The organism is Undibacterium sp. KW1 (assembly GCF_009937955.1).
Classification (GTDB): domain Bacteria; phylum Pseudomonadota; class Gammaproteobacteria; order Burkholderiales; family Burkholderiaceae_D; genus Undibacterium.
Window position 1 is genome coordinate 5879745 of sequence record NZ_AP018439.1, and the last position, 115343, is coordinate 5995087.

118 protein-coding genes, 1 pseudogene and 1 riboswitch (1 of these 120 only partly in view) are annotated in these 115343 nt (G+C 52.2%); of the genes and pseudogenes, 38 read left to right on the forward strand and 81 right to left on the reverse strand.

The features are described 5' to 3' along the window. Positions 1-6 precede the first annotated feature (6 nt). Positions 7-561, forward strand: coding sequence for a glycine zipper 2TM domain-containing protein (locus UNDKW_RS26520; RefSeq protein WP_232063130.1), 555 nt, complete (start codon positions 7-9; stop codon positions 559-561). A gap of 272 nt (positions 562-833) precedes the next feature. Next, the gene (locus tag UNDKW_RS26525; protein WP_232063131.1) at positions 834-2294 is read left to right on the forward strand and encodes a sensor domain-containing diguanylate cyclase; all 1461 of its coding nucleotides are present in this window, start codon (positions 834-836) and stop codon (positions 2292-2294) included. On the opposite strand, the gene UNDKW_RS26530 is transcribed toward UNDKW_RS26525, so the two are convergent. Continuing rightward, on the reverse strand, positions 2279-3115 hold the full coding sequence (locus UNDKW_RS26530) for a Rossmann-like and DUF2520 domain-containing protein (protein ID WP_162061209.1): 837 nt from the start codon (positions 3113-3115) through the stop codon (positions 2279-2281). The genes UNDKW_RS26525 and UNDKW_RS26530 overlap by 16 nt on opposite strands. A gap of 3 nt (positions 3116-3118) precedes the next feature. Continuing rightward, complete coding sequence (locus UNDKW_RS26535) at positions 3119-3808, reverse strand: Crp/Fnr family transcriptional regulator (RefSeq protein WP_232063132.1); 690 nt, start codon at positions 3806-3808, stop codon at positions 3119-3121. Between the two features lie 291 nt (positions 3809-4099). On the opposite strand from UNDKW_RS26535, the gene UNDKW_RS26540 reads away from it, so the two are divergent. From UNDKW_RS26540 to UNDKW_RS26590, 11 genes and pseudogenes are all read left to right on the forward strand, one after another. Beyond that, on the forward strand, positions 4100-6052 hold the full coding sequence (locus UNDKW_RS26540; protein WP_162061211.1) for a long-chain fatty acid--CoA ligase: 1953 nt from the start codon (positions 4100-4102) through the stop codon (positions 6050-6052). Between the two features lie 11 nt (positions 6053-6063). Next, positions 6064-6852: an ABC transporter ATP-binding protein gene (locus UNDKW_RS26545; protein ID WP_162043826.1), complete on the forward strand. Its 789-nt coding sequence runs from the start codon at positions 6064-6066 to the stop codon at positions 6850-6852. 231 nt (positions 6853-7083) lie between these two features. After that, positions 7084-7980 carry a branched-chain amino acid ABC transporter permease gene (locus UNDKW_RS26550; RefSeq protein WP_174247650.1) on the forward strand — a complete coding sequence of 299 codons (897 nt, stop codon included), beginning with the start codon at positions 7084-7086 and terminating at the stop codon, positions 7978-7980. 51 nt (positions 7981-8031) lie between these two features. Then, positions 8032-9090, forward strand: a complete 1059-nt coding sequence (locus UNDKW_RS26555) for a branched-chain amino acid ABC transporter permease (protein ID WP_162061213.1) — start codon at positions 8032-8034, stop codon at positions 9088-9090. Between the two features lie 120 nt (positions 9091-9210). Continuing rightward, positions 9211-10512 carry an ABC transporter substrate-binding protein gene (locus UNDKW_RS26560; protein WP_162043829.1) on the forward strand — a complete coding sequence of 434 codons (1302 nt, stop codon included), beginning with the start codon at positions 9211-9213 and terminating at the stop codon, positions 10510-10512. Between the two features lie 72 nt (positions 10513-10584). Then, entirely contained in the window at positions 10585-11448 is an 864-nt protein-coding gene (locus tag UNDKW_RS26565) for an ABC transporter ATP-binding protein (RefSeq protein WP_162061214.1), read from the forward strand. Positions 11449-11513: 65 nt separating this feature from the next. Continuing rightward, positions 11514-12761 (forward strand): phenylacetate--CoA ligase family protein, encoded by a 1248-nt coding sequence (locus UNDKW_RS26570; protein WP_162061215.1) that lies wholly within the window; start codon positions 11514-11516, stop codon positions 12759-12761. Positions 12762-12975: 214 nt separating this feature from the next. Further along, positions 12976-13434, forward strand: a complete 459-nt coding sequence (locus UNDKW_RS26575; RefSeq protein ID WP_162061216.1) for a (2Fe-2S)-binding protein — start codon at positions 12976-12978, stop codon at positions 13432-13434. A gap of 11 nt (positions 13435-13445) precedes the next feature. Beyond that, positions 13446-15689, forward strand: coding sequence for a xanthine dehydrogenase family protein molybdopterin-binding subunit (locus UNDKW_RS26580; protein WP_162061217.1), 2244 nt, complete (start codon positions 13446-13448; stop codon positions 15687-15689). 232 nt (positions 15690-15921) lie between these two features. Further along, positions 15922-16287, forward strand: a pseudogene (locus UNDKW_RS26585) (cache domain-containing protein); the annotation flags it as partial. A 72-nt stretch (positions 16288-16359) separates the two neighbouring features. Continuing rightward, complete coding sequence (locus tag UNDKW_RS26590; protein ID WP_162061218.1) at positions 16360-16794, forward strand: DUF3052 family protein; 435 nt, start codon at positions 16360-16362, stop codon at positions 16792-16794. A 25-nt stretch (positions 16795-16819) separates the two neighbouring features. On the opposite strand, the gene UNDKW_RS26595 is transcribed toward UNDKW_RS26590, so the two are convergent. The 3 genes from UNDKW_RS26595 to UNDKW_RS26605 form a co-directional block, all read right to left on the reverse strand. Beyond that, positions 16820-17920 carry a carbonic anhydrase gene (locus UNDKW_RS26595; RefSeq protein ID WP_162061219.1) on the reverse strand — a complete coding sequence of 367 codons (1101 nt, stop codon included), beginning with the start codon at positions 17918-17920 and terminating at the stop codon, positions 16820-16822. A gap of 121 nt (positions 17921-18041) precedes the next feature. Continuing rightward, complete coding sequence (locus UNDKW_RS26600; protein ID WP_162061220.1) at positions 18042-18344, reverse strand: DUF1330 domain-containing protein; 303 nt, start codon at positions 18342-18344, stop codon at positions 18042-18044. Between the two features lie 22 nt (positions 18345-18366). After that, positions 18367-19365 (reverse strand): nitronate monooxygenase family protein, encoded by a 999-nt coding sequence (locus tag UNDKW_RS26605; RefSeq protein ID WP_162061221.1) that lies wholly within the window; start codon positions 19363-19365, stop codon positions 18367-18369. 94 nt (positions 19366-19459) lie between these two features. Here UNDKW_RS26605 and UNDKW_RS26610 point away from each other — a divergent pair, with 94 nt between their 5' ends. Next, the gene (locus UNDKW_RS26610) at positions 19460-20314 is read left to right on the forward strand and encodes an enoyl-CoA hydratase-related protein (protein ID WP_162061222.1); all 855 of its coding nucleotides are present in this window, start codon (positions 19460-19462) and stop codon (positions 20312-20314) included. A 133-nt stretch (positions 20315-20447) separates the two neighbouring features. On the opposite strand, the gene UNDKW_RS26615 is transcribed toward UNDKW_RS26610, so the two are convergent. Then, positions 20448-20819, reverse strand: a complete 372-nt coding sequence (locus UNDKW_RS26615; protein WP_162061223.1) for a hypothetical protein — start codon at positions 20817-20819, stop codon at positions 20448-20450. Positions 20820-20909: 90 nt separating this feature from the next. Beyond that, entirely contained in the window at positions 20910-21869 is a 960-nt protein-coding gene (locus UNDKW_RS26620) for a GlxA family transcriptional regulator (protein WP_162061224.1), read from the reverse strand. A 142-nt stretch (positions 21870-22011) separates the two neighbouring features. Between UNDKW_RS26620 and UNDKW_RS26625 the strand changes: the two genes are divergently transcribed. Beyond that, complete coding sequence (locus UNDKW_RS26625; protein WP_162061225.1) at positions 22012-22317, forward strand: putative quinol monooxygenase; 306 nt, start codon at positions 22012-22014, stop codon at positions 22315-22317. 43 nt (positions 22318-22360) lie between these two features. On the opposite strand, the gene UNDKW_RS26630 is transcribed toward UNDKW_RS26625, so the two are convergent. The 8 genes from UNDKW_RS26630 to UNDKW_RS26665 form a co-directional block, all read right to left on the reverse strand. Beyond that, the gene (locus tag UNDKW_RS26630; protein ID WP_162061226.1) at positions 22361-22702 is read right to left on the reverse strand and encodes a hypothetical protein; all 342 of its coding nucleotides are present in this window, start codon (positions 22700-22702) and stop codon (positions 22361-22363) included. 3 nt (positions 22703-22705) lie between these two features. Beyond that, the gene (locus tag UNDKW_RS26635; RefSeq protein WP_162061227.1) at positions 22706-23083 is read right to left on the reverse strand and encodes a VOC family protein; all 378 of its coding nucleotides are present in this window, start codon (positions 23081-23083) and stop codon (positions 22706-22708) included. Positions 23084-23114: 31 nt separating this feature from the next. Further along, positions 23115-24023 carry an MBL fold metallo-hydrolase gene (locus tag UNDKW_RS26640; protein ID WP_162061228.1) on the reverse strand — a complete coding sequence of 303 codons (909 nt, stop codon included), beginning with the start codon at positions 24021-24023 and terminating at the stop codon, positions 23115-23117. After that, positions 24020-24658: a 2-hydroxychromene-2-carboxylate isomerase gene (locus tag UNDKW_RS26645; protein WP_162061229.1), complete on the reverse strand. Its 639-nt coding sequence runs from the start codon at positions 24656-24658 to the stop codon at positions 24020-24022. Before UNDKW_RS26645 ends, UNDKW_RS26640 begins: the two co-directional genes overlap by 4 nt. A 43-nt stretch (positions 24659-24701) precedes the next feature. Continuing rightward, positions 24702-24917 (reverse strand): DUF1289 domain-containing protein, encoded by a 216-nt coding sequence (locus UNDKW_RS26650; protein ID WP_232063134.1) that lies wholly within the window; start codon positions 24915-24917, stop codon positions 24702-24704. Further along, positions 24914-25405, reverse strand: coding sequence for a YbaK/EbsC family protein (locus UNDKW_RS26655; protein ID WP_162061230.1), 492 nt, complete (start codon positions 25403-25405; stop codon positions 24914-24916). Before UNDKW_RS26655 ends, UNDKW_RS26650 begins: the two co-directional genes overlap by 4 nt. 187 nt (positions 25406-25592) lie before the next feature. Then, positions 25593-25898, reverse strand: coding sequence for a hypothetical protein (locus tag UNDKW_RS26660; RefSeq protein WP_162061231.1), 306 nt, complete (start codon positions 25896-25898; stop codon positions 25593-25595). A gap of 122 nt (positions 25899-26020) precedes the next feature. Next, positions 26021-27280: a TIGR03862 family flavoprotein gene (locus UNDKW_RS26665; RefSeq protein WP_162061232.1), complete on the reverse strand. Its 1260-nt coding sequence runs from the start codon at positions 27278-27280 to the stop codon at positions 26021-26023. A gap of 112 nt (positions 27281-27392) precedes the next feature. On the opposite strand from UNDKW_RS26665, the gene UNDKW_RS26670 reads away from it, so the two are divergent. Next, complete coding sequence (locus UNDKW_RS26670) at positions 27393-28559, forward strand: diguanylate cyclase (protein ID WP_162061233.1); 1167 nt, start codon at positions 27393-27395, stop codon at positions 28557-28559. A gap of 172 nt (positions 28560-28731) precedes the next feature. Here UNDKW_RS26670 and UNDKW_RS26675 read toward each other — a convergent pair whose 3' ends face one another. The 6 genes from UNDKW_RS26675 to UNDKW_RS26700 form a co-directional block, all read right to left on the reverse strand. Then, complete coding sequence (locus UNDKW_RS26675) at positions 28732-29838, reverse strand: substrate-binding domain-containing protein (protein ID WP_162061234.1); 1107 nt, start codon at positions 29836-29838, stop codon at positions 28732-28734. A gap of 354 nt (positions 29839-30192) precedes the next feature. Continuing rightward, complete coding sequence (locus UNDKW_RS26680; protein WP_162061235.1) at positions 30193-30996, reverse strand: head GIN domain-containing protein; 804 nt, start codon at positions 30994-30996, stop codon at positions 30193-30195. Between the two features lie 68 nt (positions 30997-31064). Beyond that, a complete protein-coding gene (locus UNDKW_RS26685; RefSeq protein ID WP_162061236.1) occupies positions 31065-31928 on the reverse strand; it encodes a DUF1700 domain-containing protein in 864 nt (287 codons plus the stop codon). A gap of 204 nt (positions 31929-32132) precedes the next feature. Further along, positions 32133-33695, reverse strand: a complete 1563-nt coding sequence (gene glpD / locus UNDKW_RS26690) for a glycerol-3-phosphate dehydrogenase (RefSeq protein WP_162061237.1) — start codon at positions 33693-33695, stop codon at positions 32133-32135. Next, the gene (locus UNDKW_RS26695; protein WP_162061238.1) at positions 33692-34825 is read right to left on the reverse strand and encodes an SMP-30/gluconolactonase/LRE family protein; all 1134 of its coding nucleotides are present in this window, start codon (positions 34823-34825) and stop codon (positions 33692-33694) included. The genes glpD and UNDKW_RS26695 overlap by 4 nt, the downstream gene beginning before the upstream one ends. Before the next feature lie 144 nt (positions 34826-34969). Further along, the gene (locus tag UNDKW_RS26700; protein ID WP_232063135.1) at positions 34970-35473 is read right to left on the reverse strand and encodes a hypothetical protein; all 504 of its coding nucleotides are present in this window, start codon (positions 35471-35473) and stop codon (positions 34970-34972) included. Between the two features lie 122 nt (positions 35474-35595). Between UNDKW_RS26700 and UNDKW_RS26705 the strand changes: the two genes are divergently transcribed. Then, on the forward strand, positions 35596-35829 hold the full coding sequence (locus UNDKW_RS26705; protein ID WP_162061239.1) for a hypothetical protein: 234 nt from the start codon (positions 35596-35598) through the stop codon (positions 35827-35829). 12 nt (positions 35830-35841) lie between these two features. Next, the gene (locus UNDKW_RS26710) at positions 35842-36498 is read left to right on the forward strand and encodes a thiol:disulfide interchange protein DsbA/DsbL (RefSeq protein ID WP_162061240.1); all 657 of its coding nucleotides are present in this window, start codon (positions 35842-35844) and stop codon (positions 36496-36498) included. A gap of 68 nt (positions 36499-36566) precedes the next feature. Here the strand turns inward: UNDKW_RS26710 and UNDKW_RS26715 are convergent, their stop codons facing one another. The 7 genes from UNDKW_RS26715 to UNDKW_RS26745 all read right to left on the reverse strand — a co-directional run bounded on the left by UNDKW_RS26715 (position 36567) and on the right by UNDKW_RS26745 (position 43277). Continuing rightward, on the reverse strand, positions 36567-36962 hold the full coding sequence (locus UNDKW_RS26715; RefSeq protein WP_162061241.1) for a YccF domain-containing protein: 396 nt from the start codon (positions 36960-36962) through the stop codon (positions 36567-36569). A gap of 47 nt (positions 36963-37009) precedes the next feature. Next, on the reverse strand, positions 37010-38233 hold the full coding sequence (locus tag UNDKW_RS26720; protein ID WP_232063136.1) for an ABC transporter permease: 1224 nt from the start codon (positions 38231-38233) through the stop codon (positions 37010-37012). Continuing rightward, on the reverse strand, positions 38230-38985 hold the full coding sequence (locus tag UNDKW_RS26725) for an ABC transporter ATP-binding protein (protein WP_162061242.1): 756 nt from the start codon (positions 38983-38985) through the stop codon (positions 38230-38232). Before UNDKW_RS26725 ends, UNDKW_RS26720 begins: the two co-directional genes overlap by 4 nt. Continuing rightward, positions 38985-40226, reverse strand: a complete 1242-nt coding sequence (locus UNDKW_RS26730; RefSeq protein ID WP_162061243.1) for an efflux RND transporter periplasmic adaptor subunit — start codon at positions 40224-40226, stop codon at positions 38985-38987. The genes UNDKW_RS26725 and UNDKW_RS26730 overlap by 1 nt, the downstream gene beginning before the upstream one ends. Positions 40227-40331: 105 nt before the next feature. Continuing rightward, positions 40332-41885: a hypothetical protein gene (locus tag UNDKW_RS26735; protein ID WP_162061244.1), complete on the reverse strand. Its 1554-nt coding sequence runs from the start codon at positions 41883-41885 to the stop codon at positions 40332-40334. After that, positions 41885-42619 carry an ABC transporter ATP-binding protein gene (locus tag UNDKW_RS26740; RefSeq protein ID WP_162043857.1) on the reverse strand — a complete coding sequence of 245 codons (735 nt, stop codon included), beginning with the start codon at positions 42617-42619 and terminating at the stop codon, positions 41885-41887. The genes UNDKW_RS26735 and UNDKW_RS26740 overlap by 1 nt, the downstream gene beginning before the upstream one ends. 145 nt (positions 42620-42764) lie before the next feature. Then, positions 42765-43277, reverse strand: a complete 513-nt coding sequence (locus UNDKW_RS26745) for a DUF1269 domain-containing protein (RefSeq protein WP_162061245.1) — start codon at positions 43275-43277, stop codon at positions 42765-42767. Between the two features lie 51 nt (positions 43278-43328). On the opposite strand from UNDKW_RS26745, the gene UNDKW_RS26750 reads away from it, so the two are divergent. After that, positions 43329-43607, forward strand: a complete 279-nt coding sequence (locus UNDKW_RS26750; protein WP_162061246.1) for a hypothetical protein — start codon at positions 43329-43331, stop codon at positions 43605-43607. Between the two features lie 113 nt (positions 43608-43720). Next, positions 43721-44464, forward strand: coding sequence for an ABC transporter substrate-binding protein (locus tag UNDKW_RS26755; protein ID WP_162061247.1), 744 nt, complete (start codon positions 43721-43723; stop codon positions 44462-44464). Positions 44465-44519: 55 nt separating this feature from the next. Here the strand turns inward: UNDKW_RS26755 and UNDKW_RS26760 are convergent, their stop codons facing one another. Together UNDKW_RS26760 and UNDKW_RS26765 are read right to left on the reverse strand one after the other, a co-directional pair. After that, the gene (locus UNDKW_RS26760; protein ID WP_162061248.1) at positions 44520-44912 is read right to left on the reverse strand and encodes a VOC family protein; all 393 of its coding nucleotides are present in this window, start codon (positions 44910-44912) and stop codon (positions 44520-44522) included. Positions 44913-44988: 76 nt separating this feature from the next. Further along, positions 44989-47136 (reverse strand): S9 family peptidase, encoded by a 2148-nt coding sequence (locus UNDKW_RS26765; protein ID WP_232063137.1) that lies wholly within the window; start codon positions 47134-47136, stop codon positions 44989-44991. Positions 47137-47400: 264 nt separating this feature from the next. Between UNDKW_RS26765 and gshA the strand changes: the two genes are divergently transcribed. Next, the gene (gene gshA, locus UNDKW_RS26770) at positions 47401-49047 is read left to right on the forward strand and encodes a glutamate--cysteine ligase (protein WP_162061249.1); all 1647 of its coding nucleotides are present in this window, start codon (positions 47401-47403) and stop codon (positions 49045-49047) included. A gap of 76 nt (positions 49048-49123) precedes the next feature. Here the strand turns inward: gshA and UNDKW_RS26775 are convergent, their stop codons facing one another. From UNDKW_RS26775 to UNDKW_RS26810, 8 genes are all read right to left on the reverse strand, one after another. Next, a complete protein-coding gene (locus tag UNDKW_RS26775; protein ID WP_162061250.1) occupies positions 49124-49348 on the reverse strand; it encodes a hypothetical protein in 225 nt (74 codons plus the stop codon). Positions 49349-49512: 164 nt separating this feature from the next. Then, positions 49513-50304: a TIGR00266 family protein gene (locus tag UNDKW_RS26780; protein WP_162061251.1), complete on the reverse strand. Its 792-nt coding sequence runs from the start codon at positions 50302-50304 to the stop codon at positions 49513-49515. A gap of 138 nt (positions 50305-50442) precedes the next feature. Next, positions 50443-50991: a cysteine hydrolase family protein gene (locus tag UNDKW_RS26785; protein ID WP_162061252.1), complete on the reverse strand. Its 549-nt coding sequence runs from the start codon at positions 50989-50991 to the stop codon at positions 50443-50445. A 2-nt stretch (positions 50992-50993) separates the two neighbouring features. Further along, entirely contained in the window at positions 50994-51722 is a 729-nt protein-coding gene (locus tag UNDKW_RS26790; protein ID WP_162061253.1) for a metallophosphoesterase, read from the reverse strand. A gap of 19 nt (positions 51723-51741) precedes the next feature. Then, complete coding sequence (locus tag UNDKW_RS26795; protein WP_162061254.1) at positions 51742-52272, reverse strand: N-acetyltransferase; 531 nt, start codon at positions 52270-52272, stop codon at positions 51742-51744. 35 nt (positions 52273-52307) lie between these two features. Continuing rightward, positions 52308-52865 (reverse strand): helix-turn-helix domain-containing protein, encoded by a 558-nt coding sequence (locus tag UNDKW_RS26800; protein WP_162061255.1) that lies wholly within the window; start codon positions 52863-52865, stop codon positions 52308-52310. Positions 52866-52945: 80 nt separating this feature from the next. After that, positions 52946-54121, reverse strand: coding sequence for an aminotransferase class V-fold PLP-dependent enzyme (locus tag UNDKW_RS26805; RefSeq protein ID WP_162061256.1), 1176 nt, complete (start codon positions 54119-54121; stop codon positions 52946-52948). A 188-nt stretch (positions 54122-54309) separates the two neighbouring features. Continuing rightward, entirely contained in the window at positions 54310-55263 is a 954-nt protein-coding gene (locus tag UNDKW_RS26810; RefSeq protein WP_162058632.1) for an IS30 family transposase, read from the reverse strand. Positions 55264-55352: 89 nt separating this feature from the next. Here UNDKW_RS26810 and UNDKW_RS26815 point away from each other — a divergent pair, with 89 nt between their 5' ends. From UNDKW_RS26815 to UNDKW_RS26825, 3 genes are all read left to right on the forward strand, one after another. Beyond that, complete coding sequence (locus UNDKW_RS26815) at positions 55353-56729, forward strand: ankyrin repeat domain-containing protein (protein ID WP_162061257.1); 1377 nt, start codon at positions 55353-55355, stop codon at positions 56727-56729. 122 nt (positions 56730-56851) lie between these two features. After that, on the forward strand, positions 56852-57862 hold the full coding sequence (locus UNDKW_RS26820; RefSeq protein ID WP_162061258.1) for a M14 family zinc carboxypeptidase: 1011 nt from the start codon (positions 56852-56854) through the stop codon (positions 57860-57862). Continuing rightward, entirely contained in the window at positions 57859-58647 is a 789-nt protein-coding gene (locus tag UNDKW_RS26825; RefSeq protein WP_162061259.1) for an alpha/beta fold hydrolase, read from the forward strand. The genes UNDKW_RS26820 and UNDKW_RS26825 overlap by 4 nt, the downstream gene beginning before the upstream one ends. On the opposite strand, the gene UNDKW_RS26830 is transcribed toward UNDKW_RS26825, so the two are convergent. Then, the gene (locus UNDKW_RS26830; RefSeq protein WP_162061260.1) at positions 58610-59524 is read right to left on the reverse strand and encodes a LysR family transcriptional regulator; all 915 of its coding nucleotides are present in this window, start codon (positions 59522-59524) and stop codon (positions 58610-58612) included. The genes UNDKW_RS26825 and UNDKW_RS26830 overlap by 38 nt on opposite strands. Before the next feature lie 128 nt (positions 59525-59652). Here UNDKW_RS26830 and gstA point away from each other — a divergent pair, with 128 nt between their 5' ends. The 6 genes from gstA (at position 59653) to UNDKW_RS26860 (ending at position 64160) form a co-directional block, all read left to right on the forward strand. Then, on the forward strand, positions 59653-60258 hold the full coding sequence (gstA, locus tag UNDKW_RS26835) for a glutathione transferase GstA (RefSeq protein WP_162061261.1): 606 nt from the start codon (positions 59653-59655) through the stop codon (positions 60256-60258). Positions 60259-60285: 27 nt separating this feature from the next. Next, the gene (locus UNDKW_RS26840; RefSeq protein ID WP_162043873.1) at positions 60286-60489 is read left to right on the forward strand and encodes a 4-oxalocrotonate tautomerase family protein; all 204 of its coding nucleotides are present in this window, start codon (positions 60286-60288) and stop codon (positions 60487-60489) included. Positions 60490-60545: 56 nt separating this feature from the next. Beyond that, positions 60546-60923, forward strand: a complete 378-nt coding sequence (locus tag UNDKW_RS26845; RefSeq protein WP_162061262.1) for a nuclear transport factor 2 family protein — start codon at positions 60546-60548, stop codon at positions 60921-60923. A 733-nt stretch (positions 60924-61656) separates the two neighbouring features. Next, entirely contained in the window at positions 61657-62634 is a 978-nt protein-coding gene (gene egtD / locus UNDKW_RS26850) for an L-histidine N(alpha)-methyltransferase (RefSeq protein WP_162061263.1), read from the forward strand. Beyond that, positions 62618-63865: an ergothioneine biosynthesis protein EgtB gene (gene egtB / locus UNDKW_RS26855; protein WP_162061264.1), complete on the forward strand. Its 1248-nt coding sequence runs from the start codon at positions 62618-62620 to the stop codon at positions 63863-63865. The genes egtD and egtB overlap by 17 nt, the downstream gene beginning before the upstream one ends. A gap of 4 nt (positions 63866-63869) precedes the next feature. Further along, positions 63870-64160 carry a DUF427 domain-containing protein gene (locus tag UNDKW_RS26860; protein ID WP_162061265.1) on the forward strand — a complete coding sequence of 97 codons (291 nt, stop codon included), beginning with the start codon at positions 63870-63872 and terminating at the stop codon, positions 64158-64160. Positions 64161-64211: 51 nt separating this feature from the next. Here the strand turns inward: UNDKW_RS26860 and UNDKW_RS26865 are convergent, their stop codons facing one another. The 3 genes from UNDKW_RS26865 to UNDKW_RS26875 all read right to left on the reverse strand — a co-directional run bounded on the left by UNDKW_RS26865 (position 64212) and on the right by UNDKW_RS26875 (position 66666). Continuing rightward, positions 64212-65126 (reverse strand): hydroxymethylglutaryl-CoA lyase, encoded by a 915-nt coding sequence (locus UNDKW_RS26865; RefSeq protein WP_162061266.1) that lies wholly within the window; start codon positions 65124-65126, stop codon positions 64212-64214. Between the two features lie 95 nt (positions 65127-65221). Then, on the reverse strand, positions 65222-66121 hold the full coding sequence (locus UNDKW_RS26870) for a fatty acid desaturase (protein ID WP_162061267.1): 900 nt from the start codon (positions 66119-66121) through the stop codon (positions 65222-65224). 14 nt (positions 66122-66135) lie between these two features. Next, positions 66136-66666 carry a hypothetical protein gene (locus UNDKW_RS26875; RefSeq protein ID WP_162061268.1) on the reverse strand — a complete coding sequence of 177 codons (531 nt, stop codon included), beginning with the start codon at positions 66664-66666 and terminating at the stop codon, positions 66136-66138. A 205-nt stretch (positions 66667-66871) separates the two neighbouring features. Between UNDKW_RS26875 and UNDKW_RS26880 the strand changes: the two genes are divergently transcribed. After that, complete coding sequence (locus tag UNDKW_RS26880) at positions 66872-68752, forward strand: sensor histidine kinase (RefSeq protein ID WP_162061269.1); 1881 nt, start codon at positions 66872-66874, stop codon at positions 68750-68752. Positions 68753-68756: 4 nt separating this feature from the next. Then, complete coding sequence (locus UNDKW_RS26885; protein WP_162061270.1) at positions 68757-70103, forward strand: sigma-54 dependent transcriptional regulator; 1347 nt, start codon at positions 68757-68759, stop codon at positions 70101-70103. Between the two features lie 21 nt (positions 70104-70124). On the opposite strand, the gene UNDKW_RS26890 is transcribed toward UNDKW_RS26885, so the two are convergent. From UNDKW_RS26890 to UNDKW_RS27025, 28 genes are all read right to left on the reverse strand, one after another. Continuing rightward, a complete protein-coding gene (locus tag UNDKW_RS26890; protein ID WP_162061271.1) occupies positions 70125-70556 on the reverse strand; it encodes a chemotaxis protein CheW in 432 nt (143 codons plus the stop codon). Between the two features lie 12 nt (positions 70557-70568). Then, entirely contained in the window at positions 70569-71039 is a 471-nt protein-coding gene (locus UNDKW_RS26895; RefSeq protein ID WP_162061272.1) for a hypothetical protein, read from the reverse strand. A 73-nt stretch (positions 71040-71112) separates the two neighbouring features. After that, positions 71113-75009, reverse strand: coding sequence for a response regulator (locus UNDKW_RS26900; RefSeq protein WP_162061273.1), 3897 nt, complete (start codon positions 75007-75009; stop codon positions 71113-71115). A 70-nt stretch (positions 75010-75079) separates the two neighbouring features. Then, complete coding sequence (locus tag UNDKW_RS26905; RefSeq protein WP_162061274.1) at positions 75080-76885, reverse strand: methyl-accepting chemotaxis protein; 1806 nt, start codon at positions 76883-76885, stop codon at positions 75080-75082. A 75-nt stretch (positions 76886-76960) separates the two neighbouring features. Next, the gene (locus tag UNDKW_RS26910) at positions 76961-77512 is read right to left on the reverse strand and encodes a chemotaxis protein CheW (protein WP_162061275.1); all 552 of its coding nucleotides are present in this window, start codon (positions 77510-77512) and stop codon (positions 76961-76963) included. Positions 77513-77554: 42 nt separating this feature from the next. Beyond that, a complete protein-coding gene (locus tag UNDKW_RS26915) occupies positions 77555-77920 on the reverse strand; it encodes a PleD family two-component system response regulator (protein WP_162043891.1) in 366 nt (121 codons plus the stop codon). 75 nt (positions 77921-77995) lie between these two features. Then, positions 77996-78394 carry a PleD family two-component system response regulator gene (locus UNDKW_RS26920; RefSeq protein ID WP_162061276.1) on the reverse strand — a complete coding sequence of 133 codons (399 nt, stop codon included), beginning with the start codon at positions 78392-78394 and terminating at the stop codon, positions 77996-77998. 2 nt (positions 78395-78396) lie between these two features. Continuing rightward, the gene (locus UNDKW_RS26925; protein WP_162061277.1) at positions 78397-78903 is read right to left on the reverse strand and encodes a hypothetical protein; all 507 of its coding nucleotides are present in this window, start codon (positions 78901-78903) and stop codon (positions 78397-78399) included. A gap of 38 nt (positions 78904-78941) precedes the next feature. Then, positions 78942-79026, reverse strand: a riboswitch (cyclic di-GMP riboswitch). Between the two features lie 164 nt (positions 79027-79190). After that, positions 79191-79919, reverse strand: coding sequence for a pyridoxine 5'-phosphate synthase (locus UNDKW_RS26930; RefSeq protein ID WP_162043893.1), 729 nt, complete (start codon positions 79917-79919; stop codon positions 79191-79193). A gap of 434 nt (positions 79920-80353) precedes the next feature. Then, positions 80354-82354 (reverse strand): acetyl/propionyl/methylcrotonyl-CoA carboxylase subunit alpha, encoded by a 2001-nt coding sequence (locus UNDKW_RS26935; protein WP_162061278.1) that lies wholly within the window; start codon positions 82352-82354, stop codon positions 80354-80356. A gap of 135 nt (positions 82355-82489) precedes the next feature. Beyond that, positions 82490-83518: a biotin synthase BioB gene (bioB, locus tag UNDKW_RS26940; protein WP_370529059.1), complete on the reverse strand. Its 1029-nt coding sequence runs from the start codon at positions 83516-83518 to the stop codon at positions 82490-82492. 12 nt (positions 83519-83530) lie between these two features. Continuing rightward, positions 83531-84226, reverse strand: coding sequence for a dethiobiotin synthase (gene bioD / locus UNDKW_RS26945; protein ID WP_162061279.1), 696 nt, complete (start codon positions 84224-84226; stop codon positions 83531-83533). Further along, positions 84226-85491: an 8-amino-7-oxononanoate synthase gene (gene bioF, locus UNDKW_RS26950; protein ID WP_162061280.1), complete on the reverse strand. Its 1266-nt coding sequence runs from the start codon at positions 85489-85491 to the stop codon at positions 84226-84228. The genes bioD and bioF overlap by 1 nt, the downstream gene beginning before the upstream one ends. Next, positions 85488-86825 (reverse strand): adenosylmethionine--8-amino-7-oxononanoate transaminase, encoded by a 1338-nt coding sequence (gene bioA, locus UNDKW_RS26955; RefSeq protein ID WP_162061281.1) that lies wholly within the window; start codon positions 86823-86825, stop codon positions 85488-85490. The genes bioF and bioA overlap by 4 nt, the downstream gene beginning before the upstream one ends. A 43-nt stretch (positions 86826-86868) precedes the next feature. Further along, positions 86869-87405: a DUF1569 domain-containing protein gene (locus UNDKW_RS26960; RefSeq protein WP_162061282.1), complete on the reverse strand. Its 537-nt coding sequence runs from the start codon at positions 87403-87405 to the stop codon at positions 86869-86871. 61 nt (positions 87406-87466) lie between these two features. Beyond that, positions 87467-88246, reverse strand: coding sequence for an enoyl-CoA hydratase/isomerase family protein (locus UNDKW_RS26965; RefSeq protein ID WP_162061283.1), 780 nt, complete (start codon positions 88244-88246; stop codon positions 87467-87469). A 44-nt stretch (positions 88247-88290) separates the two neighbouring features. Next, on the reverse strand, positions 88291-88761 hold the full coding sequence (locus tag UNDKW_RS26970) for a hypothetical protein (RefSeq protein WP_162061284.1): 471 nt from the start codon (positions 88759-88761) through the stop codon (positions 88291-88293). A gap of 15 nt (positions 88762-88776) precedes the next feature. Next, on the reverse strand, positions 88777-90399 hold the full coding sequence (locus UNDKW_RS26975; RefSeq protein ID WP_162061285.1) for a carboxyl transferase domain-containing protein: 1623 nt from the start codon (positions 90397-90399) through the stop codon (positions 88777-88779). 8 nt (positions 90400-90407) lie between these two features. Beyond that, entirely contained in the window at positions 90408-90791 is a 384-nt protein-coding gene (locus UNDKW_RS26980; protein WP_162061286.1) for a YchJ family protein, read from the reverse strand. Positions 90792-90793: 2 nt separating this feature from the next. After that, a complete protein-coding gene (locus UNDKW_RS26985; RefSeq protein WP_162061287.1) occupies positions 90794-91189 on the reverse strand; it encodes a rhodanese-like domain-containing protein in 396 nt (131 codons plus the stop codon). An 82-nt stretch (positions 91190-91271) separates the two neighbouring features. Beyond that, positions 91272-92405 (reverse strand): acyl-CoA dehydrogenase family protein, encoded by a 1134-nt coding sequence (locus UNDKW_RS26990; protein WP_110257515.1) that lies wholly within the window; start codon positions 92403-92405, stop codon positions 91272-91274. A 44-nt stretch (positions 92406-92449) separates the two neighbouring features. Then, positions 92450-93118 (reverse strand): SDR family oxidoreductase, encoded by a 669-nt coding sequence (locus UNDKW_RS26995; protein ID WP_162061288.1) that lies wholly within the window; start codon positions 93116-93118, stop codon positions 92450-92452. Between the two features lie 228 nt (positions 93119-93346). Continuing rightward, positions 93347-94528 (reverse strand): acetyl-CoA C-acetyltransferase, encoded by a 1182-nt coding sequence (locus UNDKW_RS27000; RefSeq protein WP_162061289.1) that lies wholly within the window; start codon positions 94526-94528, stop codon positions 93347-93349. A 75-nt stretch (positions 94529-94603) separates the two neighbouring features. Continuing rightward, entirely contained in the window at positions 94604-96385 is a 1782-nt protein-coding gene (gene aceK, locus UNDKW_RS27005) for a bifunctional isocitrate dehydrogenase kinase/phosphatase (RefSeq protein ID WP_162061290.1), read from the reverse strand. 9 nt (positions 96386-96394) lie between these two features. Next, positions 96395-97336 carry a pyridoxal-phosphate dependent enzyme gene (locus tag UNDKW_RS27010; RefSeq protein WP_162061291.1) on the reverse strand — a complete coding sequence of 314 codons (942 nt, stop codon included), beginning with the start codon at positions 97334-97336 and terminating at the stop codon, positions 96395-96397. 32 nt (positions 97337-97368) lie between these two features. Further along, on the reverse strand, positions 97369-98553 hold the full coding sequence (locus UNDKW_RS27015) for an isovaleryl-CoA dehydrogenase (RefSeq protein ID WP_110257510.1): 1185 nt from the start codon (positions 98551-98553) through the stop codon (positions 97369-97371). A gap of 85 nt (positions 98554-98638) precedes the next feature. Next, entirely contained in the window at positions 98639-99109 is a 471-nt protein-coding gene (locus tag UNDKW_RS27020; RefSeq protein ID WP_162061292.1) for a PaaI family thioesterase, read from the reverse strand. Between the two features lie 182 nt (positions 99110-99291). Continuing rightward, positions 99292-99687, reverse strand: a complete 396-nt coding sequence (locus tag UNDKW_RS27025; protein ID WP_162043912.1) for a MerR family DNA-binding transcriptional regulator — start codon at positions 99685-99687, stop codon at positions 99292-99294. A gap of 168 nt (positions 99688-99855) precedes the next feature. On the opposite strand from UNDKW_RS27025, the gene UNDKW_RS27030 reads away from it, so the two are divergent. Continuing rightward, entirely contained in the window at positions 99856-100929 is a 1074-nt protein-coding gene (locus UNDKW_RS27030; RefSeq protein ID WP_162061293.1) for an MBL fold metallo-hydrolase, read from the forward strand. 67 nt (positions 100930-100996) lie between these two features. Here the strand turns inward: UNDKW_RS27030 and UNDKW_RS27035 are convergent, their stop codons facing one another. The 9 genes from UNDKW_RS27035 to UNDKW_RS27075 all read right to left on the reverse strand — a co-directional run bounded on the left by UNDKW_RS27035 (position 100997) and on the right by UNDKW_RS27075 (position 106748). Continuing rightward, a complete protein-coding gene (locus tag UNDKW_RS27035; RefSeq protein WP_162061294.1) occupies positions 100997-101470 on the reverse strand; it encodes a nuclear transport factor 2 family protein in 474 nt (157 codons plus the stop codon). A gap of 12 nt (positions 101471-101482) precedes the next feature. After that, positions 101483-101827 carry a GFA family protein gene (locus UNDKW_RS27040; protein WP_162061295.1) on the reverse strand — a complete coding sequence of 115 codons (345 nt, stop codon included), beginning with the start codon at positions 101825-101827 and terminating at the stop codon, positions 101483-101485. Between the two features lie 52 nt (positions 101828-101879). Further along, complete coding sequence (locus tag UNDKW_RS27045; protein ID WP_162061296.1) at positions 101880-102311, reverse strand: VOC family protein; 432 nt, start codon at positions 102309-102311, stop codon at positions 101880-101882. A 110-nt stretch (positions 102312-102421) separates the two neighbouring features. After that, positions 102422-102931 carry a hypothetical protein gene (locus UNDKW_RS27050; protein ID WP_162061297.1) on the reverse strand — a complete coding sequence of 170 codons (510 nt, stop codon included), beginning with the start codon at positions 102929-102931 and terminating at the stop codon, positions 102422-102424. Positions 102932-102939: 8 nt separating this feature from the next. Continuing rightward, entirely contained in the window at positions 102940-103755 is an 816-nt protein-coding gene (locus tag UNDKW_RS27055) for a glutaminyl-peptide cyclotransferase (RefSeq protein ID WP_162061298.1), read from the reverse strand. A gap of 172 nt (positions 103756-103927) precedes the next feature. After that, a complete protein-coding gene (locus UNDKW_RS27060) occupies positions 103928-104746 on the reverse strand; it encodes an anti-sigma factor (protein WP_162061299.1) in 819 nt (272 codons plus the stop codon). Between the two features lie 13 nt (positions 104747-104759). Beyond that, positions 104760-105275: a sigma-70 family RNA polymerase sigma factor gene (locus tag UNDKW_RS27065; protein ID WP_162061300.1), complete on the reverse strand. Its 516-nt coding sequence runs from the start codon at positions 105273-105275 to the stop codon at positions 104760-104762. Positions 105276-105318: 43 nt separating this feature from the next. Then, positions 105319-105693, reverse strand: coding sequence for a hypothetical protein (locus UNDKW_RS27070; protein WP_162061301.1), 375 nt, complete (start codon positions 105691-105693; stop codon positions 105319-105321). Between the two features lie 215 nt (positions 105694-105908). Further along, positions 105909-106748 carry a hypothetical protein gene (locus UNDKW_RS27075; protein WP_162061302.1) on the reverse strand — a complete coding sequence of 280 codons (840 nt, stop codon included), beginning with the start codon at positions 106746-106748 and terminating at the stop codon, positions 105909-105911. Positions 106749-107056: 308 nt separating this feature from the next. On the opposite strand from UNDKW_RS27075, the gene UNDKW_RS27080 reads away from it, so the two are divergent. The 5 genes from UNDKW_RS27080 (at position 107057) to UNDKW_RS27100 (ending at position 112191) form a co-directional block, all read left to right on the forward strand. Next, entirely contained in the window at positions 107057-108913 is a 1857-nt protein-coding gene (locus UNDKW_RS27080) for a glycoside hydrolase family 13 protein (RefSeq protein ID WP_162061303.1), read from the forward strand. A 207-nt stretch (positions 108914-109120) separates the two neighbouring features. After that, the gene (locus tag UNDKW_RS27085) at positions 109121-110263 is read left to right on the forward strand and encodes an aspartate-semialdehyde dehydrogenase (RefSeq protein ID WP_232063138.1); all 1143 of its coding nucleotides are present in this window, start codon (positions 109121-109123) and stop codon (positions 110261-110263) included. A gap of 57 nt (positions 110264-110320) precedes the next feature. Further along, positions 110321-111214: a DMT family transporter gene (locus UNDKW_RS27090; RefSeq protein ID WP_232063139.1), complete on the forward strand. Its 894-nt coding sequence runs from the start codon at positions 110321-110323 to the stop codon at positions 111212-111214. A 143-nt stretch (positions 111215-111357) separates the two neighbouring features. Further along, positions 111358-111579, forward strand: a complete 222-nt coding sequence (locus UNDKW_RS27095) for a hypothetical protein (RefSeq protein WP_162061304.1) — start codon at positions 111358-111360, stop codon at positions 111577-111579. Positions 111580-111600: 21 nt separating this feature from the next. Further along, on the forward strand, positions 111601-112191 hold the full coding sequence (locus tag UNDKW_RS27100; protein WP_162061305.1) for a hypothetical protein: 591 nt from the start codon (positions 111601-111603) through the stop codon (positions 112189-112191). Positions 112192-112433: 242 nt separating this feature from the next. Here UNDKW_RS27100 and UNDKW_RS27105 read toward each other — a convergent pair whose 3' ends face one another. Both UNDKW_RS27105 and UNDKW_RS27110 read right to left on the reverse strand, forming a co-directional pair. Then, positions 112434-114836, reverse strand: a complete 2403-nt coding sequence (locus UNDKW_RS27105; RefSeq protein WP_162061306.1) for a TonB-dependent siderophore receptor — start codon at positions 114834-114836, stop codon at positions 112434-112436. Between the two features lie 164 nt (positions 114837-115000). Next, a protein-coding gene (locus UNDKW_RS27110; RefSeq protein WP_370529060.1) for a helical backbone metal receptor crosses the window boundary here: on the reverse strand, positions 115001-115343 show its end. 464 nt of this gene lie beyond the right edge of the window; the window shows 343 of its 807 coding nt (coding positions 465-807); the start codon falls outside the window, past its right edge; it ends in the stop codon at positions 115001-115003.

Below are 115343 nucleotides of genomic sequence, written 5' to 3' on the forward strand. Positions count from 1 at the left end.
AAAAAAATGACATTCACAAAATTCTCCATGGCTGCATCCGTACTGGCATTTTCTGCCAGCGCTCTGGTTCCTGCTGCACAGGCTGCCGACTTTGATGATTATGCCCGCGTCGTTAGCGTCACTCCACAAGTGGAGCAAGTCAATGTGCCGCGTCAGGAATGCCGTACCGAGTATGAAACCAGCCAGCGCAACTATCCTCGTCAGCAACAGGCCGAGCGCAGCAATGGCGGCGCCATCATAGGCGGCCTGGCCGGTGGTTTGCTGGGTAGCCAGGTTGGCGGCGGCAATGGCCGTATTGCTGCGGCTGCCGTCGGTGCCGTAACTGGTGCCATTGTTGGTGATCGAGTTGAAAATAATGGCAACAATGGCAACAATTACAATAACCAGCCTGTTTATGAAAGCCGCCCTGTACGCCAGTGCCGCAATATTGATAGTTGGGAAACCCGTACCAATGGCTATGCCGTGACCTATGAGTACCATAACCGTACTTATACTTCTGTAATGCCTTATGACCCGGGTTCACGCCTGCGTATCCATGTGTCTTTGACGCCACGTCCTTGATCCTGCTTAACAGCCCTTAGCATCACCAATGCCGCCGATAGCGGCATTTTTTATTTTCCCCCTCAAAAAAGCCTGCATTTCTCTCAAAATCCTCCCGCTCTCCTTCCACTCTGTCTAAACCCGGCTCACATATCAGCCTTTTGCGTCCTGACGTGGCCTAAACCCGCTCAAGACTGTGAATTGCTGCCAAATTGGGCGGAATTTGCATAGGTTTATAGTATTATCTTGCGGCAAACCTCACGCTCATGCTCCGTCTATCATTCATGCAAAAAATGTTAAAAAAATACGGTCTGCTGGTCTGGCTGTCCCTGATCCTGATTGCAGGTTTTGTTTCCACGACCGTGGCATCTTTTGTTGTTTCCCGCGATGCCATACAACAAGGCATCTCCGAGCAAACCCTGCCCATCACTGGTGACAATGTTTATTCTGAAATCCAGAAAGATATCTTGCGCCCTGTTTTTGTCTCTTCGCAAATGGCGCATGACACTTTCTTGCGGGACTGGATCATCAATGGTGAAGAAGACAAGGACCTGATCGTCAAATACCTGAAAGAAATCAAGCAAAAGAACCATGCGATTTCCAGCTTCCTGGTATCAGACCAGAGCCACAATTACTATCATGCCGACGGTGTACTGAAGACCATCAGCGATACCGAGCCACGTGACCAATGGTTTTTTCGCGTCCGAGGCCTGAAAAGCGATTATGAAACCAATGTCGACGCCGACATGGCCAATCGCGACACCATGACCATTTTCATCAATTACCGCATCCTCGATTATTCTGGCAAATTCATCGGTGCCACCGGTATAGGCATGACACTGGACACCATGAAAACCCTGATAGACAGCTATCAGACACGTTTCCGCAGGAATATTTTCTTTGTCGATCAGAAAGGCAATATCGCCCTGGCTGGCAATAATATGAAAAAGGTGCGCAACAACCTCAGCAATATGCCCGGCCTGGGCAGTTTGGCACCGCAAATCCTGGCGAATCGCAAGAGTGAATCCCAGCACCTTGAATACAAGAACGAGAATGAAACCATACTCGTCAACGCACGCTTCATCCCTGAGCTGGGCTGGCATTTGCTGGTAGAACAGGAAATGGGTGCAGAAATCAAACCCCTACAAAATGTATTCCTGATCAACATCGCCATCAGCGCTGGCATCACCCTGGTGATATTGGTGATCTTGCTGCTGACAGTCAGGCGTTATCAAAAGCGTCTGGAAAAATCTGCATCGACCGACACCCTGACCAATTTGCTGAACCGCCAGGCCTTTGACTTTGTTTTCCAGCAAGCCCTGCTTGATAGCGAACGCTCGCGCCAGCCCATGTGTGTGGTTTTGCTGGATATTGATTTCTTCAAAAAAGTGAATGACAAGCAGGGCCATCTGGTAGGTGACCATGTGCTCAAGGAAATCGCGCTGATCTCCAAGCGCTCGCTACGCGAAAGCGACATCATCTGTCGTTGGGGCGGTGAAGAATTTTTGATCTTGCTGAAAAACTGCACGCTGGAAAAAGCCACTTCAATCGCCGAGAACCTGCGCAATACCATTGCCAATAATGATTTCTCGCGCACCACGGACCTGACACGCACCCGTTTGTCGATTACCGTCAGCATGGGCGTTGCCGAATGCAAGGACAAGGAAAGTGAAACCAGCGTATTTGAAAGGGCAGACCTGGCGCTGTACCAGGCCAAGGAAAATGGCCGTAACAGCGTTTATTTTTCTGAGTGAGGATTGCGTGCAGCCGCCAAATCCATGGTCGGCTGCGTGAATGCCTGATACAAATCCCCAGCTTGCTGATCCCAATCGCTGAGCCTGCTTTGCTGTAGGGCGACAGTCTGCATATCACCCCGCGCAATAGGGCCAGTCAGTGCAGCCCTGGTGCCCATGGCGAAGACATTTTCCAGTGTCTGCCTTGCCAGCGGTGCCGCCATCTTTTGCGCGATATCTGCCGGTATGCCTGCGGCCTGATACGTGCGCAAGGCGACTTCCATCAGGGTCACCAGATAGTTGCTGGCAAATACAGAACCGGCGTGATACAGCAATTTATTGTCGGCCTTGATGATGACAGTCTCTGCACCTATGGCTTGCAAGGCAGGCGCCAATACAGCCAGCGCAGCCTCATCACCTTCCAGACTACATATCGTGCCGGCAAATTGTTCAGCCAGCAGATCGACATTGGCAAAACTGCGCACAGGATGCACACTGGCAACAGCCACACCTGCCTGTTGTGCCAACTGCAACTCTGTCGATGCCTTGGCACCACTGCAATGGAAAATAACATTACCTGCCTTCAACAAACCGGCAGACACCAGTTGCTGGCAGACACTGGCAATCTGGTCATCACTGACACTTAACATGATGACATCGGCTGGCTGCAATTGCGAGATACTATCGACAGCCTGCCCTGCGCCCAGCCAGGCCACAGCATCGCTGGCACTTCCCAGGCTGCGGTTCAAGACTTGTTGTATGGCAAACGCCTGCTGGCGCTGGAAATTTTTGGCCAGTACCTTGCCGACCTTACCGGCACCAATGATATTCAGGGTCTTCATACTTCACTCTTCAGGGAAGCGGCGCAAACCATCCAGATCAAGGATGGTGATGCCGCCATAGTCCACGCTCAGCAAGTTTTTCTTTTCCAGCAATTGCAAAGCCTGGTTGGCACGCTGGCGCGATACGCTGGAGATGTAACCTATTTCTTCCTGCGATATCTGGATTTGCATGCTGCTACCAGGATTCAGATAGGGGTTGAACATGGCTGCCAGACAACGGGCGACACGGGTGTCGGGGTCCAGCATGCGATCATACTCAACCAGGGATATGAACAAGCCCAGTCGCTCGTTCAACTGATGCAAGAGAAAGCGGTTAAACGGGATACTGTTATCCAGCAAGTAGGTGAAGGTAGCACGTGGCATATAGGCGACACGGGTATCCCGCAGGGCCACCACATCATAACGGCGCGGCTCAGTCTTCAGCAGCGAGCCTTCACCAAACCAGCCGCCCGCCAGCATACAACTGAAGGTCACCGTCTTGCCATCGGGCGAGATACTGCTCATCTTCAGGAAGCCTTCAATAACGCCCATCCAGTGTTCCACTGGATCGCCTTTGCGGCATACGTAACCGCCTGCGGGAATGAAACGCTCGACGACTTCTTCTTCCAGCTTTTGCATGTGCTCAGGTGCGAGCATGCTGGCCCACATGGATTTGGCAAATCGCTCTTTTGGGTCGCTGATTTTCTTTGTCATATTTGTGCAACGCACCACAGATAATTGCTTCATTTTTTCAGATTGTCAGTCGAATGACAACCACTGGCCCCTGAAGGGTCTACTATCGCTTCAACAAAAAGAATTACGGAGACATTGTAAGCGAGTTGCCGATTGCAGCGAAGACTGCAGGCACTCAAAGGCGACTCATTTCAGCATGCCACTACAATACCTACCGTAAAAGTCCCACTGCCTGGATATCGTAAGCAAGCAGTAAGGACGCATCAAGACACTCACATGAAGTAAGCCCTAAAACAATAGGCTGGTGGAGACATGAATCAAAAAGAAGCAGCAAATTCGACTTTTCCCAGGTTGTTATTGCAGCACGGAAAAACACGGCCGCAACATCCGGCCTTCCGTGAAAAAGACCTGGGTATCTGGCAAACCTGGAACTGGCAACAGGTCAATGCCGAAGTGCGTGCCCTCGCCTGCGGCCTGGCAGCACAAGGTTTCAAACGCGGCATGAACCTCGCCATCATCGGCGACAATCGCCCCCGCCTGTACTGGGCCATGGCTGCGGCGCAATGCCTGGGTGGCATACCCGTGCCCCTGTATCAGGATGCCCCGGCAGCCGACATGGCCTATGTGCTGGAAAATGCCGAAATTGTCTTTGCCGTCGTCGAAGATCAGGAACAGGTTGATAAGCTGCTGGAGATCAAACAGCAGTATGCAGGCATACAACACATTGCCTTTGATGATGACCGCGGCATGCGTCATTATCACCAGCCTGAACTGACATCCTATGCTGCCTTGCAGGAACTGGGACGTGCTTACGATATCACCCATCCTGACTTTTTCATGAAGGAAGTGGAAATGGGTCAGCCTGATGATACAGCTGTCATGCTGTATACCTCGGGCACGACAGGTAAGCCCAAGGGTGTCTGTCAGTCACACCGTTCTTTCATGACTGCGGCAATGGGAGGCATGAAATTTGACGAACTCACAGCAGACGAAGATATCCTGTCCTACCTGCCTATGGCCTGGGTAGGTGATCATCTGTTTTCTTTCGCCCAGGCCATGGCCGCTGGCTTTACCGTGAACTGCCCTGAATCCAGCGAAACTGTCCTGACGGATTTGCGTGAAGTCGGCCCCACTTATTATTTCGCCCCGCCACGCGTGTTTGAAAACATGCTGACCACGGTCATGATACGCATGGAAGATGCAGGTACAATCAAGCGCAAGCTGTTTGCCCATTTCATGGACCTGGCACGCCGTGTCGGTTCTGACATACTCGATGGCAAAGCCGTCAGTGGCATGGACCGCCTGCAATATGCACTCGGCAATCTGCTCATTTATGGTCCGCTGAAAAACGTGCTCGGTCTGTCACGCGTGCGCGTGGCCTATACCGCCGGTGCCGCTATTGGCCCTGACCTGTTCCGTTTTTATCGTTCTATCGGTGTCAATCTCAAGCAGTTATATGGCTCCACTGAAACCTGCGCCTATGTCTGCCTGCAACCTGACGGCAAGATCAAGTTCGACAGCGTGGGTGCAGCAGCACCTGGTGTCGAGGTCAAACTCGCAGCAAACGGTGAAGTGCTGGTCAGGTCAGATGCAATGCTGACGGGCTACTACAAGCGCCCCGATGCCACGGCAGAAGTCATGGATGAGCAAGGTTATTTCCACACCGGTGATGCCGGTATCTTTGACCAGGATGGACATCTGAAAATCATCGACCGTGCAGCCGATGTGGGCAAGATGAACCAGGGTGACATCTTTGCGCCCAACTACATAGAAAACAAACTCAAGTTCTTCCCCTTCATCAAGGAAGCCGTGGCCTTTGGTCATGAGCGTGACATGGTCTGTGCCTTTATCAATATTGACATGGAAGCCGTCGGTAACTGGTCAGAAAGACGCGGCATTGCCTATTCAGGTTATACCGATCTGGCGGCCAAGGCCGAGACATATCAACTGATCTTGTCTTGCGTAGAAAAAGTGAATGCTGATCTCGCCAGCGAAGACTTGATGGCGGGCACACAGATACATCGCTTCCTGGTGCTGCACAAGGAACTCGACCCCGACGACGATGAACTGACACGCACCCGCAAAGTCAGGCGCAAATTCATTGCCGAAAAATATGCCGTGCTGATAGAAGCACTGTATTCAGGCAAGCGTTCACAATTCATAGAAACCCTGGTCAAGTTCGAGGATGGCCGCCAGGGCAAGGTCAGTGCCGATTTGCATATCAGCGATGTCAAAACATTTTCTGCCCAAAAGCTGGCTGCATAAGGAATATATAAATGGCAGACAACAGAAAAATCGGTGAAGTCATCCTGGACTTGCAAGGCATATCCCTGGCCTTTGGCGGCGTCAAGGCTTTGACGAATATTTCCTTCAACGTCAGGGAACATGAAATACGCGCCATCATAGGCCCGAATGGCGCAGGCAAAAGCTCCATGCTGAATGTCATCAATGGTGTATACCGTCCGCAGCAAGGTGACATCACCTACCGCGGCCAGCACCGCAAGGACATGAATACGTATTCTGCGGCAAAGAGCGGCATCGCCAGGACTTTCCAGAACATCGCCCTGTTCAAGGGTATGAGCGTGCTCGACAACATCATGACGGGCCGCAACCTGAAAATGAAAAGCAATTTCCTCATGCAGGCCTTGTACTGGGGGCCTGCCCAAAAAGAAGAAATCGCTCACCGCGAAAAGGTAGAAGAAATTATCGACTTCCTGGAAATCCAGCACATACGCAAGATACCGGTAGGCCGTCTTTCCTACGGCTTGCAAAAACGCGTGGAACTGGGTCGTGCGCTGGCAGCCGAGCCTGAGATTTTATTGCTCGATGAACCCATGGCGGGCATGAATGTGGAAGAGAAACAGGACATGAGCCGCTTCATCCTCGATGTCAATGACCAGCTCGGCACCACCATCGTTTTGATTGAACATGATATGGGTGTGGTGATGGATATCTCGGACCGCGTGGTAGTGCTCGACTACGGTAAGAAAATCGGTGATGGCACGCCTGCTGAGGTACTGGCGAATCAGGAAGTAATTAACGCTTATCTGGGAGTTGCACATTAAAGATGCAAAACCTTAAAACCACTAACCACAGAGACACGGAAGAAGGAAAGACTTCTTGCAAGAAGTCTTCGTTTCGCAGGCGAGTGACATGCCACTCGAATTCCCTGCTACACCACAGAGGAAAAATAGGCTTCCTCTTGCTGTTCTCTGTGTCTCGGTGTCTCTGTGTTGAGAGGTCTTTTTGTTCAACATTCATGTTTGCTTAATGTAAGCCGAAAGCTAGAAATGAATATCAGTTTTTTCTTTGAAGTGTTTATCGGTGGCTTGTTGTCCGGTGTCATGTATGCGCTGGTGGCGCTGGGTTTTGTGTTGATTTACAAAGCCTCAGGCGTCTTCAATTTCGCGCAGGGGGCGATGGTGTTTTTTGCCGCCCTGACCTGCGTAGGCCTGACCGAGAAATTTGAAATGTCATTATGGCTGGCGATACCGCTGACCATGCTGGTGATGGTGGCACTGGGTCTGGCTATCGAACGGGTAGTGTTGCGCCCGCTGGTCAACCAGCCTGAGATTACCTTGTTCATGGCCACCATAGGTCTGACCTTTTTCATCGAAGGTCTGGCGCAGTTGTTGTGGGGTTCCCAACCGCACAAACTGACATTGCCTATCGACGATGTACCCATAGAATATTTCATCGAGAAGTTCAATATCCTGGTATCCCAATTCGATGTCATCGCTGCCTTGATCTGTGCTCTGCTGGTAACTGGTCTGGCCCTGCTGTTTTCAAAAACCAAGATAGGCCGCGCCTTGCGAGCGGTGGCAGATGATCACCAGGCAGCGTTGGCAGTTGGTATTCCACTGCAGCAGATCTGGGGCATAGTCTGGGCAGTTGCCGGTTTCGTCGCCCTGGTTGCAGGCTTGTTGTGGGGTGCACGTAATGGTGTGCAGTTTGCATTGACCTTTGTCGCCTTGAAAGCCTTGCCGGTATTGATTTTGGGTGGCTTTACTTCTGTCCCCGGCGCGATTGTTGGCGGCCTGATTATCGGTGCATCTGAAAAACTCGCAGAAGTATATATAGGCCCATTGGTGGGTGGTGGCATAGAGGGCTGGTTCCCGTATGTGCTGGCATTGTTGTTCCTGCTGGTCAGGCCCGAAGGTTTGTTTGGTGAAAAAATCATACGCAGGATTTAATGTCTTGCAGTTCAACATAATCAAGCATCATTAGCAGCGTAGAGGAACAACATGTTCTACCGTGAAGCAGGTCAGTTTAAAACAAGCTATCAGGCAGATAACCAGATATTCCCGATACGGCAAGACCGTATCGGTATTGCCATCGTCCTTATCGCGGCATTTGTTGCCGTACCCGGGCTGGCAACCGATTATGCATTTTCAGCGATCTTCATCCCCTTCCTGATATTTTCACTGGCAGCACTGGGCTTGAATATCCTGACTGGTTATGCAGGTCAATTGTCGCTGGGTTCGGCAGCCTTCATGGCGGTGGGTGCGTTTGCCTCTTATAACTTTGTCTTGCGCATACCCGGCATCCCGGTCTTGCTGGCTTTTGTGCTAGGTGGTTTGTCGGCAGCCATGGTGGGGATTGCCTTTGGTTTGCCGTCGCTGCGTATACGCGGTTTTTATCTGGCAGCAGCAACGCTGGCAACGCAATTCTTTGTGGTCTGGTGCCTGACCAAGATACAGTGGTTCACCAACTACAGTTCTTCTGGCGTCATCACGGCACAGGAAATGGTAATACTCGGTATAGCCATCAATACACCGGTTAAAAAATATTTGCTGACGCTGACCGTTGTCTGTGTCATGGCCATGCTGGCCAAGAATATGGTGAGATCGAACGTGGGTCGCTCGTGGATGGCGGTGCGTGACATGGACGTGGCGGCAGAAGTCATAGGCTTTCGCCTCATGCGCACCAAGTTGCTGGCCTTTGCAGTATCCTCGTTTTACTGTGGCATTGCCGGTGCTCTGTATGCCTATGCTTATCTCGGTACGGTAGAGCCCGAAGCCTATAACCTGGACCTGTCTTTCCGCATCCTGTTCATGATCATCATAGGCGGTGTTGGTTCCATACTCGGTTCTTTCCTGGGTTCGGCTTTTATCATCCTGCTGCCCATCGTGCTGAACTTGATTGCGCATAGTCTGTCTTTGCCGACCAATGTGGCATCGAACCTGGAACTGATGGTATTTGGCGCACTGATTATTTTCTTCCTGATTGTAGAGCCACATGGCCTGGCGAGGTTGTGGCAAATCACCAAAGAAAAATTGCGACTCTGGCCTTTCCCACATTGAGTGGCAGTAACAAGATTAGTACCAATAGTAAAAGAGGGTCCATAATAAAGATGCTTCGCCTTTGCAATAAGAGGTAGAAAAGCATCAGGCAATATCCATCCAAAACCATAAGGAGACAATATGAAACTGCTTAAATCCCTGCTGATGGCCTCGGCAATCCTGGGTGCTGTCAATGCGGCCCAGGCGAATGATCAATTCATTCCCATCCTGTCATATCGCGTAGGCCCGTATGCGGCTGGCGGCTCAGGCTTTTACGGCGGTGCCATCGATTATTTCAATCTGGTCAATGCCAAGGGCGGCTTGAATGGCGTCAAGATTTCCTGGGAAGAATGCGAGACTGAATACAATGCCTCGCGCGGTGTTGAATGTTATGAACGCCTGAAAAAAACCCAGGGCGGTGCCTCACTGGTAGAACCACTTTCTACCGGTATTGCCTACGGTATTCTTGACCGCGTTGCTGAAGATAAAATCCCTTTGACGACACTGGGTTATGGCCGTTCTGATGCTGCCAATGGCAAGGTCTTCCCTTATGTATTCCCGCTCATCACCAGTTACTGGAACCAGGCTGCGGCGATGACCAAATACCTGGGCGATAAATCTGGTGGTATGGACAAACTCAAGGGCAAGAAAATCGTCCATCTCTACCATGATTCTGCCTTTGGTAAAGAGCCTATCCCGGTACTGGATGCACAGGCCAAGCAATATGGTTTCGAGCTTATCAAGATCCCGGTTGCCCATCCCGGCAATGAACAACAATCGCAATGGCTGCAAATCCGCCAGGCCAATCCTGATTATGTAATCCTGTGGGGCTGGGGCGTCATGAACGCAGTGGCGATCAAGACCGCACAACGCAATGGCTATTCTCGCGAAAAAATGCTGGGCGTCTGGTGGGCAGGTTCAGAAGAAGATGCGATTCCCGCTGGTGATGCAGCAAAAGGCTATACCGCGATGACTTTCAATACACCGGGCAATTACCCTGTGCTCGATGAAATCCGCAGCAAGGTGTATGCGGCTGGCAAAGGTAATCTCGGTGACAAGACCCGTGTCGGCTCTGTATATCACATGCGTGGTGTAACAGCCGCAATTCTGTGGACAGAAGCCATCCTGAAAGCGCAGGAAAAATTTGGCAAGGGCAAGCTCATGACATCCGAGCAAATCCGCTGGGGTTTTGAAAACCTGAATGTCGATGAAGCACGTCAAAAAGCTTTGGGTGCAATGGGCATGTTCCCGCCTGTGAAAACTTCTTGCGAAGATCATGAAGGTTCCGGCGCTGTCAAAGTACAGCAATGGACAGGTGATAAATGGAAAGCCATTACACCTAACTGGGTCACTGGTGACAAGGCTTTGACACGCGCCATGCTGGAAGAGTCTTCCAACAAATATGCGGCTGAGAAGAAAATCACGCCTGCCTGTTTGAAGTAGGCGTTAAGCAGTAAAAGCGGAGGCCAGACTGTGCCTCCGCCCCCTTTGTACAAATCATTGCAGATCAAGATCATGAGCGTTCATAGCATCACGGCAGAAGCGGCAACGGCAGCAAATACAGCTGCAACTACCGACATCGCCTATCTCAGTGTCAACAATATCGAAGTCATCTACGATCATGTGATCCTGGTGTTGAAAGGTATTTCCCTGCAAGTGCCACAAGGGAAAATTGTCGCCTTGCTGGGTGCCAATGGCGCAGGTAAATCAACCACGCTGAAGGCGATATCTACACTGCTACGTAACGAGCGCGGCGATATCACCAAAGGCGATATTACTTTCCGTGGCCAGCGCGTCGATCACCTGACACCAAATGAACTGGTCAAGCGTGGCCTGTCACAAGTCATGGAAGGTCGCCATTGCTTTGGGCATTTGACGGTGGAAGAAAACCTGCTTACCGGTGCCTACACACGCAGCCTGTCGCGCAGCGAACTCAAGGCCGAACTGGAAAAGGTATACCACTACTTTCCACGCCTGCGTGAACGCCGTAATTCGCAGGCTGGTTATACCTCGGGTGGTGAGCAACAGATGTGCGCGATAGGCCGTGCCCTGATGGCCAAACCATCGATGATCTTGCTTGATGAACCATCGATGGGTATAGCACCACAACTGGTGGAAGAGATTTTTGAAATCGTGAAAAGCCTCAATGTGCAAGAAAAAGTCTCTTTCCTGCTGGCCGAACAAAACACCAATGTCGCCCTGCGTTATGCCGACTTTGGCTACATCCTGGAAAACGGCAGGGTGGTCATGGAAGGTGAAGCCAAAGACCTCAGCAGCAATGAAGACGTCAAGGAATTTTATCTTGGTGTCTCAGGTGCTGGCCGCAAGAGTTTTAAGGATATGAAGTTTTATAGAAGGCGCAAACGCTGGCTGGCTTGAACCATCACTCATCGCTATCCATCATTTTGAGATGCACACAAATCAACCCACTATAGAGCATGCTCATGAGTGACTATCTGGACGCCCTGGAAACCCGCAATCCACAAAGCCGCGAACAAGCGCTGATGAACAAGCTGCCGCAATTGATTGCCCACGCCCAAACTGCAGAAGGCTGGGGCAGGATATTGCAGGGCGTGGATGCGCATGACATCAAGAGCCGCAGCGCGCTGGCGCAATTGCCGGTGACACGCAAATCCGATCTCAAGGATTTGCAAAAAGCCTTGCCGCCATTTGGTGGCTTGAATACCACGCCGGCGCGGCAGATGGGGCATATCTTCATGTCACCCGGCCCTATCTTTGATCCTGAAGGCCGCGGACAAGACTGGTGGCGCTTTGCCCGCCCCATGCATGCCATAGGTTTGCGGGCAGGTCATCTCTTGCAAAACTGTTTCTCCTATCATTTCACGCCTGCCGCCTTCATGGTCGAGAGTGCCGCCGCCCGTATAGGTTGCGCCGTCATCCCGGCTGGCATAGGGCAGACAGAAATGCAAGTACAGGCCATGGCAGAACTGCGGCCTGACGCCTATATAGGCACGCCAAGTTTCCTGAAAATCATCCTGGAAAAAGCCCTGGACATGGGTGCTGACATTTCCAGCGTACAGCGCGCCATTGTCGGTGCAGAAGCCTTGCCACCTTCGCTGCGCAAATGGTTGCAGGAACATGGTGTGGCCCAGGTATTGCAAATCTATGCCTCTGCCGACATAGGCAATATTGCCTATGAAAGCGTGACCGATGGCCAGGTCAATCCTGGCATGATACTGGATGAAGACCTGATACTCGAAATCGTCCGTCCCGGCACAGGCGACCTGGTGGCTGAGGGTGAAGTCGGCGAAGTGCTCATCACTTCATTCAACCCTGATTACCCGCTGATACGTTTTGGTACTGGCGATATGTCGGCGATCTTGCCGGGCATCTCGCCCTGTGGCCGTACGAATCAGCGCATCAAGGGCTGGATGGGGCGAGCGGATCAGACGACCAAGGTCAAGGGCATGTTTGTTCACCCTTCGCAAGTTGCAGAAGTGGTCAAGCGCCATCCTGAAATCAGCAAGGCCAGGCTGGTCGTCACCGGTGAAATGGCGAATGATGTCATGAGCCTGCATTGTGAAACTGCTGCGGGCAATCCTACCTTGCAGGCCGCCATTGTCGACAGTTTACGCGATGTCACCAAATTGCGCGGTGATGTGCAGTTTGTTGCGCCCGGCAGCCTGGCCAATGATGGCAAGGTAATAGACGACGCCCGCAAATACGAATAAAGCCAGGCACCTCTGACGCAGGAGCAACAAAAACCACGGAAAAGACAGCTTTTCCTTGGTTTTTTCGTCTCTCACACCCAAACGCTAAAAATATTCTATAGTAGTTAAGTAAACCAAATATGGATGGGTCTGCTTGCCAGACTTGCCCGCTCTGTTTTCCCCGTTTTTCCCTGTTCCGCCCCTGCAACCACCTCACCGGATGGAGAACTATTCCATGACTGCACTGAATATCAATAGCAAAGAACACCAGGTAGATGCCGATCCTTCCACGCCAGTGCTATGGGCCTTGCGTGATTCCCTGGGCCTGACTGGCACCAAGTTTGGCTGCGGGGCAGCATTATGTGGTGCCTGCACCGTGCACCTGAATGGCCAGGCGATACGCTCTTGCATCACACCCATCTCTTCGGTCGCTGGCCAAAAAATCACTACTATCGAAGCCATGAGCCAGGATAAGGTCGGCAAAGCTGTGCAAGCGGCCTGGATCAAGCATGACGTTGCCCAATGTGGTTACTGTCAAAGCGGCCAGATCATGAGTGCCACGGCATTGTTAAAAACCAACAAGAAGCCCAGCGATGCCGATATCGACGGTGCCATGGCAGGCAATATCTGTCGATGTGGAACTTATGTACGCATCCGCGCTGCCATCCATGATGCTGCATCCACTCTGGCCTGAGGAGAATAACCATGCATTTTGAAGCTCGCCTCGATGAGATGCCACGCCATTTGCAAGCCCTTTTGCAATCCACCACACCAGAGACAACACCAGTAGGTCTGAGCCGTCGCAGCTTCCTCAAGATGGCAACTGCCAGCGGTTTTGCGCTGGGTTGCTACCCCATGCTGGCAACAGCGCAGGATACTGCTAAAACACCCGCAGGCCTGAAGCCCACTGAACAACCAGGCGCATTCGTACAGATCGCCAAGGATGGCACAGTCACTGTCACCTTCAATCGCCTGGAATTTGGCCAGGGCGTACAAACCAGTCTGCCGCTGATACTGGCAGAAGAACTGGATGCCGACTGGTCAAAGGTTAAAAGCGCAAATGGCAATAACCACCCTGCCTATGTTGACCCGGCATTTGGCATGCATTTGACGGGTGGCTCGAACTCCATCGCCCATTCCTATACACAATACCGCGAACTCGGTGCCCGCACCCGCGCCATGCTGGCACAGGCAGCGGCCAACCAATGGCAAGTTGATCCTGCCAGCCTGCGTACCGAAAATGGCAATGTCATTGGCCCCGGTGGCAAGAAGCTGGGCTATGGCGAGCTGGCAGACGCTGCGATGAAATTGCCAGTACCAGAAAAAGTCACACTGAAAGACCCGAAAAACTTCCGCCTCATAGGCAAACCCACCGGCCGTCTCGATGCCAAAGCAAAATCTACAGGCACCCAGGATTTTGGTATTGATACCCACTTGCCCGGGATGCTGACGGCGGTAGTCGCACGGCCACCGGTATTCGGTGCCAAGGTCAAGACTATTGATGACACGGCGGCCAAGGCCATCAAGGGCGTCAAGGCAGTGCTGCGCGTGCCTACCGACCGTGGTGGTGAAGGCGTGGCGATTATCGCGACCGGTTACTGGCCAGCCAAACAGGCCCGCGACGTACTGAAGCTGGAATGGGATACTGACGGTGTTGAAAAAGTCGATTCCACCAAAATGCTGGCGACCTATAAGGAAATGGCCAAAAAGCCAGGTGCCCTGAAGTTCAATGATGATGTATCCAAGATAGCGGCAGCACCGCATAAGCTGAATGCCGAATTCGTCTTCCCCTACCTTGCGCATACACCTATGGAACCGCTGAACTGCACGGTCGCCATCAAAGGCGACAAGGCAGAATTGTGGATGGGTACGCAAATGCCAGGCCTCGATGGTTTTGCAGCCGCCAAGACCCTGGGCCTGAAGCCGGAAAATATCGCAGTGCATACCCAGTATGCAGGCGGTGGCTTTGGCCGCAGGGCAATTGCCACCAGTGATTACGTGGTGGAAGCCTGCAATGTCGCCAAGGCAGCGCAAACAGCGGGGCTGGATGCACCGGTACGCATCTTGTGGAGCCGCGAAGACGATGTCAAGGGTGGTTATTACCGCCCCATGCATTTGCACAAGGCAGAGATAGGTTTTGATGCTCAGGGCAATATCCTTGGCTGGGATCATGTCATTGTCGGCCAGTCCATCGTCGGTGGCACGCCGTTTGAATCCATGATGGTCAAGGATGGCGTCGATATCACCGCAGTCGAAGGCATGAAAGAGCCGTATGAAATGCTTATGCGCCTGTCTGTCCATCACCCCAAGATCAATGTCCCGGTCTTGTGGTGGCGCAGCGTAGGTTCTACCCATACTGCCTTTGTCATGGAAACCCTGCTCGATGAAATTGCCCAGACTACCAAGCAAGATCCGGTGGCTTACCGCCTGAAACTCATGGGTGACAAACATCCACGACATAAAGCAGCACTACAACTGGCGGTAGAAAAATCTGGCTATGGTAAAAAGAAATTGCCAGCTGGCCGTGCCTATGGTGTGGCTGTGCATGAGTCATTCTCGTCTGTCGTTGCTTATGTGGTTGAAGCATCCATGAAAAATGGCCAGCCCAAGTTGCACAAGGTCACTGCCGGTGTGCACTGCAATCTTGCTGTCAATCCAAAAAGTGTAGAAGCTCAGGTACAGGGTGCGGCACTGATGGGCTTGTCGATGTGCCTGCCAGGTGCGGCGATCACGCTCAAGGATGGTGTGGTTGAGCAAAGCAATTTCAGTGATTTTGTGGTGCCACGCATTACCGATATGCCACAGCTTGCCGTGCACATCGTCCCCAGTGCAGATGCACCTACCGGCATGGGTGAACCTGGCTTGCCCGCACTGGCACCCGCTTTTGCGAATGCCATTGCCAGGGTCAGTGGCAAGCGCTGGCGTGAGCTGCCTTACAAACCTGCATAAGCAAAGCTAACTTTTGTTACTTGCCTGAAAGTGAGCCAGTTTTTAGGTGCGGATAACTGTATTTTGATGGATATCAATTTCCAATATCTATTTCTACAAAGTGCTGGAATTTGATACCCAACATCAAAGGAGACCTATCTTGCAAAAAATTTTAAAATTCTTGACACTGGGCTTATTCAGCCTGCTTGTAAGTCAAAGTATATTTGCTGCGTAACACGGTACAGCACAAGAAGCTGAGACCATGGTTAAAAAGGCGATTGCTTATATCAAAAGCAAAGGTCCAGATGCTGCTTATGCAGAATTTAATAACACCAAAGGCAGCTTCACTGATCGCGATCTGTATATATTTGTTATTGACATCAATGGCAAGGATCTGGCGCACGGTGCCAATCCCAAACTGATAGGGAAAGATTTTCGCACTCTACGAGACGTTGACAATAAGGCCTTCATCGACGACATCTTGAGTGTTGCAAAAAGCAAGGGAAAAGGCTGGGTAGATTACAAATGGCCGAACCCCAGCACCAAGGAAATCGAAATGAAATCGACCTATTTTGAAAAAGCTGGCGATGTCGTTGTTGCATGTGGTATCTACAAATAAACAATGGTATCCGGTTAACTTGTCATGTAAGCAGTGTCCGCGTATCAGATACTGCTTTTTTAATTTTTTGTGATGAATTCCACTTCCCCTGGCTATTCCGGTACACCACTGGCAAAGAAACTGGGCATACAGCCTGACAGCCATGTTTGCGTCAGACATGCGCCTGATAATTATTTGGAGTTGCTGACTGATTTGCCTAATGGCGTGGTCTTTGACAAAAAACCTGCGTCAGCGACAGATATCGTCCATCTGTTCACTGACAAGAAAACTGTACTCGTCAGGGAATTGCTGAGCTATAAAAGCAGCTTGAGAAGTGATGCTGCAATCTGGGTATCCTGGCCCAAGAAAGCATCGAAAGTACCTACCGATATCACGGAAGACACGATAAGGGAAGTGGCACTACCTATGGGCTATGTCGATATCAAAGTCTGTGCTGTCAGCGACATCTGGTCAGGTTTGAAGCTGGTGGTGCGCAAAGAATTGAGGCCGGACTGGCCGGCCTCATAGAAACACCGCAGGCAATGCTTGTTGCTTAATTCGATTCCTTGATCAAACGACCAGAGTTCTTTTGTATGGGCCGTGCATTCATGGGGTACAGGCGACTGAATATGATCAACTGGTCAGGTGAAATTTCTACCGGCTCTTTCATGACCAACCACAGTACACCCTCGCTGCAGGGTGGTGTCGTCAGCGAGCCCATATAGGTATAGTAGTCACGCTTGACGGGCAGGATGTCGTTCATGTCCATGGTCGTCAACGCCTGCACGGGATCATTTTTTTCCAGCGGCAGGTTATTCCATACCTGCTGCACCAGGCTATGTGATTTGCCCCGCTCTATCAGCACGGCGACCACGGCCAGTTTGCCATCAGTATCCTTGTGCACCAGATGCGCAACCATTTCAAAACTCTTGCCATTGACGCGCTCTTCAGACGGTTTATGGAAATGGAATTGCACCAGCTCATAATTATGGCCCAGCACATTGATATAGTTACCTGCACCTATATTAACCTGTATGGTGTGGCCGTTATCAATCACGGAAAAACGGCTGGGCTTGTAGTCAAAGGCAATCGGGTCCAAATCCACCTTGATACCATCGCGGATATCGATGGGCGATTGTCTTTCGCCTATGTCGCATTTGGCATTGGCAGCATTGAGCTTGCCCCAGTTTAAGGGGCCGCCTTCGCCCTTATAACTCCAGTGTATATCGGCATGGCTGGCCGCCAGCGCTCCTGCTGCCGCAGCGTTATTGGTACCATGATCTGTTTTTGCCCTGGCGCTCTCCGGCCTGCGCACGGGTGGCGCGTAGGCTGGCCTTACGATCGGCCTTGGCTGGCTGCGAGCGGCGGCTTCATCCTTGTCCTTGCGAATAACACTCAGGCGTTCTGCTATGCGTGCCGCCAGTTCATCAGCAGCCAGGGCTTCCTTGGCGCGGGCGGCAGCCTCCTTCGCGGATTCCTTACTTTCCTTGGAAGAAGATTTGCGCTCTTCCTTTGCTGAGGCTGAGGCAGATGCCGAACTGGATGCTTCTTCTTTTGCCGATGCCGGCTTGATGGGTTTGGATGGCGGCGGGTCGTTCGCCTGGGCAGACAAGGCCAACAACATGGGGAATAGCAAGGCGAGAGAGCGGCGCATAATGGATAGCATTCAGGATTCGGTTTGCACAGAGATACCCTAGTTACGGCAAGTCTCTTTGCAAACTTGAATCCTGTGGGCAATTTGTGGTTTTTTTGCCCCAAGCCGCTGTCAATTGAGTTCAGACGCCTTCAACGATGAACAGACGACCTATGGAATTGGCATGGCGGATTTCCATGGCTTTCGCATATTCAACCGAGTCATACCAGAGCTGCGCCTGTTGCAAACTGGGAAATTCAACCAGCACCGAGCGCCAGCCTTCATTATGGGCATCGTCCCTGCCTTCTTTTTGCACCCGCGTACCACCGCGCACCAGGAATTGCCCGCCATACTGGGCTACGCTGGCAGTTGCCAGTGGCCGGTATTCGGCATAAGCATCGGCATTGGTGACCTGGATTTCTGCAACGACATAAGCTTTACTCATGATATTCCTGATAATTAATTGATCATAAAGATAATACGCGCGCTTTCGCCGCCGCATATTCCGATTTCAAACGCGCCACCACTTCTGCCACGGTCAGCACTTCATCCATCAAACCCACACCCTGACCAGCACCCCAGATGTCACGCCAGGCCTTGGCCTTGCTGCCGCCACCAGAACCAAAGTTCATCTGGCTCTTGTCGGCCACTGGCAGATTGTCCGGGTCCAAGCCGGCAGCGACGATGGATTTCTTGAGGTAATTGCCATGCACGCCAGTGAACAGATTGGTATAGACGATATCCGCCGCCGCCGAATCGAGAATGGCCTGGCGATAAGCTTCATCGACGTTCGATTCAACAGTAGCCAGCCAGCGCGAGCCTATATAGGCAAAGTCAGCCCCCATGGCCTGTGCCGCGAGTACGGCATCACCCGTTGCGATAGAGCCGGACAAGGCAATTGGGCCGTCAAAGAAACGCCTTACTTCGCCGACCAGAGCAAACGGCGACAGGCCACCAGCATGACCACCCGCACCGGCTGCCACCAGGATCAAACCATCAACCCCGGCTTCCAGCGCTTTTTGCGCATGGCGTATCGAAATCACATCATGCATGACGATGCCGCCATAGCTGTGGATCGCATCCAGCATTTCTGGCGGGGGTGCACGCAGGGACGAAATGATGATGGGTATCTGATGCTTGACGCAGACTTCAACATCATGCGCCAGCCTGTCATTTGACTGATGGACGATCTGGTTCACCGCGATCGGGCCTATCAATGCATCTAGATGGGCTTCCTGGTGTGCTGCCAGCTCGGCCTGCAATTCTGTCAGCCAGACATCCAGCAACTCTGCTGGCCTGGCATTCAGGGCCGGGAAAGACCCGACGATGCCCGCCTTGCATTGCGCCGCCACCAGTTTGGGGCCACTGGCAATGAACAGGGGGGAGCCTATGACGGGCAGGCTAAGATGTTGCAAAGCGGATGGCAGGCGTGAAACTGAACTTGATGCGGGTGAATCGAGAGCCATAGTCGGTATCCTCTAACGGTGAGCATAGAATGCTTGATGGACGTATATATCCAGTATGATTTTACCGTGCAATTAAAAATCCTGTGGAGACACCATGACATATCAATGCTTTGACTTCAGTATCAGCAATAAAATCGCCCACCTGCGCCTGAACCGCCCGGCTACGCTGAACACCATGCAACCGGTATTTTTTCGCGAGCTGACAGAGATTTTGCAAAACCTGCAAAATCAGGCAAATGCCCGCGTGCTCATCATCTCTTCTACTGGCAAACACTTTACCGCTGGCATGGCACTCGATGTCTTCGCAGGCGGCGGCATCACACTTGATGATGCCAACGCCGTTGGCCGCGCCAATATCGCCCTGGCGCTGAAAGACATGCATCATGCCTTCAACCTCATCGAATCCCTGCGCATGCCTGTCATCACAGCCATCCACGGTGGCTGCATAGGCGGCGGCGTCGATATGATCTGCGCCAGCGACATACGCCTGGCCAGCAGTGATGCTTTTTTCTGCATACAGGAAATCAACATAGGCATGACCGCTGACCTGGGTACTTTACAACGCCTGCCCAAGCTCATCCCCGAAGGCATAGTCCACGAAATGGCCTACACCGGCCGCCGCCTGCCCGCACAACGCGCGCTGGCAGTTGGCCTGCTCAATGAGGTATTCGACACTCAGGAAGCCATGCTGGCAGATGCCCTGCAAATGGCCACAGAAATCGCCGAAAAACCCCCGGTCGCGATCTGGGGCAGCAAACAAGCCATCCACTACGCCCGCGACCACAGCACCCACGACGCCCTGCAACAAATGGGCTGGTTGCAATCAGGTATCTGGCAAAGCAGTAATTTGATGGAGGCTTTCATGGCGAAGCAGCAAGGCAGGCCTACGGAGTATGCGGATCTGGCGCCGGTTAGTTCGTTTTCTGAGGCAGCTTATCATTTGAAGTGAGGGGGTAGTTTCATCAGAATTGACTCGTAAGCACGAAGTAAAGATATCCCAAAATGTTAGTATAAATTTTGCTCAATATTTACGTTGTTTTTAGGCACAGTGTTGGGCTGATGAAGCGTAGCCCAACCTACGATTAAATGCCGTGCAGGGTTGCTTTTGACGTTGGGGTTGCTTTTGACTTTTGCAGTTCCCATGTGTAGCCGCCATTTGTGCGGTACAGAAAATGGATTAAGAAGGACCGCTGTTTGAGCCGCAGGCGAGTTTCGGGCCTTCCCATTTTTTGTATTGCACAAATGGGAACCCCTTTAGGGGCGGCTACGCCTGGGTCGCCTTTCTTTGAATTCTTTCTTTGGCGACGCAAAGAAAGAATTTCGGCTGCCGGGCCGAAACCCGGCTTGTGTCCACGAAGGGCAATTGTTTTATTCAAAGTACGACATAAAAAAGCGATATGGTATGCCAAGAACGCCACTGGAGCGCCAGCCCGGTGGATTCCAGCTAAAGGCATGCTGGAATGACGTAGCGAGGATTGTCCGTAAATCAAAGTGCCGTTGGCTCGGGCGCATATCGTCGAGGCGATGAGCGAGCAGCAAACCCCTCACCCTACCCTGATCTCCCGTATCCCCTTCCCCAACCTCCGCCTCAACAAAGTCCGCAAAGTCACCCCATCCGCATACCCCACCAGCCCCGCAATCTGCTCCACGCTATGATTGGATGTCTTCAACAAATGCACCGCTTTTTCTATGCGCAAATCCTGCACGTAGGACACAGGCGTCTTGCCCAATACTTCATGAATACGCCGCGCCAGTGTACGCTTGCTGGTCGCCAGTGCAGCGGCTGCCTCATCCAGGTTAAAGCCCTGGTCAAGATGACCGCGCGCCCAGCGGTCGAAGCGTTCCACCATGGGATCAGCATGGGCCAGATGGTCAGAAATGATGTAGGCCGTTTGTGAAGGGCGGCTATCGACGACCAGATAACTGGCGACCAAATTTGCCAGTTCAGGATTGCTCTGGCGTATCAGCCACAGCATCATGTCCATATGGCTGAAGGCTGCACCTGCAGTCAGGAACTGGCCAGACTGGACTATCATGTGACTGGTGTCCAGGCGCACGCCTGGATAACGCTGGCGGAACAAGGGATTGAGCCACCAGGTAGTCGTCGCGTCCTGCTCGTCAAGCACACCACTTTCTGCCAACACAAAGGTGCCTATGCAGGCCGCAGCGATACGCACGCCATCATCTGCCCAGTCGCGCAGGGCCACACTCGCGTCTTTCACATCAGGGCGTGCCAGCGCCTGCATCAGGGTATCCGGCATTTTGTAACCCAGCGCAGGGACGATGACCAGATCTGGTGCAGGCACTTCATCTGCCCGCGCTACCGTCGCACTCATACCTTGTGCAGTTTGCACACGCCGCCGCGTGCCGACCAAAGATACTTTAAAGGGTGGCGCCGGGTTGGCCTGCAAAGACGATAATTCATTCGCCGTCGTCAGTGCATCAAGGACGATGGACAGGCCGGTATCGAAAACGCCATCAAGGGCGAGGATGCTGATGTTCATCGTAATGTCAAATGAGGTTGTGGCAGGATTCATACCAAAGATGTCAATCGCGCCAGTATCGATGAAGTGCGTTGATCTGTAAAGTCTCTCTTCATCGCAATCCTGCGATGCAAATATGGATACAAGCACAAGGAGAAAAATCATGATCAAGCACGCCCTGTTCGCCCGCTTTGAAGCCAAACCCGGCAAAGCTGCCGATGTCGCCGCCTTTCTGGAAATGGGTCTGGCCCTGGCCAATCAGGAAAGCACGACCCCCATCTGGTTTGCCCTGCAATTGTCTGACAATGTTTTCGGTGTCTTTGATGCGTTTGAGACGGAAGCTGGTCGCCAGGCACATCTGCAAGGGCCGATTGCACAAGCCTTGATGGCAAAGGCTGAAGAATTATTTACCAGCCCGCCCAGTATAGAAAAAATCGAAGTATTGGGATTGAAAAATCAGGCACTATAATCAATCAGCACCAGGTATGGCCAGGCAGGCCGCAGGTTTATTTTTATTCTTTGCTACCCTGTCCGGCTCCAGATGAGGAGAGAGAAATGAGCATACGCATAGTCCAGTTGGGAACTGCACGCGCTGCCAGTGAGGGCCTGCGCCCTACAGTGATCTGGGAAAATCCCAGTAGATGCCCACCACGTTCGGCGACATGAAAGAAAGTGCCAGGCAAGTCCAGCAGGCTGGCGATGGCAGCTATCGAGAATGATTGCAGCACCTCTCTTGCTATTGCTGGCCGTATGCCGGTAGTCGCATAGGTATCAAGAAAAACCTGGGTTGCCAGCACGGATAGACAAAGCGCATCATCTTGTGTGGCAGGCCGTATGTATACCGTAGGCGTCATGCTTTATTCTGTGACCTTGGTCACTGCCTCTATGTGATGACCATCCGGGTCAATCAAAAACGCAGCATAGTAATACTCGCCATAATCAGGGCGCAAACCCGGTGCGCCATTATCATTACCAGCGATGGCCAGTGCCGCCGCATGGAAAAGATCAACTGCCTTGCGCGTGCTGGCAGTAAACGCCAGGTGAAAACCCGGGCCCGGCGGGCTCGCGTCTGGCCTCAATTTAAGGCACAGGATATCTTCATCATCGTACAGGCCATAGCCTATTGCAGTGTCGTCTTCAAACACGCGGCGGTAACCGAGGGCAGCAAGGGCGGCATCGTAAAATGCGCCAGCCAACGCAAGATCGCGGACACCCAGAGAGATGTGATGCAGCATGGTATTTCCAGTGTCGATTTAATTGAGTGGACTATCGTGCGCTGATCAGCATATCGCCTTCCAGCCTTGCAGCACCTGCCCTGACCAGTTCATCAGCCATTTGCGGTATCAGCGCATGCGGCTCTATACCCAGCAGGCTGGCAGAAGAAGTGATGGTACGTGTGCCGCCGAGTTGTGTGATGGCGGTAGCGAGACTCATTTGCTGTGACTCCAGCAAGATAAAAGCCAGCATGACCTTGACTGCATTGCGGGCGTTGCGGCGCGGGTCGGTACGCAAATAGTCGAGCCGTGATTCTGCCCTTTGCAAGGCTGCCGTCACATCGTCAAAAGCCCGGCCATGGCCGGGGATGACGATGCGTGGATTGAGTTCACGTATGACTTGCAATATCGCCGCCTGTTCGGCAAAACCGGATTCACCTTCAAGCTCAGGGAAGATCACGCCAAAGCCGTTTTCCCACAGGGCGTCGGCAGAAATCAGTATGCCTTCCTGTGCGCAGTACAGGATCATGGAATGCGGATCATGTCCAGGCGCAGCCATGACCTGCCAGCCCATGCCGCCTAGTTGCAATTCATCGCCATGCTGTATTGCTGCATCAAAACTGAAGCGCTCGCAGCGCTGGCCCGTCGCAACATAAGTCAGTGCCGCTTCATCCCAGGCAGCCACTGCAGGCGTATCAGCAACCGGAATCAGGGTGCGGCAGCCGTAGTGACGTTGCAGGCGGGCATTGCCACCGCAGTGGTCGGAATGCAGATGGGTATTGACCAGCAAATCGAGCTTACGGCCATTCAGGGCATGTTGTATCAGCGCCATGGTCTGTGCAGCATGGCTGAAGTAGCCACTATCAACCAGAGCGGTCTGCTGCTCATCAATGAACAGGATATTATTCGAAGACAACCAGCCCCGTTCAAATACTTGCATGCAGTCAGGCAGTCGCATCATGTTTTACCTGCTATCTTGCGCTGCTGGCCATAAGGCATGCTTTGCGCGGCTGCCAGTTCTGCCGATGCGAAGAAGGCATCGCCTTGCAGATAAGCCTGCAACATGTCTGTACTATCGAGCCCCCAGAAACAGCGGCCATCAACGACGGCGGTCGGTACGCCAAATACGCGGGTAGCGATGGCCAGTTCACCATTGCGTTTTAATGCCTCCTTGACGGCAGTATCATCGAGCATGGCTGGCGTCACTTGCAATTCATCCAGCAGGGCTTGCCAGTGTTCTGGCTGCGCCGGTATATGACCATCGCGCCAGACAAAGCGAAATAGCCGGTGTACCACGGCTTGCGTACTGCCCAGAGCCAGGCACAGACGTAACAAAGGCAGGGGATTAAAGGGATGCTCAGGCAGCATGCGCAAAGGGATACCATGCTTGTGTGCCAGCCAGGTACAGTGCTCAAAGGTCCACTGGCGTTTGGGTGCGATTTCTGCCGGGCCCTTGTTATCCCAGTGATTGAGCAGACCAGCAAATAAAACCGGGCGGTAATTGATCTGCGACACGCCTTGCAATTGATGCAGCATTTCACTCTGCAAATAAGCGAAAGGAGAAATAAAATCGAAATACCAGTCCAGTTGTTTCACTCATTATCCTTTCGTGAGGGCATGTGCGCGCCTTAAGCACTACTCAAGGCAGCATTCTTTGCTGCACCAGATCCCAGATTTCCAGCTTCTTGTGATTGTCTGCCTTGCTCCAGCAAATGATTTCATCGATGTTGCGATAGCAGCCTGTGCACAAGCCTGTCTTCTCATCCATGCGGCAGATATTCACGCAGGGTGAAGGCACGGTCGCACCAGGCTTCATGACAAACTGGGCCGGGTCAAATTCATACAGGATATTCATGCGCGCAAAGCCACATCAGCGACAGGTGCACCTGTCATGTTTTTCAATTGCTCAGGCGTCAGTCTGAAGACTGCATGTGGATGACCGGCAGCCGCCCACACATGCGGGTATTGCAGCAAGTCTTCATCGATGAGCATGACGGTTTTTTCTACGTGGCCGATAGGGCAGACGCCGCCTATGGCATAACCGATTTTTTCCTTGACGAAGCGTGCATCAGCCTTGCCCAGCGGGCCAACGATGGCCGCAACCTTGTGTTCATCGACGCGGTTGATGCCGCTGGCAACGACCATGACGGCAACGTCATCGGCCAGACGGCGGAAGACGATGGATTTGGCGATTTCGGCAACCTGACAACCCAGGCCTGCTGCGGCCTCGGCAGAAGTCTTGCCGGTTTCCGGCAACATGACCACAGTCTGGTCATGCCCGAGGCTGTGCAGTAATTGGGCAACGCGCTGGGCGGTTTCGGGCAATACAGAGTTTGGTGACATGGCAAACAAAAATTTGTGACAAAAACTGTTTATATCACAAGCAATCAATGCATGCTCGAAGAGGCACTTAGTCGATGTTTCAAAACTAAAAAACCAGGCGCCGCTAACGAAGATACTACGTTTGGAGCGGCAAAATTGAGAGATAACATGAGGGACACTTGCAACCGAGTATCAATGCACTAAGGCACTAGCCGTGCCATGCTGCCAACAATTCCCTGTGTTGTTCATGCACTTCAAAATATTTCATGCCAGCGCGATATTCGTTCCCACTAAGTATGGAGTAAATACAAGTTGCCTTGCAAACGACCTGTGTACGACGTGACGCATCGCCAGGGCTCGGTACCTCCATCATCATCTGGTAAGTTGTCTTTTCTTTGAGAGCGACACTGCATTGTAGTTGAATGCCAGTTCCAGAAAAGTTGATGATCTTGGCAGGAACAATTTTGCCAGGCATTACCTGAATTGCTCCGCGCCAGGTAACGTTGGTGCGCACTGATGCTCGGGACTCACTCATACTGAAAAATACATGTAGAACTAACTTAAAATAGAGGAAATAATGCGATACGGAAACTGTATTGTACAGTCTTCTCCCTTTATGAGCAGAACCAAGATGCCTTAATTAACATTGTTTGCAAGCCAGTCAATCACTCCGCATGCTGCAACTCTTGCAGTTGCAAAGCAGGCGGTCAGCAAGTAACCACCAGTGGGCGCTTCCCAGTCCAGCATTTCACCAGCAAAAAACAGGCCGGGATACTGTCGCGCCATGAGATTTTCATCGAGGGCTTCAAAGCGCAGGCCACCGGCGCTGCTGATCGCTTCATCGATGGGGCGGGTAGCCTTGAGCACAACTGGCAAGGCCTTGATGGCCTGTGCCAATAACTGTGGCTGGCTGAACTCTGTTTTATCCAGGCATTCATGCAGCAAGGACATTTTTAATGCATCAAGACCCAGACGGCTTTTCAAATGACTGGAAAGCGAACGTGAACCGCGCGGATGCTCAAGCTCTGTCAGCACTTTTTCCAGCGGCGTGTCTGGCAATAAATCCAGCTCCAGCACTGCCTTGCTCTGGCTATGCAATTGCTGACGCAGCGCAGCAGAGAGCGCATAAATCAGGCTGCCTTCTACGCCTGTAGAGGTGATGACAAACTGCCCCTTGCGCATGGGCTGAGTACTGTGTTTTACCCTGGCTGCCACTGTAAGCAAAGGCTGCCCGGCGAACTTGTCCTTGAAAAATGTGCTCCAGTCCAGATCAAAGCCACAGTTGGCGGGCTGCAAATCTGCGACATCCATACCACGCTGCCTGAGCAGGCTTACCCAGGCACCGTCCGATCCCAGCCTGGCCCAGCTGCCACCACCAAGTGCAAATACCTGTGCCCTGGCAGGCAGGCAGGTTTCCCCATCCGGAGTGGCAAAGCGTAACTGGCCTTGCTCATCCCAGCCCAGCCAGCGATGCCGCATGTGAAAGCGGACACCTTGCTGGCGTAGCCGGTGCAGCCAGGCACGCAACAGGGGGGCGGCCTTCATATCAACCGGGAACACCCGGCCAGAACTGCCTACATAGGTTTCAATTCCCAGGTCCTTGACCCAGGCACGCAAGGCTGTTGCATCAAACTGACTGATCATGGGGGTAAGCTGGGTTTCACGCTCGGCATACCGTGTCATGAAAGAGACAGAATTTTCAGAATGTGTGAGGTTCATGCCCCCTTTGCCTGCCATTAAAAACTTGCGTCCTGCCGAAGGCATGGCATCATAGACATCGACAGCGATGCCCCGCAGGGCCAGGGTTTCGGCAGCCATCAGGCCTGCTGGCCCGGCACCGATAACGGCAACGCTGCTGGCTTGTGGAGGATGATAATTACTCGCTTTTGTTTGCATAAGTTTGCGTCATAATATGGTTTTGCAGGTACTGCTTCCCGGCACCAGTCCCTGCAAGCAAAGCTGATGTGTATCTGCCTGAATTCACCAGAAGTTACAACCAGGTACCCCTATGGTCAATCTGGATCGTGCTACGCTAGATTTAGTGGTTGCTTGTATCAGCGTGATTTCCATGCTGGTCATGCTGGCGGTTTGGCATATCAACCGCGACATACCCGGCACCGGTGTCTGGGCGGCAGCGGCATCGATGGTCGCACCGGCTTTTTTACTGATACGCCTGATCCCCATCATCGACATCCCCATGTCTTTGATCGTTGCTTTCAATAATTCCCTGACCCTGACCACCACCTTGCTGATGCTGGAAGGCACCCTGCGTTTTCGCGGCTATCCATCCCAGGTACGCTGGCGCTGGGGCCTGGTACTGATCCCGGCGTTCATCCTGCTGGCTTTCCTCAACCGGGACGATATGATACGCCGTTATCTGTTCCATGACGTTATTGCTGCCAGTCTGATGCTGGGTACGGCTTTTATCCTGATCTGGAAAACCCGTGACCTCGACTTGCTGGCTGCCTGCATAGGTGCAATTTCCCTGAGCATCATGGCGATAGGTTTTATCATGCGCTGGCATCTGGCTTTCATTTCCAACAACAATGCTGAACTGGCCAAACATCCCTTATTGAATTTTATTTATCTTATCGTGGTGCTGTGCCTGCTGGGCTGGACTTATGGCGTCAGCGTCTGCTGCAACCTGCGGGCCCAGAAAAGCATACTGGAAATGGCCAGGGAAGATGTACTCACCGGTTTGCCTAACCGCCGTCATGTCGATGAAATGCTGGACAAGGCGATTGCCCAGAGCGGGCGCAACCAGCAAGGCTTTGGCTTTATCCTGATAGACCTGAACCATTTCAAGTCGGTCAATGACCGCTTTGGCCATCAGGCCGGTGACCTGCTGCTCAAGGAAGTGGCCAAACGCCTCAAAAGCTTTTGCCGCCACGCCGATTTTGTCGGCCGCATAGGCGGCGATGAATTCGTCGCCCTGACCTTTGGTGTCAACCAGGAATCCCAACTGGACAGCACCCTGCTGCGCCTGAAAAAAATACTCGAAGGTCCCTGCACCATACAGGGAAACACCATAGAGATCGAAGCCGCCCTCGGCAGCGCCCTGTTCCCCACCGACGGCCGCAGCGCCGACAAACTCATGCAAACCGCCGACCAACGCATGTACATCGACAAATCAGTCCCAGAGAACATCCTGGCAGCAGTAACCCAAAGAGCATAGAAAAAACAAAAGCCGGAAATCCGGCTTAAACACTTAGCAGTCTTTAAATAGGTCTGAGTAAGCGTAGCGAGCGGCCTTAGTTTGAGTTAAGAAGCGCAATCGTACTTTAGTACGGTGACGAATTTACCAACCCGCAGGCTAAAAATAAGGCCGCGCAGTAGCTTAATCAGGCCTATTTTGACCAGAACTTTTGATAGTGAGTCCGGAAGTCATTTGCCGGCTCAAACATATTCTTTTGTCCGCCGTCATACGCAATATTCTGCGCCGTCACCAGATGCAGGGCGCTTACATAGTTACTATGCTCGGCATTCGAGAAAGCACGGTTCAGTTCATCGACGATTTGCCAGGCATGCATGCTTAAGGGTTCAGGCACGGTTGCAGTCTGCAGGCTGTTGGCACGTATGCGCTTGTAGGCAGTTGGCGAGCCATCACCAGCAGCGACAGCAACCAGTTTATTGCTGGCAACCAAGCTGGCTGTTGTTGGCACTTCCAGCAGATCAAAATAGAAATCATTGACGCCGATGACGTGGGTCCACTTCGCGCCAAAGCGTTTGACCAGGCTTTCGACGACACCCTTCATCTTGATATGAGACTCTGCCAGAGGCACGTCTTCGAGGCTGAGTAATTTGCAACCCTCGCATTGGCGTATGGTTTCTACGATGGCCGTGGACTTGGCCAGCAGGAAAGGATTGCTTGAGTCGGTGAAGACCACGATGCCAGCCTTGTTATTCGAATCGACCACCGTATACAGGGCAGCCAATTGTCCAACCTCTTTGGGATTGGTGGCGATATTGGTGAACAGGCCGTCAGTCGGGCCGCTTTTGACCGAGGCATGCCAGCCAACCACGGGGATCTTGGCCTTGACTGCCGCTGCCATACCCTTGCTCTGGCTGGTGACATCGACCCCTGCCAGGATGATGCCATCGGCTTTCATGTCCAGCGCCTGGCTGATGATGGATGCGCCCTGGTTGCAACGGCCACGACAGTTAATAGGCAAGACTTCCCAACCTGCGGCGGTGCTGGCTTCGCGCACGCCGTTAAATACACTGCTGACGCCCGCATCACCCAGGTCTGCTGCGATGAAAACGATTTTCTTTTTCTTATGTAATGCAGGACCATCATCTGGGCCTTCCCAGCGGTTTTTCAAAGACGCGGCCCTGGCCACTTTGGCATTGGCACGGCTTAGAAACTGCATGGGATTTTCTTGCGCGGCAGCAGCACTGATAAAGCTGAACACAACAAATAACGCGGTAAGGCACTTACTTTTGGTAGCAGTCATGATTCTTGGCAGGTCAGGTTGGTCAGAAACATCTGCATGCACACACAACGCACACACAAATTTTAATTTTTTCGATTGAAACAAATACTTACAACTGCGCAATGATTATTGCAGAAAAAAGCGCCAAATAAATAGAGTTTCAGTACCAGGGACTCAGCGTCGAATATTAAGCATAAAAATGAATGATATAAAGAATAAAATTTTCCCCAAGTAAAAATTTCCTGTAGAAAATTTCATTCTTTTTAACAACACCTACTAAGACGAACCAATTAACAACAGTTCAAGCTGCACCAATTTGGGTTTATCCTGTATTAAAACACCTGATTATCATGTGATTGTCATGCGATAAGCTGCTTACTCCCAATGCACATCTGCAGAACCATGGCGCTCTACATTGCGTTTCGCCGGGTTGCCAGACACATGCACATCGCCACTGCCAGTGACTTTGAGCTTGATTTCCTGACTGGCAAATACCTTGCTGCTGGATGAGCCCATGGAATTCAGGTTGACCACGGCACTCTTGAGTGTAGATGCTTTCAAATCGCCGGAACCCGACAATCTGGCAGTGAAGCTTTTGACCTGGCCTTTGAGGATGCTGTCACCAGAGCCGTTGGAAGTGAGCTCCAGCAACTCACTATTACCCAGGCCCAGGTTCAGGTCGCCGCTGCCATTCAGACTGGCAAATACTTGCTGGTAGTCGCCATCAAGATTGATATTGCCTGAGCCTTGCAGGCTTACTTCGAGTTTATTGCCCTTGAATCCTTTGATGACGGCGTCACCGCTACCAGAAGTCTGCAGTTTTTCCAGGCCGGGCAAACTCAGTTCTATCCTGGTTTGCTCAGTCTTGCCGACGGAGATATAGATACCACGGGTACCGACAAACAAGGTATTGCCCTCCAGCCTGGTGGTCACCCGCGACACCAGCTTGGCATCGCCCTTGACCAGCAACTCTGGCGTTGCCGCCTGTTTCAGTGCCAGGTCTATAGGGCCGCTGAGCACGATATTGACAATGGATGCCGTCACGGGACGGACTTCACTGGCCGCCGAACCGCTACTGACGACATTGCTGGCATGCGCCCTCATGAAAACCACGGTTGACGCGGTCAACACTACGGCCAGGCCCAACATGCCTATGCCTGTGCGTATGATATTTTTCATTTTTTCCTCCTGAAGCTAAATGAAACTACAAAACCAAGTAAAACTAAAAATCGAAAACTGCGAACTCATCAGGCTGCATGAGCCAGCTGTAATTGCGACAGGTTCCAGCGCAAATAATGCTTGAAGCCGATGAAAGTGTATTTGGTCATGAACATGCTCAACATCATCAGGGCAATCGAAGCCAGCAGCAAACCCAGGCCTGAGAATAACTTGGTGCCGGAAAAGTGATTACCAAGCTCTATATGCAGTTTTTCTGTCTGGCTTTCTGTGCTGACAGTCCGGGTAACCGCAGTTGCCGAGGCGGCTGAGGCCGTTGCTGAAGTAACTGAAGCAGCTGATGTAGCCGAAGCCGCAGATGCCGTTACCGGTGCGGCGGATACCGAAGCTGCCGCCTGGCCATGTTCATCCTGTTTTTCACCATCAATGAGGATACCTGTTTCTGTCACATCCACCCTGACATTGTGATTGCGGATACGATGACTATCGTTATGATTATGTACATGGTGCCTGCCAACGGGGATATCAAAGCTGAACTGCTCAACACCAGAGATGCTGGCTGCAGTAATGCCTATGCCAGCCACATACATCACCATGGCCACTATATAGGCTGAGCACAGCAGGCTGAAGTAGGCCACTGCCGGGATCAGCATGAACAGGTTGAAAATCATCAGGCCTATCAGTGCGATCAGCAAACCTGCCACATTGCCTATGCTGAAATTCGTTTTTAATGCCTGATAACGTGTGCTGGCTTTCTTTTGTGCCGCCAGCAGTTCAGGCTTGGGCAAACCCGTAGCGATTTCTTCTTCAGACTTGCCAGCCACCATGGCATCAATGAACTTGCGCTCATATTCCCACATGGTGTCTTCAATGACGTTTGCGGGCAAGCCATCCAGGGCTTCGCGCAGTGCATTCATATATGCAGTCTTGTTCATGGCCATCTCCCGTTTTTGATTTGGTATGATCAGAATAAGCAAAGCCAGGAAAGCTAGCCACAGACTTGCGACAGTGCGCAAATTTCTGGGGATAAACTGCGAAACTTGGGGATAGTCAGCAGCCGTATGCTGCACCAGGAAACGAGGATGATAGTAGTTTGCCATGACATCTGCGTGTCAGGCTGAATGTCAGGCTGATAGCGGCTAGAGAACAGCTGGCTGGATTTGCGCAATATGCCGGTCCAGCCATTCCTGCAAATGACTGCTGTCTTCACCCAGCAAATGCAGGCCCAGCCGGCTACGGCGCCAGAGTATGTCATCGACGGTGCGTGCCCATTCATGCCTGACCAGATAAGCCGCTTCTGCTACGTAGAGACCCGGCACCAGCATCTCGCCCATGTCAGCCAGTGAGTATTTATCTTTAAGCAAGACGTGTATGCGGCTGCCGTAGGCGTGGGCATAGCGTTCTGCCAGGTGCGGTGGCAGCCAGGCATATTGTTGCTGGCATTGTTGTATGAATAAGTGAAATTCACTGACGGCGCGGTTTTCTGGCACTTCGCCATAAATATCACCGCCTGGCAGGCAGGCATGTTCTGTCCAGGCAGAGTTGGCATTATTCAGCAAGGGTGCCAGCATGGACAAGGCCTCTTCGGCCAGTTTGCGGTAAGTGGTGATTTTGCCACCAAATACGTTCAGCACCGGTGCACCGGCAGTATCAAGTTCCAGCCGGTAATCGCGGGTCAGGGCGGCGGCTTTTTCCTTGCCTGTTCCCACGGTTTCTTCCACCAGCGGGCGTACACCTGAATATGACCACAACACATCGGCAGGGCCGATGGCCTGAGTAAAGTAATGACTGGCCAGCTCACACAGATAGGCGACTTCTGCTTCACTGATCGCTACTTCGTCAAGCGAACCCTGGTAATCCAGGTCGGTCGTGCCGATCAGGGTAAAGTCCTGCTCATAAGGTATGGCAAATACGATACGGCCATCAGGATGCTGGAAGATATACGCATAAGGGTGATGAAACAGGCGCTGCACGACGATATGGCTACCCTTGATGAGACGCAAATGCTGGACTGCGCCCTGATGCAGGACCTGCTGCAAGGTGTTGATGGCCCAGGGGCCGCTGGCATTCACGAGGCTGCGGCTTTGCACCATCATCATGCTGCCATCAGCCTTTTGTAATTGCACCAGCCAGTGTTCCGCCTGCCGCCTGGCCGACACGCAGCGGGTGCGCGTCATGATGCTGGCCCCTTTTTCTGCCGCCTGAATGGCGTTCAGCACAACCAGACGGGCATCATTGACCCAGCCATCAGAATAGGCAAAACCACGGCGAAAGTCTGCCAGCAGAGGTTGCCCAGCTATATGTTTCTGTAAATTGATGGATTCTGCACCGGGCAGCAATTCACGTTTCGCCAGGTGGTCGTACAGGAACAAGCCCGCCCGTATCATCCAGGCCGGGCGCTGCCCTTTGTCGTGTGGCATGACAAAGCGTAAAGGGCTGATGATATGCGGAGCAGAACGCATGAGCACTTCACGTTCCTGCAAGGCCTTGCGCACCAGGCCAAATTCATAATATTCAAGATAACGCAATCCACCATGAATGAGCTTGGTCGACGCTGATGAAGTATGCGAGGCCAGATCATCTTTTTCGCATAACAGCACACTCAGGCCACGCCCTGCTGCATCGCGGGCGATGCCAGCGCCATTGATACCGCCACCGATGACGAGTACATCGACCTCAGGGATGGCGGGCATGCTTTTCATTTCTTGACCAGATGATTCGGTAACCAGCCTATGCCATGCGCATGCAGGCTCTGGATATACAGGCGGTCTTCGGTCTCGGTGACGCCTGTGGTCTCTGGATAATGCCCGGTCGGGTCTTGCAAGTCAGCGACGATTTTGCCAGCCTCATTGAATGCCAGCACATGACCATAAGCTGGTGGCACTGGCCACAATACGCGTGGCAGACGCAGGGTAATGCTGCGCAGCCAGGGTTTCTCTGCCATATTATCAATCGCCGCACCGCGTGGCTTGGCCAGACCCAGCCAGATACGGCCATCACGGCCACGCATGAGATTGTCGGGGTAGCCGGGCAAATCACGCAGCAGGATAGTGGCCAGTTTTTTATCCGGCTTGTTTTTGATATGCAGGGAGTTGGCAGTGATCGCTATTTTCCAGATACGGTATTCACCGGTTTCAGCAACGATGAGACTTTGTTCATCAGCACTGAGTGCCAGACCATTGGCAAAGCACAGCCCATCGGCAATCAGGCGCGTCTGTTTCGTGGCGGGGTCATATTCCAACACCCGCCCGGTCGCTGAATGTTCGAGGATGTCGAGTACGCTGGCATGGAAGGTGCCGCCAGATTCCTTGGCACCAAAGCGCTGGCTGGCATCCGTGAAATAAATCTTGCCGGATTTGGCAACGACAACGGCATCGGCATACAGGATGGGGCTGTCGCCTATCTTGTCAGTGAGGACAGTGATTTGCTTGTCTGGTGAAATCGAGAGTATGCCGCGAAAGGCATCTGCCGCAATCATATTGCCTGCAGCATCAAACATAAAGCCCAGCACCCTGCCCTCAGTATTGACCCAGACTTCACGCTGGCTGCCATCTGACTGCATGCGCAAGATCGCACCGGAGGTGACGGCGGCATATAGTTTGCCGTCCGGGCCCATGGCGATATGCTCGGGACCGGTTTCTTCGCCTATATCTATGGTTTTTAGCGCCGCCAGTTTTTCATTACGTGCATGCGGTGGTGAATAACCGGCAAACGGAGTAGCCTGCCAGGCAACCGGGTTGATAGGCACAGGTGCCAGCAAGAGATAGGCTGCCAGGATCGCTATCAGGGCTATGACCAGCAATAACAGGCGTATGATCCATTTTTTCAACACTCATCTCCTCGCATTTCCAGACCGTGCAAACAGGTTTCCCGCAGGGAAATTCAGGCAAGCCTGTATTTTGCACTGTCTGAATATAATTTTGATATTTATTTTAAGGGATGTTGCGAGAAGACAAACAGCGTCAGTGCAAGTCTGTCAACCGTGACAACGCACGGCATCATAGGTACGCAACCAGGTCATCTGCAAAATCCGCGCATCATTGCTGGCCCGGTGGCGCGAAATATTCAAGTCTTCCTGTACCTGGTCCTTGGTGGCATGCCACAGGCTTTCCTGCTGTGGACTGATGATTTCGCGCAAATCGGCCAGGCGAAAATTCGGCACCCTGTCGGCAGCATCATATAAGAGCGCCATCCAGACATAATCCTGGGTCCAGCCATCGGTATATACCGTCATGCCAGCCAGTTCGGTATTCAGTTGCTCGGTCACCAGACTGGCTGACTTGCCTCTCTCCACGAGGATTTCGCGCGGAATGCGGTGTATGCGGGCTGCATGGATGTCCCAGTGCTGCCAGTCAGACTCAGGCCTGATGAGGGTACACCAGCCTTCGCCATGGCGGCGCGAGTAACCTACCTCGATAGGGTAGCTACCTTTGCCAAAGCCTGAGGCTTCAAAGTCAATCACGATGGGCACGGTCATCATTGCAGATGCTCCATAGTCTGGGCTAAAACGGGCAAGGGACGATTGCTGCCGGGCTGACATCTCTCCCGTCACTCCGGTCTGGGACAGAAGTACGGTTTCATTTTTCTACGAATACCAGCGCCATGCAAGTTTTTGCACAAGATTTTGGCAGTTTGTCCGGCTATTTAAAGATATTTCATGAATATGTCGCAATTTATAACCTGTCTTTATCAATACGCCTCCAATATCCGAGAACAATTCCGCCAGCCGCCTGTCCAACAGCTGACTTCAGCCGCGAATGTGCTGAGACGCTGCCAAATTACCAAAATACTGGTAAGCTCAGCGCCTTGTTTTGCTACCCGATTTTTGCTACCTGATTAAAGGAACCCATGCGCTTCTTACGCTTATTATTTGTCACCCTGGGCTTTGTCTCTGCGACAGCGCTCGCCTCTCCAGCCGCCCCAAAAGAAGGTAGCGATTTCATTACCCTGAAAAACCCGCAAGCCACCCAGGCCACGGGCAAGAAAATTGAAATCATAGAATTTTTCATGTATCACTGCCCGGCCTGTAATGCGCTGGAACCAACCATCAATGCGTGGGTAAAAAAGCAGGGCGACAATATCGTTTTCCGCCGTATCCATTTGCCGCTGACTGGTGCCAAAGACCCGGAAGCACATCTGTTCCTGACACTGGAAGCCATGAACCTGGAAGCCAGCCTGCATGCCAAGGTATTGGCTAGCTGGCATGTGGAAAGAAACCGTTTGTCCAGCGACGATGACAATATTGCATGGGCTGTCAAGAATGGCATAGACAAGGCCAAGTTCGTGAGTTTTTATAATTCTTTCTCTGTCCTTGGCAAACTGCAAAGCCTGGGCAAGCTGGTTTCCAGCTACCAAGTCGATAGCACGCCGACCTTTGTAGTCGACGGCCGTTTCCTGACCAATCCTTCAATGGTAGGTGGCGCGAATAGCAATATTTCACGCGACCAGCTGGGCGCAGCGACCATGCAGGTACTCGAAGGCCTGATGGCGAAAAGCAAGAAATAAACCGCTACACCAAAACAAAAAAGCTCAGGACTAAAAATCCTGAGCTTTTTTGTTTTTTTGTTCTGGCTTTATTTATCCACGACAGTCTTGCCTATAGGCGCGATGGCAATTGCTGCCAGCTTCAGGTGTTGTATGCCAAACGGTATGCCTATGATGGTGACAAAGCAAAACAGGGCAGACATCAGATGGGCCAGGGCCAGCCAGATACCGCCAAAGATGAACCAGATGATATTGCCTATCATGCCCAGTGCCCCGGTACCTATATCCTCCTGCCCGCTGACATCCACACGGTTGACGACTTCTTTACCAAAAGGCATGAAGCTCAATTGCCCGATAACAAAGCAAGCTTTACCCCAGGGTATGCCGATGATGCTGATAAACGCAATCAGGCCTGCAAACCACCATGCCAGGCCAGTAACAAAGCCACCCAGTATCAACCACAAAATATTGCCTAATAAACTCATCGCTCGTTACTCCCTATTTTTTATCATTTGTTAGTCGTCAACATGTATCACTCATAGCGCAGGCAATCAACGGGTAATAGACGTGAAGCGCGCCGTGCCGGATAGAATCCAAAGAAGATGCCAACAAAGCTGGCAAAGCCGCAGGCCACCACCATCGCTTGCAAACCGATGACGACTTCGAGCTTGCCGGTAGAAGTAATCGCCGCCGCCCCCGCCATCGCCAGCAAAATGCCTATGATGCCGCCAACCAGGCAAATCACTACGGCCTCGGTCAGGAACTGCAACAACACATCACGCGGCTTGGCACCTATCGCCATGCGTATGCCTATTTCGCGGGTACGTTCAGTGACTGACACCAGCATGATATTCATGATGCCTATGCCGCCCACGATGAGTGAGATAGCACCAATGGCACCCAGCATCGCAGCCAGGCCAGCACTGATCTTGGCGCCGGTCTCGGCTATCGAAGCCAGGTTATCGATGCGGAAATCATCTTCCTGCCCGGCCTTGATATGGTGACGGTCACGCAACATATCTTTGATGTCTTCTTCAGCCTCCTTCAACTGCTTGTCGCTCTTGCCCTGCACCACGACATAATGCACATTGCGCGGGAAAGGGCTGCGCATCAGGGTCGCGCGGGCAGAGGTAATCGGGATCAGCACCATCTCACCGAGGTCACCACCATCAAACATGCGGCCCTCCCCCTGCAAGACGCCAACCACCTGAAAGGGCACATTGTCTATGCGTACGAACTGGCCTATGGGGTTGTCCTTGTAAAAGAACTGGTCTGCCAGCTTCTTGCCTATGATGACCATGCGTGCCGCACCACGGATGTCGGAATCGCTGAATTCATTACCCTGATCGACTTTCCAGTTACGCACCTTGAACATTTCTGGCGTGACGCCGAGCACGGCATTATTGGAATTGTCATTCCCCACCGTCAGCTGGAAAAAACCCTGCAAGGCAGGCGCAGCGCCATTCAGGCTGCTTAAATCATTCAGGGCCAATGCATCTTCTACCGACAATGAAGGCGCAGTACCAGTACGCGCGCGCACGCCCTGGGTACGGTTGGCACCAGGCGAGATAATCATCAGATTGCTGCCCAATACTTCCAGCTCCTTGGCAATGAATTTTTTCGCGCTTTCACCAACGGCCAGCATCATGACGACCGAGGTAATGCCGATGATAATGCCCAGCATGGTCAAGGCCGTGCGCAAGCGGTTGGCATTCATGGAACGGAATGCCTCTATAAAAACCTGGAGGAAATTCATTTGCCACCTCCCTGTGCTTCAGAGTATTCGGCATGCGAGGCTGCCAGTTGGCGCAAGCCTTCTGCTGCCGGACCATCGTATAAAACATGACCATCCTTGAGGCGTACCAGACGTTTGCTATAGGCCGCAATATCCGGCTCATGCGTGACCAGCAAAATGGTAATGCCACGGTCTGCATTCAATTGCTGTAGCGAACGCATGATGTCTTCACTGGTCTGGGTATCCAGATTACCGGTAGGTTCATCTGCCAGTATCAGTGGTGGATCAGCCACAAGGGCGCGGGCAATCGCCACACGTTGCTGCTGGCCGCCAGACAATTGATTCGGCAGGCGTTTGGCATACTCCTTGAGCCCCACTCTTTCGAGTTCCACCAGCGCTTTCTTGTGTGCCTTGTCGCGCCCGACTCCAGCATAGATCAAAGGCAGGGCGACATTTTCTGCCACGCTCATGCGCTTGATGAGGTTGAAACTCTGGAATACAAAACCGATAGTGCGGTTGCGTATGGTTGCCAGTTCAGCACGCGACAGGCTCAGGGTATCAACCCCATTGAGCAGATAAGAACCGCTACTGGCCTGGTCGAGACAACCAAGTATATTCATCAGCGTGGATTTGCCGGAGCCGGACTGGCCCATGACGGCCAGAAAGTCGCCGCGCGGCACCTGCACATCTATGCCATGCAAGACCTTGGTTTCTACGCCGCCAGAGAAATAACTCTTGGTCACCTGGCGTATCGCTATCAGGGTATCGCTCATCAGCGTGCCCCGGCTTTATCCAGTGCGCGGGTAATGACTTTGTCACCAGGTTTCAAATCACCGGAAATGACTTCGGTATATTTGAAATTCGACAAGCCGATTTTGACATCGACGGTCTTGGCCTGGTTCTTGTCATCGAGTTTGTAGAGTTTGAAGGTGCGGGTCAGGTCCTTTTTGGTACGGAAGGCTACGTCATCATCAACCTCAGGCGCTGGCAAATTGGCACTGGCGGCAGTTGAGGCAGTAGCTGATCCACCGGCATTTTTTTCCTTTTCCTTGAGTGCCTTGGCTTCCTTGGCCTGTTCTTCTTCGCTAGGTTTATAACGTAGCGCTGCGGTAGGGATACGCACGACGTTTTCACGGCTGCCAACGACCAGGCGTACTTGCGCTGTCATGCCGGGTTTCAGCAATTCATCCTTGTTATCGACATCCAGCACCACGTTATAGGTCACCACATTCTGCTGCACATTCGCCGCGAGGCGGAACTGGCGCAGCTTGGCTTCAAATTCACGGTCAGGGTAGGCATCGACGACAAAACGCGCTGGCAGACCATCCTTGAGCAAGCCGACATCGGCTTCCGATACGCTGGTATCGATCTGCATTTTGGTCAGGTCACGCGCTATCTGGAACAGGTTAGGCGTCTGGAAAGAGGCTGCCACAGTCTGCCCCATATCGATGGTACGCTTGATGATGACGCCATCTATAGGCGAACGTATGACGCTGTTGTTGAGGTCAGCCTTGACACGGTCAAGCTGGGCACGTGCCAGTTTGATATTGGCATCTGCCACTTCGACTTCGCGTTTGGCCTGGTCCATGGCGGTACCAGAGATGTAGTTTTGTGTGACCAGCTTCTGGTTACGTTCCAGCGTGGCTTGGGCCAGGCGTTTTGATGCCTCGGCAGATGCCAGACTCGCTTCACTCTGCTTGATCTGGGCATTGAAGATGGTGGGGTCGAGTTTCAGCAAGACCTGACCTTGCTTGACGCGGTCATTGAAGTCGGCCTTCAGTTCCACCACCGTACCTGACACCTGGGAACCGACATTGATCAACGCCACCGGATTGAGCGTGCCACTGGCCGTCACGGTCTGGGTGATATTGCCTTTGTCCACCACGGCGGTTTTGTATTTGGGTTCTTCTTCCTTGGCTTTGTTGTTTTCTTTCTGATAATAGCTGGCGGCTGCACCAGCGACGAGTAAAACAGCAATGGCTACAAAAACGCGTTTCTTCGTGAACACAGGCATGGTAAGAGATTTCCCAGGTTGTTAGGTACGCAGCAATGAAGCAAAAAGGAGCCAGAAAGAAGCTAAAAACAGACCAATAATAAACTGATGATAATAGACTGATGATTACAGATTTCGTTCAATACGGCTAAACCAGGCGACACCCAGGGCCAGTGTGGCAACGGCAAGGGGGGCAAATACCCAGATGCCAAATTGCATGCCGACAAAGACGCAGGCGGCCCAGGAAAAACTGGTGGCAGCCTCGAGCAGATTAGCCATCAATTGCGTCTGCCCGCGCTTGTTGAACTGGGCGCGGCTGGCTGGCTTGGATTGCCACAGGTGGATCAGCGCCGAACTCAGCATTGCTGCCAGGGTACAGGCGATGACGGCCAGGCCCAGCAAAAATTGTTGCAACAGCAGCCACAACAGCGCAGGCAAAATCAGCATCAATACAGGCAGGACTGCCGCCAGCAGTTTGCTGCTAAGGATGAAACTGCCTTTGACTGGCGCTGCCTGCAACAGGTCAGGCGCATCTTCCGCAGCGATGATGATCCAGATCAGTGAACCGGCCAGCGAGGCTGCCAGGAACACCATGCCGGATGCGACACCTGGCAATAGCGCCTTGGATTTGAAAATCAAAAAGAACAAGGGAGCGATGTACAGTAATTGCAGCAAGACCTGGGAAATCAGGTTGGGGTCGCGCGCTATCAGGCGCCATTCCTTGAGTATGATGGTACTGCGCAGACTGCGGCCAAAGTGAGTGGCATGCCCTGCCTTACCCTGCTCCTGAGGGACAGCTTTGCGGACTTGTCCAACTGCCTGTTGCACGCCTGTGATAAAAAATCTGTGGGTGGACTGTGCTGTCAGCCAGTAAATCAGGGCACTGAAGAGCAAAAAACCCGCGATCGCGCCAGGGGAACCAAAGAAAGCCCTGGCAGGTATCCACACGATGCTGTCTGCATCCAGCGTGCCACCGGGCTGGAACCAGGGCATGATATGCTTCAGCACGCCTTCACGCATGTCCTTGCCGAGGTTGCCGAATAACTGGGTGATAATAAACATGCCCGCACCAGTCAGGGCACCAAGGATTTGTGCCACCGTCTTGGTCTTGCGTACCCCCAAGCTCTTGACCAGCGCCAGGGTCAGCAACATCGACAGAGCCGCGGCCAGTATGGCCATGGCAAGCAAGGCAGGATAAATACCCAGCCAGCGCCATTGACCCAAGATCAATCCTGTATTCGCCACCGGCGTCAGCAAGGCAAAGAACCAGATGCCTACAGAAAAGATAATGCCGGTCAGCCTGACCTTGAATATGGTCTTTGATGACAGCGGCGACGACAACAGCAAATCCAGATCGCCACGCTCGAACAGCGCCCGCACGCTGCGCGTCAAACCCAGCGACAGCATGAAACTGAAAATCACCAGCATGGCGAGACCTGCGCCAATCAGCAAGGGTGCTGGCAGCGCGTCCTGCAAGGCTGGCATCTTGCGCATGAGCAGCCAGACACCAAAGTGGGCAGACAGATACATGAAACCCAGGAAGCACATGCCAAATGCAGACATGCCACGCGCCGCCTTGCGGCCAGGCTTGTTCTCGCCCATATCATAGTAAGCCAGACGACACTCGTGCGCCAGCAACCAGGCAGCGCTGCCTGGTTTGAATTGCAAGACACGCGCCATTATGCGGGCTCCGTCAATTGCAAAAAGACTTCTTCCAGTGTGCCCGCAGTCTGGCTGGTCTGGTTGCGCAATTCTTCCAGCGTACCTTCAGCAATGAGCTTGCCGTTTTGTATGATGCCTATGCGCTCTGCCAGGCGTTCTGCCACGTCCAGAATGTGCGTCGTCAGGATAACGGTGCCACCCTGTTTGACATGATTCAGCAAAACATCCTTGACCTGTCTGGCAGCGGCTGCGTCCAGACCAGTCAGAGGTTCATCAAGGATGATCAGTTCAGGCTGGTGTATCAATGCTCCTGCCAGTGCCAGCTTTTGCTTCATGCCGCGCGAAAAACCTTCAGTCAGCTCATCTGTGTGCTTCAATAAATCCAGCCATTCCAGCAATTCACGCGCCTTGGGTTCGGCGACTTCTGCCGGGACACCCCACAGGCCAGCGACAAATTCCAGGTACTCAAATGGCTTGAGCTTGTTGTACAACATGGGGTCGTCGGGCAGGTAAGCGAGTTTACTCTTGGCCAGTGCAGGGTCAGCAGCCAGTTCCTGTCCCAGTATATGGATGCTGCCAAAATCGGGAGAGATCAACCCTGCCACCATGCGCAATGTCGTGGTCTTGCCCGCACCATTGGGGCCCAGCAAGGCATATAACTCACCACGGCGCACGGTAAGGTTCAGGTTCTCTACGGCTGGGCGGCCAAAGTTCTTGCACAGCTTGTGCAACTCAAGGGCATTCACTGTCATGTTCGGCAATGTTGTCTAAAAACTAGCCATTGTATGCCGAATTGGCGCTTATGCAAGCAGGTCGTTTTGGAGGAACAAAGATGCCGCACCCTGACCGAAAAGAACAAGGTGCGTACATGAAGAGAACAGCCCTGTAACTACTCCATTAGCTGAATACCGGCACATGCGGATCAACACCACCAAAGCGGATTTCAGGATGACGATTACTGACGAGCTGCTGGATTTCTGCTATCCGCTTGAAGGGCACATCCACCATCAGCAAGACTTTGCCGCTTTCTATGTCGTCCATAAAAGGCTGGAGACTGGAACTGGGTATGGACTTGGCTGCCTTGCCGGATGCCCAGGAGCCAAATAGCGAACCACCTATCGCAGAGACCAGTACCGCCAGTATGCGCATTTCCATGCCTTCGGGCGGGAAGATGAGCCACAGTCCACCCGCCAGCAAACCAGCGATACCGCCGATGAGCATGCCAACTTCGGCACCATGTATGAGATCCGTTTTCTGGAAAGAATTGGCTTCCGGCATATCGGCTGGCAGCGTGCCTTCCCTGGCGCAAAAATGCATGTGTCGCTCATCTATGCGAGCAAGTAAAAGTTCATCGAGCATGGCCCTGGCGCTGGCCAGATCAGGCAACATGAAATACAGTCTGCGTCTCATGACTATCTCCATCAAGGTAAGAAAGCACTGAGGCTTTGCGAGAATATCGCGGTGACCACCATGGTCAGGGGACAAGACAGCAAGCATCGTATGCTCTGCCGGGTTGCTTGCAAGATAAGCTGGCCTGTTGTTGAAGCTTGCCTGGCCATCTTGGTTTTACAACAGTCTCCAGCAGAAAAAACGACAGGATGTGCAACTGCCTTAATCATTGTTATAGACAATTCCAGGCAAAATACAAATGGCAAATTACTCTCGGCCTGGACACTTATTTGGCAGAAAAAATCAGCCTACGTGATAAAAATTCGCTTGACCTGCCCAGCCATAGCCTGAATACTGGAATTTCTCTGGGAACATGATTTTTTCCCAGACTTGCAAGCTTGGTAAAACGACCAAAAAATGGCTACATCAAGCTATATTGGCTACATTTGCAGTATGGGACTGAGATGAGAAAATTCATTTTCCTGCTTGCTTTGCTGTTCAATCTGCCCTGTCAGGCGCAGCCTGCTGCCGACGGGCAAATCAAATGGGTCTCTGCAGAATTACCTCCGTATCTGTGGCTACAGCAAAATGCTCCGCAAGGTTATGTGCATGAATTGATTACGGCCATGTCAACCCAACTAGGGCGCAAACCCAATCTCAGTATTTACCCCTGGGCGAGAGCAGTCAAGATGACCAAGGAAGGTCAGAATTATGGCGTCTTCCCACTGGACAGAACAGCAGACCGTGAAAGCAGTTTTAAATGGCTGATACATCTGGGCACAGCGCCTAACCGCTTTTTTGGCAAGCGCTCTGGCAGTGTCAATATAGAAAACGCAACGCTGGAACAGTTGCGCGGCTTGCGTGTGGGTATAGTGCGTGGCTCTTCGCTGGAAAACGATTTGCACGCCCAGAATTTCCGGAATATTCAGTATGAAAAAGATTACCAGAGCCTGCTCAAGTTATTGCAACTGGGTGGCCTAGATGCCGTGTATTCCGGCTATGCCATCATGACATCAGCGATAGAAGAATATGGCTTCCGCCTGGAAGATTTCAGCACAGGTCTGAACATGGGCAGCGCCGAACTGTATATGGCCAGTTCCATAAATGTCAGTGAAGATGAAGAACGGGCCTGGCGCAAAGCCTATGAAGCTTTACAAAAAGATGGCACGGTACAAAAGCTGCGCAAGAAATATTTTTCCTGGGAATAGCGGCCCCGCTTTTTTAACAAAACGAGGGCTGCAATGATGGCGGCAATGGTAAGTCTCACCCTCCCATGGGCGTGCACAATTCCACCAGGCTGCCATCAGGGCAACGCAAATAAGATACTACCTGGCCCCAGGGTTTTTCAGCCGGGGCAGACAATTCCTGGGCACCCAAAGCAATCGCCTGCGCGTGAGCAGTTGCTACATCAGCGGTGGTAAATGCGACTTCCATGCCCAGCGGTTTTTCTGAACTGTGTGCAGCCACATGACCACAGGAATAATTCATATCACCCATGGCATGCGCGGCAAATGCCAGCGTCGTGGCACCGGTATCGAGCTCGCCGTACATGCCTGATTCATGCAGGAAACGGGTAGCAAATCCAAAGGCTTTCTCAAAGAAAGCCAGCGATGCGGCAACGTCAGGGACGTAGATAATGGTGTAAGCGAAGTTCATGTCTCATTCCTTATTTTTTCAACAGACTAAAGCTGGTCTCATCATGCAGGACAAGACCAGCTTAATGACTAACCAATTACTCTTTAATACCCCATTGCGACAGCATCCAGGCCATATTGAATGCATTTTCACGCAGGGCATCATAACGGCCTGATGCGCCACCATGCCCCGCCGCCATATTGGTTTTCAACAGCAGAGGATTTTTATCGGTTTTGAAATCACGCAGTTTGGCAACGTATTTGGCAGGCTCCCAGTACATGACCTGGCTGTCATTCAAACCTGTAGTCACCAGCATGGCTGGATAAGCCTTGCGCGCGATATTGTCATACGGTGAATAACTGCGCATATAGTCGTATGCCGGTTTTTCATTCGGGTTACCCCACTCCAGGTATTCACCCGTGGTCAAGGGCAAACTCGCATCCATCATGGTGTTCATGACATCGACAAAAGGCACGGCAGCATGCACGGCATGGAACAAGTCAGGACGCATGTTGACAACTGCCCCCATCAGCAAACCACCGGCACTGCCACCCTGGATGATCAGCCTGTCTGCACTGGTCCATTTTTGTTTGATGAGGTAGTCAGCACTATCGATAAAATCATAGAAAGTATTTTTCTTTTTCATCAGCATGCCATCGTCATGCCAGTGTTCACCCATGTCACGGCCACCACGTATATGCGCCTGCACATAAATGACGCCACGGTCCAGCAGGCTAAGGCGGCTGGAGGTAAAGGTCGCTTCGGTGGAATAACCATAGCTGCCATACGAGTACAACAGCAAAGGTGCAGAACCATCGAGTTGCACACCCTTTTTATACACCGCCCACAAGGGTACCTTGACACCATCCCTGGCCGTCATCCACAGGCGGCGGCTCTCATATTTGCTGGCATCATAGCCGCCGACGATTTCCTGCTGCTTGAGTACATAGCGCTGACCTGTCGCCATGTCCACATCCAGCGTGGTCACTGGCGTCACAGGTGACTGGTAAGACATTCGGAAGCGGGTGGCAGAAAACTCAGGAGTACCCGCGCCGGTGGCGAGATACACAGGGTCATCAAACTTCACTGTCTTCCACTGTTTGTTATTGAAGTCGTAGATACGGACGCGATTCAGGGCCTGGGTCTTTTCTGTGACAACCATATAGTCCTTGAACAGGTCGGCACCAAAGACCAGTACCTCAGGGTCATGTTTGACCACTTCCTGCCAGTGCTTGCTGTCTGGCGTTGCCAGCGGCGCACGTACGACGCGGAAGTTTTTGGCATCCTTGTTGGTGACAATATACAAGTCGCCATTGCGGTGTTCCAGATGATAGCGGTGGCCTTTTTGACGCCCGAGCACGCTATGGAATTTGTCTTGCGGTTTATCCGCCGCTAGCAACATGACTTCGCTGGTATCAGTGGCATCGCTGCTGACAACAATGAACTTCCTGTCGCGGGTGGTGCCAACTTGCAGGGCAAACTGTTCCACTGCCTCATGCATGATTTCTACTGGCGGCTTGCCTGTCTCCATGCGGAACAGGCGGTCAGAGCGTTTGGTGGTGGCATCTTCCTGCACATAGAACAGGGTCTTGTTGTCCGCGGCCCAGGCCATTGAGGTTACGCGTGGCTGGCTGTCGCTGAGTATTTCGCCTGTGCGCAGATTCTTGATGTGCAACTGGTACTGACGATAACCCACCGTGTCTGTCGTGTAAGCCAGTAATTGCTCGTCCGGGCTGATGGAGCTGCCACCAACGGCAAAGAACTTTTGTCCCTTGGCCATTTCATTTTGGTCCAGCAGGATTTCTTCTGCGGCCTTGTCGTCATAGGCCATGTCAGAGCCTGCACGACGGCGGCAATACAGCTGATATTGCTTGCCCGCCTCAGTACGCGAGTAATAATAGTAATTGCCACGGCGTACAGGCACGGACAAATCCACCTCTTTCATTCTGCCCTTGATTTCTGCATACAGTTTTTCCGACAGGGGTTTGATGTCTGCAGTCAGTGCTTCGGTATAGGCATTTTCTGCATTCAGGTAAGCAATGACCTCAGGATTTTCTTTTTTTTGCAGCCAGCGATAATCGTCCATGACAACTTCGCCATGCCGGGTTTCCTGCCATTTGACCTTTGCCGCCAAGGGTGGCACGGGAGAAGAGCCCGGGGTGGGCTCAACAGCCAGCACCAGACCGGACGTTGCCAGACCAAGTACACTGGCTGACATGAGTACAGACATCTTTTTGATAGACACTTCAACTCCTGTATGAAATTTATTAAGGCATTCTAAAGCGATGCCAACAAAACAAGGAAACTTTTCTTTCATTGCTGCAATGCGGGATTGATTGGACTTCATTGACCTTGAAACCGGCTGGTCATGAGACTGTTATAAACTAAAAAAGTTTTCATATTTGAAATTTGAGCGCTGTCGTATGCCTTTTTCATTTTTCGGCTATGCTTGCTCGATATTTTTTGCAAATCTGATTGCAAAGACAACAAAATCTTGAAGGAAGACACCGTGAGCACTCTGTTAAACCGACGCCTGGCGCTACTCGATAGTGATGCAAACCGTCCTTTGCTTGCTGGTGGCCTGCGTGGCATAGAAAGGGAAACCCTGCGCGTGCACGCCGATGGCAAGCTGGCCTTGACACCACACTCGCCGGCCCTGGGTTCGGCCTTGACGAATCCACAGATCACGACGGATTATTCTGAATCCCTGCTGGAGTTCATCACCCCGGCTGAGCCAGACATTGCCACCGCGCTGGAAGAACTCGACAATATCCACCGTTTTGCCTATACCGTCATGGGCAATGAAATGCTGTGGCATCAATCCATGCCTTGCAGCCTGCCGGAAGAAAAAGACATCCCTATCGCCTGGTATGGCAATTCGCATATAGGCATGATCAAGCATGTCTATCGTCGCGGACTGGCCCTGCGTTATGGCAAAAGCATGCAATGCATCGCTGGCATACACTACAACTATTCGCTGTCTGAAGATTTATGGAAAGTTTTGCAGCAGGCCGAACATAGCAGCGGCAGTGCCATGCATGTGCAGTCTGAAAGTTATATCGCCCTGATACGCAATTTCCATCGCTATAGCTGGCTGCTGATGTACCTGTTCGGTGCCTCGCCTGCGCTATCGACACCTTTCCTGCGTGGCCGCCCGCATCAACTGGAAACCCTGTCTGACGATACCCTGTACCTGCCGTATGCCACCAGCCTGCGCATGAGTGATCTTGGTTACCAGAACAATGCCCAGTCTGGCCTGGTACCGCCGTATAACACCTTGCTTGAATATATGCGCAGCCTGTCGCTGGCAGTGCGCCAGCCCTACCCAGCGTATGAAAAGATAGGCACGCAACAAAACGGTGAATGGGTACAGATCAATACCAATGTACTGCAAATTGAGAACGAGTTTTATGCCACGATAAGGCCGAAACGCGTCATCAAAACCGGTGAGCGCCCGGTAGAGGCCCTGTGCGCACGTGGCGTGCAATACATAGAAGTACGCTGCATGGACGTCAATCCTTTTGACCCACTCGGCATCAGCCTTGAGACTTCACGCTTCCTTGATGCCTTCCTGCTGTTTTGCGCACTGGAAGAAAGTCCTTTGACGAACCAGACTGAAGGCGATGAGAATGTCGAGAATTTTGCCCTGACCGTCAAACAAGGCCGCCGTCCTGGCCTGATGCTGGCGCGCCATGGCGAAGCCATTTCACTACAGGACTGGGGCAAGGAATTACTGGAACGTATCGCGCCGGTAGCAGCCCTGCTCGATGCACAACGTGGTGATGGCAGCCACGCCCAGGCCATGCAGGTGCAGATTGAAAAACTGCAACATCCTGAACTAACGCCTTCTGCCAAAGTGCTTGATGCGATACGCGCCGCAAATAATTCTTTCACTCAGTTCGCCCTGCAGCAAAGCACGCTGCTGGCAGAAGAATTCCGCGCCCGCCCACCCGCACCGGAGCAACTGGCCTTGTATACCAGCATGGCAAAAAAATCATTGGCGGAGCAGGCAGAGATGGAGAGCACGCAAAGCGGCAGCTTTGATGAATTCATCACCCATTACGGCTCACGCACGTCCAGCGAAATATGCTGTGAATCCTTTAACGAGGCGGCCTTGATGCAAAATATGGAAGCACAGGCGACAACAACAAATTAATCTCTGCTTGATTTCTACTTTGTCAGGAGCTGTTGTGCGGCTGATGTTTGCCTCGCTACCGCCATAAGCTCCTGTCTTATTTCTTCTCTGTACCCTTGGTGCGCAAGTCTTCTCGCTGTTTTTCATATTGCTCGTAGCTAGTCTTGTTTTGCTGCAGGCAAGTCTTGCGTTCGTTCCAGTCCTGCAGTTTTTCACATTGACGCTGGTTGGAGTCTTGCCCCAGGTCATAGACAACGGCACAGCCTGTCATAGCCAGCTGGCTGGAAAGTATTAAGGACAGGATGAGTAATTTTTTAAACATGGCAACCTGGGTAAATTTGTTGAATAAAAGTAGTAATCGACTATAAGCAGTAAGATAGACAGGAGTAAGCCGAATTTAGTTCCTGCAAAAGACTATTTATTCAGCCGGAAAAATAAAAGCCCGCTTATGCAGGGCACAAGCGGGCTGGTCTCATAAAAATTGGTTTAATCTTTTTCAAACAAATTGCCAAGACCACCAAGTACCGAGCCTTGCTCACCGCCCTGGCTGCCACCAATTTTTGATGCGCCGACGATGCGGTTAGCCAGACGTGCCAGAGGCAAGGATTGCAGCCAGACTTTGCCCGGACCGCGCAGGTGGGCAAAGAATATGCCTTCACCGCCGAACAAGGCTGTTTTAACGCCGCCAACAAACTTGATGTCGAAATCCACTTCCTGGGTAAACGCCACCACGCAGCCACTATCGACGCGCAGGGTTTGTCCGGGATGCAGGGTCTTTTCTATGATGGCACCACCGGCATGCACAAATGCCAGGCCGTCACCTTCAAGTTTTTGCAGGATAAAGCCTTCGCCACCAAAGAAACCGGCACCCAGGCGTTTTTGAAAGGCGATGCCAAGTGACACGCCTTTGGCAGCACAAAGGAAGGCATCTTTCTGGCACAGCAGCGTACCACCGAGTTGATCCAGATGCATGGGGATGATCTTGCCAGGATAAGCCGCACCAAAGGCGACTTTTCGCTTGCCCACGCCACCGTTCATGAAGACCGTGGTGAACAGTGATTCACCTGTTACGAGGCGTTTGCCAGCGCCCAGCAATTTGCCAAAGATGCCAGTCTGACCGGCAGAACCATCGCCAAAGATGGTTTCCATCTGTATGTCGTCTTCCATGTAGAACATGGTACCGGCTTCACCAATGGCGGCTTCGCCTGGATCGAGTTCGACTTCGACGAATTGCATATCGTCGCCAAAAATTTCATAATCTATGACATCCATCGCCATGGCAGTTCCCATACAGTAAATTAATCCGCAGACCCATGCGGCAGTGCGGGCATTTTATGAAATTTTTGGGTTTTGGGGTAGGTGGTGGCAGCGGTAATATTCATTGCAAATTACCGCAGCACATGTCTGACTGTATCTTTAATTCAGCAAGACTGCCGTATTGAGCACAGTCGCATACTCACCCTGCAGATTGCTGAGCGCATTGATGTGCACTTCTTCCGCCGTCTGCGGTTTGCCAAGAAAATCCAGTCTGTCAAAACTGAAACAGGCATCAGCCACTACCGTGGTGTTAAAACCGAGGTTACCAGCACTGCGGACCGTCGCCTCGACAGACATATTGGTACTGACACCGACGATCACGAGCTCCTTGATACCACGCACATGCAGCCAGCGCTCCAGACCCGTATTGACGAAGGCATCCGTCACATTTTTTTCGACTACATGTTCATTGGCCAAAGGCAGTAGTTTCTCTTGAAATTCATTGCCTGGCTGGCCTGGCCAGAATACTGAAGCGGGTGAGCGCGACATGTGCCTGACATGCACAACAGGCCTGCCTGCCGCACGCCATGCTGCTAGCAACTGGCGTATATTTTCTTCTGCATCCGGGTTATTCCTGCGCCCGGATTTGGGGTCGGCCATGCCACGTTGCATGTCGATGATGATCAGGGCTGTATCTTGCTTTTTCATATTTATCCGTTCATGTAACCACTTTGCAAGGCACTGACCCAGTCTTCACGCCCACGCAAGGCCGCAAGTTCTGCCATATGTTGCCAGGCATAGGGGACATTGATCAGGCTGGCTGTCCAGCCATGCTGCCTCTTGTCCAGGATGGCATAACGTGCGTCGGGTGAACCTGACTCTATCTTGTGCGGGTAAGGGTAATCATATTCGTAGGCCGGGTGACCAACGCTGCCTGGGTTGACGATAAGCTGACCAGTGACAGTACGCACGCTGCGGGCGACATGGCTGTGGCCGCAGGCAATAACGGCTGCAGTTTGCGGCCCCAGTCTGTCCTGTACTTCTTGCGCAGTGGCGTTCCTGTCGGCCACCTGCAACAAAGTGGTGTTGTCGCTGGCCGGCGTGCCATGACAGAGCAAGACTTCTGCATTCAGTTGCAGCACCGATTTCAAACCCGCCATCCATGCTTTTTGTTCTGCCGTGGTTTGCTGGTGTGCATAAACATCTCCAGAACCTGAGCGCTCGTTCAGCTCCAGTATCTGGCGTTCATGATTACCGGCCAGATGTATCCAGCCAGTTTGCGCCATCAAAAAATCTGCCGTCTCTTTTGGCAGCAAGGGGCCAGACAGACTGTCACCGAGATTGACGACCTGATCAACAGCACGCAAACGCAGATCTGCAGCTACAGCCTCCAGTGCAGCGAGATTACCGTGTATATCTGAAATCACTGCGATGCGCATTTGATTTACTCCGCTTTATCTACTGAATCTGCTTGTGAAAAAAAGTCGTCCCGCAAAATTCGCCATCCGGCATCAGCGCATAATTGGGTACCACACCTACCTTTTGCCAGCCTGCACGTTCATACAGGCGCTCGGCATCACCTCCAGTAACTGTATCAAGCACCAGCACAGACTTGCCTGCGGTTTTGGCAGCTTGCTCAACCGCTGCCATGAGGGTTTGTGCAATGCCTTTGCGACGTGCCTTCCTGTGCACCAGCATCTTGGCGACATCGGCACGGTGCGGCTGGTTGTCTGGCATAGCCGTGATCAATTGTACCGTGCCCAGGATATCGCCGCTGTCATCGCTGGCAACCAGCAAGACCCGCTCCTTACGCGCCACGCCTTCAGCCACGCCCTGCCAGAATTGCAGCGCACGTTCGCGCGGCAAAGGCCACATGAAGCTGACAGATGCACCACCGGCTACACAGTCCGTCAATACCTCGGCCAATGCAGCTACATTTGCCTGCGCTGCTGCGGCATCGAGAATCTGGATGTGGACTTGCTCAGACATGATTTACTCCATGAGTTGAAAACTGAAAGAGGCTGCTACTTGCACAGCGCAACGAGATAACGTGCCGCGATTTTTCCAGGATTATGGAAAGTAATCGGTTTATCCAGCGCCATGGAAAGACAATCGCCAGTCTGCAAATCCCAGACCTGCTCCCCAACGAAGAGGCGCATCTGGCCCGCCATTATCCAGACTTGCTGCTGTATATCGACATCACGGTGGAAACTGTCATAGCGCACGGTTTGTCCCGCCGGGAATTCAACTTCGACCAGTTGCAGGGGCGAAGGCAGGCCGGGGGACAGATTGCGGCGCATATAGCCAGAAGCGGGATCAGTCCAGCATACCTGTTCAGCCAGACGCGAGACTGGCAAAGCCGCAGCAGCAGGCGTACTGTCTTCAAACAGCGAAGCCAGCGTTACCCCCAGGCCCACAGCCAGTTTGTCGAGCGCGGCTGCAGTGGGGCTGCTCTCGCCTCTTTCTATGAGCGAAATATTCGAACGGCTGACGCCGCTGCGCTTGGCCAGCGCATCGAGCGAGAGTTTTTGCTGATCGCGCAAGTCACGCACCCTGCGGGCAATAATCGTATTGATATCCATAATTTCCATTATATAGGATAATTAAATCCTGTAAACTGGAAATTATTTCTTTACCCCTTTGTGACTACATCCAGCCGTAATCAGGCTTGCGTCAGTTGCCTGATCGCTGCGACCAGCTTGTCAAGGTCTTCCAGGCTGGTATATAAATGCGGCGTCACCCTGACGATGTCATGCCCATCCAGATCGCGCGTAACGGTAAATATCTTATGCTCGCGCATGAGGTAATCGACAATCGCATGTCCGGAATTGCCAGCGATACCAAAACCGGCAATCGCGCACGAGCGTTGCGGGTCCGTCGGTGTCATGATGCGCACATCAGGCAAGCCACGCACCTGATTGACCCAGTATTGCGTCAGGTAGCGCAGGCGCGCCTCCTTGTTGGCCGAACCTATCGATGCATGAAACTGCAGCGCATCCAGTACCGTCAGGATATTTGCTGGCGGCACCGTGCCAACTTGCGTGAATTTGAAAATTTCATTGTCGGCAAATTTGGCATTGCCAAACAGCGGCGCAATATCGGCTACCCGGTTCTTACGTATATACAGCATGCCCACGCCCAGCGGCACACCCAGCCATTTGTGCAAATTCACGGCGACAAAATCAGCCCCCAACTCAGTCATGCGATAGTTCAGATGAGCAAAGGAATGCGCCGCATCGACCATGACATCAACACCGTGACGTCTGGCCATGGCCGTGATCTTGGCGACCGGCATGATCTGCCCTGTCCTGTGCACGATATGGGTGACCAGTATCAGCTTGGTTCTCGGTGTAATCGCCTGCTCATACTGGGCGACGATATCTTCATCACTGACAGGGTCGAAAGGTAATTGCAAATGCCGCAGTTGTATCTGCTTGCGCTGTTCCAGCATCAGCAGGGTATCAATAACGAGATCGTAATCATGGGTAGCCAGGATGACTTCATCACCCGCCTGCAAAGGATAACCTTGCAGCAAAATATTCATGCCCTCGATCAGATTGCGGGTCAGCACCAGCTCGCCCTCATCCACCCCACAAAAATCCTTGAGTGCCTGCATAACTTGCACGAACATCGGCGCATAACGCACCCGCAAGAAGTACGAAGTCTCGGCATTCACCTGCGCCTGGTAACGCTGGAAAGCCTCAAACACAGGCCGCGCCTGCACGCCGAAATAGCCGTTTTCGAGATTGATGAAGTCTGGTGAAACGGTGTACTGGTCACGGATATCTGACCAGTAAGCCTCATCATCTGCTGCGATGTGTTGCAAATTATTAGACAAAACAAACTCCTGTTTTAAATTAACCTAGATTAAGCGTGTGTTAATCTGTTTTCGAATGTCCTGCTTTCATTTCAGCATGCGTCTCTATAAGAGATATGCACGAAGATGAAAAGTTCCTTTGAGTAGATAAAATGAATACACCAAATCTGTTACAAACGGCGGATTCAAGCTCGAAGTGCAACCCTGTGTTAGTGCGATTGTATCTGAGCCATAAAAACTTCGTGCGGTGTTTTGTAGCCAAGACATTTTCTAGGTCGATGATTCAAGTAGTCCATAGCGTCAGTCATGTCTTGCGTTGTGATAGATTCAAAACACATTTTCTTCGGAAAAAACTGCCGTATTAAACCATTCATGTTTTCGTTAGCGCCGCGCTCCCAAGAGCAATAAGGATGGGCAAAGAAATACTGCACATTGAGGCTCTGAGCAATACGTTCATGCTGAGCAAATTCCTTACCATTGTCGGTCGTCAACGTATGCACTAATTCAGAAAAAGGCGCTAGCAAAGAGATAATGGTATCCGTCACCGCCTCAGCAGTTTTGCGGGTCACTTTTTCTAGCAAGGTGTAGCGCGATTTGCGCTCATTGAGCGTGACCAGCGCTTGCTGGTGATTCGCGCCGACAACAAGATCACCCTCCCAGTCCCCATAGCGCTTGAGCGTGTCCACAATCGCTGGGCGCTCTTCAATCGAAATCTGGTTGAGTATGGTGCCGCGTCGTTCACGATTTCCATAGCGCTTCTTGCGTATCTTCTGGCAGCGCAAGGTTTTGTGTAACGTGCCACCTCGTTGCTTGTCCGCATAGATTCGCCAATAAATGCTTTCGTGACTCACTCCAGGAAGAGCATTGGCACGGAGATAGCCGCTGATCTGTTCCGGGCTCCAATACGCTCTCAACCTGTCTTCTGCAAATGCCCATGTCTCAGCGGAAATAGTCACACCATTCTTTCTGGCTTGCTTGTCGAGACTGCGTTGTTGAGCCTGTTTTGGGCGGTATCCACGACCACCACTATTGCGTTTGATCTCTCGACTGATCGTCGATCTGCTACGCCCCATCACCTCTGCTATCTCACTTTGCCTATGTCCTGCCTTCTTCAGTATATAAATCTGGTATCGTTCTTCTTGGGTAAGATGTGTGTATGTCATTTCGGGCAACTTTGACTTGGGGGTCTGGAAGTTCGGATGCTACCGCATCTTCCCATTCAAACCAATTTAGCTTCTGTTGCACTTCTTATTTGAACTCGCGAACCGTTTATAAAAATGGTACTCAACTATACGACGAAGTAAGGCAGATAATAGCCCAAGGTGCAGATATTGATCACATCACTGAGTATGGAGAGTCAGTACTTAGAGTCGCCTCCAACAATGGTCGCTTTGACATAGTCAAATTACTGCTGGATGCAGGTGCAGCAGAATACCAGCTTGAGTGGACAGATTTGATGCATGAAGTAGTGTTTGGGACGAATGCAAGCATTAGACAAAAAATCTCAGAAACGGAAAACCTGGAGACAGTTGATTTTTGGTCGCGTACGCCATTTTTGATGGCAGTGCAACTTGGTGATGTTCAGAAAGTTTTATTACTACTGGAACTAGGCGCAAACAAAAACGCAGTTGGTCGTTGCAGTACAAGTGCCATGCAATATGCCATCAAGAACAATCATGTAACAATGCTGCAGTTTCTGCTCGATACTGGTTTTGACATTGAAGCTCAAGATGATTTCCTCTATACCCCGCTCATCACTGCAGCATCACTTGGTCTATTGGATTGTGTCCGTTTTCTCATTGAAAATGGGGCTGATATCTATAAAGAGAATAATATCCCCCAACGCGCTATTGAGGTAGCAAGCAGTCTGGATATCGTCAAATTCCTGATAGATATGGGTGATGATATCAACGACATCAACCCAGAAATGCACGCGCAGTTACTGGGAATAGCATACAAGGAAAATCCGCAAATAAGCAAAGCAGACTATCTGGCTGGAAGATATAGAGAATTCGGTACAGCTAACGCCATAAAAACCAATAAGCCCTTTTGGTTAGCGATGATACGCTCGGGTGCATCTGCATGGCGTGCAAGTGAAATGTTTCATGATGATGGCAGTCACGATGACAACATCATCTGGTGTTATGACCGCTATGGCCGGACAACTACGGTCTTGCCAGATGGCCGCATCATAGAAATTGGTGGTGAGCACGAAGACTTTTATGACCCTGATTTCTGTATCTATAACGATGTCACTGTGTTTGAAAAGAGCGGTGACATCAATATCTATAGCTATGCCAGAGAAATTTTTCCACCCACGGATTTTCATACAGCGACCCTGGTTGATGATGCGATTTACATCATCGGCAGATTAGGCTATCAGGATGCAAGAATTGCTGGTCACACAGCCGTCTATCAACTGGATACGAAGTCACTAAAAATCAGCCCGTTTGACACGCAAGGCGATGGCCCAGGTTTTATCAGTCGTCACAAGGCACGACTCAAAGATGACAAGATTTTTGTGTCCGGCGGCAAGCAGATTGTCATCATAGATGGTAAAGAAGACTATATAGCCAATACCAAAAATTATCAGCTATGCCTGAAAACTGCCGTTTGGTCCGCTGTATAAAGCTATTTAAAAATCTGTCATCTGTTGGTCATAATTGATCAATTCTCGGTAAAAACTGCGTGTTTCTTGCATTCTGTCTATAGCTCCTCTAGCATGGCGTGGTTAACTTTTAAGCACGCGCCATGTCTGCCCTGCCTGAACTGAATGAATTGGAACGTATTATCGCCCTGGGTCGTGGACAGCTGGAGGTCGATGTCTTGTGCGAGGTCGCGGTCAAGAGCAGGCAGTTCCCTGTGTATAAACTGGCGCTAGGTAACCCTGATACCAGTTTGCCTGCCATCGGTTTTTTTGGTGGTATTCATGGACTGGAGCGTATAGGTACGCAAGTCTTGCTGACTTTCCTGCGCGGCTTGCTGACGCGCTTGTCGTGGGACAAGAGCCTGCAACACATGTTGCAGGATGTGCGCCTGGTGTTCATGCCATTGATCAATCCAGGCGGCATGTGGCAGGCGACGCGCTGCAACCCCAGTGGTGTCGATCTGATGCGCAATGCGCCTGTCGAAGCGCAAGACAAGGTGCCTTTCCTGCTCGGTGGACATCGCTATAGCCCGCGCCTGCCATGGTATCGTGGTGCTGCCGGTGCAGAGATGGAAGCAGAAAACCTGGCGCTGTGCCGCACTGTGCAACAGGAATTGCTGGCCCGCCCCTTCAGCATGGCGATAGATTGCCACTCGGGCTTTGGCTTGCGTGACCGCGTCTGGTTCCCGCATGCGCACAGTGTGCATCCCATCGACCATCTGGCTGACATCCTGGCGCTGGAAGAATTATTCGAGCAGACCCACCCCAATCATTCTTATCTGTTTGAACCGCAAAGCCTGCAATACCGCACCCATGGCGATATCTGGGATTACCTCTACCTGCAGGCGCAGCAGGACAGCAGCAAGACCTTTTTGCCACTGACGCTGGAAATGGGATCCTGGCTATGGGTCAAGAAAAACCCGCGCCAGTTATTTTCGCGGCATGGCATGTTCAACCCGGTAGCACAACACAGGCTGAGCCGGGTGTTGCGACGACATAATTCCTGGCTGGATTTTCTGATGCGGGCAACTTGCGGCCATACACAATGGCTGGCGCAAGGTCCTACCCGCCTGCGTTTGCAAGAGCGCGCCGTGGCACGCTGGTATAGGCCATGACGACCTGGGTATTATTGCGCGGTCTCATGCGCGAGAGCAGGCACTGGGGAGATTTTCCTGCACACTTCCAGCAAGCTGTTGGAGCGGAGCGCCTGCTGTGCCTGGACTTCCCTGGCAATGGTCAATTACATGCCGAGCATAGCCTGACCACGGTAGCCGCAATGGCTGATCATTGCCACCGGCAGCTACAGGTGCAAGGTGTAGGAGAACCTGTGCATGTGCTGGCGGTTTCGCTGGGTGCCATGGTGGCGCTGGCTTGGGCAGACCGGTACCCGGATGACTTGCAACGCATGGTGCTGATCAATACCAGCGTGGCACCGCATAATCCCTTTTACCACAGGCTGAGACCGGCAAATTATCCGGCATTGATTGCGACCATGTTATTTGGCTCAAGCGAGCAGCGCGAGCAGTTGATCTTGCGTATCACCAGCAATTTGCAAATGGCGGAGCAAGCGAAAGAAATCATCAGGCGCTGGACTGCATATGCGCAGGAAAATCCCATTAGCGTGGGCAATATCCTGCGGCAATTACTAGCCGCCATGCGTTTTCGTGCGCCACCATATTCGGGTAAAGTTCCGCTACTCTTGCTCGCAGGTGAACAGGACAAACTCGTCAATGCAACTTGCTCACGCAAACTGGCAGGCTTATGGAATTGCTCCTTGCACTTGCATCCCACGGCAGGCCATGACTTGCCACTCGATGATGCGGGCTGGGTCATACAACAAGTTGTGAACTGGCAGGTGGATATTAATTTTGCGCCAGCTCTGCCACCAGAAAATCAATGAACACCCTGACGCGCAAAGGCAGGTGCCGGTCACGCGGGTAAAGCAAGGAAAATGGCCGGGTGCGCCCTTTGAATTCTTGCAGCACTTCGACCATGCGGCCAGCCCGCAAATCATCTTCGACCATGAAGCGGGAAGCCTGCAACAGGCCCGCGCCATTTTTTGCGAGGGTGATGATGCCGAGCAAATCTTCTGAGCAGGTGAGCCCACCTCTGGTAAGCCAGTCTATGTCCTCACCATCGCGCCTGAATATCCAGACTATATTTTGCCCGGCACTGGGCAAGACAAATTGCAGGCATTCATGCCTGTCCAGGTCTTCCAGCCTGATCGGCACACCAAAACGCTGCAGGTATTCAGGAGTGGCACAGACCACGATCTCGGTATCTTCCAGACGGCGCGCAATCATGCCTGAATCCGGTGGGTTACGGCCACGTATGACCAGGTCAAAACCATCGGCGGTCAAATCAACATTGCGGTTGCTGAGTTGCAAATCCAGTTTGACCAGCGGATACATCTGGCGGAATTTTGCCAGCAGGGGCAGCACCCGGTAATGCCCGTAAGGCGTGGGCATGCTGATGCGTACCAGGCCAGCCGGTTGCATTTGCTGGCCTGACACCTCACGCTCAGCCTCTACCAACTGGTTCAGCGCCTGCCGGCACTGGACAAAATAGGCACGTCCAGCCTCGGTCAGCCGCAATTGCCGCGTGGTGCGCACAAACAGGCGTACGCCTATGCGCTCTTCCAGTCGGGCTATAGAACGGCTGACAGCAGCTGGCGTCAGGCCTGCCGCATTGGCTGCATCCTTGAAGCTTTCCAGCTCTGCAGCCAGGCAAAACAATTCTATGCTGCCCAGCAACACATCCGCAAAATGTCGATTCACATTACACCATGTAATTTATAAAGTAACTTTCGCCTAGTTTATCAACTATTTCGTTTGGCATAGTATGCCGTCACGCCCTGCTCATCATGACAGTGCCGCCAGTCAACCTTTATCGAAAGCCCAAACCCATGAAACTCTATTTCTCCCCCGGTGCCTGCTCTTTGTCCCCACACATCATCCTGCGAGAAGCTGGCCTGGATTTCACTTTGCAAAAAGTCGATACCTATGTTCACAAAACTGCAGACGGCCTGGATTTCTACAGCATCAATCCCAAAGGCCAGGTGCCCACTGTAGAACTTGATGATGGCGAGATACTGACCGAGGGCTCCATCATTGCCCAGTACATAGCCGAACGCGCTGAAAATCGCGATCTGCTGCCAGCATCCGGCCTCGCACGTTACCGCGTGCTTGAGTGGCAAAACTACATCAGCTCAGAATTGCACAAGTCCTTCGCACCACTGTTTGATGCTGACATGCCTGCCGAAGGTAAAGCGCGTGTCGCAGAACTCTTGCGCAAGAAATTTGCCTGGGTTAATAGTCGACTGGAAGGCCGCACTTACCTGACCGGTGATACCTTTACCGTTGCCGACGCTTATCTGTTCACCGTCAGCAACTGGAGCAAATATGTGAACCTGGACATCAGCGACTTTGCCCACCTGCAAAACTTCCTCGCCAGCGTCAAGGCCAGGCCACATGTACAAGCCGCACTAAAAGCCGAAGGCCTGCCTTCCTGATATCATCAGCAGCGAAGAGAGCAAGCCATGCCCTATGTACTCATACAGGTCACCCGCGAAAATGTCAGCGCAGCACAAAAAGCCGAACTGATAGCCGGTGCCACCGATTTGCTGGTACGCGTACTCAACAAGGATCCTGCCACGACTTTTGTCGTCATAGAAGAAGTGGATACTGATAACTGGGGAGTAGGCGGCATACCAGTCACGCAATTGCGTCAGTTGCAAGCTTAGCAGCACGAAAAAACAGAGTGGCTGACAGCCACCCTGTTCAAACAAGAAAGGCAAAAATGGAAACTGCATATCCCGACATCATCGCCATGCTGAACCGTTACTTCGATGGTCTGTACCACAGTGACACCAGCATACTCGCCCAGGTATTCCACCCCGAAGCCCATTACTACTGCGCCACCGAAGGAAATTTACTCCATCTGGACATGCAGCAATACTTCCCCGTCGTCGATAAACGCCCCGCCCCCGCCAGCAAAAACGAAACCCGCCGCGACCGCATCATCTCCCTGGAAATGGCAGGCCCGGTCACCGCCTTCGCCCGCGTCGAATGCGCAATTGCCAACAAGTTTTTTACTGATTTTTTAACGCTGGTAAAACTGGATGGGAGGTGGCAGATTGTGAGTAAGGTGTTTCATTTTGAATTGATGGATGCCTGAATAAAATCAATTGGTTTTCAAAAATATGGACTCAGGTCGTATTGACGTTGCTTTTGACGTTGCCTTTGATTTTTTGCAGTTCCCATGTGTAGCCGCCGTTTGTGCAGTACAGAAAATGGATCAAGAAGAGCCGCTGTCTGAGCGAAGCGAGTTTCGGATCTTCCCATTTTTTGTACTGCATAAACGGGAACCCCTTTAGGGGCGGCTATGCCTGGGTCGCCTTTTTGGCTTACCTTTTTGGCGAAGCAAAAAGGTAAGTAGCCGCCGGTCTACCACCGGCCTGCAATCGCAAATAACTTATGAAGGTATTTGACAACGAAGACTTGAGCAATACGAATCTGATATTAAAAGCTGCACCAGTATGCCAAGAACGCCGCTGGATTCCAGCCAAAAGCATGCTGGAATGACGTTAATAAAGTTCTTGGTAATTGAAAGCATCCAACTAGGTTAATGCTTGGAAAAAATTGGCGTGGGATGCCAGTCTAGTGAACTCCTTCAATAACTCAAAGAAATCACGTTATTGAGATTACCCCACTTTGTAGGAAAACCACCCGAGAAAACACCGTCCCAAGATTTTTCAAACAATAAGTTGTACACTGTGCCACAACAGAGTCAACAACCAGATTCACAGGCAAGCTCCGCATCAAGGCGGGCTGAAAGCAAGGCCGTATTGAGTATCAAGCACAGACCAAAACCTGTTGGTCTGCCGATTGAATTTCTTAGCCCCAAAACCATGCCCGAATCCAATAGCCTGGCTAACACGGCCGACAGCGTCACCAATGCGCGCACCACCGTACCCCATATCGTCCACGAGCTGGAAAACGGCTTGCTCGCCGATGCCGCCCATACCTCACCCAAGTATTTTTATGATGCGGTAGGCTCGGTCCTGTTTGAAGCGATTTGCGTGCTGCCGGAATATTATCCCACCCGCACTGAAGCAGAAATTTTTACCCAGCACATGGGCGACATGGCACGGGTCATTGGTCTGGGTGGCAGCCTGATAGACCTGGGCGCGGGTAATTGCGCCAAGGCAGCGCGGCTGTTCCCGGTACTGCACCCTGACCAATATGTGCCCATTGATATTTCTGTTCATCACTTGCAGGATGCGGTACACCGCTTGCAGCAGCGTTTCCCGCATATAGAGATGACGGCGCTGGGGCTGGACTTGGCACAGGACTGGAAGCTGCCTGCCGAAGTAAGACGTGACAAACGCCTGTTCTTTTACCCGGGTTCATCCATAGGTAATTTTGAACCGGAAGAAGCACTGGCATTCCTGTGCCATTTGCGCGCTGCCTGTGACAATGATGCGGGCATACTGATAGGTGTGGACCTGATCAAGGACAAGGCCTTGCTGGATGCCGCCTATGCTGACAGCCTGGGTGTCACCGCTGCCTTTAACCTGAATTTGTTACGCCATATCAATCATTTGCTGCATTCCGATTTTGATGTCAGTCAATGGCAGCATGAGGCTTTTTTCAACACAGAAAAATCCCGCATAGAAATGCATTTGCGCGCCCGGGAAAATTGCCAAGTGACCTGGCCGGGCGGACAAAGAAATTTTATCAAGGGTGAACACATACACACGGAAAACAGCTATAAATACAGCATACATGGCTTTAATGCCTTGCTGGCCGATGCTGGTTTTTCCCATAGCTGTCACTGGACGGACAAAAATGAATGGTTCGCCGTTATCCATGCCAAAGCTGCTTGATCCCCTCACAGAGCCGGGGCAAAACCTGCAACAAGCAGGCATGATTGAACGCTGGCAAGCAATCCGCTTGCGCTCAGTCGCGATTGCTGCGCCTCTGTCTGCCGAAGATTGCATGGCGCAATCCATGCCAGATGCCAGCCCCATCAAATGGCATCTGGCGCATACGACATGGTTTTTCGAAACCTTTATTCTTGAGCAGTTTGAAACGGATTTCCAGGCTTTTCACACTGACTTCCGGGTACTCTTCAATTCTTATTACAACGGTGTCGGTGACAAGCACCCTCGTGCGCAACGTGGTTTGCTGACACGGCCATCGCTTGACACTGTGCTAGCCTACAGGCGTAATGTTGATGAACGCATAATGCAATGCCAGGACAAGCTTGGCGATGCCCGCTTTGCATCCCTGCTGGAACTGGGCATGCAGCATGAACAGCAACATCAGGAGCTGATGCTGACTGACATCAAGCATCTGCTGTCATGTAATCCTTTGTTCCCGGCCCTGTATCCCGCAGCAGAGATGCGCAAACCCATGCCTGCCTCTGACACCCTGAGCTGGCAAGATTATGATGCCTGCCTGTGTGAAATTGGCCATGAGGGCAAAGGCTTTTCCTTTGATAATGAAGGGCCGCGCCACCGCCAGTTTCTGGAAGCGTTCCAGCTCGCGACGCGTTTAATCAGCAATGCTGAATACCTGGAATTCATAGAAGATGGTGGTTACCAGAATTCCGCCCTGTGGCTGTCTGAAGGCTGGGACTGGGTGCAGCAGCAAGACCTGCGTCATCCACTGTACTGGCGCTATGATTTCCAGCAAGGCTGGCAGGAATTTGGCCTGCATGGTTTGCTGCCGCTGAATCCGCAGCAGGCGCTTGGACATATCTCGTATTTCGAAGCCAGCGCCTTTGCGACTTGGGCAGGGGCGCGCCTGCCCACAGAAGCAGAATGGGAATATGCCGCACAACAACATGAACTTGAAGGCCAACTGAGCCAGTTGTTTGGTCATGGCTGGCAATGGACCAGCAGCAGTTACAGCCCCTACCCCGGCTTTGTCCCGGCAGCAGGTGCGGTGGGTGAATACAATGGTAAATTCATGGTCAACCAGTATGTCTTGCGCGGCTCTTCTGCCTTTACCCCGGTAGGCCACAGCCGCGCCAGTTACCGCAATTTCTTCCCGGCAACAGCACGCTGGCAACTGACAGGCTTGCGCCTGGCCCGATCACTTATTGAGGAGTAGTTTTATGCCCACCGCAAAATGGAAAGATACCGTCATTGCCCAAGCCAGTGATAGTGAAATTGTGAAATTGGAAGGCAATATTTATTTCCCTAAAAATAGCGTCAACCCTGAGCATTTGCGCGACAGTAACAAGCACACGGTGTGTCCATGGAAAGGTACAGCCAGCTATTACGATGTCGTCGTCAATGGTGAAGTCAATTCAGATGCTGCCTGGTATTACCCTGAACCCAAGGATGCGGCTAAAGAAATTAACGGCTTCATTGCCTTCTGGCGCGGGGTAGAAGTTTCTGCCTGAACATCACATCATGCAAGCATCAACTCGCTTGCATGAAATGTGATATTAGTTTTAGCCCAGACGTTTCGCCGCCAAAGCATTACCAGCACGGCTGGCTGCCTTGCGGCCCAGATGCGCAGAAATGAATTGCCCTGCATCCACCACGGCATTCAGGTCTATGCCAGTTTGTATGCCCAGGCCTTGCATGAGAAAGAGTACATCTTCTGTCGATACATTGCCCGTTGCACCTTTGGCATACGGGCAACCACCAAGGCCAGCAACGGAAGAATGGAAAATCGACATGCCGACTTCCAGACTAGCATAGATATTCGCCAGCGCCTGACCATAAGTGTCGTGGAAGTGACCGGACAAGGCATGGATGGGGAAGTCCTGCGCCACCCGCTGCATGACAGTCTGCACCTGCCTGGCAGTGCCCACGCCTATGGTGTCGGCGATATCGATCTCGTCACACCCAAGGTCGCGCAAACGCACTACCACATCGGCTACGCTGGCCACAGCGACTTCACCCTGGTAAGGGCAGCCAAAAGCGCAAGAGATACTGCCTCGCAAGCGTATCTTGTTTGCTTTTGCGGCTTCGGCCACTTCACGGAAACGTTCTATCGACTCTGCAATCGAGCAATTGATGTTTTTTTGCGCAAAGGCTTCCGAGGCTGAACTGAAAATCACTACTTCATCGGCACCGGCTGCCAGTGCAGCTTCAAAGCCTTTCATATTTGGCGTCAATACTGAATAGATGACACCAGGCTTGCGCGTAATGCCTGCCATGACCTCTGCCGAGGTGGCCATTTGCGGCACCCATTTGGGCGAGACAAAAGAGGCTGCTTCTATATTCACAAAACCAGCCGCAGTCAGACGGTTGACCAGTTCTATCTTGACGTCGGCGGATATGCTTTCTTTTTCATTTTGCAAGCCGTCACGTGGGCCTACTTCGACAATTTTGACTTGCTTGGGCAGTGATGCATTCATGTTGTTTTTCCTTGGAAGGCAATAACATCATTTTACCCCCAAGCTGGCTAAAGCCTGAACTCACCCCGTATTTCTACTTGTGCCAAAAGTCCAACTCACACCACATGCAATACCGCAACACCCAACTTATCGAAATATGGGTCCAGCCTGTCCGCCAGTTGCGGCAAGTTATAGCTGGGCACTTGTGGATATAAATGATGCTCAAGATGATAAGAAAGGTTGAACAACAGGGCCGGTATGATCTTGCCACGCAAGCTCCTGGCTTGCCCAAGTATGCGATTGTCAGGCTTGAAGTGCGGTAACCAGGCCGTGGTGACCGGATACAGGCAAGAACCTATGTACATGAATACGCAATAAGTCAGTGGCGCAGCGGTCCAGGGCACGACAAGTATGGCAATCACAATTCCGAGGATGGCAGCGCACAGTTCGGCCAGCATCCAGCGCCTTTGCACAGGATTCCTGGCAAGCCGGTAGGCATGCAGCCAATGACGGGCCAGATAGGTGGGCCCGGCTTTCAGCGCGCCCAGCAAACTCAGGTGTGCAGGGCTACCTTCAAAATCATCATGCTCCAGGCAATGGCTATGGTGATGCAGATGCGCCTGGCGGAAGGCATGGCCACTTTCCAGCAGCAGGATACTCATGGCAAACAAGACCCATTCTGTACTGCGTGGCTTGAAACCGGCAGCGCCATGCAATACATCATGGGCGAAGGTGACTGATACCAGGAAATGCAAGACGAAAACCAGCGGTAGCAAAAGGTAATAATGCATGGAGAAAACGGTGGCATACACAGCCAGGGTCAGCAGTGGCAGCACTGGCCAGATCAGGCGCTGTAATTTACTGGCATTTAACAAATCCAGACCCAGGCTGCTCAGATTAGGCAAGCCAGCCTGGCGGCGGCTGAGCGGGCTTATGGCAGCTCGTGCAAGCGGTGCGACCGCACTACGGCGGGCGACAGGAAAGACCGTATCAGTCAGGGTAGCACTATGGCTCATGTTCATACTCCTGATCAGGCGCGCAGCAAGTTGGTGATGAAAAAGAACAAATAGATGCACACCACCAGGCCTGCATCCAGATACTTGATACCCCAGCGCTGAAAAGCAAAGGCGATAGCTCTGTACAAATGCTGTATGAAAGTAACTGGCATCTTCAGTAATGGATAAAACATGAGCAATGCCAGCCATCTGGCGCCAGGAATGAACAGCAATGGCAAAACAGAAATAGCCTGGGCCATGCGGTGGCCAGTCAACAGGAATTCATTGCGCGGACTTAAGACATGCCAACGAAAACCCATTACATGCATGGAAAACGTAAATTTTTGCCGCTTGACTTTGGGCAAGCCAAACAAGATCAGCGACAAAATCCCATGAGCGAGCAAGAGACCAAAATCCACCAGCAAGGCCTGAGCAAGGTTCGACCGTATAAAAAATTGCAGCACAGGCGTGATGACCATGGCCCAGGCCAGGATGCGGTTGAGCCTGACCAAGTTGGCTCTGGTCAGTAAAGTGAAATGGGGGAAGCTTGATGTCGTTAGGTTCATGATTTTTCCTACTGCACTTGATTGTGGCTTTTTGGGTGGCAGGTATGAAAACTGCCTGTCTCCTTATTCGCAAACTGCGTGCCAGTCAGAAATATTTCATAAGCCCTTGTTTCTTAAGGAAATTCAATTTATGTCTCAGCAAAACTGTAAGCTTGCTATATAGTTGGCTGAAATTTACTATCAAGATGCTTAACAGCTACCGGCCATGAACGCCTACGGACTTTATTTTTTCTCACTTGCTTTGCAGAGCGTCATCAGCCCCTTGCTGGCTATCTGGCTTTGGGTAAGGGCAAGTCAACAACCAGGCATGAAGGCGCTGGCACTGTTTTGCGTGGGTATAGGCCTGTGGGCAACAGGGCAACTGGCCATCAACCTCGGTGATGCCAGGACTAGTGAACTGGGCAAGATACTGGTCAATACCGGCCCGGTGAATGCCGTGTTTTTCCTGCATTTTGTGCTGCGCTTTTTGGGACGCTTGCGACCAGCGAGCATCATCGCCTGGTATGCAGTAGCCCTGCTGGTGGTGCTGGGGATTAACATATTCGATATGGGTAGCCTCTTGCCCTGGCTGGAGTTCAAGCGCTACTACATCTTCCCGGTCTGGGGCTGGATACCCGGCATTTTTGTCAGCGGCCTGAGTACCTGGGCCTATCTGCTCTTGCTGATGGCCTGGCCTGCTGCTGCCCCCAAAAAACGGGGGCAGATCCTGGCCGCTTGCCTGGCTGGTGTCTGGGGTTCGCTCTCTACCCTGATGTTTTTGAATGCCTCGTTCGGCATCGCCATCTTCCCTTATAGCGTGATCCTGCTGCCGTTTTATGCCGTCTTGCTGGTACTCGGCATCCTGCGCTATGACATGATGGTGGTTAACCTGTGGGCCAACCGTTTCCTGGCCTGGCTGGCCCTGAGTGTGCTGACGGTAGCCATTGCAGGTCTGGTACTGAGCCTGGTGGCGCAAACCGGCTTCAGCCCGCTGGCGGCCTTGCCACTGTGGCAGCTATGGTTATTGGGCACTGCCATGCTGCTCATCATGCTGATACTGGAAAGGCCGGTGCGCAGCTTCATGGAAAAACTGGTCTTTCCCGGCGCGCATCTGGAAGCAGCCGTGCTCAGCAACTGGCGCATGCAGTTAGAGTCGGCGACGAACTGGGAGGAACTGGGCGCGGTCGCATCAGCGTTACTGGAAACCCATTTGCGCCAATCCATGCCTGTCTTGCTATTCCACGCTGGAGCACCCGACAGCAGCACTGCTGAGCAAACCTGCGTTATCTGTTACCGGCAGCAGGCACAGTCCGCCCACGCAGAATGGCATTACGAATTGCGACACTGGGAGGGAGCGACCCCCAGTGTGCAAAGAGTGGGCGCAGTATTCGGTGCCCTGCTGGCAGCAGCAGCCGGACGCCTTGATCAATTGTTGCGTTATGCAGAGCAGGAAAAACAGCGCCTGCAACAGGCGCATCTGACGGAACTGGGTGGGCTTGCTGCCACCGTTGCCCATGAATTGCGCAACCCCCTGAACATCATCAGCATGGCTGCCGTTTCCTGTTCTGCTGATGTACGAATTGACATACGCGAGCAGATAGAAAGAGCCGATCATCTGATACAGGATCTGCTCAGTTATTCCGGTGAGGTGCGTCTGAATTGCCAGCCTGTTGATATGGCAGAACTGATTGATAACATCATGGCGCAACTACGCCCTACTGCCATGGCGAATGGCGTACAAATCAGCAGCGATATCGAAGAAAATTTACACGGACATGTAGACCGCATGCGCACTGAGCAAATCCTCAATAATCTGCTCAGCAATGCACTGGCAATGTTACGCGGCAGAGCAGATGCGCGCATCCATATCGAAGCGTGTACAGACAAACAGATACTGAGACTGCGCATCTGCGATAACGGCCCTGGCATACCGGTAGAACAAAAAGCCGATTTGTTCCAGGCTTTCAAGAGCCGCCGCCCCGGCGGTACTGGCCTGGGCCTGGCGATAGTACGCAGGCTGGTGGAAGCCCATGGCGGCGGCGTTGCCCTGATCACTTGTCCCGGCTGGAATTGCTGTTTTGAATTTTATCTACCCACATCACCATGACACCATGAGCATGCAAACTATTTTACTGGTCGATGATGAGCCAGCTTTTCAACGCCTGTGCGGCAACTGGCTGGCCAGCCTCGGCTATATTGTCAAGGTAGCGGCCACGGCAGAACAGGTACATGCCTTGCTGGCGGAGAACAGCTTTGATCTGGTCTTGCTGGACCTGGCTTTGCCACCAAGCTTAACACCCGATGAGGGCCTGGCACTATTGCCAGCATTCGCACCTGTACCTGTAGTCGTCATGACTGGTCATGCAGACCGCGAACTGGCGTTACGTGCCATCAGCCTGGGGGCCTGGGATTTTTTACCCAAGCCACTTGATCCCGATATCTTGCGCGTGGTGGTAGATCGCGCCCTCAACAAAAGCCGCCTGGAACGTGAACTCGCAGTATGGCGCGCCCGCGCCCTGCCGGACGACAATAGCATGGGCCTGATAGGCATCAGTGCCGAGCTAGCAGAACTGCGCTCGCTGATACGCCGTATTGCGCCTACCGATGTACCAGTCATGATTACCGGCCCCAGCGGCACTGGCAAAGAGTTGGTGGCACGCGCACTGCATGCCCAGGGCAAGCGGGCAGGCAAAGCATTTATTGCGGTACATTGCGGTGCCATACCTGCAGAATTATTCGAAAGTGAATTATTTGGTCACTGCAAAGGCAGCTTCACCGGTGCCGACCGTGACCGCAAGGGACTGATCGCTGCAGCTGATGGCGGCACGCTATTCCTTGATGAGGTAGGTGAAATGCCCCTGCCCATGCAAGTCAAGTTATTGCGCTTCTTGCAGTCTGGCAGCTTCTTTCCCATAGGCGCGCGCACAGAGTTGCGTGTCGATGTGCGCATAGTCGCGGCGACGAACCGTGATCTGGCTGTCATGGTTGAAGAAAAAAGTTTCAGGGATGATTTGTATTACCGCCTCAAAGGCATACAGATGCGCACACTGGCACTGGCAGACAGGGCAGAAGATATTGCCCTGATAGCCCAGGCAATTGCGGCCAGATCAATACCGCCAAAACGCCTGACGGCTGCCGCACAAGAGTGGCTGGTATCACATGCCTGGCCCGGCAATGTCAGGGAATTACAGCATTGCCTGCAAACGGCAATGGCACTGGCCGGTGAGATGAACGAGATCGTAGTAGATGATCTGGCACTGGCTTGCGGTGAAGTTGCAAGCGATGCGCCTGCGGTGGATACAGGTTTATTGGAGGAACAGGTAGCGGCTCTGGAAAAGCGTCTCATCGTCGGCGCGCTGAATGACAACCAGCACAACCATACGCATGCAGCAAAACAATTGGGCATTTCACGCGTAGGCTTGCTGAACAAAATGCGCAGGTATGGTTTGCGTGAGTAAGCAACGCATGCTTACTCAGCACTAATGCGCGGCAGAAAAAAGGCGGCTCAAATCCAGCACGGGTATGCTTTGCCCCTGCTGCTCAAAACAGGAGATCGCCATTCCTTCCCAGCCTGCTTCATCGAGACTGCTGGCCTGATTATCATCAACCAGCACACGTACCGGCGGTGCCGCGAGGTGTATCGCACCCAGGCCTGCGGTATTACTGACAGCATCATGAAATGCCACCAGAGCGAGGATATTGCCCGTGCAGGCACGTCCCCCCAGGCGCACGGGGAGTTGCATGACGGGTACGGCATGTTTTTGCCAAAAGATGATCTCCCGCATGTGCGCGGGTGCGAGAGGCACCTCAAAGCTGTCTTGCGCATCCATGATTTGTATGAGCTCACGCTGGCCTATGGCGACTTGCCTCCCATCGCCTACGTCCAGTAGCCAGGCATTTGCGCTAGACATGTTCGTGCTCCATTAATGAGTAGCAGTGATTTGTGCGAAAGCACCATACTGCATTAAATGCCGGGCATCGCTGAGACAGGCCAGGCCGTTTTCAAATGGCATGACTGCCTGCACTGGCGTGTAGCCGGCACGCATGGCAACAGGCAAGGCATAGTCGCTGCCGGATTGCTGATTGAGTACCCTGACATCATCACACAGCAAACCCAGAAAACCCTTGCCAGTAGCCAGCATGACACAGGCGCGGCGTGCTGCAGGTATCTTGTCCAGGGTCTGCAGTTCACCATTCAGGCTTAATACCGGCCAGCTTTGTCCCAGGTAAGCGATGCGCCCTATGGCAGGCGCAACTGCATCCTGGCTGACCAGATCAACAACAGATTCCACTGCACAGACATCGCCCTGCGGCAGCATGAGCTGCATATTATCAATACGCAGCAACAGACGGTTGCGTATTTCTGTACTCATCCCCGGCATCATCGCTCCCATGATCAGGCTCCTGTCAGACGGTTAATATGCTGCAGCAAGGCATCTTCACTGAAGGGTTTGACGAGGTAGGCATCTACCCGGCGGCATCGCCCTGCTGCCTGTGTTTTTGGGTAGAACGTGAAGTGATCATGATGATGGGAATGCGCTTGTCGAGCTTGCGGGCGCGTACATGACTGGTCAGCTCCAGGCCATTCATGCGCGGCATTTCCATATCGACCAGGATCACGTCGGGCAGCACTTCATCAAGTATGGCAACCGCATCCAGGCCATCAATGGCAGTACGCACTTCATAACCGGCATCGCGCATGATCTGCGCAGTAGCACGGCGGGCTGACAATGAATCATCGACCACCAGCGCAGTACGCACATGGGCTGCCTGTGAACCTGTCTGTGCTGGCAAGCCAGCGTGGGCATTATCCAGATTGACATACTGCTGGGTAGATGCACGCAATAATTCTGGCAAATCAATAACCGGCGCGACGCTACCGTCACCGAGGATGACCGCACCTATCGTGCCCTGGATTCTTGGTACATAGCGACCAAACTTCTTGACCACGACTTCACGGCCATCGACCAGTTCCTGCACTTGTATTGCGCAGGTCGCGCCGGTATCGGTACTGACCAGCAAGACCGGGTAGCCATAGCTGCGCGCTTCCTTGCGATGGTCTTGCATGCCCAGCAAGCTATCGAGCTTCAGCAATTTATGCACTGCATCGCCAACGCGATAGACAGGCTGGTCAGCCAGCGTATCAATTTGTGCATCGGTGATGTAATGGATATCAATAATACGACGGCTGGAAATCGCCATCATGTGACCAGCCACGCGCGCCATCAAAGTATGCTCGGACAAGAGGCTGGCTGGCAGGCGCAATTCCACTACCAACCCTTGGCCAGCGACCGAGCGTAAATTCAACGAGCCTTTCATTTCCAGTATGCGTGCATGCACCATGTCCATGCCTATGCCACGGCCAGAAGTCTGGGTGCTGCTGTCGCGGGTGGAAAAGCCTGGCACGAGTATCAACCGAGCCAACTCTTCTTCAGACAAGATACGCTCGGCACTGATCATCTTGCGCTTCAAGGCGGTACGGCGTATCGCCGCATAATCCAGACCGGCACCATCATCCTTGCAACGGACGACAATGGAATTACCTTCGCGGGCAAAGCTCAGTTCTATCAGGCCATCTGCCGGTTTATTCGCAGCCAGCCTGCTGGCAAGTGTCTCTATGCCATGATCGACCGCATTACGCAGGATATGCATCAGCGGGTCTGTCAGGTCATTGAGCATATTGCTATCGATATTGGTATTCGCACCCAGGATGTTCAGGTTGACCTGTTTATCAAGCAGGCGACAAGTCTGGCGCACACTGCGTTGCAGGCGCGAGACGATAGTCGTGACCGGCACCAGCCGCGTACGTATCACGGCATGCTGGTTTTCCATTTGCAGGCGGCGCTGTACTTCCAGCAATTCAGCCAGGCCGTGCAATTGTTCGTCGATATGGCTGGACATTTCGAAAGCATCGGTGCGTGCCTCTACCAGTTGTGCGGTAATGGTATGCAGCTCGCTGTAACGTTCAAATTCCAGTGGATCAAAATCACCATCGGTAGTGCTGATGCTGGCCTTTTTCTGCGGGCTGCTCATGCCACGTACATCAACCAGAGTTTCGAGGTCAGCAATCAGTTTCTGGAACAGGATATCGTGTTTTTGTATGGCTTTTGATTGTTTTTGCGTTTGCTTCAATTGTTCCTGGATTTGCGCATTCGAGATAACATTTTCACCTGCGAGGCGCAGCAGTTCATCCACCACTTTCGCAGGTACACGCAACATCGGTTCAGCCGCATGAGAACCAGGTTCGACCAGGTCAAGTACAGCGCCAGAAGATTGCGGGAGCGGGGTATTTGCAACAGGCGCAGCGACTGCTACAGCTTCGCTGTGGACAACAAATTCACCACTGCGCATATAGCTGACATAATCGCAAATCTGTTGCAGCAGCTGTTGCGACTGTGCCGGCGCCGGTGCTGTACCGCCATCGACCACAGCCTCACCCATGGCTTCGAGACAATCGCCAGCCTCGGTCAGCAATTCTGCCAGTGCATTGTCGGGCAGGCTTTGTTTATCAGTGAGGACAATCAGTAAATCTTCCAGGTGATGGGTCAGGTTGGCGATACCTGCTATGCCTACGGTGTTGGCAGCACCCTTCAGGGTATGCGCGGCACGCTTGGCTTGCTCTATGTCCTGCATGCTGCCAGCACCATTTGAAAATTTTTCTATGGCGCTGGTGAAATTACCTACCTGCACAGGCAGTTCCTGCAAGAGACCATCGAATAATTCTGTATTCAAATCATCTGGCAGTTGTATGGACACATCGCCTGCAGTGATGGCAATGACAGCGGCTGCTTCATCTTGATGGTCTGCTATCAGATTGATATTGATGAGTTCTGCGAACAGCGATTCATTGCCGTCCATAACCGCAGTCAGTGACCAGCAAGAGTCCATCAACAGGGATAATAATTCCAGTGCCGCGATTTCTTCTTTGGGCGCCGACAGGTAGGCATTCAACTTCGCTGGCAATACGCCCAGCAAGCTGACTTGCTGCGCATCCAGCGCCTGTGTTTGGGTTGCGACCATGCCTGCCAGCAAGGACAAAAATTGATGCAAGGCAGTCAGGCCTATGGATTCTGAAGTAGCGGCGATGCGCAACAAGGCTTCGACATAATTCTGCAATGCCAGACTGCGCTGTTCATCATCACCAGATGCCACGACTGTTGCCAGGTCTTCTGCCAGCATATTACCCATGAGACCGAATTCTTTGGCGAATAGCGCCAGCATATCGCTACTGACTTCCTGCGCGGCAACGCTGGTCGTCTGCACACCACCCGCATCTAACGCCTCTTCTTCCCCCTCCTCTGTGCCTTCATGGTCCACGTCATCCCTGTTATCGCTCTGTTGCAACTCCGTGTAGGTAGCACCGTTTACTGCTTCTTGCCTGTTCCATGCCGGGTCATACACAAGATCGAGCACACTGGCTGCGACTTCTGGATTTTCTGCATCAGCAATTGCGTCCATGAGCATCAGCGGGAAGCGTTGCAGCAAATCCAGTTCGGTTTCATTGACAGGGTCTGCATGTGCGGACCTCATGATGACAACATCGGCAAAAGCCTGGCAGGCATCTGCCACTACGTGCAGGTTCAACTGACTTGCACAACTTGAAAAACCCAGCAACTGCGCCGCATAAGCTTGCAAGGTCGCCGCATCATTGTCACCACCCTGGGCAAAGTGTTCATCCGCAGCCAGGCTCATGATGAGTGCATCCAGCGCTTCATGTAATGCTGAAGTTGATGTATCTGCTGTATCTGCTGTATCTACTGTATTTACGTATACCGGGGATGTTTCTGGCTCAGTGATTTCTGCAGTTCCAGCTTGTGCCGCCTGTGCATTGTGTGCATCTGCTTGATTCAATAAAGCGATCTCTGCCGTGGCTGGCGCAGGTACCAGGAACAAAGGGGGAGGCTCTTCCACTTCAGCTACTGGCGTCAGCGGATCACTATTCAGCAGTTGCCTGAGCTCACAGGAATCACCAAGGCTCAAAGGAATAGGCCAGCTGGCTGTCGAAAGATGATCTATCAGGGTTTCTATATTCTTGTCGCCATGATTCAGGGCATGGCTGGCCAGCAAATCTGGCCATTCGCTAAGCAGATGATATTCTTCATCCGTGAGGCGGCGGTTCTGGTTATACAGGCTGATGAGGTTACGTTCTATCAGCGCACATACCCAGTGCAGGCCGGGCATGTCAGCAGCACTGGCTGCCGCGCGTATGCGGCGCAATTGCTCGATATAACAAGCCAGGGCACGCGTGACTACTGCAACATCGGTCGAATGCGTGGCATCGGTTTCCAGCGCGTTGAATACCTCATCAAGGGCGCCGAGGACAATATGGCTGAAATCTGTAGCCTGGTTTTCTAGCTGTTCCATACTGCCTCAGACGGGTGAGTTGGAAAGAAAGAAACCTGCGCAAATGCATGCGCAGGTTTGAGTGGTGGTATCAGGCTGCCAGTTTGAAAACGCGCACGGTGGACAATAACATCCTTGCATATTCCACCAGGTTGGTGGTTTGTGCCGACTGTTCATCAAGTTGCAAACTGGTTTGCTGATTGGTTTTCTTGATCTGTATCGCTCTGTCCAGCAATTCCTGGCTGGCCTTGGCCTGACCATGGGATTTGATGGCGATCTGCTGTACTGATTCCACCAGTTCAGTCGTCGCATTTTGAGTAGCCTGCATTTGCAAACCAGCCTGTTCTGCCAGACGGCTGCCTTCTACCACCTGGGCAATTGCCGAGTTCATGGTATTCACCGTATCTGAGGTTTCCAGTTGGATGTTATTGACCAGGCCGGAAATTTGCAGCGTCGCTTGGCGCGCATTTTCTGCCAACCTTTGCACCTCATCCGCAACCACCGCAAAACCACGACCGGCTTCACCGGCTGAGGCAGCATGCATACTCGCATTCAAAGCCAGGATGTGGGTACGTTCTGCAATCGCGTTAATCAGACCGACCACGCCGGAAATTTCTTGTGAACGTTCACCCAGGCGTTTAATCCGTTTTTCTGTTTCACGTATGATGTCGCGGGTACTGTTAATACCACCCACGGTACTGGTTACCGTATCCATCGCCAGTTGTGTTGAGCGTATCGCATTGTCAGCAGCGCGGTTGCAGGTTTGAGCCAGGTCAGCAATATTGCGCATTTCTTCAGAAGCGGTCGATAATGAAACGGTAGTGTGTTCCACTTCCAGTCTTTCTTCTGCTGCTGCGGCCATCACGTTGTCGGACTGGGCTTTCACTTTCAGCGTGGCTTCTGTCACGTCGGCAGAAATATTACTTACATCACGCAACACTTTGGCAGTTTCACTGGTCAGCATGTTCAGGGCATCGGATACTGCACCTGTCACATCGGCAGATACCGGTACTTTGACAGTCAAATCCCTGCTCGCGAGTTGCGCCACCGCCTGCAGCAAGACCAGCACGGATTCATTGAGTTTTTCATTTTCATCTTCGATGGATTTGCGGCTGGCTTCACGTTCATCCACCATCCTGTCGAACTGGCGTGAGAGTTTGCCAATTTCGTCCGGTTGAGTGCTGCGCGCCCTGACGCTGGCATCACCCTGTGTCAATTTCTGCATAACGCCGATCAGATGTGATACCGGTTTGGTAATACTACGCGTCATCCAGTAAGCAACACCTGCTGCCAGCAAGATGGACAAGGCTGCCACCAGGGCCAAAATGTTTTTCGCACTCAGGTAAGTGCTGTCGGCTGCGGCACCATCCTTGTTCACCAATTTTGTTTGGTAGTCGATCAAGGCATCCATGGAAGAAAACCATTTCTCCTGATCGGCTTGCAGGTTGCCAAGCAGCCAGGCTGTGGCTTCAGTCTTTTTACCTTCAGTCGCCAGGCGCATGAATTCCCTTTGCGAAGTACCATATTTGGTACGTGCTTCAGTCGCTGTCTGGAAGATGCCTTTTTCTTCATCGCTGGCAATCAGTTTTTCAAAACCGGCGATGTTTTCTTCCTGGTTCTGTCTGCGTGACAAAATCAGTTGCTGTTCTTTTTCCACTGCCGATTGATCGTTCAGGAGCAGCATATTACGCATGGAACGCGCATTGGCATTAACATTACCAAGCATCTTGTAGGCCAGCACAACTTTAGGGTAGCTACCATCCACAATGCGGTGGGTACCATCATTGATGCTCTTCAGGTTGGACAGGGCCAGCCAGGCCGTTACCGCCAGCAGCAAGAGCACCGCTGTAAATCCCAGACTGAGCCGGATACCAATATTCGGAGTACGTAATTTCATTTTGCTCTCCACAAGAAAAACATCAACAAAGACTGCTTTGTCAGATCAACAGAAGGGAATCAGCCAGGTATCGCGTCAGGTATCCGTACTACGGCTGAGTTTTTCGAAAAAACTTTCATGATTGAAGTCCAGCCAGACCTTGTCATCCTTGACGAAAGCGGCTGGCACATAAGCCTCCAGCGTGGCTGGCAATTGCGGCATCTGGGTAATGGTGCGCAATTCGGTCAGCGGTTGCGGATAGCTGTCTATCAGCATGCCAACGGCGTTTTCTGCCTTGTCCAGTATCAGGAACAATTTTGACGGCGTGACTTCTGACCTGCGGCCACTGAGTACCAGTCCCAGATCAAAGATGGGTACCAGATTGCCGCGCAGGTTGATCAGCCCCAGCAGGAATGCCGGGGCCCCAGGCAGGGGAGCGACTGCCTGGGGTCGTATGACTTCACTGCCTGTTTCGGCCCTGATCAGCAGGTTCAGCGAAGCAACACGATAACCATAGCGCTTTCTTTCCATGAGCGGTGCTACATCGCTCCACAGCAAATCACCCGGAGGAGTAAAGCGTTCCAGCGCAACGCTGGGCGGCAGCCATTCTTTGGATTGCGCTGTATTGCCGGATGTAATCAGACTCATGGCAGCTCCCTGCGTGAGTTGGCAGCGATCGGAAATCAGGTGTCAGGCAGCGATCTTGAGCTGCTCTATGATCTGATCAGCGGTATAAGGCTTGGCGACATAGCCTTTTGCACCTTGCAACTGACCCCAGATTTTGTCGGCCTTTTGCGATTTGCTGCTGACAAAGACGATGGGTATGCCCTTGGTGGCAGGGTCCTGGGTCAGGCTGCGACAGGCTTCATAACCATCCATTTCAGGCATGACGATGTCGAGGAAAATGATGGATGGTTTTTCTGCCTTGGCTTTTTCCAGGGAATCCTTGCCACTGGAAGCCGTGACCACCATATAGCCAGCATCCGTCAGGATGGCTTTGATATTGGCCAGTTCAGTAGCGGAATCGTCAACAACGAGGGCTTTTTTCATGCTCATGATGTACTCCATGTATAGATCAATCAAGCGCCCTGCTCCCCAGGGCATAGGTAAGGATGCTGATGCAGACTGGCTTCAGGTTCCCATGGCCAGTCCGTGGCTCTTGTCCAGACCTGTGCTCTCATCCACAGTGCTCAGGGTCTTTTCTACAACTGCACGAAATTTCAGATGCTCAACTGGCTTGGTCAGATAACTATTGCAACCCGAGAGGGAGCCACGTATACGGTCAAAGGGGGAGGACTTGCTGGTCAGCATGACCACAGGTGTACGCTTGGTTTGCGGATGGCGGCGTATGATCTTGCAGATTTCATAGCCATCAGCACCAGGCATGACAATGTCGAGGAAGATGATGTCGTAGTTTTTCTTTTCCAGCATCTGCAGGGCTTGCTCGCCTGTCTCAGCGCAGTCAGAGGCGATTTTCATGGAGCGCAATTCAAGGTCTATCTTGATTCTGGCAGTGGGGCTGTCATCCACGATCAGGGCACGGTGACCACCCTGCAAGACCGAGGCTGGGGGCTTTTTTGCAGCAGGGGCTGCACATTAGCTGCTTTGTCCATTTCTGCTTTCTGGGCAACTGCTGCGCTGACGGGAGATGTTGCAGGCAACACCTTTTCCAGTTCATCTGCTACCTGGTCCAGCAAGGCCAGCATCTTGGTAGGAACCAGAGGATGCAATAAATGATATTTGCCAGGCTGTGCCTTGCCTGCATTGGAAATGAATACCGTTGCAGGTTCGGGGATACTGCGTGTTTCTATAAGTTCCTGTAAAGCTGCCCTGGCCTGGTTATTATCCGGATCGAGTATGACGATATCCGGGTCGCCAGCCTGGCTGGCATCGAACAAGGCATAGGAATGCCTGCGTCCACTCGCCATGGTCAGGCTAAGCACGCTGCGCACCAGACGCAATTCATACTCAGACAAACCGAACACACTAATCAGAATTTTTTTAGAAGCGCAGGGGAGCGCCGTAGAGATGCTGTTCATGAGCACATGCCTCTTAACGAAAAACCGCCTATGCGGAATACGGTACCTGGCTGCCCTGCCGTGTTTAGCGAGGGCCCTGTAGTTTTGCGTCCCACGCTTTCGGGTGGTTTGCCTTTAAACAACGCTCACATTCTCACTATGGATTATCTCTTGTACATAGTGAAGAACATCAGCCACAGTGCTTCGTGTGAAGCACCGTTACCCCAATGTAGTTCAAGAATTTGCAGGCTTCAAGGAAAAAGTTAACATTTTTTTGCTTTTCTTTTTCCTTGCAAAAGGTACAAATTTCAGCCGCGCTGGCAAATTTTTGCATACTTTGTCAGCACCTCAACCATGCCCTGCTCCAGGCATTCGACGATGACTGCATGGCCTATGGATACTTCGAGTATGCCGGGTATGGTCAGGAACCTGGCCAGGTTGTCCAGATTCAGATCATGCCCGGCATTGACGCCCAGACCTGCATCCTGGGCACGTTTGGCGGCGGCGGCAAAGCCTTGCAATATCTGTTCACCTTTTGCTGTGCCAAAGTGCTCTGCATAGGGCTCTGTATATAATTCGACACGGTCGGCACCGAGTTCTTTGGCCAGATGCATGTCCTGATTGTCGTAATCAATAAACAGGCTGCTGCGTATGCCCAGCGCCCTGAGTTCAGCCAGCACGGGGCGCAAGAATTCAGCATCCTTGCGCAAGTCCCAGCCATGGTCAGAAGTCAGCTGGTCCGGAGCATCCGGCACCAGCGTGCATTGCGCAGGCTTGTTGCGCTTCACGACGTCGAGGAATTCTGGTGCCGGATAACCCTCTACATTCAATTCCACGCCACGCGCCTGACACAGCACACCCAGAGTTTCCACATCACTATACCGCGCATGCCTTTGATCCTGACGCGGATGCAGGGTAATGCCATGTGCACCGAGGTCCAGGCAGCGGGCAGCAAAGGCTTGCACATCAGGATAATTACGGCCACGTGAATTGCGCAGCAAGGCGATTTTGTTGATGTTGATGGAGAGTGCGGTCATGGTGATTCCAAAGTCTGGGCAAGGTAATGAAAAATTGCTGGAACAATTTTCTGTTCAGGTATTCATCATGGACTTGCTTGCGTGTTTGTACAAGTAACACAGCGGGGTGATTTGTTGGTTCATCTGTTTTTTTATAACTAACACTCATCTGATGAAATGCGATTAAAACTCCCTCCCCTTCAAGGGGATGTCGTCGGGGTTTCACAAAGCTAGCTTTGTGCCGACAGAATCCAAGTCGCTTGCAAGCGGCGCGGTGGACGGGTTGGGGTGGGGATGGGTTTCGGTTAATGAAACACTTAATTAATTTGCGAAGGAAACCCGTCCCCATCCCCGCCTTCCCCTTGAAGGGGAAGGAGTGTATTCACATTTTTTTGCTACTCTATAAAAAAGCCAGCACAACTGTGCTGGCTTTACGGTACAAACTCCAGGCAAGCTTACTGCTGGAAAGCCAGCAACTGCGCACCCTCAGCCACCTGGTCACCAATCGCATACAAGACTTCATCAATGACACCATCATGCGGTGCAGAGATCGTGTGCTCCATCTTCATCGCTTCCATGATCAGCAGGGCATCGCCCTTCTTCACTTCCTGTGTCTTGTTGACGAGCACGGCAACGATCTTGCCTGGCATGGGCGCTGTCAGGCGGCCAGCTTCAGCCTCGGCTTCACCGGCATGCGCCAACGCATCTATGTAATGCAGGTCAGTGTGCCTACCCTGGCTGAACACATGGAAATGCTCACCATCGCGTACCACCGTAGCAGCCACGGTCTGGTCGGCGATCTTGATGACAATATCATTTTCATGCGCGAGTGCCAGCCTGACTTGTGCTGTCGCTGTACCGGCCTGTACTTGCCAACCGTCTGCCAGGTAAGTCACCTGCACTTCATGCGTCTGTTCTTCTTCCGTGAACTGCAGGCTACGTTGCATGAGGCTGTTCATGCGCCAGCCATGGCTGGATTGCCATGGGTCGCTGCTACCGTTTGTGGATTTTTCTGAGTTCAACAGGGACACAACCGCCAGCGCCAGCGTCGTCAGGTTCGCTGCTACTGGTGCCGGGAACAGTTCTGCCTGATTACGTTCTATCAGACCAGTATCCAGGTCTGCGCCAGAAAAGGCCGTGCTGGTGACCAGGCGCGACAGGAAGGCGATATTGCTGTTCAAACCGACGATCTGGTATTGCGCCAGCGCCTGCGCCATGCGGGCCAGTGCTTCTTTCCTGTCCTTGCCCCAGACTATCATCTTGGCGATCATGGGGTCATAGAAAGGTGAAATCGTATCGCCTTCACGCACGCCGCTATCGATACGGAAAGCCGCCGGATCTGTCGCGCCACCAAGTTCAAAATTCACTGCAACAGGGGTGCGAGCATGACGCAAAGTACCTATCGATGGCAGGAAACCTTTTTCAGGATTTTCTGCATAAACACGTGCTTCTATGGCGTGACCGTGGATCTGCAATTCGCTTTGTTGCAGCGGCAGTTTTTCACCGGCAGCAACACGTAATTGCCATTCAACCAAGTCAGTACCGGTGATCATTTCTGTCACCGGATGTTCAACCTGCAGACGGGTATTCATTTCCATGAAGTAGAAAGAACCATCCTGGTTGGCGATGAATTCCACCGTACCGGCACCCACATAACCAACTGCTTTTGCCGCAGCTACGGCGGCATCACCCATGGCAGCGCGGCGTTCTGCCGTCATGCCTGGAGCTGGCGCTTCTTCCAAAACTTTTTGATGGCGGCGCTGCACCGAGCAATCGCGCTCAAACAAATAAACGCAATTGCCGTGGGTATCAGCAAATACCTGGATTTCTATATGACGTGGTCTTTGCAGATATTTTTCTGCCAGCACTTTGTCATCGCCAAAAGAGTTGATGGCTTCACGTTTGCAGGATGCCAGTGCATCCTTGAAGTCTGCCGATTTTTCAATGACACGCATACCCTTGCCACCACCACCGGCACTGGCTTTCAGCAAGACCGGATAACCGATACGGTCAGCCTCGGTATGCAAAAAATCAGCATCCTGGTTATCGCCATGGTAGCCAGGTACCAGCGGCACATTGGCTTTTTCCATCAGGGATTTTGCCGCAGACTTGCTGCCCATGGCCTCTATCGCCGAGGCTGGCGGGCCTATGAAGGCAATGCCATTCTTGGCACAGGCTTCAGCAAATTCACTGTTTTCTGACAGGAAGCCATAGCCCGGGTGTATCGCCTGCGCACCCGTCGCCAGTGCGACTTGTATGATCTTGTCGGCACGCAGATAACTTTCCTTGGCGGCAGCAGGGCCTATCAATACTGCCTCATCACAAACAGCGACATGCTTGGCATTAGCATCGGCTTCGGAATACACAGCGACAGTCTTGATGCCCATGCGGCGTGCGGTAGCAGCAACACGGCAAGCAATTTCGCCACGGTTGGCGATAAGGATTTTGGTAAACATGTCTCTAACCTTTTGGGTGGATGTATCTACGATAATTGACTACGATTTTCATCAGAGAAAAGCACATGCCTTTCTCTGTGTCTCCATTTTTTCTCTGTGCACTCTGTGCTGAAGATTTGCGGTTTAAGGTTTTAATCAGGAGCAACTACCCGCTTTAGCCTCAACCTTGCCACGCGTCTTCAAGCCCAGTTTGTCGAGCAGTACACGATCATCCTGCGCTTCAGGGTTAGCCGTAGTCAGCAATTTATCGCCGTAGAAAATCGAATTCGCGCCAGCCAAAAAGCACATGGCCTGCACTGCCTCACCCATCTGACGACGGCCAGCAGACAGGCGCACACGCGCCTTGGGCATGGTGATACGGGCAACAGCTATCGTGCGTACAAATTCCAGCGGATCAAGAGGGTCCAGGCCATGCAAAGGCGTGCCTTCTACCTGCACCAGATGATTGACAGGCACGGATTCTGGATAGGGATTCAGGTTCGCCAGTTGCGCGATCAGGCCCGCGCGCTGGCGGCGTGATTCACCCATGCCGACGATGCCACCACAACAGACTTTGAGGCCAGCGCTGCGTACATGGCCCAGGGTATCGAGCCTGTCCTGGTAATCGCGGGTGGAAATCACATTGCTGTAAAACTCAGGGGCGGTATCGAGATTGTGATTGTAATAATCTAGACCCGCATCTTTCAAACGCTGTGCCTGCTCTTCCTTGAGCATGCCCAGAGTAGCGCAGGTTTCCAGACCCATGGCCTTGACTTCGCGCACCATGGTTTCTACTTTTTCCATGTCGCGGTCTTTAGGTGAACGCCATGCTGCGCCCATGCAAAAACGGGTTGCGCCGTTTTCGCGAGCTGCTTTGGCGGCATCCAGCACTTCGCGCACATCCAGCATTTTCTTGGCTTCTACGCCAGTGTCATAACGTGCCGCTTGCGGACAATAGCCGCAGTCTTCTTCGCAACCACCGGTCTTGATGGACAAGAGTGTCGCCAGTTCTACATCACCATCAGGGAAGTTGGCGCGATGTGCAGTTTGCGCCCGGAACATCAAGTCATTGAAGGGCAAATCAAACAGGGCCAGTACTTCATCCACGGGCCAGGTCTCGGCTTCTATCTTCTTGACCGGTGGCTGGAATTGCATGGCTTGCAAAGTCGTATCAGTAGCTTGCATCTTTGTTTCCTTTTACTTCAATTGACTCAAATCCAGATACGAGGCAGCGACTTTTGCCTTCTCGTGATCAGGAACATTCAAACGGGGAATATGCCCCAGCATGGGTGCTGCTATGCGTTCACGCAGGGCGGCAATATTTTCTTGCGGGTACAGCATGTTGGCATCAACGGTATTGGCAACCCAGCCTGCCAGCCTCAGACCGCGGGCGGCGATGGCTTCGACTGTGAGCAACGCATGATTGATGCAACCGAGGCGCATGCCAACCACCAGTATCACTGGCAAACCCAGGGCTTGTGCCATGTCAGCCGTTGTCACTTGCGCATTCAGGGGCACACAAAAACCGCCTACGCCTTCCACTACCACGGCATCTGCCTGTTCACGCAACTGCTGATAGCTGCTGACGATATGCGGCAGCTCTATCTTTACATGCTCCAGCTCCGCCACGATATGCGGCGCTGCCGGTGTCTGCATCAGGTAAGGACATACCAAAGCCAGCTCTGCCTTGACACTGGCAGCCGCAACCAGCACATCGACATCTTCATTATGCAAGATACCGTCACGCATTTCTGCACCAGCGGCGATCGGTTTCATGCCCACGCTTCGCAAACCTTGCTCCTGCATTGCATGTAGCAGCGCAGCGCTGACCAGGGTCTTGCCTATCTCGGTATCAGTGCCGGTCAAGAAAAAGTCATGCTGCCGTTTTTGCATCAGGCCACCTCAGCAAAACACTGGGCCACATAACTCATCTGGTCGAGGCGGTTAATCGCCTGCACCAGTTGCAGGACCTGGATTTCTGTATGCGCAGCAGACAGAGTCACGCGCAGGCGAGCCGTCCCAACAGGCACGGTAGGTGGGCGTATCGCCCCTACCCACAGCCCCTGGTCCATGAGGTTGCCAGCCACTCTTAGCATGGCGGCATTGTCACCAATGAGTACAGGTTGTATCGCAGTGTCCGATGGCATGCCTTGCCAGACTTGCAGATGCAGGCCATCGCTAAACAGGCCTATCAGTTTTTGCAGATGTGCACGTCTTTGCTGGCCTTCTTCACCTGCAATGATATCGATGCTGGTCAGCAGTGCATGCGCCAGTGCAGGTGCGGCAGCGGTCGTATAGATATATGCGCGGGCGCGTTGTACCAGCCATTCAATCACGGTAGCATCAGCCGCGACAAAGGCCCCACCGACACCGGCAGCCTTGCCCAGGGTACCCATGTAAACCAGATTCGGTGACTTGATATTCAGGTGCTCCAGCACGCCACGTCCATGCTGGCCCAGCACGCCAAAACCATGGGCATCATCGACGATGAGCCAGGCATCATAGCGCTCGCAAATTGCCAGCAGGGCCCCCAGTTCTGCGATATTGCCATCCATGCTGAAGACGCTGTCGGTGACAACAACCCTGTGCTTGGTCTTGCATTGTTGCAGCATGCGTTCCAGCGCTGTGTAATCGCGGTGCGGAAATACCTGCACGGTGGCACGCGAGAGACGTGCACCATCAATCAGGGAAGCATGGTTCAGGGCTTCAGAAAATACGGTTGTGTCTTTATTGATGGCCAGCGCCGTGATGACCGCCAGATTGGCCATATAGCCCGTGCAGAAATACAGGGTGCGGGCGTTATCAATATGCGGTGAGACAAACTCGGCCAGTCGTTCTTCCAGCACAGCGTGCGCGCGGCTATGGCCGCTGATGAGGTGTGATGCACCACTACCTACACCGTACAGCGCAGCACCTTCCTGCATGGCTTCTGCCAGTTTGGGATGTGCTGCCAGGCCGAGGTAATCATTGCTGCAAAATGCCAGCAAGTCACGGCCATCGACTTTCATGTTTGGTGCTGATGGTGTTTCCACCGTGCGTCTTTGACGCAATAAATGTTTTTGATCCAGCACGGCCAGCTCTTGCTGCAAACCTTGTATCAGGGATTTGCGTTGAGTCGCTATGCGTATGCCTGGATTATTCTTGCTGCCATCTGTCATGCCATTACCTCTTCAAATACCAGTCTGGTTTTATGTGCCAGCAAGCTCATTTCATCCTGCTCAAGGATGTAGGGCGGCATCATATAGACTGTGCGACCTATAGGCCGCATTAATAATTCCTGCTTCAGAGCCGCAGCAAAAAAGCGGCGGGAAAATGTTGCTGCGCGTTCTGCATCATCGACCACCGCATCAAAGGCGAGGATCATGCCTTGCTGGCGGAAGTGGCGCACGCGCGCATCATTTTTCAAATCAACAAAAGCAGTGTTCAAGAATTCTGCTTTGACACGGTTATTTTGCAAGACCTTGTCATCTTCAAATATCGCCAGTGTCGCCAAGGCTGCACGGCATGCCAGTGGATTACCGGTATAGGAATGCGAATGCAAAAAGCCGCGCCTTACATCGGCATCATAAAATGCCTGGTAGACAGCATCCGTCGTCATCACCAGTGACAGCGGTAAATAACCGCCACTGATACCTTTAGACAGGCATAAAAAGTCTGGCCAGATATGCGCTGATTCACAGGCAAAGAAAGTACCGGTGCGGCCACAGCCTACGGCGATTTCATCAGCAATCAGATGCACCTGATACTGGTCGCATAATTCACGCAAACGTTTCAGATAAACAGGGTCGTGCATGGCCATGCCAGTCGCGCATTGCACCAGTGGTTCTATGATGACGGCAGCAATCTTGCCTGCGCGCTCCTGCAATTTTGCTTCCAGTGCAGCGGCTGCACGCAAGGCCACATCGGCAGCAGTTTCACCCGCTTCAGCCAGACGCGCATCCGGTGACGCAACGACATGCGCACGCTGCAACATGGGGCCATAGGCTTCACGGAACAGGCTGACATCAGTTACCGCCAGCGCCCCCACGGTTTCACCATGGTAGCTGCCCTGTATGCAAATAAACTCTTGTTTTTCAGTCTGGCCACCATTGCGCCAGGCATGAAAACTCATCTTCAGGGCGATCTCGACTGCCGATGCACCATCCGACGCATAGAAGCAATGGCCGAGTGCATGATTAGTCAGGGCCGCCAGTTTTTCTGATAATTCGACCACAGGCGCATGGGTAAAGCCGGCCAGCATCGCATGCTCGAGCTTATCAAGCTGGTCTTTCAATTCTGCATTGATACGTGGATTTGCATGGCCAAACAGGTTGACCCACCAAGAGCTGATTGCGTCAAGATAACGCTTGCCTTCCATATCAAACAGCCATGCGCCGCGGCCATGGCTGACGGGTATCAGCGGCACGGTTTCATGATGCTGCATCTGGGTACACGGGTGCCATACATGTTGCAGGCTGCGTGTTACCCAGTCATTTTCTTGATTCAAATTCATTCCAGACAAATTTTACGATTGAAGCTCACATTTCATATCACGTTCAAGCCACGGACTGCGTAGTTTGAATGAGCTTCAAATGATTCTCTATATGCATGACATGAGCCTGGGCAAATTCTGCCTTGCTCAAACTGCCATAAGCAAAATGCGGCTTGATCTCACCCGCATAGTTTTCAAATTTTTGTAATGCCGCAATCAGCATATCGATACCAGCATTGACATCGCCGCTCTCGGCAATTGCTGGCGCACCTGGTATGGGCTCAGTCAGGTTATGCGTCATTGCACCGGCGACTGAAAAAGCATAAAAGGCTGCACTACCTGCCGTTTTCTGAAAGGCTGCCGATTTCATTTCGGGATAACCCGTCATCGAATACTCTATGCTCTGCGCCAGATGCACAAAGACTTTATAAGGCGGCCAACCGGATAGGTTAGCGAGTTTATTCAATTTCAGACTGGCAAGTTTTGCCTGCATCTCTGGTATTGAAGTGAAGATTACTGTCGATTTGCGATAGGTCACCGCGCCCGCTGCGGCCAGCAAAGATACGGCCAGTCCAGTCAATACCAGTCTTCGCTTTGTCATCTTTACCAGCTCCTTTCCACTCTATTCTATTCTTGCGATCCGCTTGATCTTCAAGCCAGATTCAACTTAACCAGTTTGGCTTACGTTTTTCCAGGAAAGAACGTACACCTTCACGACCTTCATCCGATGCGCGTATCTGCGCTATACCTTCTACCGTTGCTGCTATCAGCGCTGGTGTCACTTCACGGCTGGCAACATCCTGTACCAGACGCTTGGCCTGCTTCACTGCATTCGGGCTGTTGCTAACCAGCGCGTTGACAATCTCGGCCACTTTGGCATCCAGTGCCTCGGCCGTCACCACTTCATGAGCAAAACCCGTGCGATGCGCCTCTGCCGCAGTAAAACGCTCGGCAGTGATGAAATAACGGCGCGCCGCGCTTTCACCCATGGCCTTGATAACATACGGCGAAATCGTCGCCGGTATCAGGCCCAGCTTGACTTCACTGAGGCAAAAATTGGCCGTATCTACACTAACCGCAATATCGCAGGCAGCCACCAGCCCCATGCCACCGGCATAGCAATCACCTTGCACTTTGGCAACTACCGGCTTGCTACAGCTATAAATGGTATGCAGCATTTCTGCCAGTTGACCAGCATCCGCGAGGTTTTCCTCATGGGTGTAATCGGCCATCTTTTTCATCCAGTTCAGGTCTGCCCCAGCACAAAAAGCAGGACCATTCGCGGCCAGCACAATAGCACGAATGCTGTCATTCGTATCCAAATCGCGGAAAACCTGGGTGATCTCTGCTATGGTCGTTTCATTAAATGCATTGCGTACATCGGGGCGGTTCAATGTGACTGTGGCCAGATGATTTACAATTTCAATATTCAAGGTTTCCATTTTTTCAATCTTTTCCTTCTTTAACACAGCCTATTTTCACTAGCCTATTTTTTCAAAGGTGCGCACTTGGCACCATTTACAGTCCGGTTAAACATTGGCACGGGAAGCACATTGTTCACGTCTGTCGCATCGACTATACGTGTAGTGCAGGCCCTGCGGCCAGTTAGCGTATCCAGAACATAGACATGATCAGCAATCGGGAAAAAACTGAAATTAGCTTTGCATGAGCTAATGCCTATCAACTCATCATATCCAAATGTTACCAACTTGCCCGCTGGCAGCTTGGTCGCCGTTATATTCGTATGTGCAGCATCATCAATGATAGTTTTTGGACCTGAGCAAGATTCTGCATCATCGTAGATATACAATTTAACACCCGCCCCTTTCGCCGTTGTCATCCTGACCGCAAGATCAGCTACCGCGCCATTTTGCGGTGCTACATATGGTGTAGCCACACAAGCGCTGAGTGCCAGGACAAGGCTGGCCATGAGCAATGAAGGGATATTTTTTTTCATGAATATTGCCTTGGCTTACATGCGGAACACGCCAAACTTCACATCCGGTATCGGTGCATTCAAGGCAGCCGATAAACCCAGGCCCAACACCATGCGGGTATCTGCGGGATCAATCACACCGTCATCCCACAGGCGCGCGGATGCATAGTAAGGATGACCCTGGTGTTCGTACTGCTCCTTGATAGGTTGCTTGAAAGCCGCTTGTTCTTCGGCTGACCAGCTACCGCCCTTGCCTTCAATGCCATCGCGTTTTACTGTCGCCAATACGCTGGCCGCCTGTTCACCGCCCATGACGCTGATACGGGCATTTGGCCACATCCACATGAAGCGTGGCGAGTAAGCACGACCACACATGCCATAGTTGCCTGCACCAAAACTGCCGCCTATGATGACGGTGAACTTGGGTACATTCGCCGTCGCTACGGCAGTCACCATCTTGGCACCATTGCGGGCTATGCCTTCGTTTTCATATTTGCGGCCTACCATAAAGCCGGTGATGTTTTGCAGGAAGACCAGAGGTATCTTGCGCTGGCAGCACAGTTCTATGAAGTGCGCGCCCTTCAATGCCGATTCCGAAAACAGGATGCCATTGTTGGCAATAATGCCGACCGGCATGCCATGAATATGCGCGAAACCGCAGACCAGGGTAGTGCCATAGCGCGCCTTGAATTCGTCAAAATGGCTGCCATCGACGATGCGGGCAATCACTTCACGCACATCAAAAGGCTTGCGGGTATCGACAGGTATCACGCCATACAGTTCAGAAGCCGGGAACTTGGGTTCTTCGACTTCTTTCATGACCACGGTTTGTGGTTTCTGGCGGTTCAGGTGCGAGACGATGGTGCGCGCCAGTGACAGCGCATGCGTATCATTCTGCGCCAGATGATCAACGACACCAGACAGGCGGGTATGCACATCGCCCCCACCGAGGTCTTCGGCACTGACGACTTCACCGGTAGCGGCTTTCACCAGCGGTGGGCCACCGAGGAAAATCGTGCCCTGGTTCTTGACGATGATGGACTCATCACTCATCGCTGGCACATAGGCACCACCGGCTGTGCAGGAACCCATGACCACCGCAATTTGCGGTATGCCCTTGGCCGACATATTGGCCTGGTTGTAGAAGATGCGTCCAAAGTGATCGCGGTCAGGGAAGACATCATCCTGGTTAGGCAAGTTCGCGCCACCGCTATCGACGAGATATATGCAGGGTAGATTATTTTGTTCGGCAATTTCTTGCGCGCGCAAATGTTTCTTGACGGTCAGCGGATAATAAGTGCCGCCTTTGACTGTCGCATCATTACAGACGATGATGCATTCCTGCCCGGCCACGCGGCCTATGCCAGTGATGACACCGGCAGATGGAGCGGCATCGGCACCGCTTTTTTCTTTGTACATGTCGAAAGCAGCGAGTTGCGAAAACTCCAGGAAAGGCGTGCCTGCATCGAGCAGCATTTGCACACGGTCACGCGGCAAGAGTTTGCCACGGGCCAGATGTTTCTTGCGTGCTTCATCGCCACCACCAAGTGCAATTTTGGCGATCTTTTCTTTGAGGTCATCCACCACGGCCTGCATGGCCGCTGCATTGGCTTTGAATTCTTCACAGCGGGGATTGAGTTTGGAATCTAAAGTTGTCATTATCTTTTTCACTTTTCTGGAAAACTGCCATCCACGTAAAACCACTTGCCTTCATAACGCACAAAACGGCTGAGTTCATGCAGCCTGTGCGCCTTGCCGCCTATCTTGTAACGGGCAACAAATTCTACCGTTGCCGCATCACCATCCGCTTTGAATTTCTTGACTTCCAGCCCCAGCCATTTGGTTGGTTCATCATGCGTGATGCGTTCCTTGGGACAGGTCCGCTCATCCCAGGTCGCACGCAGATAGGCTTCATCGTTCAGGGTATAGGCGGTATAGCGCGAACGCATCAAGGCTTCTGCCGTTGGTGCCACTACCGCGCCACTTAGATACGGGCCACAGCACAGGTCAAGATTCTTATTCGTGCCACAGGGGCATGCTTTGCTGCTCATTATTACTTCTTGCTTTCCTTGATGGTGACTGGTGCTCCGGCGGCTTTCCAGGCAGTAAAACCACCGTCGATATGCGCGACATTTTCCAGGCCCATGTCTTGCACGGTCTTGGTAGTCAGTGCACTGCGCCAGCCAGCGGCACAAAACAAAATGAATTCTTTTTTCTCGCCGAAGACAGGTTTGAAATAAGGTGAATCAGGATCAACCCAAAACTCTATCATGCCGCGCGGGGCATGATAGGCACCGGGGACGATACCTTCGCGCTCGAGTTCGCGGATATCGCGGACATCAATGAACTGCACATTGGCATCCGATAACTTGGCTTGCGCTTCTGCAACGCTATAGATCTTGATTTCGGCATTGGCTTCATCGACCAGTTGCTTGTAACCTTTTTTCATGCTGTCTCCGTTTAAATTCAAGACCTCTCATCACAGAGGCACAGAGACACAGAGAAACCCTGCTTTCTCTGCGTCTCTTGGGTCAACCCGCCAGTGCACGCCCAATCAAAATCTTTTGTATATCGGAAGTACCTTCATATATCTGGCAAACCCGTACATCGCGATAAATGCGTTCTACCGGGAAGTCACTGACGTAGCCGTAACCGCCGTGTATCTGTATCGCATCCGAGCAGACTTTTTCTGCCATCTCTGAGGCAAACAGTTTTGCCATTGCTGCTTCTTTCAAGCAGGGCTTGCCTGCGTCTTTCATGCTGGCGGCGTGCCAGATCAGTTGGCGTGCAGCTTCTATCTGGGTCGCCATGTCGGCCAGTTTGAATTGTACGGACTGGTGTTCAAAAATGGGCTTGCCAAAACTGGTCCTGTCCTTGGCATAAGCGAGGGCGGCTTCAAATGCAGCTCTTGCCATGCCTACTGATTGCGAGGCTATGCCTATGCGGCCACCTTCAAGTCCAGACAGGGCGATCTTGTAGCCCATGCCTTCTTCGCCTATGAGATTTTCTGCCGGAATCCGGCAGTTCTCGAACAGGATTTGTGCAGTGTCGGATGAATGCTGGCCCATCTTTTGTTCCAGGCTGGCGACGATATAGCCTGGCGTGCTGGTGGGTACCCAGAAAGCGCTGATGCCCTTCTTGCCTGCTTCTTTATCGGTGACAGCCATGACGATGGCCACATCAGCATATTTGCCGCTGGTGATGAATTGCTTGACGCCGTTGATGACGTAATGATCGCCATCACGTTTTGCGGTCGTGCGCAGTTCAGAGGCATCGCTACCAGCATGTGGTTCGGTCAGGCAAAAAGCACCGAGCATTTCGCCTTGTGCCAAAGGTGTCAGCCATTGTTTTTTTTGCGCGTCATTGGCATACATCATGGCGATGCTGCAGACAGGGCAATTGTTGACGGATACCACGGTAGAAGTACCGCCATCACCGGCAGCGATTTCTTCCAGCACCAGGGCCAGCGACAGATAATCCATGCCTGCACCGCCAAACTCTTCTGGCACAGCGACACCATAGGCACCCATTTGCGCCAGCTCTTTCAATTCTTCTGCCGGGAAGTGATGTTCCTTGTCCCAGCGTGCGGCATTGGGCACAAGACGGTCCTGGGCAAAGGCGCGCACGGCGTCGCGTATCATTTCGTGTTCTGGTGTGAGTAGCATGATGATTCTGTTTTCTATTTTATGAGTACGATACTTGTGTAGGCTTACCAGTCGTGTTCTGCGCCCGTATATTCCAGATATTTGCCATTGTCGGCAGGCTTCAGGGCAGCCAGGGTCTGGCGTATGCCCGCCACGCTGGCATCGCTGGTGATTTCTGCTGACTCACCACCCATGTCAGTTTTTACCCAGCCGGGGTCCATGGCGACGCAGATGGCTTTATTGGTACTTAGCGACACGTCTTTTAATACTGAATTCAATGCGGTCTTGCTGGCGCGGTATAACCAACCGGCTGGATTACTGCGTTCGCCTATTGACGCCATGCTGGATGAAATCACAGCCAGCCTGCCATGCGCGTTTTCTACCAGCGGGAGCACGATAGGCAGTATCCGCATGGCTGACAAGACATTGGTATGCATGACGGTATCAAACTGTTGCTGGTCCGGCGCTGTCAAACCTTCAGTTCTCGGACCGAACACGCCAGCATTGAGGATAGCCACATCAATCTTCTCATCATCAAGACGCCAACCCAGACCAGCACAGTCATTCAGATTGGTAACATCCAGCGGCAAGGCTTCACAGCCTGCAGATTGCAAGGCTGCCAGGTCTTCCTGCTTGCGCGCGGTGACAATCACACGCCAGCCTGCAGCCTTGTATTGCATGGCCAGTTCGTGGCCTATACCGCGTGATGCACCGATGATTAAAGCGACTGGCATAGAAATTTCCGGTTAGTTTAGCTCCTTCCCCTTCAAGGGGATGGAGGCGGGAATTCGCAAAGTATACTTTGCGCAGACGTAATCTAAGCTGCTTGAAAGCAGCGCAGTGGACAGGTTGGGATGGGGATGGGTTTCTAACGCAATTAGTTTGCGGTCATTTAACCGAACCCCATCCCCACCCTAACCCTCCCCTTGAAGGGGAGGGAATTCGAGCGAAATTAATTTCGCTTAGATCATTTCAATCGCCAGAGCCGTACCCTCGCCACCACCAATACAAAGCGAAGCCACACCACGTTTCTTACCCTGCTTCTTCAAGGCACCCATCAGTGTGATGATGATACGTGCACCAGAAGCACCGATAGGATGACCCAGCGCACAGGCACCGCCATGTACATTGACCTTGTCATGCGGAATACCGAGTTCTTTCATCGCTGCCATGGGCACAGTCGCAAAAGCTTCATTGATTTCAAACAGGTCAACATCATCTGTTGTCCAACCCAGTTTTTTATATAGCTTCTGGATGGCACCCACCGGTGCTGTGGTGAACCAGCCTGGTTCCTGCGCATTGCTGGCGTGGCCGAGGATTTTTGCGATCGGTGTCAGGCCCAGTTCTTTGGCCTTGGATTCACGCATCAGCACCAACGCAGCGGCACCGTCATTGATGGAAGAAGAAGAAGCGGCAGTGATCGTGCCGTCTTTTTTGAAGGCTGGTTTCAGCGCAGGGATTTTATCGAGCTTGGCTTTCAATGGGCCCTCATCCTTGTCGATGACGACATCACCACTGCGGCCAGATACGGTCACTGGAGCGATTTCCCATGCGAAGGAACCATCGGCAGTTGCAGCTTGCGCGCGCTTGACGGAGGCAATTGCAAAGGCATCCTGCTCTTCACGGCTGAAATTGTATTTGGCTGAACAGTCTTCAGCAAAAGTACCCATGGAACGGCCCTTGTCATAGGCATCTTCGAGACCATCGAGCATCATGTGGTCATACATCATGCCGTGGCCGATGCGGTAGCCGCCACGTGCCTTGGGGATCAGGTAAGGGGCATTGGTCATGGATTCCATACCACCGGAAACGATGACTTCATTGCTGCCTGCATTGATGGAATCAAAAGCCATCATGGTGGCCTTCATGGCTGAGCCGCACATCTTGGACAAGGTCACTGCACCAGTGGAAACCGGCAAACCCGCAGCCAGCAAAGCCTGGCGTGCAGGGGCCTGGCCCTGCCCTGCCATCAGGCAGTTACCGAACAAGACTTCTTCTACCAGCTCTGGCTTGACACCGGCGCGTTCAACGGCGGCCTTGATGGCAACTGCACCGAGCTGGCTGGCTGTCAGGGAAGAAAAATCGCCCTGGAAGGCACCCATGGGGGTACGGGCGGCACCAACGATTACGATAGGATCATTCATCTTACTCTCCAATTAATATAGGCAACAAAGCTGCCTGGCTAATGACGGGAGGCATGTCAACAGACATGCACAGCCTTAAGTTGTTGTACTGGTTTGATTACAAAAGCGGATTTCCTGCGGATACGGAAACACATCATCCACCTTGCCATCGACTATGCGCTTCTTGCGGGCTTGCCAGTATTCGGCGGTCAGCAAGTCAGCATGATGCTTCATAAAATATTCTTTGACGTTTTTATTCCCCAGCAAGAAAGTGCCAAACTGCTCGGGGAAGACATCATTTTTGGCAATCGGATACCAGGGCTCGGCGGACATCTCGTCTTCTTCATTGCGCGGCAAAGGTATCTTGCGGAAATTACAGTCGGTGATGTATTCGATTTCATCATAGTCATAAAAGACGACACGGCCATGGCGGGTGACACCAAAGTTTTTGTACAGCATGTCACCGGGGAAGATGTTCGCTGCCACCAGGTCCTTGATGGCGCTGCCATATTCTTTCAGACCATGCTCCATCGCAGCCATATCACCACCGCGCTCGGCTTCAGTCAGCCAGATGTTCAGCGGCGTCATGCGGCGTTCTATGTACAGATGCTTGATGACGACTTCATCATCATTCACTTCCAATAATGAAGGCGCATATTGTTTGATCTCGGCCAGCAATTCTTCTGAAAAACGTGAGCGCGGGAATGCCACATCCGAGTATTCCAACGTATCTGCCATACGGCCTACGCGGTCATGGTTTTTTACCAGCAGGTATTTTTCCTTGATCAGGGCCTTGGTAGTTTCCTTGGGTGGCGGGAAACTGTCTTTGATGAGTTTGAACACATACGGGAAAGACGGCAGTGCAAATACCAGCATCACCAGACCACGTATGCCGGGTGCGGCTTCTATGCGGTCGGATGAATATTTTAGATGGTGCAAAAAATCGCGATAAAACAAATTCTTGCCATGTTTTTGCAGACCTATCATGGTGTAGATTTCACTGCGCGGCTTCTTGGGCAGGATGCTGCGTATGAATTGCACATAGGCCGATGGTACTTCCATATCGACCATGAAATAGGCGCGTGTAAATGAGAACAGCACCGTGATGAGCATGGTGTCAAAAATCACGGTATCGAGTACTAACTCACCCTTGCGCTTGTGCATGACAGGAATGACAAAGGGATATTCCTTATTGCCATTGATGCCCTTGCCTATGATGTAGGCAGACTTGTTGCGATAGAACAGACTGGCCAGTACCTGTATCTGGTGATTAGGCTCCAGCTTGGCGGGGCCAAAATTTTCACGCAGGCGTGCTTCTACCAAGGCCACATCACGGTCCAGGTCTTCAAACTTGGCATTCAGCTGAAAATTCGTGACGATGCGCTTGATGGTAAAACTCAGGCCATCGGTCGCCGGGTAATACACACGATAACTCGGTGGCGTATCTTCACTTTCCAGATACTCGGTCGAGGTTGCCGGGCGCACGAAAATAAAATCATTGTGATAGTAATTTCTGTGCAAAAGCTTGGTGCAAACGGTATTGAAAAACGTCTCAGCCAGCTCAGGGCGCAGATGATCGATCAGCATGCCCATGTAATGCAGTTTGACTTCGCGCCAGACTTCGTCGCTGAGGTCTTCTTCTGCGTATTCATCTTCCAGTGCCTGCACGCATTCGCGCACTCGGGTGTCGTAATATCCTATGCGTTCGCGTGCGGCGATTTGTGCGGCGCGCCAGTCACCCGTTTCAAATTGCTGCTTTGCTCTTTGACTACTGGCCCTGAACAAGTGGTAATGCCTGTCAAAGCCATCGAGTATCGTCCTGGCGATATCGAAGGCGATTTGTGAAGACAGCAATTTGGGGAAATGGGTGTGGGGCATGGTTGGCGCTCACTCAGTTTTAACTTCGGATTGGAACTGGTTTTTCCAAGCCTGTAGTTTACCTAAATCCACGGCGATGCCACCACAAACTACGATCAGTGGTTTTTTATACTCAGCCAATACTGGCAAGTTCTGATAAGCAACTGCCAAAGCTGCGCCGCAGGCCGGTTCCACCAGAGTGCGCATATCGTCGGCAAAAGCCAGGCAAGCCTGCACAGCCTGGGCATCGCTGACGGTGACGGTATGAATAGTACGCTTGCGTGTCCAGTCAAATGCCTGTTGTGCAACACGTCTCGCGCCGAGGGTGCTGGCAATCGAGGTAATCGCTGGCAAGGTCACCAGTTCACCAGCCTGCACTGCTGCGTGCAGGGAAGCAGCGCCTTCAGTCTCTGACGCGATGATGGGGATATGGCCGAGGCCATTGCGCTCCAGGCCGAGGGCGATGCCACTCAGCAAGCCACCACCACCGACGGAACAGATGACGACATCAAAGTCGAGCTTGCCCGCCACTTCATCTATCGTTGTGGCGTTGCCATCCCAGATATCAGCATGGTCAAACGGCGGGATATACACGGCACCCGGCTGCTCGCACAGGCGCAAAGCTTCCTGATTGGCTTCATCCCAGACGCTGCCCGCGACAATGACTGTCGCACCTATTGCCCGTATTGCCGCTCGCACACTGTCATGCGTGGTTTGCGGCACGACGATGGTGGTTTGCAAACCCAGGGCCACGCCAGCAACAGCGGCAGCAAAACCGGCATTACCGCCAGAGGGGCAGACAAAGTGTTTAGCACCCTGCTCTGCCGCACGCTGGCACATCAGGCCTATGCCACGCAACTTGAAAGAACCGGAAGGCTGGTTGTTTTCCATTTTCAGCCAGACTTGTTTGTCCAGGCTGGCTGAAAGAGAACGGTGTTCCAGCAACGGTGTAGTGATATGCAAATGTGTCATGGTCAAATAGACTCAGTTTACAACAATCCCTGTTACTTGGTTTCTGCAAACAACTCACGGCCTATCAACATGCGGCGTATCTCGCTGGTACCAGCGCCTATCTCATACAGCTTGGCATCGCGCCACAGGCGACCGACCGGGTATTCATTGATATAGCCATTGCCACCCAGTGTCTGTATCGCTTCGCCAGCCATCCATGTGGCTTTTTCTGCCGAGTACAAAATCGCACCTGCAGCATCCTTGCGCAGGGCACGCACTGCTTCTGGCGTAGTGGCGCGGTCGCAGGCCTGGCCAACAGCGTAGACATAGGCCTTGCATGCCATCATGGTGGAATACATATCTGCCAGCTTGCCTTGCATCAACTGGAATTCACCGATAGGCTGGCCGAACTGCTTGCGGTCATGCACATAAGGAACTACCGCATCCATACAAGCTTGCATGATGCCCAGAGGGCCGCCGGACAAGACAGTACGTTCAAAGTCCAGACCGGACATCAATACGTTGACGCCCTTGCCCAGGCCGCCGAGCACGTTTTCTGCCGGAACTTCGCAATCCTCGAATACCAGCTCGCCAGTATGGGAGCCGCGCATGCCGAGTTTGTCGAGCTTTTGCGCAATGCTGAAGCCTTTAAAGCCTTTTTCTATGAGGAAGGCCGTCATGCCGCGTGGCCCAGCTTCCAGGTCGTTCTTGGCATACACGACCAGCGTATCCGCATCAGGGCCATTGGTAATCCACATCTTGGTGCCGTTCAGCACCCAGCGGTCGCCTTTCCAGTCGGCGCGCAGCTTCATGCTGACCACGTCAGAACCGGCATTTGGCTCGGACATGGCGAGTGCGCCTATGTGTTCGCCGCTGATCAGCTTAGGCAGGTACTTGGCTTTTTGTTCTTCTGTACCATTGCGCTTGATCTGGTTCACGCACAGGTTGGAGTGGGCACCATACGACAGGCCGACTGAGGCAGAAGCGCGGGAAATTTCTTCCATGGCAATGATGTGGGCGAGATAGCCCATGTTGGCGCCACCGTATTCTTCGCTGACGGTCACACCCAGAATGCCCAGGTCACCCATCTTGCGCCACAAATCCATGGGGAACTGGTCGCTACGGTCTATCTCGGCGGCACGCGGGGCGATTTCTGCCTGGGCAAATTGCTGCACGGCTTCGCGCAAAGCGGCGATGTCTTCGCCGTGATCAAAAGTCAAACCTGGTAAATGCAGCATGTCGTCCTCACACTTTTATGAAATTAAAATTCACTGGCTTATGCTAACTTATGGTCAAGCATGCCAGCCTTGTTAAGCCTATAGCCTATATCTTTGATTCTGCCTTGGGTATCACAAACAAAGTCTGTTGCATGATGGCACAGAGTTTTTCCTGGCCTTGGTGCAGGACAAACACTTCTGCACTGGATACCACCAGGGTTTTACCTGCCTTCAACACTTTGCCACGGGCGATCAAGGTATCACCCTTGCCGGGTGCAACGATATTGATCTTGTATTCTGCAGTTAAGCACTCACTCACCGGCATCAATTGGGTATTCGCGGCATAGCCACCTGCTGCATCAGCTATCGTACCAATCACACCGCCATGGAAATAGCCATGCTGCTGGCTGACTACATCACTGAAAGGCAGGCTGATTTCACATGCACCGGGGGTGATGCTGGTCAGACGGGCATTCCAGGCCATCAAAGCACCTTGGGCATTAAAGCTTTCCAGCAAGCTCAGGGCTAGTTTGTGATCCAGTGTCGCTGTGCTTTGCTGCCTTGCCTGATTGCTCATAAAACCCCCAATAACCAAGGAAAAACCATCTCAGGCAAAAATAATACGTCTAATTGACGTTTACGTAAACGTCAATTCAATCATTTGATGCTTTTCCACTGCAAGCCAGGCATAAGCATTATCAAATTGCTCATACAACCCATGACATTCTTGTTAATCTTATTAATTTTATTAAGCAGGATTTATTTTTCTGCATGATCAAGTTGACCCAGCAAGCTGCGGCTTTTTTCTTCATGCGCACTTATTTCTGCCAGCATGATTTCTATATCTTCGCGCTGTTGTTCCAGCGCCGCCCTGTGCCTGGCCAGCACCACGAGGAAACTCTGTAACTGTACTTCGGTATCCTTGGGCGAACGGTACATATCGACCAGGCTTTTGATGTCCGACAGACTCAGACCCAGACGTTTGCCACGCAGGGTCAGCTTCAGATGAGTACGTTCCCGCGTTGTGTAGACACGGTTGCGGCCGCCCGGCCCTTCGCGGCTGGGGCTAAGCAAACCCTGGTCTTCATAGAATCGTATCGCCCTCGGGGTAATATCAAATTCGCGGGCAAGTTCGGTAATGGTATAAGTGGCCATGGTCAATCTGGTGAAAAAACACAGAAACAGTTTTCTGATTACAATCTGCACTTGATGCAGTTGACGTTAACGTCAAATAGTTTTAAATCGCATTGTAGGCTATTCCAGTGCTTCTGGAGTCATCCATAATGAGAAAACATAGCTACCACAATAACAATAGAGACGACCATGAACTTACTGGAACAACAACTCCACTACCCTTTTGGCGAAATCTTGCCCGACACCGGCAAGACCATGGAAATCGCCCCGGGCGTGCTGTGGATACGCATGGGCCTGCCCTTTGCGCTGAATCATATCAATCTGTGGCTGCTCGAAGATGAGCTAGAAACCAGCCAGGGCAAGGTCCGTGGCTGGACGGTAGTCGATTGCGGCATCGCCAGCGACGCCACCCGTGATGCCTGGGAGATCTTGTTCGGCGACCTGAACAACCACTTGCGCGGCTTGCCCATCATCCGCGTCATCGCTACCCACTGTCACCCCGACCACATAGGCCTGGCCGACTGGCTGTGCAGCCGCTGGAATGTGTCTTTATGGATGACGGCGGGTGAATATGCCTTTGCACGCATGATGTCGGCCAGCCTGCCGGGTGCGGATGGCACGGCCATGTTCCCGCACTTTCGCAAGCATGGCCTGGTTGATAGCGGCATGCAGGAACAGATACAGGAGAGAAAAACCCATTACACCAGACTGGTGCCGACTGTACCAACCGCCTACCACCGCATGCAAGAAGGTCTGGATGTCGTCATCAATCAGCACAACTGGCAAGTTATCACTGGATTTGGTCATTCACCTGAACATGCGTCCTTGTATTGCGCAGAGTTGAATATCCTGATCTCAGGCGATATGCTGTTGCCGCGCATCTCTACCAATGTATCGGTGTTTGCCATAGAGCCAGAAGCCAATCCCGTACAGCAGTACATGGATTCACTGCAAAAATACCTGCCGCTGCCAGAAGATGTGCTGATCCTGCCTTCGCATGGCAAACCCTTCAAGGGCTTGCATATCCGCGTACAGCAATTGCAAGACCACCATGCCGAGCGACTGGAAGAGGTAAAGACGGCCTGTGCCACGCCACAATCAGCGATGGACATTGTCCCCATCATGTTCCGTCGCCCACTCGATTCTCATCAACTGACTTTCGCGATAGGCGAAGCGCTGGCCCACTTGCACAAGCTCTGGTATGACGGTGTCTTACGCAGGGAAACGGGGGATGATGGAATCTTGCGCTTCGTCATCAAATAAACGTCAAGAAATATCGCCCCCCACCCACGCTCTCACACGTACTCACACGTAGTCTGAGGCGATATTTTTATTGCTGCGGTATTCTACTGATCTGCACACTGACGATCTGCCACTTGCCATCGCGCTGTGCATAGATATCGATATAGCGGTAATGTGATTTGAAAGGTTTGCCCTCATAGCGGCCAGTCATCTTGGTGCGGCCACTGAGCAGGGCAACATTACCGTACAGGCGTATTTCAAAATCTTCTACCTTGTAGGGATCAATTTCCAGCTTGTCTGATACCAGGCCATTGACGAAACTGGTCTTGGTTTCAAGATCGCCGTCGCCATCTATCTGGCGAAAGTCTTCTGCCATATTGGCCTCTATCGCCACCTTGTCCTTGCGGACGATGGCGGCATCCCAGTCGTCAGACAATTTCGTCAATTGCGCGACCAGGGCGGCGTTCTTTGCATCAGTGGAGTCGGCCGCATGTGCAGGCAATAATCCCAGGCTGGCAATGGCCAGCAATACACTGGCCGCTCCCAAATATTTCTTGAACATCTTTATCCTTTTTTATAAAGCACGGCCATCATAGTGATGCACGGGTATGGCTGCCAGATCTATATCTTCCAGGCAGCGCAGATTGATGGCTGCCACCTTGTTGCCTTTAGGATCGACGCCCTCGGCATAAGGATGCATACCGCAAGTAGGACAAAATTTATGCTGTATCACATGCTTGTTGAAGAGGTAGGTACTGGCAGCCTCTTCCGGCGTCAGCAAGTGCAGATTAGTGAATGGTACAAACCACAGCAGCGAACCCTTGCGCTGGCAGATCGAACAATTACAGGCCAGCCCGCTGTCTATTTCACCCTCTACTTCAAATGCGATTTTGCCGCAGTGGCAGCTACCTTTGTGCATGAATACACTCCCTTAGTGTCCAATCAGTGTTCAGTGGATGATGATGTTCAGTTCAGTCTTGCGCATCCTGCCAGTATTCACCGGGCCGGTAATTGCCGAAATACCAGAGATGCCCTTCAGGATCGAGCACCATATAACCCCTGGCACCATAATCCTCGGTTTGCAGTGGCCGCACCAGTTTGGCACCGGCGGCAATGGCCCGTGCATGATGGGCATCCGGGTCATCCACATAGACGCTGAGCGCCTGTGAAATGCCGGTCAAGGATCTGGGGCTGACATGATGCGTCTCGGCCTTGGGCGAAGCCACCATGATGACGCCTGTACCCAGGCTCAATTCTGAATGTTCTACCCGATTGCCCTCACCAGGCACCACGAAACGGGAGGTAAAACCAAAGGCCTTGACCAGCCAGTCTATGGCGGCAGGCGCATCATCATAAATCAGGCTGGGATGGATATCAGACGGGGTACGGTAAGACTCAGACATGACGCGTTCCTTTCAGGATGGAAACGACGGGGCCGACAAGACTTACTTTATATACAAAAAGGCAAGCATATACAAGCCATCAAAGTCTATGCAGGCATGGCTGACTACATTTATTTTTGCGCATCCCGCTCACGGCAACTGAGTGTAGCGTAATCGGCTTTGGGCAGTTTATGCCTGATACCATAAGTCTTCAGGGTATCGAACACATCGGCATGTGGTTTGAAGGTACAGGCATTTTTCTCGGCAAAATCCTGCACCGGACGAGTATCAGCTTCTACTTGCAGCACCAGGCCAAGGCCAGGGCTGACACAACAGCCTACATACTTATCCATGTATTCTTCTTCCAGCAAAATCAATGTATGCCCCATGAAGCTGGCTGGTTTTTGCAGGAGATAAAAATCAATGTAGTCGGCACGCTGCTGCGGCTTTTTACTGATGATCGCCGCTTGCTGGTAAGCCCGTATCACAGGCCTGGATTCGGCCTGCCTGTCTTGTCCATCAGCTCTGATTTTGAGGGCAAGTATGAGCTGGTTTTCCAGCCTGGCGTCAGACGCCAGACTATTCGATGAGAATGTGCCCAGCAAAAAACCGGACAGCAGGAAATACAGAATTTTATTCATTATCAGGTCTAGCGCTTGATCAAACGGATTTCAAACAATTTAGGCCACAATTTACCCGTCACAAACAGCCTGTCTTTGGCGGCATCATAGGCGATGCCGTTGAGGACATCAGGGTTACCCATGATGCGGTCGCCCATGGAGAGCAAGCCGTTCAGATTGATCCAGCCTATGACCTTGCCGGTCTTGGGATCAATACGGGCGATGTTATCGGTTTGCCAGATGTTAGCGAAAATCTCTCCCTTTACCCATTCAAGTTCATTTAACTGATCTATTGCCTTGCCATCTGCCGTGACCTTGATACGGTGGGTCTCACGCAAAGTGAGCGGGTCGAGGAAACGCAATTCTGAGGTGCCGTCGCTCATGATGATTTCTTTATCATTGCGGGCCAGGCCCCAGCCCTCGCCTTTGTAGGTAAATTCTTTCTGGAAGGCGAAAGTGTCGAGATCAAGCACATAACCCGCCTGGGTAGTCCAAGTGATGCCTATAATGCGCTTGTCCCACCAGGTGATACCCTCACCAAAAATCTGTCTGGGCAAATCCATTTTTTGCAGGACTTCACCGGTTTCCAGCCTGACCTTGCGTACGGTAGAGCGACCTTGCAAACCCGTACTTTCATACAAGAAGCCATCCTTGATAAACAAGCCCTGGGTGAAGGCATTCGGATCATGCGGGTAGGCATGTACCACTTCGTAGGTATAGCCTGGAATTGCCGATGCTGCCTGGGCACTTGCCACAGGCAAAAATACGGCGCTACTCCATAACAAGCCGGACAATACGCCTGAAAACAAGCCTGCCGATAATCCTGTCAATGTCCATTTACGCATGCAAATATCCCATCCTTGGCAGGCTGCATCATTGCAGCCTGGCTTGCTAAATTTTACCAAGCACCGTCATTAAAGACCGCTTTGGCATAGAAGGAGGAAAGAATAGATATTTTCGGCAAGCCTGTCACCTGAATTTACTTAGCGTGACAAATCTCTTGCCAGCAAAACTGGCTCATGAAGGTTTTTCGAGTTGCTCATACACGGCATTGGAAATACGTGCGAGCTCTGCTTTGCTGATACTGCCCGACAAGGCATAGCCAAACTTGCCATCGACCCAGTAAAACACATTGACCTTGCCATCTTGCAGGAATTTGAAACCGGTATCCTTGTTTTGCACCTGGTCATTGCTGACGTACAGGGTCAGACGCTGGCCGGTCGCATCCTGGTACATGAATTGCGCCACTGGGCCAGTGCCGCCCGGTAAAAGACGGCCACCAACCAGCTCATAAGATAGTTTGCCGAGCTTGGGTGCACGCATGGGGCTGCCCATCCGTTTGGACAGCCAGGCAACCAGTTGTTCTTCCTGCTCTGCCCCCACTTCTACCGGGCGGCGCACGTCAGGACTATATACGAGATGCGCCACCGCAGCCTGATGGGCAAAGCCTGCCGCGCCATGAACACCATTTTTTTGCAGCTCAGCCTGTGCCAGCACTGTGTTGGCGTCACTGCGTGCATGCAACCACCAGCCACTGCTGGCACTGACAAAGGCAATGGCGACACCGGCAGCCAGATGACGCCAGCCCCAGACAGCTTGATTGGCCGCGGCAGTAGCTGGTCTCAGTATTGAACTGAGCCGGGCGGGTACAGGTTCATCAACAATAGGATCAAACAAGGCATGCAGATCAGCATTCTGTTTGCGCCAGGCAGCCACTTTTTCCTGCTCAGCCGGGTTCGCCTGCAGATAGCTTTCTACCTCTGCCGAGCGGGCGTCAGATAACTGGCCATCGACATAGGCATGCAAGTCTGCTTCGCTGACGGGCTCGTGTTTCATGTTCTGGCCTTGTTCACTTGACGACTTTCAAGACTGTACTGGTGGAGCGCATTTCCATAATGGCACGCAGTTTTTCACGGCCACGCGACAAGCGCGACATCACGGTTCCCAGCGGGATATTCAAAGTAAGGGCAATATCTTCGTAACGCATTTCTTCCAGCACGACCAGTAATAATACTTCGCGCTGCTCCAGTGGCAATTGCAGCAATGCTGCCTGCAGGTCGCGCAATTCCAGGCCATGACTCTGGCTGGCGGCCAGGGCGGGCAAGGATGCGTCTTCATCATCGAGCTCTACCGTAGTCAGCGAAGGCTTGCGCAACTGATCCAGCCGCAGATTGTGCATGATGCTGAATAACCAGGCGCGCATATCGCCATCCGGCAGGAACGAGCCCAGCTTCAGCCAGCCGCGTTCCATGGTGTCTTGCACCAGGTCATCCGCGCCCGCCCTGTCACCCACCAGCGCACGCGCATAGCGGCGCAGGCGGGGGATGCAGGCCAGTAACTGGCTGTAGCTATCTGACTGACTCATTTGTCAGACATTAAGTGGCTTGAAATTTATCGCACGACACGCTTTATTCCTTGACCAGATGCCAGACATTTTTAAAATTGTCGCCAGTACGCTCACCGGCTTTTTTATCGGCTGCATACAGGTACAAAGGCTTGCCGTCATACGCCAGTTGGGCGCTGCCGTCATCGCGGGTGACAACAGAATATTTGCCGGATGGCAGCTTGGCAGGCACGGCAACTGGTGGCCAGTTTGTTGCACATGGCCCATTGCAAGTGCTTTTGCCGCTACCGGCGACATCCTTGTCAAAGCTATATAAAGTCATGCCAGTATCACTGACGAGTATGCCATCTGCAACCTTGGGTGCGGACTGGGCTTGGGCAAAACCGGCGATGAATGTGGCACTGGTCAGCAGGGCAAGGCAAATTTGTCTGGTTTTCATCAAAAGGCTCCTGAAAATGTAAATGAAGTATAGGTGGCTAAACGAATGTCAGCAGCATTTGACGCGCAAACTGCTTACACAGGGATATACGTAAGCTGAGCAGTCTTTATTCCAGCGGTTTGAAAATTATTTTTTCAGGTAGTTTTGTGCAAGCACAAAGCAAAAACCCGTCAGGGTAGCTGACGGGTTCCGGTGATTTTAGAACTTCAGTAAAACTAGGCTGGTGCCCTGGTCGGGTCAGCCAGCATAGCCTGATAAAAAGGATCGGTTTGTGCTGCCAGATTAACCGCACCGGTAGTAGTAACAAATGCTGCATAAGGTGAAGCTGCCAGTGTCTGGTTACGCATTTTCATGTTTTTCTGGTTCCAGTCATTATTCTCTTTGCTTAATTTTTCATAAGCGACTTCATAGTTTTTTAACTGATCACCCCATTCAGCCGAACCTTGCGCTGCTGTCGGGCGCTTGATGGAGTTCACGGAATCTGGCCTTGGGTCAGTGTTGAAGACCAGGTCTGCCGCCAGCAGATTGGGGCCACCGCCGGGATTGGATGGCGAGACAAAAGCCGATGGATTGGCCGGGTCATACACCCTGTAAGCGGCATGGGTAGGATTTACTGCGGCAATGTTCGTGGTGGGTGCGGCTGGCGGCGTGGCAGCGGGTTTACTTGCGGCAGCCGTGGTTTTGCTGCTGGCAGTTGCATCGCTGACACTGGCTACTGCGGTTGAACTCGCTGACGCGCCAGTGACTGCTGCCACAGTGCTTGCCGCCGTAGGAGGCACAGCAGGCGGCGGCGCCTGCAATTGCTCGCGCAAGGCTGTCAGTGTCGCCTGTATTTGCGCTGCCAGGTCGGTGGCCTTGGTATCTGCACCAAGGTCAGCGGCTTTCTCCTTGATAGTACTCACCAGTTCAGCTTTGGTTTCTGGCTTGACTGCTGCCTGCAATGCAGCCTTGAACTTGTCGGCACTCTGTTCTGCGTCAGCCAGTCTGGATTTGAGCTTGCTTTGCAAAGCCTGCACATCGCCAAAAATCGAATTTAAGTTTGAAATATCCTGCATACATCCTCCCGGGATTGGGGCTGCGCTTTATATGCGCTAACGCCCTTGCTTTTGCTGAGACCACTCAGCCTGATTTGATAAGCTAGAAAATATCAAACAAAGTGACTGGATGAAGCTCAAAAAAGAGGCAATTTCTCGTTCCAGTTCCGGCTTTGAGGCCAGCATGCTTGCGACGGCCAAAAAGAGAAATGTAATCAAAATACATTTTCATCGTGAATAAAATCCCTTAATTAACCGGAATAACTTAGAATAAGTATAAAAATGTAGTTTAAATACATAAATATCAAACTTATTCATCAGGAGACGGGATGAAAACCCATGCCCTTGCAGGTCTGCTCATTAGTTTGTTTACCCTGTCAGCAGGACTGGTACAGGCCCAGCCAGCCATGGAGCATGTGGAGCCCGCCTTCTGGTGGGTAGGGATGAAGAGTGACAAGCTGCAAATCATGCTGCATGGCAAACAAATTGCCACCTATACAGCACGCATCAATTATCCTGGCGTGCAAATCAAGGGCGTGCACAAGCTCAGCAACCCCAATTATCTGTTTCTGGATTTACAGATTGCGTCAGCCGCCCGCGCAGGCAAATTCGAGATACGCATGCAACAGGGCACTCAGCAATTTTCCATTCCTTATGAACTCAGAGCACGTGAGCCAGGATCGGCACAAAGGCTGGGATTTGGCCCGGCAGATGCAATCTTGAATCTTATGCCAGACCGCTTTGCCAATGGCGACACCAGCAATGACAGCCTGCCCGGCTTTGCCGACAAGCTGGACCGCAATGATGCAAGTGCTGGCCGCCATGGTGGCGACCTCAAGGGTATACGCGATCATCTGGCTTATATCGCCGATATGGGTTACACCATGCTCTGGCCTACACCAGTCGTAGAGAATAATCAGCAAGCTTATTCTTACCATGGCTATGCCGCCACCGATTATTACAAAGTCGATGCCCGCCTGGGCAGCAATGAAGAATATCTCCGGCTGGTAGCCGAAGCAAAAAAGAAAGGCATAGGCGTAATCCAGGATATCGTGCTGAATCACATAGGAGACGGCCACTGGTGGATGAAGGATTTGCCCGGCAAAGACTGGCTCAGCTACAACAGTGAATTTGTACCGACCTACCATGCGCGTACTACGGTCAGTGACCCGTATGCGTCTGCCATCGACAAAAAGAATTTCACCCAGGGCTGGTTTGAAGTGCACATGCCGGACATGAACCAGCATAACCCGCTGGTGGCGAATTACCAGATACAAAATACCATCTGGTGGATAGAGTATGCCGGGCTGGCAGGCATACGGGCAGATACCTATGGCTATTCTGATCCGGCCTTTTTAACAGAGTGGTCGCGCCGTGTCATGCAGGAATACCCCCACCTGACACTGGTAGGTGAGGAATGGTCAGACAACCCCAACCTGGTGGCGCACTGGCTGCGCGGGCACAAGAATGCGAATGGCTATGTCTCGCATATGCCCAGCATGATGGATTATCCCTTGCACGATACGCTGCGCAAAGCTTTGGTCGCGCCAGAGAACCTGCATTCCGGCTTTGCCACTTTGTATGAAGCCCTGATCAATGACCAGCTCTACCCACAACCATCAGCGATGGTGCTGTTTGAGGGCAATCATGATGTCAGCCGCCTGTACAGCGCACTTGATGAAGACCTGGATTTATTCAAGATGGCGATCACCTATATCGCCACCATGCCGCGCACGCCACAGTTTTATTATGGCACCGAGATTTTAATGACCAGCACCAAACACAGGGATGACGGTGCATTCCGAAAAGACTTTCCCGGTGGCTGGACAGGTGATGCAGTAAATGCGTTCACCGGTGCAGGTCTGAATGCCAGACAACTGGAAGCACAAGCCTTTATCAAAAAGCTGCTGAACTGGCGCAAGACCCAGCGAACTATCCACCAAGGCAAGCTCATGCACTTTGCGCCGCAAGATGGCATCTATGTGTACTTCCGCTATGACCAGAAGCACAAAATCATGGTGGTGATGAACAAGAATACGGCTGAGACAGAATTGGCGACAACACGCTTTGCAGAAATTTTGCCTGCAAACGCCAAGGCCAAAGATGTGATCACTGGACAGGAATTTGAACAGACGCAACAACTCAAAGTGCCTGCGCGTGGCGTCCTGCTGCTGGAAATTATGTAGGCTTGAACCGGCAAAACCGACGGCTTGATCGTCTTTATCAAGTCTGTTACCATCAATTTATGAAAAGCCATTTTGCATCCACGCTGAGCATTAAGACCACCATTATCGCAATGGTGGGTTAGCGCTTTTTCATTTTTTCGCAACCCGCCTACGAGGCGGGTGCATCTAGCTTGATACCTGTCTCCTGGCCACTTTAAGGAGATTTACATGGCATCAAATTCTCATCATCAAGACCGTCAAGATCATCAGGCTTCAGTTGTCAGTCCACCGCGACCGGCACGCTCTGCCTTGTCGCTCGAACATTACCCCCATGGCATGCATGTAGGTGTCGTCGGCGCAACTGGCCTGGTCGGTGAATTCATGCTCAAGCTGCTGGAAGAACGCAACTTCCCTGTCAGCTCATTGCGCCTGTTTGCGTCTGCGCGTTCTGCCGGAAAATCACTGAACTGGAAAGGCAGCCAGATCGTCGTTGAAGATGCAGCAACGGCTGATTATGCTGGCCTCGATGTCGTGTTTTTCTCGGCGGGTGGAGACACTTCATTGCGCCTGGCACCGGTAGTCGCGGCTGCGGGTGCGCTGGTCATTGATAATTCCTCGGCATGGCGCATGGACCCTGCCGTGCCGCTGGTGGTGGCAGAAGTCAATCCGCATGATCTGGCAAATATCCCCAAGGGCATCATCGCAAACCCCAACTGCACTACCATGGCAGCCATGCCTGTGCTGAAACCCCTGCATGACAAAGCTGTGCTACGGCGTCTGGTCGTCAGCACTTATCAGGCTGTGTCGGGTGGTGGTGTTGCAGGCGTCGAAGAGCTGGCAAGTCAGATGCAAAAAGCAGGTGATGATTGCACCAGGCTGGTCAATGATGGTGAAGGTATAGACTTCCCCGCGCCGAAGAAATGGCAGGTGCCGATTGCCTACAATGTCGTACCTTACAACTATCAAGTTGTTGAAGATGGTTATACCGAAGAAGAGATCAAGCTGCGTAATGAAAGCCGCAAGATACTTGGTATCCCGGAATTGAGCGTCTCCTGCACCTGTGTGCGTGTGCCAGTCTTTACAGGACATTCACTGTCCATCAATGCAGAATTCGAAAAAAGCATCTCAGCAGATGCAGCGCTTGAGTTACTGAGCTGTGCTGCCGGTGTGGTCGTTACGGAAGTGCCCAATCCCTTGATGGCGACTGGCCGCGATCCTGTATTCGTTGGCCGGGTGCGCCCTGACCCTACGGTAGCACATGGCCTGGCGCTATTCGTCAGTGGCGACAATCTGCGCAAGGGTGCCGCCCTGAATGCAATACAGATAGCCGAAGTGATCTATGAACAAGGTTTGCGCAGCATGCACAAGTGAAAACCAGGGGCTTGATTTTGGTGTAGGCTAACAGGCTTTTGCATTGCCTGGATTATCGTGAACAAAGCCCCTGTCTCTACCTATCTGAAACTTGTCTGTGTCGCCCTGTTCTGGGGTGGCACTTTCATTGCCGGACGCCTGGTCGCCAAAGAGATACCGCACATGATTGCGGCCTTTATCCGTTTTGCTGTTGCCTGCGTTTTATTGTTATTGCTGGCCTGGCGTCTCGAAGGTGGCTTGCCCAAACTCAGCAAGCAGCAAATGCATGCGACCTTTGCACTCGGTGCGACCGGCATTTTCCTGTATAACCTGTGCTTTTTTGCAGCGCTGGAAAACATGCCCGCCGGGCGCACTGCCCTCTTTGTGGCATTGAACCCCATCGTCACTGCGCTGGCACTGGCGCTGCTATTTGGAGAGAGGCTGAGCAAAATACGCTGGCTGGGCATCATGGTCGCCTTTGCCGGTGCGGCAGTGGTGATTACCCGTGGTGACTTGATGAGTGCCATGCATGATTTATCGCAATCGCTGGGCAAGGGTGAGCTGTTCATGCTGACAGCGATTTGCGGCTGGGCGGCCTACACCATCATAGGGCGTCACACCCTGAAGGGACTGTCACCGATTGCAGCCACTACTTATGCGTCGCTATGGGGTCTGCTCTTGCTGGGCCTGGGTGCAGTACTGGAATTACCGCGCTTTGAACCCGCCCGCCTGAGCTGGCAAGTACTGGCTTCGCTGGTATATCTGGGGGCGTTTGGCACAGTCATCGGTTTTGTCTGGTACTACGAAGGCGTGAAAAGCATAGGCCCGGCACGCACGGCGGTGTTCAACAACCTGGTGCCGGTCTTCGGTATCAGTCTCGGCGCGATGATACTCGGTGAACCGATCTTGCCATCAATGATAGTCGGTGGCTTGCTGGTTATTGCTGGAGTAACGCTGACCAACAGGACTTGAGTAAAGACCGAGTAAAAACCTGAATAAGCAGAACTGAATATCATTTCATTTTTTGACATCGCAACCCTACTGACAAACTGTTCACTACCATAGATAACATCGTTGTAGATATAGATGCTTTCAGCAAAGGCTTTACTACTGACTTGACATTTGGTCTGACTGGCACCATGGTTACTGGTGACTACATCATGAATGCAAGTTATGTCAGCCCCGGCAAAGATGAAATCAAACATAGCTACAAGCATGCGATTCATACTATGGTAAGTAATGCTGACGGTCCCAAGGGATTGCAGCCTGTACCCAAGGTTGAAGCAATACGCGGGGTTACAGAGGGGTTGCTGCTAAATCTTCGGAATGACATGTAAAAAAAATGGGGAACTGAATAAATGAAAACAACATGTGCCACGGTAACAAACAAGGGACAAACAATGCTTGCTTCGCTTGCCATATTGTCACTTTCTTTGATGCTGACTGCATGTACGGCAATAGCGCCGGCTTACCAGGCCACCGTAGATAATGTCAAGATACTGCAGACCATGCCAGACAATGCCTGGGCAGAGCCTGGTCACTTTAGCGTCGTGGACGAAAGCATGAATCAACTTCGGATACGCGGCAATCCATATAATTCACCGTTCAATAATTCATATGCGGAATATATCAAAGAAGCTTTGCGTGCAGAACTACAAAGTGCCGGCAGGTTGGGAAACAAGACCAATGCTGTTATCAGTGGGCAAGTATTAAAGAATGATCTTGATGGTTCATTCGGAATTGGAAAAGCCAGTGTCATTGTACGCTTCACCGTTACAAAGAGCGGCAAACCCATTTATGAAAAAGTAGCCATTGGCGAGACCAAATGGGACTCTTCATTGATGGCTGCATTGGCTATCCCGGACGCACAACGCAATCATGCTGAAGCAGTGAAGCAAATGTTAGGCAAATTATTTGCAGACCCCAACTTCCAAAAGGCAATTCAATGAAATTGAGGGTCTGAAAAAGTCTGACGGATGCATGTAAAAATTCTTGCCTGAAGCTAGGCTGGACGCTATCACCAACGTCCAGCCTTTTTTATTGGCTTGCGCATTGCTTGAAATATGCTCAGGCAGTCAGGTTCGGAATTTGCCTGAGCAGTTAGTCCTGATATCTCATTTCCTCATAAGAAACGGCCTGACATGCAGGCCGTTTTTTTATTCAGAAGATACTAAGCTTCCCTATCACTGGATTAAAACTTTTTCCAGAGTTTCAGGAAGTAAGAAGCACCGCCCAGGCCAAACTGTACGCTGTCATAGTAAAAACCGTTATCGGTTTCGTTAGGGTCCTGACGAGTCGGTTTGACGTTGAATACATTATTGCCGCCTATGGTCAGCTTGGTGGTGTCATTGAAGGCATAAGTCAAAGCCACGTCAGCCGAGGTTTTTGGCTCGTAATAGGCATTTGGTACGCCAGCGGCTGTGCCTGAGAAAGTACCCAGGGTTTGTGAACCGTAATGGATGACCTTGAACTCGCCTGCCCATGGCCCCTGCTCATAATTGAAGGCCAGAGTGGCTTTCATTCTTGGACCACCTTGCTCTATGAACAGACGCTCACGTTCAGACAGCAAGACATCTTCATAGCCTTTCAGGGATGCCGGAGCCTGTACCTTGGTGACTTCAGTCTTGCTGTAGTTCAAACCCAGATAAGTCGATAATTTGCCTGCCCCCAGATTGGTTTTATGGGACGCCGTCAAATCCAGACCCTGGGTCTTGGTATTGATGGAATTCACAAAAAACTGTGCCTGACCTACACCTAGCGCTTGCAGCGTAGTACCCAGAGCTGGGTAATTGTCAGCATCAAAACGACCGGACAAGACGATGCGGTCAGCGATGTCAATGCGGTACAAGTCGGCTGTCATGGCAAATGCACTATTCGGTTTGAAAGTCAGGCCGAATGTGTAGTTTTTCGAAGTTTCATCTTTCAGTTTGGGGATGCCTGCAGCATTCGCGACTGTGCCGCCATTTGGTGCCAGCACGACGTCCATGGGCTTGCCGCTGATGAAGTCGGTAAAGGTGGAAGAGAAATACACTTGTTGCAGCGATGGTGCGCGGAAGCCTGTACTGATAGAACCGCGCATCAGGACATCATCAGACACCTTGTAACTGCCTGCCAGTTTGCCAGTCAGGGTAGAACCAAAGTCGCTATAACGCTCGCCACGGACCGCTGTCTGCAGCTTGAAGAGTTTGGTGATATCGGTTTCTACATCGACATACGCAGCGACACTGTTCCTGTTTTTGTCAGTACGGTCACCAGGCTGGAAGCCGGGGAAGCCCTGGCTACCGGCATTGCCGCCAAAACCCAGACCATCAACATCATTGTAAGAACCTGGCTCACCGGCAGTGATTTTGTAGTTTTCACGACGGTATTCTGCACCGAAGGCGACGTTGACGCCATTCATGAAGCCATCAAAGAAGCGGCTGAAGTCCAGATTGGTGGTCGCTTGCGAAAAAGAAAAACCACCGGCATTAAAGCTGCTGGGGCTGATACCCTTGCCACCGGCCAGCAAGTCCTTGTTGGCAATCGAGGCATTGATGGTATTGCTGATGTTGTACTTGAGTTCATTGAAACCATAAGTTTGCGACAGGTCAGCACGCCATTCGCCGATTTCCCATTTATAACCTACGGTGCCATAGATATCATTGATATCGCCATTGATGTAGGGTACAAAACCATTCGGATACATGGCAGCAGAATTGCGCGAAGGGATGTCATCAGAACCTATGCCACCGCGTGCCCAGGCAGCAGAAGATGCCTTGCGTTGTTGTGTACCCAGGGTGAAATACAGTTTGTCATTGCCGCCGTTGGGTACTTCACCGTTAAGGTAAACGGTAGGGCCAGTGACCTTGGTGTCGCCAATGGTACGCGGGTTACCTGGGTCAGCGCGATTCGAGCGGCCACGGTCGGTATATTCCACCGTGATGCCCAGTACGCCTTTTTCACCGAGGGCAATACCGCAATACGCGGATGGCAGATAATTTTTACCGTCGCCGACAGAATATTGGCTATAACCAAAACTGGCTTCACAACCCAGGTTTTTCTTGAGGGTGATGTCCATGACACCGGCAATCGCGTCTGAGCCATACTGGGCGGCTGCACCATCGCGCAAGACTTGCACATTGCTGATCGCCATGACGGGTATCGCATTCAAATCCGTACCGGTATTACCACGGTTGCGGGCACCGAACAGGTTCACCAGCGATACCGTGTGGCGACGCTTGCCGTTCACCAGTACCAGAGTCTGGTCTGAACCCAGGCCACGCAAGGCAGCAGAATCCACCAGATCGGCACCATCGGCACCGGTCTGACGGGTGGAATTGAAGGAAGGCGAAATATTGGCCAAGGTCTGTGCCAGGTCAAACTGCCCACCCTGCTCTGCTGCTTTGGATACCGAAATAAAATCGACAGGCAGCGGCGTATTGGTGGCGCTGGTATTGGCACGGCGCGAACCAACGATGGTCATGGTTTGTATGGCTGGGTCTGTGGCTTTTTCTGTTGCGGGGGCAGTTTGCGCACTCACCATGGCGGGAGTGAAAACAGTTGCTGCACTTGCACCATACAGGGCAAGTAAAATCGCTTTGCGCATCTTATTCATAACAAACTTCTCCAAGAATATATAGAAAACCTTAACTGGTATGCCCAGAAGTATGGTTGTCGACATATTAGAGTGTCAATTATTGTGCTATGCAGTGTGGCATTTTTGTGTAAATTGTATAGACGTATTTCGAATTTGGGACAGATACGCAGAATTGCATAACCTTATTGCGCAGACAATTGCTTCAGGTATTGCAAACCTGCAATTGCCCTGCTGCCATACCATGACAGCATTTCACCATCGACCAGTTGTACTGGCAGGCCCAGTTGCTTCTCCAGCGCATCGACATGGCTTTCAGTAAAGCGGTAGGGTTCGGTAGACAGCAAAACCCTGTCGATGGAATGTTGCATTGCACTAGCCCACTGAAAACCCGGGTAACGCAAGATGCTGTTTGGTGGCGACCAGGTTTGCCAGCCTATCAGCGCCAGCATGGCGGCGATGTAGGTGTCGCGGCTGACGGTCATCCACGGGTCTTGCCAGATGCAGTAGACGACTTGCTGAGAACTG

Bases quoted from the DNA above. Each gene is read 5' to 3' on its own strand.
- UNDKW_RS26520 (WP_232063130.1), top strand. From the start codon at position 7: ATGACATTCACAAAATTCTCCATGGCTGCATCCGTACTGGCATTTTCT.
- UNDKW_RS26525 (WP_232063131.1), top strand. From the start codon at position 834: ATGTTAAAAAAATACGGTCTGCTGGTCTGGCTGTCCCTGATCCTGATT.
- UNDKW_RS26530 (WP_162061209.1), bottom strand. From the start codon at position 3,115: ATGAAGACCCTGAATATCATTGGTGCCGGTAAGGTCGGCAAGGTACTG.
- UNDKW_RS26535 (WP_232063132.1), bottom strand. From the start codon at position 3,808: ATGACAAAGAAAATCAGCGACCCAAAAGAGCGATTTGCCAAATCCATG.
- UNDKW_RS26540 (WP_162061211.1), top strand. From the start codon at position 4,100: ATGAATCAAAAAGAAGCAGCAAATTCGACTTTTCCCAGGTTGTTATTG.
- UNDKW_RS26545 (WP_162043826.1), top strand. From the start codon at position 6,064: ATGGCAGACAACAGAAAAATCGGTGAAGTCATCCTGGACTTGCAAGGC.
- UNDKW_RS26555 (WP_162061213.1), top strand. From the start codon at position 8,032: ATGTTCTACCGTGAAGCAGGTCAGTTTAAAACAAGCTATCAGGCAGAT.
- UNDKW_RS26560 (WP_162043829.1), top strand. From the start codon at position 9,211: ATGAAACTGCTTAAATCCCTGCTGATGGCCTCGGCAATCCTGGGTGCT.
- UNDKW_RS26565 (WP_162061214.1), top strand. From the start codon at position 10,585: ATGAGCGTTCATAGCATCACGGCAGAAGCGGCAACGGCAGCAAATACA.
- UNDKW_RS26570 (WP_162061215.1), top strand. From the start codon at position 11,514: ATGAGTGACTATCTGGACGCCCTGGAAACCCGCAATCCACAAAGCCGC.
- UNDKW_RS26575 (WP_162061216.1), top strand. From the start codon at position 12,976: ATGACTGCACTGAATATCAATAGCAAAGAACACCAGGTAGATGCCGAT.
- UNDKW_RS26580 (WP_162061217.1), top strand. From the start codon at position 13,446: ATGCATTTTGAAGCTCGCCTCGATGAGATGCCACGCCATTTGCAAGCC.
- UNDKW_RS26590 (WP_162061218.1), top strand. From the start codon at position 16,360: ATGAATTCCACTTCCCCTGGCTATTCCGGTACACCACTGGCAAAGAAA.
- UNDKW_RS26595 (WP_162061219.1), bottom strand. From the start codon at position 17,920: ATGCGCCGCTCTCTCGCCTTGCTATTCCCCATGTTGTTGGCCTTGTCT.
- UNDKW_RS26600 (WP_162061220.1), bottom strand. From the start codon at position 18,344: ATGAGTAAAGCTTATGTCGTTGCAGAAATCCAGGTCACCAATGCCGAT.
- UNDKW_RS26605 (WP_162061221.1), bottom strand. From the start codon at position 19,365: ATGGCTCTCGATTCACCCGCATCAAGTTCAGTTTCACGCCTGCCATCC.
- UNDKW_RS26610 (WP_162061222.1), top strand. From the start codon at position 19,460: ATGACATATCAATGCTTTGACTTCAGTATCAGCAATAAAATCGCCCAC.
- UNDKW_RS26615 (WP_162061223.1), bottom strand. From the start codon at position 20,819: ATGCCTTTAGCTGGAATCCACCGGGCTGGCGCTCCAGTGGCGTTCTTG.
- UNDKW_RS26620 (WP_162061224.1), bottom strand. From the start codon at position 21,869: ATGAACATCAGCATCCTCGCCCTTGATGGCGTTTTCGATACCGGCCTG.
- UNDKW_RS26625 (WP_162061225.1), top strand. From the start codon at position 22,012: ATGATCAAGCACGCCCTGTTCGCCCGCTTTGAAGCCAAACCCGGCAAA.
- UNDKW_RS26630 (WP_162061226.1), bottom strand. From the start codon at position 22,702: ATGACGCCTACGGTATACATACGGCCTGCCACACAAGATGATGCGCTT.
- UNDKW_RS26635 (WP_162061227.1), bottom strand. From the start codon at position 23,083: ATGCTGCATCACATCTCTCTGGGTGTCCGCGATCTTGCGTTGGCTGGC.
- UNDKW_RS26640 (WP_162061228.1), bottom strand. From the start codon at position 24,023: ATGATGCGACTGCCTGACTGCATGCAAGTATTTGAACGGGGCTGGTTG.
- UNDKW_RS26650 (WP_232063134.1), bottom strand. From the start codon at position 24,917: ATGAATATCCTGTATGAATTTGACCCGGCCCAGTTTGTCATGAAGCCT.
- UNDKW_RS26655 (WP_162061230.1), bottom strand. From the start codon at position 25,405: ATGTCACCAAACTCTGTATTGCCCGAAACCGCCCAGCGCGTTGCCCAA.
- UNDKW_RS26665 (WP_162061232.1), bottom strand. From the start codon at position 27,280: ATGCAAACAAAAGCGAGTAATTATCATCCTCCACAAGCCAGCAGCGTT.
- UNDKW_RS26670 (WP_162061233.1), top strand. From the start codon at position 27,393: ATGGTCAATCTGGATCGTGCTACGCTAGATTTAGTGGTTGCTTGTATC.
- UNDKW_RS26675 (WP_162061234.1), bottom strand. From the start codon at position 29,838: ATGACTGCTACCAAAAGTAAGTGCCTTACCGCGTTATTTGTTGTGTTC.
- UNDKW_RS26680 (WP_162061235.1), bottom strand. From the start codon at position 30,996: ATGAAAAATATCATACGCACAGGCATAGGCATGTTGGGCCTGGCCGTA.
- UNDKW_RS26685 (WP_162061236.1), bottom strand. From the start codon at position 31,928: ATGAACAAGACTGCATATATGAATGCACTGCGCGAAGCCCTGGATGGC.
- glpD (WP_162061237.1), bottom strand. From the start codon at position 33,695: ATGAAAAGCATGCCCGCCATCCCTGAGGTCGATGTACTCGTCATCGGT.
- UNDKW_RS26700 (WP_232063135.1), bottom strand. From the start codon at position 35,473: ATGATGACCGTGCCCATCGTGATTGACTTTGAAGCCTCAGGCTTTGGC.
- UNDKW_RS26705 (WP_162061239.1), top strand. From the start codon at position 35,596: ATGCAAGTTTTTGCACAAGATTTTGGCAGTTTGTCCGGCTATTTAAAG.
- UNDKW_RS26710 (WP_162061240.1), top strand. From the start codon at position 35,842: ATGCGCTTCTTACGCTTATTATTTGTCACCCTGGGCTTTGTCTCTGCG.
- UNDKW_RS26715 (WP_162061241.1), bottom strand. From the start codon at position 36,962: ATGAGTTTATTAGGCAATATTTTGTGGTTGATACTGGGTGGCTTTGTT.
- UNDKW_RS26720 (WP_232063136.1), bottom strand. From the start codon at position 38,233: ATGAATTTCCTCCAGGTTTTTATAGAGGCATTCCGTTCCATGAATGCC.
- UNDKW_RS26725 (WP_162061242.1), bottom strand. From the start codon at position 38,985: ATGAGCGATACCCTGATAGCGATACGCCAGGTGACCAAGAGTTATTTC.
- UNDKW_RS26730 (WP_162061243.1), bottom strand. From the start codon at position 40,226: ATGCCTGTGTTCACGAAGAAACGCGTTTTTGTAGCCATTGCTGTTTTA.
- UNDKW_RS26735 (WP_162061244.1), bottom strand. From the start codon at position 41,885: ATGGCGCGTGTCTTGCAATTCAAACCAGGCAGCGCTGCCTGGTTGCTG.
- UNDKW_RS26740 (WP_162043857.1), bottom strand. From the start codon at position 42,619: ATGACAGTGAATGCCCTTGAGTTGCACAAGCTGTGCAAGAACTTTGGC.
- UNDKW_RS26745 (WP_162061245.1), bottom strand. From the start codon at position 43,277: ATGAGACGCAGACTGTATTTCATGTTGCCTGATCTGGCCAGCGCCAGG.
- UNDKW_RS26755 (WP_162061247.1), top strand. From the start codon at position 43,721: ATGAGAAAATTCATTTTCCTGCTTGCTTTGCTGTTCAATCTGCCCTGT.
- UNDKW_RS26760 (WP_162061248.1), bottom strand. From the start codon at position 44,912: ATGAACTTCGCTTACACCATTATCTACGTCCCTGACGTTGCCGCATCG.
- UNDKW_RS26775 (WP_162061250.1), bottom strand. From the start codon at position 49,348: ATGTTTAAAAAATTACTCATCCTGTCCTTAATACTTTCCAGCCAGCTG.
- UNDKW_RS26780 (WP_162061251.1), bottom strand. From the start codon at position 50,304: ATGGCGATGGATGTCATAGATTATGAAATTTTTGGCGACGATATGCAA.
- UNDKW_RS26785 (WP_162061252.1), bottom strand. From the start codon at position 50,991: ATGAAAAAGCAAGATACAGCCCTGATCATCATCGACATGCAACGTGGC.
- UNDKW_RS26790 (WP_162061253.1), bottom strand. From the start codon at position 51,722: ATGCGCATCGCAGTGATTTCAGATATACACGGTAATCTCGCTGCACTG.
- UNDKW_RS26795 (WP_162061254.1), bottom strand. From the start codon at position 52,272: ATGTCTGAGCAAGTCCACATCCAGATTCTCGATGCCGCAGCAGCGCAG.
- UNDKW_RS26800 (WP_162061255.1), bottom strand. From the start codon at position 52,865: ATGGATATCAATACGATTATTGCCCGCAGGGTGCGTGACTTGCGCGAT.
- UNDKW_RS26810 (WP_162058632.1), bottom strand. From the start codon at position 55,263: ATGACATACACACATCTTACCCAAGAAGAACGATACCAGATTTATATA.
- UNDKW_RS26820 (WP_162061258.1), top strand. From the start codon at position 56,852: ATGTCTGCCCTGCCTGAACTGAATGAATTGGAACGTATTATCGCCCTG.
- UNDKW_RS26825 (WP_162061259.1), top strand. From the start codon at position 57,859: ATGACGACCTGGGTATTATTGCGCGGTCTCATGCGCGAGAGCAGGCAC.
- gstA (WP_162061261.1), top strand. From the start codon at position 59,653: ATGAAACTCTATTTCTCCCCCGGTGCCTGCTCTTTGTCCCCACACATC.
- UNDKW_RS26840 (WP_162043873.1), top strand. From the start codon at position 60,286: ATGCCCTATGTACTCATACAGGTCACCCGCGAAAATGTCAGCGCAGCA.
- UNDKW_RS26845 (WP_162061262.1), top strand. From the start codon at position 60,546: ATGGAAACTGCATATCCCGACATCATCGCCATGCTGAACCGTTACTTC.
- egtD (WP_162061263.1), top strand. From the start codon at position 61,657: ATGCCCGAATCCAATAGCCTGGCTAACACGGCCGACAGCGTCACCAAT.
- egtB (WP_162061264.1), top strand. From the start codon at position 62,618: ATGCCAAAGCTGCTTGATCCCCTCACAGAGCCGGGGCAAAACCTGCAA.
- UNDKW_RS26860 (WP_162061265.1), top strand. From the start codon at position 63,870: ATGCCCACCGCAAAATGGAAAGATACCGTCATTGCCCAAGCCAGTGAT.
- UNDKW_RS26865 (WP_162061266.1), bottom strand. From the start codon at position 65,126: ATGAATGCATCACTGCCCAAGCAAGTCAAAATTGTCGAAGTAGGCCCA.
- UNDKW_RS26870 (WP_162061267.1), bottom strand. From the start codon at position 66,121: ATGAGCCATAGTGCTACCCTGACTGATACGGTCTTTCCTGTCGCCCGC.
- UNDKW_RS26875 (WP_162061268.1), bottom strand. From the start codon at position 66,666: ATGAACCTAACGACATCAAGCTTCCCCCATTTCACTTTACTGACCAGA.
- UNDKW_RS26880 (WP_162061269.1), top strand. From the start codon at position 66,872: ATGAACGCCTACGGACTTTATTTTTTCTCACTTGCTTTGCAGAGCGTC.
- UNDKW_RS26885 (WP_162061270.1), top strand. From the start codon at position 68,757: ATGAGCATGCAAACTATTTTACTGGTCGATGATGAGCCAGCTTTTCAA.
- UNDKW_RS26890 (WP_162061271.1), bottom strand. From the start codon at position 70,556: ATGTCTAGCGCAAATGCCTGGCTACTGGACGTAGGCGATGGGAGGCAA.
- UNDKW_RS26895 (WP_162061272.1), bottom strand. From the start codon at position 71,039: ATGGGAGCGATGATGCCGGGGATGAGTACAGAAATACGCAACCGTCTG.
- UNDKW_RS26900 (WP_162061273.1), bottom strand. From the start codon at position 75,009: ATGGAACAGCTAGAAAACCAGGCTACAGATTTCAGCCATATTGTCCTC.
- UNDKW_RS26905 (WP_162061274.1), bottom strand. From the start codon at position 76,885: ATGAAATTACGTACTCCGAATATTGGTATCCGGCTCAGTCTGGGATTT.
- UNDKW_RS26910 (WP_162061275.1), bottom strand. From the start codon at position 77,512: ATGAGTCTGATTACATCCGGCAATACAGCGCAATCCAAAGAATGGCTG.
- UNDKW_RS26915 (WP_162043891.1), bottom strand. From the start codon at position 77,920: ATGAGCATGAAAAAAGCCCTCGTTGTTGACGATTCCGCTACTGAACTG.
- UNDKW_RS26925 (WP_162061277.1), bottom strand. From the start codon at position 78,903: ATGAACAGCATCTCTACGGCGCTCCCCTGCGCTTCTAAAAAAATTCTG.
- UNDKW_RS26930 (WP_162043893.1), bottom strand. From the start codon at position 79,919: ATGACCGCACTCTCCATCAACATCAACAAAATCGCCTTGCTGCGCAAT.
- UNDKW_RS26935 (WP_162061278.1), bottom strand. From the start codon at position 82,354: ATGTTTACCAAAATCCTTATCGCCAACCGTGGCGAAATTGCTTGCCGT.
- bioB (WP_370529059.1), bottom strand. From the start codon at position 83,518: ATGCAAGCTACTGATACGACTTTGCAAGCCATGCAATTCCAGCCACCG.
- bioD (WP_162061279.1), bottom strand. From the start codon at position 84,226: ATGCAAAAACGGCAGCATGACTTTTTCTTGACCGGCACTGATACCGAG.
- bioF (WP_162061280.1), bottom strand. From the start codon at position 85,491: ATGACAGATGGCAGCAAGAATAATCCAGGCATACGCATAGCGACTCAA.
- bioA (WP_162061281.1), bottom strand. From the start codon at position 86,825: ATGAATTTGAATCAAGAAAATGACTGGGTAACACGCAGCCTGCAACAT.
- UNDKW_RS26960 (WP_162061282.1), bottom strand. From the start codon at position 87,405: ATGACAAAGCGAAGACTGGTATTGACTGGACTGGCCGTATCTTTGCTG.
- UNDKW_RS26965 (WP_162061283.1), bottom strand. From the start codon at position 88,246: ATGGAAACCTTGAATATTGAAATTGTAAATCATCTGGCCACAGTCACA.
- UNDKW_RS26970 (WP_162061284.1), bottom strand. From the start codon at position 88,761: ATGAAAAAAAATATCCCTTCATTGCTCATGGCCAGCCTTGTCCTGGCA.
- UNDKW_RS26975 (WP_162061285.1), bottom strand. From the start codon at position 90,399: ATGACAACTTTAGATTCCAAACTCAATCCCCGCTGTGAAGAATTCAAA.
- UNDKW_RS26980 (WP_162061286.1), bottom strand. From the start codon at position 90,791: ATGAGCAGCAAAGCATGCCCCTGTGGCACGAATAAGAATCTTGACCTG.
- UNDKW_RS26985 (WP_162061287.1), bottom strand. From the start codon at position 91,189: ATGAAAAAAGGTTACAAGCAACTGGTCGATGAAGCCAATGCCGAAATC.
- UNDKW_RS26990 (WP_110257515.1), bottom strand. From the start codon at position 92,405: ATGCTACTCACACCAGAACACGAAATGATACGCGACGCCGTGCGCGCC.
- UNDKW_RS26995 (WP_162061288.1), bottom strand. From the start codon at position 93,118: ATGCCAGTCGCTTTAATCATCGGTGCATCACGCGGTATAGGCCACGAA.
- UNDKW_RS27000 (WP_162061289.1), bottom strand. From the start codon at position 94,528: ATGAATGATCCTATCGTAATCGTTGGTGCCGCCCGTACCCCCATGGGT.
- aceK (WP_162061290.1), bottom strand. From the start codon at position 96,385: ATGCCCCACACCCATTTCCCCAAATTGCTGTCTTCACAAATCGCCTTC.
- UNDKW_RS27010 (WP_162061291.1), bottom strand. From the start codon at position 97,336: ATGACACATTTGCATATCACTACACCGTTGCTGGAACACCGTTCTCTT.
- UNDKW_RS27015 (WP_110257510.1), bottom strand. From the start codon at position 98,553: ATGCTGCATTTACCAGGTTTGACTTTTGATCACGGCGAAGACATCGCC.
- UNDKW_RS27020 (WP_162061292.1), bottom strand. From the start codon at position 99,109: ATGAGCAATCAGGCAAGGCAGCAAAGCACAGCGACACTGGATCACAAA.
- UNDKW_RS27025 (WP_162043912.1), bottom strand. From the start codon at position 99,687: ATGGCCACTTATACCATTACCGAACTTGCCCGCGAATTTGATATTACC.
- UNDKW_RS27030 (WP_162061293.1), top strand. From the start codon at position 99,856: ATGAACTTACTGGAACAACAACTCCACTACCCTTTTGGCGAAATCTTG.
- UNDKW_RS27035 (WP_162061294.1), bottom strand. From the start codon at position 101,470: ATGTTCAAGAAATATTTGGGAGCGGCCAGTGTATTGCTGGCCATTGCC.
- UNDKW_RS27040 (WP_162061295.1), bottom strand. From the start codon at position 101,827: ATGCACAAAGGTAGCTGCCACTGCGGCAAAATCGCATTTGAAGTAGAG.
- UNDKW_RS27045 (WP_162061296.1), bottom strand. From the start codon at position 102,311: ATGTCTGAGTCTTACCGTACCCCGTCTGATATCCATCCCAGCCTGATT.
- UNDKW_RS27050 (WP_162061297.1), bottom strand. From the start codon at position 102,931: ATGAATAAAATTCTGTATTTCCTGCTGTCCGGTTTTTTGCTGGGCACA.
- UNDKW_RS27055 (WP_162061298.1), bottom strand. From the start codon at position 103,755: ATGCGTAAATGGACATTGACAGGATTATCGGCAGGCTTGTTTTCAGGC.
- UNDKW_RS27060 (WP_162061299.1), bottom strand. From the start codon at position 104,746: ATGAAACACGAGCCCGTCAGCGAAGCAGACTTGCATGCCTATGTCGAT.
- UNDKW_RS27065 (WP_162061300.1), bottom strand. From the start codon at position 105,275: ATGAGTCAGTCAGATAGCTACAGCCAGTTACTGGCCTGCATCCCCCGC.
- UNDKW_RS27070 (WP_162061301.1), bottom strand. From the start codon at position 105,693: ATGAAAACCAGACAAATTTGCCTTGCCCTGCTGACCAGTGCCACATTC.
- UNDKW_RS27075 (WP_162061302.1), bottom strand. From the start codon at position 106,748: ATGCAGGATATTTCAAACTTAAATTCGATTTTTGGCGATGTGCAGGCT.
- UNDKW_RS27080 (WP_162061303.1), top strand. From the start codon at position 107,057: ATGAAAACCCATGCCCTTGCAGGTCTGCTCATTAGTTTGTTTACCCTG.
- UNDKW_RS27085 (WP_232063138.1), top strand. From the start codon at position 109,121: ATGGCATCAAATTCTCATCATCAAGACCGTCAAGATCATCAGGCTTCA.
- UNDKW_RS27100 (WP_162061305.1), top strand. From the start codon at position 111,601: ATGAAAACAACATGTGCCACGGTAACAAACAAGGGACAAACAATGCTT.
- UNDKW_RS27105 (WP_162061306.1), bottom strand. From the start codon at position 114,836: ATGAATAAGATGCGCAAAGCGATTTTACTTGCCCTGTATGGTGCAAGT.